We start from the raw sequence: 113,613 nt of genomic DNA on the forward strand, positions 1-113,613 counted from the left end.
GCGTTCGAGTTGAACGTCTACATTCCGGTGATGGCCCGCAATGTGCTGGAGTCGATTCGGCTGCTGGCCAATGTCTCTCGCCTGTTCGCGGACCGGTGCGTGATCGGCCTGGTCGCCGAAACCGAACGCCTGCGCCGGCTGGCGGAATCCTCGCCGTCCATTGTCACGCCATTGAATTCGATCATCGGCTATGAAGAAGCCGCGGCCGTGGCGAAGCAGGCGGTGAAGGAACACAAGACCATTCGCCAGACGGTCATCGATCGCGGCCTCATCGGCGACAAACTCAGCCTAGAGGAACTCGACCGGCGACTGGATGTCCTGTCCATGGCGAAGGTCGATCAGAAGCGAGATTGACCGATATCCCGGGCCTGAGCGGGCAATTCTGAAGCTGCACCGAAATTGCCCGCCACATTCGGCGACCAGTAATAAGTCCGCGACCCGGCCGGATACTCGGTTCTCCCTCTTGTGCAACACGTTCCACACCTGGCAGACACCGATTCTTTCCAACATTCCACCGGTCAGCGAGCCTTTTTCTTTTTCTGGAAACTCCGTGAAACACATCGCGCACAGCCGCCGATTAGCTGAGTGTCCACATCGTGCGGTTGCCCCAGGAAAGGACAAGACAATGCTCGAAGCAGTACTCGGAGGACTTGTCAATCTCGTCGGCCTCAGCGCCACTACACTTCTGGCCGCACTCGGCATCGTCATCTGAAATCGGCGGGCATGGATATGGGGACGCAAGTCCCCATATCCATGCCCGCGTGCGGGAATCCCCCGCACACCGTCATCACACGCCCACGATCTCGGGATAGTTCCGCAGTTCGATGTCGTTCTTCGACCGCTCGGTCATCTTGATCATCAGATCGAACAGGCGAGACCCCAGGAACCAATTCCGGACGCGCAGCCCCGGTGCGGTTCGCGGCGCCAGGAACCTGCCGGGATGCGCGGTGTCGGCCAGCTTGCAGTAGCGCTTCATCATCTCCTCGTACCGTGCGAAGGCCACGGCGTAATCACCACCGGCGGTGGCCAATTCACCGGCCAGCACGTACGCGCCGACGACCGCCAGCCCGGTGCCGAAGCCCGCGAGGGTGTTCCCGTAGCCCGCGTCGCCGAGCAGCGCGACGCGCCCCTTGACGAAGGTCTTCATGGTCACCTTGCTGATCGAGTCGAGGTAGAAGCCTTCCAGCTCCGGCAGGCCGGCCAGCATGGCCGGCACCTCCCAGCTCACATCGGCGAACTTCTCGGCCACGATGCGACGCTGGGCGTCGAGGTCGCCGCGGTCGTACTCGAGTCTCGGCGACGCGAACAGATACATCTGCCCGGCCTTGGAACCGCCGGACACGGCCAGCCGCCCGGGCACGTTGTGCGCGTACGAGACTGCGCGTTCGCGAGCGTTCGCGCCGTCCGATTCCCAGTGCGAGGCGCCGGCGATGCAGTAGTAGTAGCCGCGATGTTGCACGAAGTCCGCTTCGGGACCGAAGGCGAGCGCGCGCACCCGGGAGTGAATGCCGTCGCAGCCGAAGACCAGATCGAAGGTGCGGGCGGGCGCGTGCGCGAATTCCACGTGGACGCCATCGGCGGTCTCGATCATCGCGGTGACGGTGTCGCCGAACAGGTATCGACACTCTGCCGCGGTGCGCTTGTACATGACCTCGGCCAGGTCGCCGCGCAGGATCTCGAGGTCGCCGCCGGTGAAGTCGCCGGAGATGCGCGCGGTCTCTCCGCCCTCGGCATCGACGATCACCATGTCGGTCTTGCCGGTCTGCCGGGCGCGCAGGTCGTCCAGGATGCCCATGCGCTCGAGCACGGTCATGTGCGTGTGGCCGGTGAAGTCGATGGCCTGGCCGCCGGCACGTAGCGCGGGTGCCAGCTCGACGACGGTGACGTCGAAGCCGTAGCGGTGCAGCCAGTAGGCGAGCGCGGGACCCGCGACGCTGGCGCCGGAGATGAGGACGGTGGTGTTTCGCATGATGGTGAACCTTCTTCGTTAATTGTGTCCAGCGGACGCTATTTCTGAAATCAGCGTATGCTGGACGCAGTTAGACGTCAAGCGCTGAATCCGGAAGGATGTCGACCATGGCCGGACCAACCACCACCGAACTGCTCTGGGGCGTACCGCAGCCGCCCAGGCGCGGACCGAAACCCTCGCTCACGCTGGAGCGGATCGTGGCCGAGGCGATCGCCCTGGCCGACACCGAGGGTCCGGCCAATCTCGCCATGGCCCGGCTGGCCGAACGCCTGGGCTGCGCGAAGATGGCGCTGTACCGCTACGTGCCCGGTAAGAGCGAGCTCACCGCGCTCATGCTGGACGCCGCGCTCGGGCCCGCACCCGAACCGGTGACCCTGGACGCGACGGCGGCCGAACCGTGGCGCGCCTACCTGACCTCGTGGACCGAGACGGCGTTCGAGCGCTACCGCGCCCACCCGTGGGCCCTGGAGCTCACCCCCGGGGTGCGGCCCATGGGACCCAACGAAATGAGCTGGCTGGAAACGGCTCTCACCGCGCTGGCCGGCACCGCGCTCACCGGGCCCGAACGCCTCGACAGCGTCGTGCTGCTGCTGGGCCACGTGCGCAGCCTGGTCCAGCAGGTGGGCACCGGCATCGACGACGACAACCTGGAAGCCGAGCTGGCCCGCGAGATCGGCCCGATCCTGGCCGCACACGCCGACCGCTATCCGCACACCGTCGCGGCCTTCACCGAACAGTCCGGCCGCGGGCCCGGCGAGCCGGACGCCGCCCGGAACAACGCCCTGCACTTCGGCGTCGACCGCATCCTCGACGGGCTCTCGGCGTATATCGCCGCCGCGCGCTAGCCGCGCCGATCCCGTGGTCATCGGGCGCCGCGCGAGGGCATGCCCGTCACGCGGCGGGGGGCGAACCCCGACCCGAATCGGCGTCCGATCTCGCCAGGCGGCGCACGCAGGCATCCCCGGCACACGCGCCCACCGGATCACGCGCAACCCAGACGCCCCCGGCCGTCACGCGGGGTAGGCCGAGCCGAGTCGGCTTCCGATCTCGCCAGGCGGCACGCGCGGGCATCCCCGGCACACGCGCCCACCGGATCACGCGCAGCCCGTGTGCCCGCCCCGGTCGTCACGCGGGGTAGGCCGAGCCGAGTCGGCGTCCGATCGAGCGAACGGGCGACACACCGCTCACGTTCCGACGCCCGCCGGGGGTGCGAAGTCGAGCCCGTGCGGCGCAAACCCTGGGCGCGCAGGGGAAATCCACTTAGGCTCGATACATGTCCGACCTACCGGAATTGCAACAGGAAGCGGTCACCACGGTGCGGGAGTTCTTCGCCGCGCTGGAGGTGAAGGCGATCGGCGAGGCGCTCGAGCTGGTCGATCCCGCCATCGTCTGGAAGAACACCTCGCTACCGGACGTGCGCGGCATCGACCGGGTCCGCTGGGTCTTCGACCGGCTCGCCAACCCCCGCTACGGTTTTCGCGTCGATGTGCACAACATCGCCGCCGACGGCCCGAACCTGGTTCTGACCGAGCGCACCGACTACCTGCGCTTCGGCCCCGTCGAAATCGGGTTCTGGGTGTGCGGCACCTTCGAGCTGCGCGACGGCCGCATCGCCCTGTGGCACGACCACTTCTCCTGGGAGAACCTGCTACGCGGCACGGTCACCGGCATCGTCCGCGCGGTCCTCCCCCGCTGATCGGAAAGCCCGAGTCCCTTCGGGCTCAACCTTTCGGTCCGGCGCCCGGCCTTCCGTCCGGCACCCGGCCATAACGGCCCTCCCGCCGTGCTCGAACCGCCGTGCTCGCCACTCGAGGCGCGGCCACCAGGCAGCCCGTCCGCGCGGATGCGGCCCGCCCGCCGGGCGTGGGATATTCGTCAGGCGTGGGATATTCGTCAGGCGTGGGATATTCGTCAGGGGGATATTCGCCAGGCGTGGCTGTTCGCCGACCGTCGGATATCCGCCGCGCGTGACCTGCCGGTCCGGCAAACGCGACGACCCGTCCGCGGTGATGAAGCTGCCGGGGCAGGTCGGTACAGCACGGATCAGGGGCGCAGGTGGTCCAGCTCGGCGCGGGCCTTCTCACCCTGCTCGCCACTCGAGGCTCGTCCACCAGGCGAGCCGTTCACGCGGGCGCGGGCCGTCCACGCGGATGCGGCCCGCCCGCCGGGCATGGGTTGTTCGCCGGGTGTGGGTCGTTCGCCGGGCATGGCCCACCTGTCCCGCAAACGCGACGACCCGCCCGCGGCGATGAAACTGCCGGGGCGGGTCGGTACGGCGCGGATCAGGGGCGCAGGTGGTCCAGCTCGGCGCGGGCCTTCTCGCCCTGCTCGCTGAAGTCGGTGCGGCCGAAGATGTTCCAGCGCTCGAGCAGCGGGGTGAAGACCAGCTCGTTCTGGCGGGCCGGGTCGTAGATGCCCGCCTCGGCCAGCAGATCGTCGCTGTTGGTGCCGTCCTGCAGGTGCACGACGGGCACGTGGAAGTCCGCGACGCGGTCGGCGATGGCCCGCACGGCCTGATCCGGCGCCTGATCCAGGGCGGCCGAGACCAGGTTGGCGAAGAAGATGGCGTGCAGTTCGTCGTCGGCGGCCAGGCGCTCGGCGATGGTGACCACGATCGGATCCTCCGACAGCGCGGCGGTGTTGCGGTGCCGTACGGCGGCCGCGGCTTCCTCGAAGGCGGAGGCGGCGAGCACGTCGATCAGGTGCATGCCGGGCCGGGAGAAGCCGAGCGTCATGTGCTCCATGCGCACGCGCTCGAGGGCGATCGGATCCACCGCACGGGTCACCATGAGGTAGTTCCGGATCATGATCTCGTGCCGGTTCTCCTCGGCCGTCCAGCGGCCGACCCAGCGCCACCACGGGCCGGTGCGCAGGTACTTGGCCAGCTCGCGGTGGTACGCGGGCAGGTTGTCGGCGACCAGCACGGCCACGGTCAGCGCCAGCTTGGAGACCTCGCTGAGCTCGGATTGCGCGGGCTCCCAGTCGGTTCCGCCGAGGAACTCGAAGTTGCGGCCGTCGTCCCACGGCACGTAGTCGTGGGGCTGCCATTCCGCCGCGACGGCCACGTGGCGCACGAGGTTGGCTTCCACCTCCGGCGCCAGCGATTCCAGCAGTTCGCGGTCGAGGAATTCGTTCTGCACGAGCACAACCTAGCGGCTGCGCCGCGAGCGCGGGCATCTTCCCCCCGCATTCGCAACGGCTATGGCCCGGCATGTCGAGCGGCTATAGCCGATCGGGCGTGATAGTCGCCCTCCCCACACTTTCGCCCGCGTCGCCCCGCGGCCCGCCACACGATGCTCGGTGACCAGCCGGACAGGCGCTACGCGGCCCGGCCGCACCGCGCCGCCCGCAGCGCGGGCAGCACATGCGGCCGGGCGACTCGGGTCCGGAACCGCGGGGCCCCGGACCCGCCCCGGCTACTTCTCCGTAATGGTGATGTTGCCGTCCACCCAGCTGATGCTGCCGTCCTCGAACTCGCTCTGCTTGCCACCCGGAACGGTCGTCTCGTCGCTCGTCGGGTAGCCGAGTTCGCCACCGGGGCCGCCCTGGCCGTCCCACGCCTTGCGAATCTCGCCCCACACCACGTGCGTTCCGGTCTCCGGGCTGGAATAGATGGCTCCGCCCTCGAATTCCTGCATCTTCCCGCCGCCGGGCGCTTCGCGCTCGGGACCGCTGGGATCGCCGAGCGGTCCCGCCGAGCCGCCCATTTCGGTGTACTTGGCGAGAAACGCGCCGGCGACGGCGATTTCGCCGCCGTTGCGCGTGGCGATCTTGGTTTCCATGGCTCCGCCGGTCACGGAGGTCTCCGGCGCGGCGGTCGTCTCCGGGGCCGCGGTCGCGCTGCCGGAGTGGTCCTCGTGCTCACCGGTGGTGGCCATGGCACTGGTGGCGGTCGCGCCGTCGGACTTGAAGTCCTTGTCGTCCTTGTCCTTCGAGCAGCCCGCGACCATCACCGTGATCAGCGCGACCGCCGCCACGATGCTTGCCGAACGTCGAGCGAAGTGGTGCATATCCATCCTCTCGGTCTTCAGGACGAAGCCCGGCAACCGTTCAGCACACCACCACTCCACGCCGAATCAACAGCCGAGCAGGTATTTCAGTGAAACATACCCTGCGGACTGTGAAACAAAACACATACTACGAATTTGCCCGGCCGGGCGGCGTTCCGAGCACGCCACCCGACCGGGCAAGGTCTGTCGAACCGGCTCCGCGGAACCGGCTACGGCCTATCGCGCCTTCACGCGTTCGGCCCGAACTCCTCCAGCATCTCGGTGACCAGCGCCGCGATCGGCGAGCGCTCACTGCGGGTCAGGGTGATGTGCGCGAAGAGCGGATGCCCCTTGAGCTTCTCGATCACCGCGGCCACGCCGTCGTGCCGGCCCACGCGCAGATTGTCGCGCTGAGCCACATCGTGGGTGAGCACCACCCGCGACCCGCTGCCCAATCGGCTCAGCACCGTGAGCAGCACATTGCGTTCGAGCGACTGCGCCTCGTCCACGATCACGAAGGAGTCGTGCAGCGACCGCCCGCGAATGTGGGTGAGCGGCAGCACCTCCAGCATGCCGCGCGCCTGTACCTCCTCCATGACCTCCGGGCTGGCGAGCCCTTCCAGGGTGTCGAAGACGGCCTGCGCCCACGGCCCCATCTTCTCGCTCTCGCTGCCGGGCAGGTAGCCCAGATCCTGGCCGCCGACCGCGTACAGCGGCCGGAACACGACCACCTTGCGGTGGGTGCGCCGCTCCAGCACCGCTTCCAGGCCCGCGGTCAGCGCGAGCGCGGATTTACCGGTGCCCGCGCGGCCGCCCATGGACACGATCCCGATGCTCTCGTCCAGCAGCAGGTCCAGCGCGATGCGCTGTTCGGCCGAGCGCCCGTGCAGCCCGAAGGCTTCTCGATCGCCGCGCACCAACTGCACCTTCTTGTCCGGGGTCACCCGGGCCAGGGCGCTGCCGCGTGCGCTGAGGAGCCGAATCCCGGTGTGGCACGGGATGTCCCGGGCCTCGTCCAGATCGATGATGGAGTCGGAGTAGATCTTGTCCACCACCGCGGACCCGACCTCGAGTTCCACCATGCCGGTCCACCCGGAGGTGACCACGTCCTGTGCGTGGTACTCATCGGCCTGCAGGCCGACCGCGCTCGCCTTGACGCGCAGCGGGATGTCCTTGGAGACCAGGACGACCTTGCGCCCCTCGGCCGCGAAATTGAGTGCGCAGGCGAGGATTCGAGAGTCGTTGCTGTCGGTTCTGAAACCCACCGGCAGCACACTGGGGTCGGTATGGTTCAGCTCCACCTGGAGCGTTCCGCCCGCGGAACCGATCGGTATCCGCTGATCGAGCCGACCGTGTGCCAGACGCAGATCGTCCAGCATGCGCAATGCCTCGCGAGCGAACCACCCGAGTTCGTGGTGGTGCCGTTTGCCCTCGAGCTCACTGATCACCACGAGCGGCAGCACCACGTGGTGCTCGCCGAAGCGGGTCAGCGCCCAGGGGTCCGAAAGCAGCACCGATGTATCCACGACAAAGGTTTTCAGTCCTGATTCGGACGACTGCGAGGCGCGAACTCCCTGCCCGGTGGTGCGCGCACCCTCGGCGGAAGTGTTGACGGAGCGTGCATCAGTCACGGTGGGCTCCTTTGCCACCCGCGCGACACCGCGCGAGCGTTCTCGCTGGGCCGGTCGGCCGTTAGGGTCGTAGGACCCGAGGGCCGAGTGCCGGCCCCCTCGCACTGAGTAGCTCAGACACGATCAGGACCTCCCGTACGCGCCACACCTACGCGGCCCGCACCCCCGACGCTACCGCCGAAATCGGTTTCCGGCTGCTCGAGTTGCAGGCGTGTTAGTGAAGATCGGATTAACTGCGTGTCCTACTTCGGCGTTTCGCCCAACTCGCCGAGGAGAACCGGAACATGGCTGTGCGCCGGATCCTTCACGGCCGTCACCAGCGTGAGTGGTTCCCGCGCGGCCTCGGCACGCAGTCTGGCCAGCGCGTCCTGCGGCGCGTCGCCGGAGAGTTCCGCGCGGTACTTTTTTTCGAATTCGGCTCTGCGCGTGTCCGGCTCGGCGTGGTACCACCGACGTAACTCGTTCGAGGGCGTCACGTCCTTGGCCCACTCATCGATGGATGCCTGTTGTTTGCTGACCCCGCGCGGCCAGAGCCGATCCACCAGCACCCGGCGGCCGTCGCCCGCCTCGGGTGCGTCGTACACACGCTTGACCCGGTACCTCGGTTGCGCTGCCATGGGTCCATTACAGTCGATGCCATGGCCGATACTCGCGATCTCGAGACGCTGTCCACCAAGGAACTGCACGACCGGGCAGTGAAACTGGCCGTTCGCCACGGCGACGTGAAATTCCTCTGGGATCTGCTCAAGTCCATTCCGGCCGCCGCGGCCGCCGCGGGCGATCTGGGCGAGAGCGAAGCCGACATCAAGTACGTGCTGCCGATGCTGGACGATTACGCGCACGCGGGCGAGGGCGAGATCGGCGAGGTGCTGCGCCCGATGTACGTGGATTACCTGGCCAAGAATTCCTGAGCCCCGCGCGGGCACGGCTCCCGCGATCCGCGGGGGCCGACGGGCCCGGCGCGGCGAACCTACACTCGGGGCATGACCGCTGACGCCACCCCGGAGCTCGTCGTGTACCGGCGTCCCGGCTGCCCCTTCTGCGCGCGCCTGCGCACGACCCTCAACCTGCGCGGCATCGCGCATCGCGAGGTGAACATCTGGGAGGACCCCGATGCCGCCGCGTTCGTGCGCTCGGTGGCCGATGGGAACGAGACCGTGCCGACGGTGGTGCTGCGCACCGCCGGTGCGAAGCCCGGCGACTCCGCCGAAAGGCATTGGGTGAACCCGAATCCCGGTGAGCTGATCGCGACCGTGAAGACGGACGCACCCGCGCTCACCGGCGGGCCGCGGCGGCTGCGCCTGTTCTGAACCCGGCGGGCCGGCTCTCGGTCCCGCGGTTCGGACGGCCGTCTCGTGCCGACGCCGACCGGTGGGCGGCCTGCACGGGTGGGCGGCCGATACCGAGCCTCGCTCCCCTGCCGCCCAGAGTCCGAAACCCACCGGGTCCGGCCCGATCCGAGCTCGCGCGATTCGAAAGAACCGGCCCGCCGCGATCATTCGATCGCGGCGGGCCGTATTCCTCAGTGCTGTCGGTCGTACCGCTCCGGCACTCAGCCGAGCAGACGCCAGTCCTCGAGGCCCTCGTACAGCGGGAAGGCCTGAGCCAGCTTGGCGACCCGCTGACGCAGCGCGTCCAGGTCGGCCGAGCCGGTCAGCGCGGCGGCGATGATCTCGGCGACCTCCGCGAACTCGGTGTCGCCGAAGCCGCGGCTGGCCAGCGCCGGGGTGCCGATGCGCAGGCCGGAGGTGACCATCGGCGGACGGGGGTCGAACGGAACCGCGTTGCGGTTCACGGTGATTCCGATCTCGTGCAGCAGATCCTCGCCCTGCTGGCCGTCGAGCTGGGAGTTGCGCAGGTCCACCAGCACCAGGTGCACGTCGGTGCCGCCGGTGAGCACGGTGATGCCCTTGGCCTTGGTGTCCTCGGCGTTCAGGCGCTCGGCCAGAATCTTGGCGCCGGACAGCGTGCGCGCCTGACGCTCGGCGAACTCGGCGCCCGCGGCGATCTTGAAGGCCACGGCCTTGGCGGCGATGGCGTGCATGAGCGGGCCGCCCTGCTGGCCCGGGAAGACCGCGCTGTTGAGCTTCTTGGCGTACTCCTGCTTGGCCAGGATCACACCGGAGCGCGGGCCGCCGAGGGTCTTGTGCACGGTGGAGGAGACGACATCGGCGTACGGCACGGGCGAGGGGTGCAGCCCGGCGGCGACCAGCCCGGCGAAGTGCGCCATGTCGACCCACAGCTTCGCGCCGACCTCGTCGGCGATCTCGCGGAAGGCCGCGAAGTCCAGGTGCCGCGGGTAGGCGGACCAGCCGGCGACGATCACCTGCGGCTTGGACTCGATCGCGAGCTTGCGGACCTCGTCCATGTCGACGCGATGATCGTCCTCGCGCACACCGTAGGCGCTGACCTCGTACAGCTTGCCGGAGAAGTTCAGGCGCATGCCGTGGGTGAGGTGGCCGCCGTGCGCGAGATTCAGGCCGAGCAGGCGCTCGCCCGGATTCATCAGCGCCATCAGGACCGCGGCGTTGGCCTGCGCACCCGAATGCGGCTGCACGTTGGCGTATTCGGCGCCGAAGAGTTCGGTGACGCGGGCCCGGGCGAGGTCCTCGACCACGTCGACGTTCTCGCAGCCGCCGTAGTAGCGACGGCCCGGGTAGCCCTCGGCGTACTTGTTGGTGAGCACGCTGCCCTGCGCCTGCAGCACCGCGCGCGGCACGAAGTTCTCCGAGGCGATCATCTCGAGGGTGTCGCGCTGGCGGGCCAGCTCGCCGGCCATGGCCTCGGCGACCTCGGGGTCTAGTTCACCGAGGGACTGGGAATTGACTGAGGAGGTCGTCTGCGTCACCCCGCCGAGTGTATTGGCCGGTGCCGAGCCGTTTGCCAGGGGGTTCTGAGTGTCGCCGAGCGAGTGCTGATCCATCGCAACCTCCGTACTACGGGATCCCCGGGGGTGCCCGAGGTCCTCATCGCCCAGCACCCAGGCGCGCGGTGCGGGACTTCGGTGCTTCCCGGTGGTTGCTTCCACCTCGAGTGCGCCAGTCGCGGTAGCGCCCATCCTATCCGGCGCCTACCGCCCGGGATCGCACGCCCGCCACGCCGTTGGCACAATGCGGTCGTCCCCGCCGCGACCGGGCGAAACGCCGCCGACACACCGGAGAACCTGTGCCCGGGAAATTAGGGTCTCGAACCATGTCAGCGCAGACGAGACGCGCTCGTAACGGCGTAGGCATGGACAGCGTGCGAAATTCAGGCTATGGCGGAGCACCGAAGATCGGTAATGTTTCGCGCGCTGGCTTTCCCGGCCAGTGACATCGGCCCAGATCTAGCTTTCGAGGTAAAAACACATGCTGTACAACATTGCCGGCGGCGGTTTCCAGGACGTTCTGCTCACCCTGCTCCGCACCCTCTGCACCGCCTCCAGCGGTGGCGCCTCCTGTGCCAACTGGGGCACCGCCGCCTGATAAACCGGTAATTCGGGGAGTTCCCTCACATCCGGCGTATCGCGCCCGGTGTGAGGGGTTCATCCAGCAATCGCCGGAAACGCTCCGATCGCTCATCCGCAGCGGCGGCGGCGTCCAGCCAGCCGCCGAGCAATCGGTATCCCTCCACATACGTGCTGATGTAGGCCCGCCACAGCGGCGAGGACAGGAAACGCAGCGACTGCCGTGCCCGTTCCGGCGTCACCAGGCTCCAGCGCTCCAGGAATCCGGCCACCTCGTCGGCATCGCGCCCGCGGTCGTGCAGGAGCAGCGCGGCGTCCTGGCGCACACCCAGTAGTTTTCCCGAGGCCGTCGAAACCCGTTCGGCGCGTTCACCATCGAAGCGCAGTCCGAGATCCGCGTATATCTCCTGCGCCCAGCGGCCCCAGCCCGGTCCGACGATCGACTTCAGCGCCAGATCCGCGAGTCCCTCGGCCATCAGGCACTGCGGGGTGTTGACCACGAACAGCGTCTGCTCGTCCTGTCCGGCGGCGACCAGCCCGGCTTCCTTGCGGCAGTGCTCGGTGTGATGACCCGGGTACGACTCGTGCGCGATCAAATGCCCGAGCTGGGACATGTGCTGTTTGAGATCGGAATTGATGGCGACCCGGGACTGATAGTCGCCCAGGTAGTAATTGAAGCCGGACCACGGCTTGTCCCCCACCACTTCGTATTCCACGCGCTCGTTGTCCGGCAGCGGATAGCGCTCGCGGACGAGTTCGCGCAGGGCGCCGGAGAAGGCGTCCACGCATTCGCGCAGGCGCTCGGGCGGGATCTCGTCGGCGCGGCGATGGGCGGTGATGCGATCGAGCAGCGGGCCGTCACCGGGCAGCACCTCGTCGAGTTGACGATGCGCGTCGCGGTAGTCGTCCTCCGAGCCGGGCGCGATCTCCACGTCGAAGTAGGCGTGCACCTCGTCGATGAACGTGATGTCGTCCCCGGCGAATTTGCGGGCCGAGCATTCCAGCGCGCGCAGGTGGACCTCGAGGAATTCGGTGCGCTCGGCGGACAGCCCCGCCGCGGGCAGTTCCTTCAGCAGGCTCGCCGCCCGGTGCGCGAGGTCGCGCGGCTGCGGGGCGGGCGCGTTCTCGCTCGCCCGGCGCAGGGCCGGGTCGCCGGTGAAGGCGTCGACGAAGCCCTCTTCCAAACGGTCGAAGGCCAGTCCCAGTCGCAGGTATTCGGTCACGAGTGGATGCGCTGCCATGGGAGTTCATTTAACTGCCTTGCCTGCTCGGGCGCGTGTCACCGCCGCGGCTATGTCCTAGATCACTATGGTTACCGGTGAGTAGCAACACCTGGTGTTCACCGGCTAGTTGGAGCCGAGCACAATTCGCCTATGCGTGGAGTGTCGACGTATCCGCCTCTGAGGAGTCCGGGGTCAGTACAGGTGGAAACCGAAGCGACACGTGCCCGGGCGCGGACCCGCGGTGACCGTTGTCGGACGACGCGGGGACGTGGATAGATGGCGCGAATGAGCGAGCCGAGCCCGTACGTGGAATTCGACCGCAAGCAGTGGCGCACGCTGCGCAAGTCGACTCCCCTGGTGCTCACCGAGGAAGAGCTGACCGGTCTGCGCGGTCTGGGCGAGCAGATCGACCTGGAGGAGGTCGCGGAGGTCTACCTTCCGCTGGCCCGGCTCATCCACCTGCAGGTGGCCGCCAAGCAGCGACTCTTCGCGGCGACCGCGACCTTCCTCGGGGAAACCCATCCCGATCGCCAGGTGCCGTACGTGATCGGCGTGGCCGGCTCGGTGGCGGTGGGCAAGTCCACCACCGCGCGCGTGCTGCAGGCGCTGCTGGCGCGCTGGGACCACCACCCGCGGGTGGATCTGGTCACCACCGACGGATTCCTGTATCCCACAGCCGAACTCACCCGGCGCGGCATCATGCACCGCAAGGGGTTCCCGGAGTCCTACGACCGGCGCAAGCTGCTGCGCTTCGTCACCGAGGTGAAATCCGGTGCGCCCGAGGTGTGCGCGCCGGTGTACTCGCACATCGCCTACGACATCGTGCCGGATCAGTTCCACTGCGTGCGCCAGCCCGACATCCTGATCGTCGAGGGCCTCAACGTGCTGCAGACCGGTCCCCGGCTGATGGTCTCGGACCTGTTCGACTTCTCCATCTACGTGGACGCGCGCATCGAGGACATCGAGACCTGGTACGTGCAGCGCTTCCTGGCCCTGCGCAAAACAGCCTTCGCCGACCCGAATTCGCATTTCCATCACTACGCGAAGTTCAACGACGCCGAGGCGACCAGCGCGGCCAAGGAGATCTGGAACAACACCAACCGGCCGAACCTGGTGGACAACATCCTGCCGACCCGCCCGCGCGCGACGCTGGTGCTGCGCAAGGACTCCGACCACACCATCAACCGGCTGCGCCTGCGCAAGTTGTAGGGACTACAGACTCCAGGCCGCGTCCAGGCGCGCGCCCACGTCGATGTTCGTCGCGGCCTGGATATTCGGCTTGTGGATCTCCTCGGCGATGTAGCGCGCGACGAAGCGGCGGATCTCGTGATCGACGCTGGCCACGATGCGCAGCACCTCGCCGCGCCGGGACGCGCTGGCCACGTTGATCCGCACATTGCTGGGCTGCGGCTCGGCGATCTCGATCAGCACCCGCAGGGGTTCGGCCGTGCGCACGGTCAGGCGCAGGTGAATGGTGCCGTCGACGCGGAAGGGATAGCGGTCCACCGCGAGGTCGATGAGCAGGTCCACATCCAGCGGGATCACCAGATCGAACGAAATGTTGTCCAGCACTTCCCGATTCAGGCGGGGCTGACCCAGGCGCACGCTGGCCGAGAGTTTCGCGATGCGGCCCGGGCCCGCGCCGATGGGGCCGAACTCGAACTGCTCGCCGGTCAGCTTCTCGAAAGCGCCGGCGATCCGCTCGGGCGACGCCGCGTATTCCAGGAATCGCCGCCCGAACTCCTCATAACTCAGGTACGCCGCGGCGCCACCCTGCCCCTCGACCAGTTCGCTCATGCGATCCGACGGTACGCAGCGAAGCGCCCGCGAACCACGGAAGCCATTGCACTGCAATACAACCGTTGACTGGCCGTGTCGCGGTCGCGGCCGGGGTCACGGCGCGGAAATCGAGGTCCGGGTGCGCGCTCAGACGCCGAAGCGGCGGTGCCGCGCGGCGAAATCGCGCAGGGCGCGCAGGAAATCCACGCGGCGGAACTCGGGCCAGTAGGCCTCGGTGAACCAGATCTCGGAGTAGGCGCTCTGCCACAGCAGGAATCCGGAAAGGCGCTGTTCACCGGAGGTGCGGATGACCAGATCCGGGTCCGGCTGACCGGAGGTGTACAGGTGCTGGCCGATGGCGTCCACGGTGATGGCCTGGACCAGATCCTCCCCAGTCTCCCCGCCCTCCAGCTCCTGGCGCACCAGCGAGCGCACCGCGTCGGTGATCTCCTGCCTGCCGCCGTAGCCGATGGCCACGTTCACGTGCACGCCGTCCCGGCCCAGGGTGCCCTCGGCGGCGTGCCGCAATCGCTTGGCCACGACGTCCGGCAACTGATCCAGTGCGCCGACGATCCGAACGCTCGAATTCTGTTCCGGCGCAGAGAGTTCCTCGACCACGTCGGTGATCACCTCGAAGAGCGTCTCCAGCTCCTCGGGATCGCGGCCCAGGTTCTCGGTGGAGAGCAGGTAGACGGTGACCATCTCGATTCCGGCCTCACCGCACCAGCCGACCAGCTCGGCGATCTTGAGCGCCCCCACCCGATGCCCGTGACTGACATCGGTGAACCCGTTCTCCCGCGCCCAGCGCCGGTTCCCGTCGCACATCACCGCCACATGGCGCGGATGCTGCTTACCCGCCAGCTGCTTGGCCAATCTGGCCTCGTACACGCGATACGGGAGTCCACGCACCTGACTCGCAAGCTTCACGGCACGTCACCCTACGCCTAGCCCGCCTCTCCGCGATTTTGGCGCATGGCTTAGGAGCCGTTGACAGTCCCATTCGCGTGGTGCGGGGAGGTTCGGAAACCATTTTGGGCGTACCCCGGGAGTTACCCCGACCGGTACGAGACCAGTCGGCACGACACGATCGGCGCAGGGGTTGGGAGCCGTTGACGGTCCCATTCGCGTGGTGCGGGCAGGTTCGGAAACCATTTTGGGCGTACCCCGGGAGTTACCCCGACCGGTACGAGACCAGTCGGCACGACTCGATCGGCGCAGGGGTTGGGAGCCGTTGATGGTCGCGTTCGCGTGGTGCGGGTGGGTTCGGAAACCATTTTGGGCGTACCCCGGGAGTTACCCCGACCGGTACGAGACCAGTCGGCACGACACGATCGGCGCAGGGGTTGGGAGCCTTTGGCAGTCTCGTTCGCGTGGTGCAGGTGGGCGCGACGCCGGGGGCGGTGTGGTGCGTGCGTTCCGCGGATGGCGCGGGACGAGCCAGTGGGTTTACGGGGCGCGCTTGGGGCGGGTGTGCTGTTCGGGGGCTCGGCTGCGCCGTCGCCGAGGGTGGTGATCCGGGCGGAGTGGGGACCGAGTTCGGGTGGCTCGGTGGGGGCCGCGGATCGGGTGGTGGTGGGTGGCGGCGGACCCCTACGGGAGGGGGATGCGGGGGTGGGGAGTGGGGGCGTATTCGTTGAGTGTCTCGCCACTTTCGGGGGGTCTGGGCGGCAACCTACGGTACCGTAGGTTACTGAGGAGGTAACTTACGTGTCGGATACCGTTCCCGCCCCCGTGGCGGATGCGCTGGAAACCGTTCGGGACGAGATCGCGCTCATCAAGCCGCGGCTGCGGGGGTGGATTCATCTGTGGGCCGTGGGGGTCGCTGCCATCGCGGCCATCGTGTTGGTGAGCGTCGCGAGCACCGTGTCGGCGACCGCCGGCTGGGCGACGGCCGTGTACGGGTTGACCGTGTGCGGGGTGTTCGGGATCAGTGCCACCTATCACCGGGTGCACTGGCGTACCGCGCGGGCGCGGATGTGGATGAAGCGCGCCGACCACTCGATGATCTTCATCTTCATCGCGGGGAGCTATACGCCGTTCGCGTTGCTCGGCGTGCGGGGGCGGGCGGGGACGATTCTGCTCATCACCGTGTGGGTGGGGGCGCTGGCGGGGGTCACGCTGAAGATGTTGTGGCCCACCGCGCCGCGCTGGGTCGGGGTGCCGCTGTATCTGCTGCTGGGGTGGGCCATCGTGCCGGTGGCGGGGACGCTCATCGGGAACGTGGGGTGGGCGCCGGTGCTGCTGTTGCTGGCGGGCGGGATCGCCTACAGCGTCGGCGGCGTGCTCTACGCCTCGCGCTGGCCGGATCCGTGGCCGGAGGTGTTCGGCTATCACGAGTTCTTCCACGCGGCGACCGTGGTGGCGGCGCTGTGCCACTACATCGCGGTCTGGCTGGTGCTGTTGCGCTGAGCGCGCGAGCAATTACTCACAAACGTGCAATCCGGGGCAAAAGGTCTCTAAAGTCCAGAGCAATAGCCGGACGAACCCCTAGGCACACCATCCGATGAACGCACCGACCGTCGCAGCCGCGACGCCCCTGGCGACGTGATCAGCAGGCTCATTCTGTGGGCGCTGCGCGCGCGGTGGGGGTTGTCGGCCGTTGTCATGGCGTGCAACCTCGGCGGGCTCGGGGTCATCACCGTCGAGCTGTGGCTCAGCGGCTTCTTCTCCCGGCTCGGCACCGAATGGGTGACCGCGTTCGGCCAGGTGGCGATCTACCCGGCCATCGGCGCGTTCCTAGGCATCGTGCTCGCGGTGCGCGATCGCGAGCACTACTTCGCCTGGCTCGATCAGCGCCGCGCGCCGACCGAACCCGAGGCGCGGCGGCTGCTGCACCTGCCGCTGGGAATCACGCTGCGGGCCTTGGCGATCTGGCTGCCGGGCGTCATCATCGCGGCCGCGCTGTTCGCGCATTTCACCCCGGAAAGCGATTTCGCGGTGGTGCTGTCCATGTTCACCCTGGGCGGGATCGAGTCCGCGGCACTGACGTTCCTGATCGTGGACCGGCTGATCCGGCCGACCATTCCGGTGGTGTCCGAGGTGCTGGACGGGACCGGGCACTGGAGTTCGACCGTGCTCATGCGGGTGCTGGTGACCTTCACCGTGACCGGCGCGGTGCCGCTGTTCATGCTCATCACCGTGCTCGCGGATCCGTCGTCGGCGTACGCCGACCGGATTCGCACGGCGATCTACGTGGCGGTGGTCGGGTTGTCGGCGGGCGCGGTCGCGACGGCGGCGCTGGCGCGCTCGGTGGCCACCCCGATCCACACCCTGCGCGACGCGCTGGACCGGATCGCCAAGGGCGACCGCGATGTGCGGGTGCCCATCGGCAGCACCAGCGAGATCGGCCGGCTCGAGCATTCGGTGAACGAGCTGGCCTCGAATCTGCGTGAGCGCGAACGCATGCAGACGGTGTTCGGCCGGCACGTGGGCGCGGAGGTCGCGGCCCGCGCGCTGGCGGCCAAATCCGATCTGACCGGCGATATGCGGGTGGTGACAGCGCTTTTCGTCGATGTGACGGGCTCGGTGGCGATGGCCACCGAACTCGCCCCGCGCGATTTCGTCACCAAGCTGAATCGGCTGTTGTCCATCGTGGTCGCGGCCACCGAGGCCAATCACGGCCTGGTCAACAAGTTCGAGGGCGACGCGGCGCTGTGCATCTTCGGCGCGCCCATCGCCCTGGACGACAACGCGACCCCCGCCCTGCGCGCCGCCCGCCGCATTCGCGACGAGGTGCGCGCGGCGGGCGAGTTCGACATCGGCATCGGCGTCGCCCGCGGCCTGGTCTTCGCCGGCGATGTCGGCGCGGACACCCGCCTGGAGTTCACCGTCATCGGCGACGCGGTGAACGAGGCCGCGCGCCTCACGACCGAGGCCAAACAGGTGGGCCGCCGCATCCTGGCGAGTCAGGTCGTCATCGACGCCGCCGCGGATTCCGAACGCAACAGGTGGACGCTGCACGACACCATCCACCTGCGGGGACGGAAGGAACCCACGCCAGGCTGGACCGACGTCCCGTCTCCCGTGCGAGCCCGCCACACCGGCACCGCCCCGCAGGCCGCGCTCCCCCAGGCCGCAGTCCCGGCCCCCGCTCCCGCCGCCGACCTCTAGGCAGCCACTCCCCCGTCATTCCGCCGACACGGCTTCCGGCACCCAGGCCCGGTCGTCGGCGGACAGCTCGGCGCCGGCGACACACGCCCGCTCCAGCACGGACCAGCCCTCCGCCTGCACAGCAGCCACCCGCATGATCCGAGAGTCCTCGGAGTATCCGGGCGACAAAATCAAAGTAGACACAGGTTCCGGACTGTAGGTCCGGGCGGTGGCGGCGGCAACGGAAATACGGGGGGCGGCGTCGACCCGAGACGGTGACCGGAGGGCGACGAACAGCAGGCCACGTGCTGTTTCGGTGGATTGGCGCAGTCGCGTGGCCGCGGCGGCCGTAACCGAAGTGGTATGCGGGCGCGGGGCGAGGTTGATCCGCGGCGCGGGGATCGGCCACGACTGCCATAGCGCTGCGGTACTGCGGAATCGGTGGCGTGTCGTACGCGCGGGTGATCCGAATTCACGATGCCGCGAGGACAGTGAAGATATGAGCGGTATCGGGGCGCACGCGCGGGATATGTCGGACGGGGACCGGGATCGGCCGGTGGCGGTCTCGATCGCGCTGCAGGGCATCGTCGTGGCGTTGCTCGCGGGGGTGTGCGAGTCGCTGTTGCGGGCGTCCTCGGCACTGGATCAACCGGATGCCGACGCGGGCGGGCCGCTGCTCGGGCTCGCGACCCGGGGGCTGATCTACGTGGCGGTCGCGGCGATCGCGCTGCGGATGGCGGCGGGGGCGCGTTGGGCCCGAACGACTCTCACGCTCGGGCTCGGCGTTGCCGGCATGACCTCGCTACTCATCGAACCGGCGGGCACGCTGCTGTCGGGGCGGGGCGTCACGGTGGACTGGTCGCCGGAACCGCTGGCACTGGCCATGTTTCGCGTCGTCCACATCGCCGCGGTCCTGGTCGCGATCCCCGCGATGTACCGCGCGGGCGACTACTTCGCACCCCGACGGCACAAATACGTTGCGTAGCGGTCGTCGTCGCCGACGGCGAGGGGCAGCGACCGAACCCGGCTGATCCTGATTCGCCGGGTCCGGCCGCGGTGCCCGATCCCGGACCGCGGCCGCCACGCGACCGTCTCGAACACGCAGGGTCGCAACCACCGAGGAGTTCAAATGCGTTGCGCGCCGGAGCAGTCGCCTCTCTACTGAGAGCGCGAGGCCGCGTGAGGCCGTTGGACCGGAACAGAGTCCCCGGCGACAGGATGACCGGGAAGGGTGGTCGGTGAGATGAGCTGCAGCACGATGTTCGTTCTGCGGGATGAGGACGGGCGCTGCCTGGTGCTGTATCGCCACGGCCGAGGCTGGGCGCCGCGCCGAGCGGACGAACTCGCCGAGGTACTGGCTGCGATCCGACGGGAGGGACGCCCCGCGCAGGAGTTACACGAACGGTTCATCGCGGGATACCACTGCGAAGGCATGGCCATCGATCTGCTCGAAAAGCGCTGTCATATCTATGTTTGCGAAGGCAGGAGCGCGGCCTATCGAGACAGCTACGCCGCCGGCTTCGGGGCCGAACCGACCTGGGCCGGATGGGATGTGCGGTACCTGTGGGACGAACACGAGGGCCTGGCGGTGGTGATGCCGGAGACCGCCCATGCGGTAGCCCTCGATCGCCGGCCGCCCGGCGACGGCGATCCGCTGCCGCTCTCTTCCCGAGACCGCTGGTTCTCGGATTGGAACGCGGTTCGCCGGGAGATCACCGTCCTGGAAGATGAGTGGTCGGCGGATTGGTATTCGGATTCCTGTGCGGTCATCACCATCATCCAGCCGGACCACACGATCCTCGACTACCGGCTCGATCACATCTATGTGCTGGATTGGCTGTCCGCACAGGGCGATTCGGTGATTGCGGCACTGCTCGAACACGCGCCTTATCCGCTGCCCGGGGAATACCTCGCCGACGCCGGCGCGATCATCGATCTCACCACGCGGCGGCTGCGTTATTGGACGTCGGAGCACACCCGGCTCGCGCTGCCGCGGTATGTCGCGGCCGCCTGGCAGGGCTGGGAGGTTGAGCGCCTTCCGTTCGGCTACGTCGGGCATCTGGCGGTCACCGGCCGTGCCGATCACGAGGCATTGCTCGGCGACGAAGGGTTGCTTGTCAGCTTCTATTGGGACGAGGACCTGCTCGTACACCGCCATTCCGCCCGCCGCGCACTCACCGTGAACGACAGCCGATTTCGATTCAGCCGCGTCCACGTCGCCGACGGCGAGGGGCAGCGGACCGAAGCCGGCTGATCCGGATTCGCCGGGTTCGACCTGGTGCCCGATCCCGGACCGCGGTAGCCACGCGACTGTCTCGAAGGTGCAGGGTCGCGCCCACAGAGCCGCCCGCGCGGCCACTGATGCGGGTCCGCCAACAGTGAACGGCGGCACGCTGATCCAGCCGCGCGACCGTCTGAAGGGGTGGGTGGCCCCATCGACCTGAGCGCGGCAGCGACCCCGCCTCCGCGAACTGGGATGTCGCGGGGGCTGTTACTCAGGCCGAGGCCGGTGGGAGGAGAGCCGCCCGGACCTCCTGGGCCGTGGTGACCGGGAGGTCGCAGACCGCGCCGCGGCAGATGTACGCCGCGGAGTGGGTGTTCACGGCGGGGCGGTCGGTCAGGAGGGGGTCGGTGTCGGGGGCGGCTGCCACCACCACCGTGCCGCCGGGGGCGGCCAGGCGAGCGGCCTGGACCAGGGTGGGATAGCCCTCGCGATCACCGTCGGCCACCGCCACGGCCACCTGGATCGGGCCGCGCAGGGCTGCTTCGGCGACGGCGAGCCAGTGACCGGCCGAGCGGGGAGCGCGGGCGAGCAGGATCGCGCCGCGGTCCAGGGTCGCGTCGGCGAGGTCGCGGTAGACGGCGGCCGATTCGAGGTCGGACAGGGCCGCCGCGGTGAGCAGCGCATCGGCGAGAACCGCTGTGCCGGAAGGGGTCGCGCCGTCCAGGGGATCGCGGGGGCGGGTCACCAGGGTCTCGGCGTCGTCGGCGGTGTCGAACCAGCTGCCGGGCACCTCGGGATCGGCGAAGTGGGCGATCGCGGCGTCCAGCACCCGCTGCGCGTGCGAGAGCCATTCCCCGCGTGAGGTCTGGTGCAGGGTCAGCAGGCCCAGCGCGAGCCAGGCGTAATCCTCGAGCACGCCGGGCGCGGCCCCGGCCACCCCACCGAGCGAGGCCCGGCAGACCCGGCCTTCGGTCACGTGGGTGTCGAGCAGGAACTGCGCGCAGCGTTCGGCGGCCAGCACCCAGGTCGGATGATGATGCGCCGCACCGGCTTCGGCGAGCGCGACAACGGCCATGCCGTTCCAGGCGGTCACCACCTTGTCGTCCCGTTCGGGCTGCGGACGCCGATCCCGCGCGTCCCGCATCAACCCGGTGATCCGTTGCAGCCGTTCGAATTCGGCGGGCGCGGGATCGGCGTACCGGGTCAGCACCGAGGTCCCGTGCTCGAACGTCCCCGCCGTGGTGACGCCGAAAACCTCTGCCGCCCAAGCACCGTCGATAGCACCCAGCAGCCCGTTCAACTCGGCGGGCGTCCACACATACGTCGCGCCCTCGACCCCCGGCCCCTCCGGTTCCACATGCGTGTCCGCGTCCAGCGCCGAGGCGAATCCGCCCGTCTCGGTTCCGAGATCGTCCAGCAGGAACTGCACCGTCTCCCGGGTCACCCGCAGCGCAAGCGATTCCAGCGCGCCGGGCGCGGCCAGCGGATCGTGCGGAATCACCTGTTCGGCATCGCGCTCACGCCGCGCCAGATGCGAATACACCCGCAGCAGTTGGGCGTTGTCGTACAGCATCTTCTCGAAGTGCGGCACCACCCACGCCGCGTCGACCGAATACCGCGCGAACCCGCCCCGCAACTGGTCATAAATTCCGCCCCGCGCCATAGCCTCGGCCGTGAACGTAACCACCTGCCGCACACCGGCGTTCCCGGTCCGCTCGAAATCCCGCAGCAGCCCCTCCAACAGCGCCGACGGCGGAAACTTCGGCGCTCCGCCGAATCCCCCGTGCTGCGCGTCGACGTCCTTCAACACGGCCGCGACCGCGTGGTCGAGCAGCTCCGGACTGATCCGGACGTCGTTCTCCGGCAACCCCGCGGTCTGCTCCCGCAGCGCGTCCCCCACCTGCGCCGCCGCCTGCGTCACCTCGTCCCGCCGGTTCCGCCAGGTCTCGGTGACCGCCTCGAGCAGTTGCGTGAACGACGGCGACCCGTGCCGAGGCGTCTTCGGGTAGTAGGTCCCGCAGTAGAACGGCTCCCCCGCCGCGGTGAGGAAACACGTCATGGGCCACCCGCCCTGCCCGGTCATGGCCACGGTGGCGTTCATGTACACCGCGTCCAGGTCGGGCCGCTCTTCCCGATCCACCTTGATACACACGTAGTTCGCGTTCATGAGCGCCGCGGTGCCCTCGTCCTCGAACGACTCGTGCGCCATCACATGGCACCAGTGGCACGACGCGTACCCGATGGACAGCAGGATCGGCACGTCCCGCTCGGCCGCCTCGGCCAGCGCCTCGGCACTCCATTCCCGCCAATGCACCGGATTCGCTGCGTGTTGACGCAGGTACGGCGACGTCGCACTGCCCAATCGGTTCATGACTTCAGCCTTGCACATCCGACCGGCGCCCGACACGGTCCGGCAGCCCGCACGACCCGATCCCGGGGTCGGGGCCGCTCCGACCACGTAACCCGGCGGTCGCCGACTGCGGTAGCTTGACGAAGTCGGTTGGTGTGGGATTCGGATTGTGCAGGTTGGCAGTTGGCGATTTTCGGTAGGTCCGAGCGGCGGAAGCCGGAGGCTGCCAGGTATTGGGCCCGATACCGCGATCACCGAAGTTGGAGCGAGGGAGAGCCGCCGACCACGGTAATTCGTAGCGTCGAGGGGAAGTCCGGCAGCCGGGACGAGTCCTTCCGGACGTGGGGCGGGTGGGCGCCGACCAATGCGCTGTACGACCACGACGATCCCCGGCCCTCGACCACCCCGCACCTGATCGAGATCGACGTGGAGCGCGCCGATCAGGCGATTGCCGAGGCCTTCGGGACCACGCGGGCGACGCGCCTGTTCGACAGCGTGATACGCGTCCCGAAATTGACCGCGGACGAAGCGGATTCGGTTCGCGCATTCCTGGATCTCGCCGTGGAGAACGCCGTTCGAGCGGCGACGGTGCTCGACGAGATCGCCGCCGCGCACGACGGGTACCGAGCGGCCGAATTCGCCTCGACGAAAAGCCATACCGCACTGAGTCGTCAAGTCGCGGTGCTGCGCTCGGAGGGCGTTCCGGTGCCGCACGCACTCCGTACGATCAATGACGTCATTCGCTTCAGCGTGGTTCTCGACTACGAGCGCTACGTGGACAGCACCTCCCAGTTCGAGGCCGCGTTGATCGAGCGCGGATTCTCGCTGGTCCCAGGCTCGCAGGCCAACTCCTGGACGAACCCGATCTACAAGGACTACCGGTCGGTGTGGACGGCCGCACCGGCGAGCCCGCGGATCGAGATCCAATTCCACACCAACCACAGTCTCGCCGCGCGGGAGATCAATCAACACTTCCACGACTACCGTCGCCAGGCCGAACTCTGGCCTGTCACAACGGCATCGGCGAGCGACGAGTTCGTCCGTCACAGTTGCTGGTGGGCACCCGAGAGGACCGCCGAGCACGAGCGCACGGTGCTGATGTTGCTCGGCCACCCCTCGATCGAGCAGGCTCTGCGTGATCCGCACGGGGCACCCGCCAGGCTGGCCTACCTTCTCGGCGCCGACGTCGGCGACCTCCGGCACCTGTCCGCATTGCTGGCCGTGCTGCGCGCGTTCCTGCTGGCTCCGCCGCTACCCGCGGCCTCCGACCCGGCCGAACTCGATGCGCTGACAGCGTCTCACCTCGGCGCGGCGGCGACCGACGCCGGCGACGATACGGCCGAACTCCGTCAGCGTGCGGCCCGCCTCCTGCTGACGCACGCCATCATTGCGCGCGGTGATCTCGACGGCCGCCCCGCGCCCGCGACGGCGAGCGCTCCCACCGACCCCGGCGACCGCGGCGCCGTCATCGCCGCCGTGCTGGGACTGCCCGACACCGATGCCATGCGTCGCGATCCGGATCTGGCAGCCAAGCGTTTCGCCGTGCTCACCGGCATTCCGATTCGCAACCCGACCGCCGTCCTGGTGCTGGCCACACTGCTGGGAACCTTCGTCGAAGACGGACATGTACCGCAGCTCGGCAGAACCGCCGACATCGTCGAGGAAACCGACCGCGTTGCCGGCCGGGCAACCCCGATGGACAGGGACCTGCACACGGCCGCCGCAGTGGGATTCGACGTTCCCGACCTCGGGCAGGGCGGCGCCGGGGTCTACGGGGTCTGTTCCCGTGCCGCCGTGTTCCTCTTCAAGTCGGTCCTGATCAGATCCCTCTAGCCCGAATCCACGGGCCGGGCGAGCCTTGTTGAAATACATACCTTTCACTAGTGTTCGCCGCGGGTGACGTCGATCACCGGAAAGAACTGGTCTGCATATGTCGAAACTTCCGATCGCAACCCTGGCCGTGGCCGGGCTCGCCTCGTTCGCCGCTCCCGCGGTCTTCGCCGCCCCGGCCTCGGCGGCGATCACCAACCTCACCATCGAAGGGGCGACGGCGGGCTCCGACTGCAAGGTCGGGGCGGCCTCGTGCCGGATCGTCGTCAAGGTGTCGGACTACCAGCCCGTCCTGGTCAAGGTCGGCAACGACGTCGTCGCCTACAACGTCACGCCCAGCAACGGCGCGGTCATCGTCGAGTGGAACCCGCCGGCGAACGGCAAGTACAACGTCTCCGCCCTGCAGGGTAAGAGCGTCGCGCAGCTGATCGTCGGCGTCCCGGGGCGGGCCGACAGCGACTCCGCCACCGAGCCCACGCCGTCCGACTTCATCGAATCGCTGCTGAGCGGCTCGGCGGGCTAGCGACACCGAACGGCCGGCCCGCTCAGCCGTGCAGGGTCGGCCGGTAGATCAGTTCCTGGATGCCGCCGTCCAGGGCGTGTGATTCGAGCAGGTCCAGGTCGAAGTCGGCCGCGCCCCCGAAGATCGGGGCCGACCCGGTTTTCCCGGTGATCACCGGGAAAACCGTCACCTGGACTCGATCGACCAGGCCCGCGGCCAGCAGCGCCCAGTTCATCGCGAAACTGCCGTGCGAGCGCAGCGGCACCTCGGACTCACGCTTGAGACGGGCCACGACGTCGACGGCGTCACCGTTCGCGACCGTCCCGTCGACCCAGTCCGGGGGTTCGCGCAGGGTGGTCGAGACGATCGTGGCGGGCAGGTTCACCATGCGGGTCACCCAGGGGTCGTACACCTCGGACCCCGCGGTCGCCTCCGCCAGCATCTGCGCGAACTCACGATAGGTGTTGGCCCCGAACACCATTCGCTGATCCGGCCGGTACTGCTCGAGGCGGTGCGCGAGAAACCCGGGGGTCTGCTTGCCCCAGTATCCGCCCCAGTCCCCGCCGCTCACGCTGCCGGAACCGTCCAGACTGGAAAAGACGTCGAAGGTGTAGGTCGTGGCCATGGGTCCTCCTCGGATGCGACGGGTACTGCACATACAGACGGGAACCGGCCCCGAAATTCATCGGCGCTCACCCGCGCACGCACCCGGCACCGAACCCGCCAATTTCCACCAATGAGCAAATATTCAGAAATTACCCGTGATTAATGCCACGTTCGGGGGCACCCTGGATACAAGGAAGGAATCTCCCCAGTCCAGGAGGCAAGGCCGTGTTCAGAATTACCGCAATCAAACCGAACGGCGAGCACTGGCACCCGCATCCGGGTGATGCCATCGAAGACCGTGGCGAATTCCCGGCACTGCTGCTGTGCGCACTCGGCGTCGTGGCCGTCGGACTGACCCTGACCGCGGCCGGGTACGGCTTCTACGGCTGGGCGGTGATCGGCGCTATCGCTGCCGCGGTGCTACTGATCTCGGGCCTGCTGCTGGTCCGGTACGAGTACTTCCGCGAGTTCAAGCGGGAGCAGGAAGTCGGCCGACACGGCCACAATCCGCTGGTCCCGGGCGAGTGGCGGGGATCGGCCCCCACCGCCTACCAGGAGCGGCACAGGCTCTACGGCGACCGCCCCGTCACCGGCTGAGACCCGCGCACCATCCCTTCAGGCACCTCGGCGATCGTCGCCGGGGTGCCGAGTCTTGTCATCCGCCGTAACATGCGCGTAACCCGTCCACCCTGCCTCACCTCGATGAATGGGATTCGTACACAAGGTTTCAGAAGGTTATTTGCGGAACGCAAGTTTCACTGGCAACGTGACGTTAATATCCCGTACCGGTCACTTCCCTTCGACACCGCAGGAATCCCGAGGATCATGAACCGCTTTCTGTCTGCCGTCGCGATGACCTTCGGATGGGCGGTGCTGCTGGGCGGAATCACCGCGCCGGTGGCAGGTGCGGACAATGACCCGGCGGCGGGCAACGGCAAATCGCTGGTGGTCATGGGTGATTCGAATACCGCCAACGCCACCTGGACCACCCCCGACGCCTCGCCGGAGAGCGGCGAATGCGCACATCAGCCCACCTCCTGGCCCACCCAGATGGGTCAGCGAATGGGCTTGCGGGAGAACGACGTCGCGGACGTGTCCTGCGTCGGGTCCTACCTGTACCGGCACGGCGAGGATCGCTACTGGACGGCGCTGACCCAGACCCGCCGCGCCGCCGAGATCGGGGCCTTCGGCACCCGGACCAAGGCGGTCCTGCTCCAGTTCGGCCTCAACGACATCTGGGGTGAGAACCACAAGGCGCAGGGCGAGCTCGCGCCGTGTCTGCTGAACATCGAACGGGGTTGCAGCACTGCCGATGTGGCAGCCAACGGCACGCCGCCCAAGATCCTGACCGGACAGGATTACGTCGACCATCTCGGCAGCATCGTCGCGTACCTGCGCTACTACGCCCCGAACGCGCGCATCATCCTGGTCGGCTACCAGGAGCTGCACACCCCCGGCGACACCGCGATCTGCACCGATATCCTCGGCGTCCCCATGCGCATCCCGCGCGCGAGCGCGGTCACCGACGTCTTCGAGAGCGTTCAGCAGGCGCCCAAGGCCGGCGCCGCCCAGCTGGGCATCGAGTTCTTCGACGCCCGGGCGGCCACCGCCGGCCACGGCCTGTGCTCCGACGACCCGTGGCTGACCGGCGTTTTCACTCCCGGTCGCGATTTCCTGGGCCAGCCCGGCCACCCGACCCTCGAGGGCGACGCCGCCGTCTCGGCGGCCCTGCAGCAGTACCTGGCCGCACCCGCGCCCCAGGCCCCTGCTCGCTGATCGCACCGCGACGGCGCGGATACGGGTCGCCGCCCGGCATCGGTGCCGGACAGCGACCCGCGGAAAACAGCCGCTGCCGGGCACTGTCAGGACAGCAGCTGTTCGATTCGGGTGGTGCAGAAGCCGGTGATGTTCATCTCCGGCGGCAACTCGACGCGATTCGCCATGCGCAACAACGGAACCGAGAGCAGCACGGCGGCGAGGATCTCGTTGTAGCGCAGATTCCGCACCGGCATGCCGCTGCGCCGCTCGTAGTACTCGATGGTCTCCGCACGCGACGGGGTGCCCGGCAACGGCGGGTGCCCCTCGAATTCGGTACTGGCCCATTCCAGGAACAGCATCCAGGCCAGATCGGCCTCGTGATCGCCGAGGTAGGCGATCTCCCAGTCCAGCACGCCGGTGACGCGGCAGTCGCTGTCGTACAGGATGTTCGACATGCGCGCGTCACCCCAGCACAGGGTGAGATGCTCCGGCTCGTAGGCGTTCTCCCGCAGGTAGGCGATCGCCCGCCGGTACGGCTCGGCGGGTTCACCCGCGCAGGCCCAGCGCAGCGCCGCGTCCAGGTAGTTCACCACCTGCCGCACCGGACCCTGCCCGTGGTGCGGCAGCGCCAGGAAGTCCAGACGCAGTGCCCGCCAGTCGAGTTGGTGAACGGCGGCGATGGTGTCCACGCACCCCCACCACATCCGGGTGCGTTCGGCGGGCGTGGCCTCGAAGTAGTTGCCCGCGCTGTGATACGACGGAAAATCGCCCGGCGCCTCGCCCGAGAGCCGATTCATGACGAAATACGGACTGCCGAGCGCGGTTTCGCCGCGATCCAGCCAGGCGACCGCCGGGACCGGGATATCGGTTTTCGCCAGCCGATTCATGACCAGCACCTGGCGCAGCAGGTCGTAGTCGGGGAACAGCGCGTCCTCCGGCGGCCTGCGCAGCACCAGCGGCAGTCGTCCGTACGCGTCCTCGACCTCGAACAGGAAGGTCTCGGTCGCGAATCCTCGTGTGGTCCTGGCGAATTCGCTGATGCGAGATCCGCCCGCACCGGGCAGGTACTGCCGCAGCGCGGGTTCGAGCAGGGCCGGAATCGCCTCCGGCGCGGGACGGGTGATGCTCACGATCAGTATCCCTCGTACCCGTACCGGGCGTTGCGGCCCAGGAAGACCATCTCCACCAGGCCGTAGCCGACCCGTCCCTCGGATTCGACGCGGCAGAAGGTCTCGCTGAGCATGCTGGCCTGCTTCAGATCCGCGACGTCGGTGAGGTCGGCGACGAAGTGGTCGCTCCACGATTCCCCGCGCCACAGCCCCGAGGCGTAACCGCGGTAGTTGTCATATCCGGCTATGCCGGGCCAGAAGTCGGAGACCGGGGTGATGGTGAACTCCCGGTTCCGGCCGTCGGCACTGCGCACGGTGAAGCTGCCGCCGTCGACGATGCGGAAGTCGTCGCGGAAACTCAGCGCGTGCTCGGCGGCCACGACCGGCACGATCTCCCGGCCCGAGTCGAGCGTCGGCAGCACGTTGCCCTCGAAGTGCCAGGGCTGTCCGTCGGCGGTCTCGCGCTGCGCGAAATGCACCAGCTCGTCCTCGAATTGGAAGATGCCCATGTAATACAGCACGCCGTCGGGAACCTCGCCGGGCTGCAGCCCGTCACCCTCGCCGAGGCTGCCGCCGCCACCGCCGTGCCGGGTGCCCCAGGAGTGATCGCGCCCGAACCACCAGGTCTCCGGATCGATGTCGTAGCGCTGTCCGCCGGCCTCGAGCCAGCCGCTGATCCGGCCGTTCTGGTAGTAGCGGCGGGCGTCCTCGCGGACACGGCCCCGGGTGCGGAAGAACGCGGGTTCCTGTTCGTAGGCCGGGAATTCGCCTTCGAAGTCCAGTTGCAGCCTGATGCCGGACTCGTTGTCGCCGAGGGTGGCCCGCACCTTGCGCAGCGGTTCGATCACCTCGTACCGGTAGGGCCCGACCTGCCAGGCGCCCAGGCCGTCGTAGCGGCCGCCGATCTCGCGGGACATCCGCAGCACGTGCGCCTGCTTGCCCTCGATCGTGATCATGGCGTAGGCGTCGGTCACATTGCGGTTGGGGTAGCGGGCCATGCCGGTCATGACGCTCACCGAACCGGTGGTGTCGAAGCCGTAGAGCACGACGCGTTCGGTCCAGCGCAGGTCGCTCTGCAGGACGTGATCGAACGTGGTGGGCAGTTGATGGCAGAGCAGTTCGTCCTGGGGCGTCAACATCGACGGGTACCTCTCTCGGGTGTGGCTTGCGCCACCTTAATTACGATACGCGGCATAGCGTATTCTAAATGGGCCGGAAATGTAGTGTGCATCAGGAAACTTCTCGAGATCCGACGGAGGAAGCCCGTGCCCGCGTCAGCAACTCCGCGACCCGCCCCCGGTCGCCCCCGCGACCCGCTCGTGGACGACCGGATTCTCACCGCGACCGAGGAACTGCTGGTCACCGAGGGCTATCAGGCCACGACCATCGCGGCCGTCGCACGCCGAGCGGGCATCGTCGCCACGTCCATCTACCGCCGCTGGCCCGGTAAGCGAGAACTGGTGGAGGACACGGTGTTCGGGCTGGACACCGGCGCGCATCCGGTCCCCACCGGCGATCTGCACGCCGATCTGCGGGCCTGGACCGAGCTGTTCCTGGCCACGGCCGCGCATCCCGCCGCCCGGGCGGCGATCCCGGGCCTGCTCGCGGACTATCACGGCGACCAGGCCCTGTATCACCGCCTGCTCGACCGCGGTGAGCGTCCGACCATCGACGCCCTGCGCGAGCTGCTCGCGGCCGCCGCGGCACGCGGTACGGCCGCTCCGGACTGCGATGTCGAAGCGATCTTCGAGATCCTGCGCGGCGCAACACTTCTACGGGCCCTGACGCACGGCCTGGAGCACCACGCGGAGTTCTGCGAGCGAATCACCCGGGCGCTCGTGACCGTTGCCCGCGCGAGCACTGCGGCGAACGACGGATAATCCACGGCGCACCGGACACGACCCGCCCCGGTTCGTCGCGACAGCACCGGAACCCTTGCGCGAGAACGGCTTCGCCCCCGCCGAGAGACTCGGCGGGGGCGAAGCGATCAACCGCTCGCTCGATGGGGTCAGCGGTTCATAGCGTCCTTCATATCGTCGGCGGCGTGCTCCATACCCTCGCGGGCGCGCTCCTCGCCGTGTTCCAGGTTGGCCTGTGCGTCCTTGGCCGCGCCCTTGACGCGCTGGCCGGCGCGGCGCATGTCCTGGTTGATGACTTCCTGGCCGTGCTCGAGCTTGTCCTTCGCCTTGCCGATCATCGATTCGGCGTTCTTCTTGGCGTTGCGGTTACCGCTCATGGTGCTACTCCTCCTGATGGGGGTGCTACCGGGACTAACCAGCGGTCGCAACAGTACCGGACGGTCGGTTCCACCTCTAGGCCGGAGCCCGGTTTCGGAGCCCGGATAGGGGCTCCGACCGGCGGATATCACAACTTGGCCAATGCACGGACCCGACCGATCCGGCTCCGAATCCACCCGCGTCGGCACGCCGCGGGGATCGGGCGGCCGAGGCCGGCATCAGACGGCGGCGCTGTGCCGGACCACGATGTTGCCGTACGAATTTCGCACATGGACCCGCACCGTGTCGGCGTCCGGGCGGGCGACCGGGGCCAGCAGATTCTGCACCGAGCCGTGCTGCACGCTCGAGTCCAACTGCACCCCGCTGGCCGGGTGGATGCCCACCTCCACCTCACCCATGGAGGTCTCGAGCCGCAGGTCCCCGCGGACGGCGTCGCTGACCCGGATGTCACCCTTGGCGGTCTTGGCCGTCACCGAACCGCCGGGGCCCTCCACGGCGATGTCACCGGCGGAGACGCCCAGATCGCAATCGCCGAACGGGCCGCTGACCAGCAGCCGGCCCAGGGCCGCGGTGGCCTTCAGGTTCGATCCGGCCGGTACCTGGACGGTGACCTCGATGGACGGGGTGCCGCCGAACGGCGCGTAGGCCCGCCACGCCCGGGGCATCTTCACGGTGAGATGTCCCGCGGTGCAATCGATCTGGACCTGGCCGGCGGCGCGCACGTCATTCTTGGCATGCGGGTCGGTCGGGTGCACCTCCACGACGGTGTCGGTGCGGTCCGAGGCGATGACCCGGATGTACCCGGCGGGCACGTCGACGATGGCGGTGATGGCGGCGGGGGTCTGGAAAGTAGGCATGTCCGATTCCTTCGGTGATCGCGGTTCCGGCGAGCTGTGCGCCGCCCGATGAGAAATACGATCGCGGGTCGCGCTGACATCGCGCCGCCACCAGCCTGACACGTCCGGCCGAGCCCCGGGGCCGCACCGGCAGCGCTGCGACAGCACCCCCGCCGGACGGTCCGGGGGGTGCGTGCGCCGCTGGTGACTACTGCTGACCGTGCGGTCCCGGAGCCGCGCTGCCGCTGTATTCACCGAGGTCGGAGACCAGCTTCGTGAGTTCGGGGTCGCTGTCGTACCGCCGCTGGTGCAGGGCGGCGATCTTGGCGGCCATCTCGGGATCCGGATCGTCGGTGATGTCGAAGGAGGAGAACTTGTCGACCAGCGGCAGCCCGACCCGGTCGGTGTTGCGGTGTGCCGGGTGGATCAGGTACTCCCAGTAGCCCCGCAGATCCTCGATGACGAACACCGCGCCCCATTCGTACTCGCCGCCGAAGTCACGGCCGACGACGAAGGATTTCACCGAGGGAATGACGCGGCCCTGGTTGCGCAGGCTTTCGAGGGCTTCTTCGATGGCCTCGGGGGTGGCGTCGGCGCGCAGGGTGAAGCGGTTGCCGTGGTAGATCATGTCTTTCATCCTTTGTGTCAGTTGGTTTTCCGGAGCGCCACGAAGGCGAGCGCCGCTCCGGCGATCATGGCGAGCCCGGTCCAGAGGAACGCGCCGCCGATTCCCGTGCTCCGCAGCAGCGGCTGCACGAGCAATGGGGAAAGGAATTGGCCGAGAAAGATTCCGGTGACCAGACCGCTGAGAATCCGGCCCCGGACGGCGACCGGAGCGAGATCGCTCAGCCGCAGATTCAGATTGGGGACGGCCAGGCCGACCCCGAAGCCGCCCACGAGCAGCCCCGCCACTACCTGCGCCACCGTGTGCGCGGTCCCGACGACCACCCATCCGAGACCGAGCAGCGCGATGCTGGCCGCGGTGAGCAGACTCGAGCTCCACCGGGAGCGCAGCGCCGGGAACGCCAGTGCGCCAAGGACACTGCTGAGTGTCGTCACGGCGATCACCACGCCGACCAGGGCTGGACCGACCCGCAGTTCCGTGAGCAGGAAGGGCAGCTGGGTGGGTGCCATATAGAAGGCCAGGGTCACCGCGAACGCGAGCAGGTACAGCCCCGCGATCGGCCACCGGATGCCGGTCGGTGCGTCACCGGGGGCGGCCGTCAACGCCCCGGATGTGCTGTCGCGCCGCTGTTCTCGCAATCCGATCACGGCGAACGGCAGGACGAACGCGCCGGCGGCGTAGATCCAGAACGGCGCTTTCCAGTCCGCGGCGGACAACACTCCCGCCAGCGGCAGGAACAGCACACCGCCGAGACTGGCCGACGCCTGTTGCAGGCCCAGGAACGATGCCCGGCGCGGCCCGTCGAACCAATCGGTGATGAGGGCGCTGATCGCGGTCATGATCCCGCCCACCGCCAGCCCGAGCAGTGCCCGGGTCACCAGTAGCGCGGCCAACCCGCCGGTGAAGTAGCCGCCCACTCCCGCAACGACATACAGCGCGAGGCTGCCGAGCAGCAGCGGTTTGCGCCCGAGCCGGTCGGCCGCCAGCCCGGCCACCGGCGCGCTGAGCCCGATGGCGAGCGAGGTGATGGTCAGCGCCAGCCTGACCAGGACATCCGCCCCGGCCACGTCCGCGAAGACCGTCCGCATGGCGGGCAGGCTCGGCGCGATGATCGCCGGGGCCATGAGGGTCAGTGTCGCGGCGGCCAGCACCGTGCCGCGGGCGATCCGAGCCGGGCCCGCCGGCCCGTGGCGGACCGCCTCCCCGAGTGCCGCGTTCATGGTGTTCCTCCTGTGATTGCGGTGTGCTCGGCGGACTACCGCGCGCTCTCGGCGACCCGCTTCAGGTGGGCGAGCCAGCCGGTCAGCGCGCTGTCCAGGGCCGCGCCCATGCCCTCGATATCCGCGCGGATCGGTGCGCCGTCCCACGACTCCTCGGTGCGCACCCGCACCGAATCGCCCTCGGCGGTGAAGGTCCACACGTGCACGCCGGTGATCCCGTGCGCCGGACCGCCCCACACGATGCGGTGCGGGCCGTCCACCGCGTAGATGGTGGAATCGATGTCGAGTCCGAAGGTGCTCCAGTGGAAGACCGTGCCGGGCGCGATCGGGCCGTCGACGACGGCGGCGGTGATGTCGGGCTGCCAGGCGGTCCAGGCCGCGATGTCGGTGTGCAGGGCCCAGACGCGCTCCAGCGGCGCGTCGATGACGATCTCGTGGATGGCGACCACGGGTGCGGCGGTGTCGATGTCGGTGATCACGATAAGACCTCTCTGATCTGCGGTTTCGGGGCTTCTCGCCGGCCCCGTTCCGGCTCTGACATCAGATTCGCACCGGGTGAGCGCCACTCGCGTCGGCAGAAATCGCCTACATCGCCTACGCCGCCGATATCGGTGATCCGGGCCGCCCGCCCCGGCGCGGAAAACGGACATCTCGCTAGACTTCGGGCAATGACGGCGGATATCGCTCTGTTGGGCCGGGACGAGCCGGTTCGCCGCCTCACGCGGGTGCTCACCGCCGCGCGGGCGGGCGACGGTGGCGCGCTGGTGCTGCGCGGGGAACCCGGTATCGGCAAGTCCGCGTTGCTGACCGCGGCCGAGAGCCGGGCCGCCGGATTTCGTGTATTGCACGCCACGGGCTCGGAATTCGAGATGGGTATGCCGTTCGCGGCCCTGCATCAGCTGTGCCGCCCGGTCCTGGACGAGCCGGCGTCGATTCCGCCCGCGCACCGCGAGACGCTCGACGCCGCGTTCGGCTTGACCACCGTCGCTCCCGACCCGTTCGCCATCGGGATCGGCCTGCTGGAACTGCTCGGCGCCGCGGCCGCCGAGCGGCCGCTGCTGTGTGTGGTGGACGACGCGCAATGGCTCGACGACGCCTCCGCGCTGGCGCTGTCGTTCTTGAGCAGACGCATCGGCCCGGAGCCGATCGCCGTGCTGATCGGGACCCGAATTCCGGACCGCGCAACGGCATTGGACGCACTGCCCACGATCGACATCGGACCGCTCGACGACGCCGAAGCCCGCGACCTCCTGGCCGCCGGACTGCGCGCTCCGCTGGACAGCCGTGTGCGCGAACGGATTCTGGCCGAGGCGCGCGGAAACCCGCTGGCGCTGCTGGAACTACCGCGCAGCGCGGGCCTGGCGGGCGGGTTCGCACTGCCCGGCGAGTACCCGGTCACAGCCGCGCTCGAGCACAGTTTCCGGACCCGCATGCTCGGGCTCGCACCCGGTGATCGCCTGCTGCTGACCCTCGCCGCCGCCGATCCGACCGGAGACGCCGGACTGCTGTGGGCGGCCGTGGAACGCTCCGGCCTGGACCGGACGGCGCCCATCGACGTGCGCGGCCTGGTGGAATTCGGTGCGCGCGTGCGCTTCTGCCACCCGATCGCACGGTCGGTGGCCTACCGCAGCGCCGATCCGGACCAGCGCCGCAGCGCGCACCGGCTGCTGGCCGAGGCCACCGATCCGGCCACCGACCCCGATCGCCGCGCCTGGCATCGCGCGCTCTCCAGTCTCGGCCCCGACGACGACATTGCCGCGGAACTCGAACTCTCCGCCGCGCGGGCCGAACTGCGCGGCGGCGTCGCGGCGTCGGCCGACTTCCTCGCCCGCGCAGCCGAACTCACCCGCGATACCGCCCGGCGGATCGAGCGCACCCTCACCGCCGTGCGCGCGCAGGCGGCGGCCGGCGCGACCGACGCCGCCGCACGCCTGCTGACCACGATCGACGACGGCTCCCTCGGCGTGATCCACGGCGCGAGCGTCGATCAGCTGCGCGGGCAACTCGCCACCATCCGGCAGATCGACGGTGACGGACCGGCTTTCATGCTGCGCGCCGCGCGCAGCTTGGCCGAGGTCGATCCGAGCCGATCCCGGGACTGCTTCCTGGACGCACTGGAAATGGCTCTGCACGTGGGCCGTTCGAGCGGGGTCATGGACCTGGTGGTGGAGGCGGCCCGATCCGCCCCGCCCGCGCACGAGCCCGCTCGCGCGGCAGACACACTGCTGGATGGCATGCTCGCGCTGGCGGCGGCGGATCACCGCGGCGCGGCGGCCGCCCTGCGGCCGATCCTGGCGGACAACGGCGGTGAACTCTGGACCGGGCGACCCGCGCTCGGGGTCATCCTGGCCGGTGAGCTGTGGGATCTGGACACGCATGCCCGGATCACCGACCGGCTCGTGAGTACGGGCCGCGCACACGGCTCACCGATGCTGTTGCGGCTCGGCCTCGCCCAGGTCGCGGTGGCCGCGGCGCACAGTGGCGATTTCGCCGCTGCCGCGGACGCCATCGCGGAGGAGGAGGCCATCGCCGACGCGTTCGGCACCGCACCCCAGCCCTATCCGCGCCTGCACCTCGCGGCGCTGCGCGGCGATCGCGCGCTGGTGGCCGAACTGGCAGCGCCCGCCTTGGCCGAGGCCCGGGCGCGCGGCGAGGAGCACCGGCTCGGCAATGTGTACTGGGCGCAGGCTGTTTCGAGCAACGCCGCCGGTGACTACGCGGCGGCACTGACCGCCGCCCGGCGGCTCACCGACCACCCGGCACTGTTTCTGACCGCCATGTCGCTCCCGGAAACGGTCGAGGCCGCCGTGCGTACCGGCGAGCACGAGATCGCGGCCGGGGCCGCGGCGGAGCTGACCGAGCGCGCCGAGGCCACGGGCACCCCGTGGAGCCTGGGGGTCGCCGCCTACACGCGAGCACTGATCTCGAACGACGAAGACGACTACCGGGAAGCCCTGGACCAGCTGGCGAAATCGCCGATCCGGCCCGCTCGCGCCCGCGCCCATCTGCTCTACGGCGAATGGTTGCGCAGGCAGGGCCGCCGCCGCGACTCCCGCGAGCAGCTGCGCGTCGCCCACGAATCCCTGTCCGCGCTGGGCATGTCCGGCTTCGCCGCGCGCGCCGCCGACGAGTTGCGCGCCACCGGCGAGCAGGCTCGCAGCCGCACCGAACCGGGCCACGAGCAGCTCACCATGCAGGAACTGCATATCGCCCGCCTGGTCGCGACCGGCGCGACCTCGAAAGAAGTCGCCGCGCAACTGTTCCTGAGCCCGCGCACGGTGGACGCGCACCTGCGCAACATCTTCCGCAAACTGGGCGTCACCTCGCGCAGGCAACTGCGCACACTGCCGAACATCGGCGGCGCTGTGCCCGAGTAGGCGGTCCCGGTCCACGCGGCCGCCGATCGGAACCGGGTCGGCAGTGCCCGATCAGCTGGGCCTGGACACCCGGCGATCGGCAGAACCGGGTGCCGATCGACCGCGAACGCCGGTTGTTCCGCCGGGCGCCCGACGCGTGCGGCGCCGCGTTGCCCGACAGGTCCGAAGCGACCGCTACGGGTCCGGCCACGGGCTCGGCGACCAGCGAAAAGCCGCCCCAACCAGGCACGACACCACCTCTGTCTCGTGTCAGTTCGCGTGTCAGTTCCGTGACAGGGCAGTGTCAGGCCGCCCCGCGAAAGTTCTTCCCATGACGAACACAGCGATCACGGTCTCCGGACTGCGAAAGGCCTACGGGGACAAGGTCGTGCTCGACGGCATCGACCTGAACGTTCCCGCGGGCACCATCTTCTCCCTCCTGGGCCCCAACGGCGCGGGCAAGACCACCACGGTGCACGTGCTCAGCACCCTCATCACCGCCGACGACGGCGTGGTCCGGGTCGCCGGGCACGACGTCGCCACCGAATCCCGGGCGGTGCGCGGGGCGATCGGCGTGACCGGCCAGTTCGCGGCCGTCGACGAACTCCTCACCGGCTACGAGAACATGGAACTGATGGTGGATCTCAAAGGGATTCCCGGCCGGGAGGGTAAGCGGATCATCGCGGACCTGCTCGAGCGTTTCGAGCTGGTGGAGGCCGCGGACAAGCCGGCCTCGACCTACTCCGGCGGTATGCGCCGCAAACTCGATCTGGCGATGACCCTGGTCGGCAACCCGCGCATCATCTTCCTGGACGAACCGACCACGGGCCTGGATCCGCGCAGCCGCCGCACCATGTGGTCGATCATCCGCGATCTCGTCGCCACCGACGGCGTCACCATCTTCCTGACCACCCAGTACCTCGAGGAAGCCGACCAGCTGGCCGATCGGGTCGCGGTGCTGGACCAAGGCCGCCTGGTCGCCCAGGGCACCCCGGACGAGCTCAAGCGCCTGATCCCCGGCACCCATGTCCGGCTGCGCTTCGCCGGCGCCGAGCAACTCGATGCCGCCGCAACGCTTTTCCCGGACTCGACCACCGACCCCGAGGCCCTCACCCTGCGGGTTCCCAGCGACGCGGGCACCACCTCGCTGCGCGCCCTGCTGGACCGGCTCGACGCGAACGGCCTGGCCGCCGACGAATTCTCCGTCCACACCCCCGATCTCGATGACGTCTTCCTCGCCCTCACCGGCCGCACCACGGAGGTTTCCGCGTAATGAGCACCAAGTCCCCCTCGATCGTCATGCTGCGCCGCAACTTCAAGCACATCGCGCGCAATCCCACCTCGGTCTTCAACGCGGTGCTGATGCCGATCATCATCATGCTGATGTTCGTGTACATGTTCGGCGACGCGTTCGACGTCGGTGTCGACTACATCGACTACGCCACACCGGGTTTGATCCTGCTGGCCGTCTGCTACGGCCTCGGCGCCACCGCGACCGCGGTGAACTCGGACATGCTCAACGGCATCATCAATCGATTCAAGGTCATGGACGTGTCCCGGGGCGCGGTGCTCACCGGCCACGTGGTGGCCAGCGTGCTCACCAACCTGGTCGCCATCGCGGCCCTGATCGGGGTGGCGTTCCTGCTGGGCTTCAGCCCGTCGGCGAGCGCGCTGAACTGGCTCGGCGTGATCGGCATGGTCGTGCTGCTCGGCTTCGCGGCCGGCTGGCTCACCATCGCACTGGGCCTGTTCGCCAAGTCGCCCGAGACCGCGGGCCTGGCGTCCGTGCCGCTGGTCATGCTGCCGTTCTTCTCCAGCGCCATCGTCCCCGCCGAGAAGATGGGCCCGGGCCTGCGTCAGTTCGCCGAGTACCAGCCCTTCACCCCGATCATCGAGACGATGCGCGGGCTGCTGAACGGCGCCCCGCAGGCCGGTGACGCGATCACCGCCGTCTGCTGGTGCGTGGCGATCGCGGTGATCGGATACCTCTGGGCGCGTTCCACTTTCACGAAGCGAGCGTGATTTCGGCCAGGTCCGGCCAGTGCGCCCGCTCCCCCTCCCCCACCGCCTCGGCGAACCTCAGGTCGCCGAGGCGGTTTCGGGCGTCCGCTTCGATGCGAGCGGTGTCGGGCAGGGAACGGTCCGGCAGCCCGCGCACCGCCGCCGCGGCCCCGAGCAGGCGTGCCGCCTGCTCGTAGTCCGCACGCCGCAGCGCCAGATCCGCGACGCCGACCAGCACCTGCGCTATCAGCGGCGGGTGCCCGGCCGCCGCGGCCGCCGCCACCGCCGCGGCGCGGTGTGCGCGCGCGGTGTCGACATCCGCCGCGAGATAACCCAGGAGATCTTCGATGGGCGCCCGGAGGGTCTCCCGCTCGGCGGCGGGGCCGAGCTCGGCGCGCACCTGGTCCAGATACCGGTGCGCGAGGTCGAAATCATCGCTCCAGCGCGCGAGTTCGGCCCTGGACAGCGCCAGGTCCGCCAGCATGTCCGGCCAGGCGACGCGATCGGCGGCCCGCTGCGCGGCCGCCATCGACACCGCGCTCGACGCCGAATCGCCCAGCAGCCAGTACAACTGGGCCTGACGCGCACGCAGCGGTACGACGTCTTCGATCGCGCCGAGTTCCTCCACCGCCGTCACGGCCCGCTCGTAGTGCTCGCACGCGGCGGCTAGATCACCCTGTACAGCAACGCGATTCGCGAGAATCGTCAGCGCCAGCGAGATCCCCCAGCGATCTCCGATCTCCCGGAACTCGGCCAGCGCGGCCGCGAGGTGCGCGTCGGCCTCCCGATCGCCGCGGCCGATCTGAATACTCAGGTTCCCCAGCTGCAATCGGGCCAGCGCGCGCACCCACGGGTCGTCGTCGGCCAGCAGATCCGCCCAGGCGGACAGGAAATCACCGGGCGCCTGCAGCATGCGCTCCAGCGGGACGGCGAATTTGGCTGCGGGATGGCGCAGTTCGACCCGCTGACTGATCTCGTACGCCTTGTGAATCCAGTCCTCGGCCTGGTACTGATCGCCCTGCCGCCCCGAGCTCAGGAACTGCACGACGAACGAGTACACCACCGCCCGCGTCTCATCGGCCACCTCGCCCGGCAATGCCGTGGCCGCCAGGATGAGATCGTTGCCCTCGACCTTGTGCCCGCCGAGCCACCAGTACCAGCCCGCGGCCGCGGCCAGGCGCATCGCGGCGTCCGCGTCCCGCGAATCGATCGCACCGCGCATGGCGGCGGCGATGTTGTCGTGCTCGGCCTCCAGGATCGCGAGCCATCGCACCTGTTCGGCGCGGCGCAGATGCGGTTCCGCGGCATCGGCGAAATCGGTGAAGTAGGCCAGGTGCGCACGCCTGGCGGCCTCGCCCTCGCCGGCGTCGGCCAGCCGCTGCGCGGCGTACTCGCGAATCGTGCCGAGCATCCGATACCGCTGCGCGCCTTCGCTTCCGGCCAGCACCAGCGACTTCTCGCTGAGCGCGGTGAGCAATTCGAGCACCTCGTAGGACTCCACGCCGTCTCCCGCGCAGACCCGTTCGGCCGCAGCCAGATTCGCCCCGCCCGAGAACACCGCCAGCCGGCGCAGCACCGCGCGCTCGGCGTCGGTCAGCAGTTCCCAGCTCCAGTCGACCACCGCGCGCAGGGTCCGGTGCCGGGGCAGCGCGGTCCGGCTGCCGCCGGTGAGCAGCCGGAACCTGTCGTCGAGTCCGTGCGCGAGCTGATCGAGGGACATGGTGCGCAGCCGGGCCGCGGCCAGTTCGATCGCGAGCGGCATTCCATCCAGCGCCCGGCAGACGCGCGCCAGCGTCGCCAGGGTGTGCGCGTCCGAGCCCAGGTCCTGGCGCACGGCGGCGGCCCGGTCGCGCAGCAGCCGTACCGCGGGCGCGGCCTCGATGGCGGCCGCACCCGCTTCGGGCGCGGGCAGCGCGAGCGGGGCGACCGGCCACAGCGCCTCGCCCGTGATGCCCAGCGGCTCACGGCTGGTCGCGAGGATGCGCAGGCGGCGGCATTCGCCCAGTACCCGGTGCGCGAAGGCGGCGGCGGACTCGATGACGTGCTCGCAGTTGTCGAGCACGATCAGCATCGAGCGCTCGCGCACGGCGGCGACGACCCGGTCCAGCGGCTCGGCGTCGGTGGCCTCGCTCAGCAGCGCGTCCCGCAGTTTGAGCGCGGCCAGTGTCGCCCGGGCGATGCCGTTCCCGTCGCCGGCGTCGGCGCCCAGCGCGGCCAGCTCGACCACCCAGACCCCGTCGGGGAGATCGCCGAGCAGGGTGCGCGCGGTCTCGGTGGCCAGCCGGGTCTTGCCCGAGCCGCCCGGCCCGATCAGCGTGGTGAGCCGGTGCCCGGCGCTCAGCTCCCGGACCGCGGCCAGATCGGCGTCCTTGCCGACGAAGCTGGTCAGTTCGGCCCGCAGATTGGTGGGCCGCTGCTCCTGTCGCCGCGTCATCTCCCCGCGCAGCAGCGCGAGGTGTAGCTCCGAGAGTTCCGGCGCCGGATCCACGCCCAGCTCGTCGGCCAGGGTTTCGCGGGTGCGCTCGTAGGCCAGGACCGCCTCGGTGTCGCGGCCGGTCGCGACCAGCGACCGCATGAGCGCGGCCACCAGGCGTTCGCGCATGGGATGCGCGGCCACCAGGTCGGTCAGGTCGGTGACCACGTCCGCGCCGTGGCCCGCGGCCACCTCGGCGTCGAAGCGGTCCTCCAGCGCGGCCAGGCGCAGGCCGTCGAGCCGGGTGACGGCGGCGTCGAAGGCCGCGCTGTCCTGTAATCCGATGTCCTGCATGGCCGCACCGCGCCAGAGGCCCAGCGCCTCGCGCAGGCGCAGCGGATCCTGATCACCCCGCGCCTGCGCGACCAGGCGCTCGAACCGCACCGCGTCCACGTCCTCGGGCTCCACGCGGAGCCGGTAGCCGTCCGACCGGCCCTCCACCGATCCCGCGGGCAGCACCTTGCGCAGCCGAGAAGCCAAGCGTTGCAGGGCATTCGCCGCGTCGGCGGGCGGATTGTCACCCCAGATCCAGTCGATGAGCGTCGCCTTGGGGACCGCGTGACCGGCTTCGAGGGCGAGGGCCGTCAACAGCCCGCGCAGCCGCGCGCCCGGCACGTCGGCGAGTACGCCGTCGGCCGTGCGAACTTCGAATGGTCCCAGGATCCCGATCTGCACCCGGGCGATCTTGCCACGCCGACCGGACGCCACACCGTGGCCGATGTCCGAATTGCCCGTTCGACCGATGAGAAAACCGGGCCCGAGCAGTCGAAACAGTGTGTCAGTGGCCATGTCAGTCGGGTGTCAGTCCCGTGTAAGCGGAGGGGGTGACTCTTACCTCGTGAACAGCACCGCGTACGCCGCCACCGCGCCCTGGCAGGGCTTGGACGCCACGTCGATCATCGACGGCCTGCGGCGCGCGATGCCGCGCGGCCGCCGGGCCGGTGTGCGGCGCTACCTGACCGGCGATCACGTCTTCGCCCAGCTGATTCGCTTCGCCGCGGTCGGCGGTTCCAGCAACATCGCCTACGTCCTGCTGTTCATGGCGCTGACCGAGATCGGCCCGCTGGCCGCCAATGTCGCCGGTTCCCTGGTGAGCACGGTCATCGCGAACGAGCTGCACCGCCGCCTGACCTTCCGCGCCGCCGGCGGGGTCGGGTGGTTCAAGGCACAGTGCGAGGGCGGGGCGCTGGCCATGATCGGCATGCTGATCAGCACCGCCGCGCTGGCCGGATTGGAGTTCTGGGCACCGGGTCTCGGCGACGCCACACAGGCGCTCGCACTGGTGGCGCTGATGGCGGCGGTCGGCGGCGCGCGTTTCCTGATACTCCGAGTATTCGTATTCCGAGCCTGAAATACCGGGCGCGCCTGCACACCCGATTCGAATCCCGTAGTGATAACCTGCTGCCGAATATTCAGCCGGGGTCACCTAATTCCCATCTGACGTTTTCGCCGATGGCGGGTGCACCACACGCGAATGAATCGTATGCCTTTCTCTTTCTTGCGAGTTCGAGCTTCCGTGCGTTCACCGAGTGAAAGGATGGAAATATCCCGATGATCGGCAGAAGAGCGGTGGCCGCCGCAGCCATTGCGGCGGCAACGGTTTCGACCCCGGGGGCCGCGCGGGCGGATGAATGGCTGCCCTTCGGGGTGCTGCCCGCGCCGATCAGCTGTGCGGCACTGAGTCTGCCCGGGCGCGCGGGCGCCTGGCCGTTGCCGATGCACTTCCCCAGCACCGGAATCGGGTTGTGGACGATGCCGCACGCGCCCGCCGAGGTGACATCCCGGCTGCCCCGGCGCATCGAGCTGCGCACCACCGCAGGTGGATTCAACGAGGTCTGGCAGTACGCGCTCCTGGACGGGCGGTTGTACGTCGGAGCCGTCGACGGCGAATCGGGCTGGCGTGTCCCGCCACTGCCGAATTGCCTGGTGGGCCAGATCACCGGCATCTCCGTCGACGGCGGCCGCCTCGTCGCCACCGGCCCCGAAGGCCACGTCTACACCTTGGAATCGGCCGATCAAACCCCGGAACTCTGGTGGTGGACAGCCAGGTTCGGCTCGCCCACCTGGCTGAACCCGGCGGGTCAGCGGGTGCGCCCGGCCGCCCGGGCCTGGAGTCTGTCCTGGCTCGATCCGCGCTACGTGGAACTGATTCCCTTCCGGCAGGAGGGATTCTGGACCGACACCGCCGGGCAGGAGCAGCCGGTGGGCGGCGCGGGGGTGGACACGGTCTTCGTGCTGTCCGCCGAGGGCGATCGGATCACCATTCTCGATCCGTGGCTACCGGGCGCGCATCCGCTGCATCCCGATAATCCTACGTTCTCGGATGATTACAGTTTCGAAATGCCCGGCCCGCTCAACGGGCGATTCCGGGCGGTGAATCTCAGCGCCGCGGGATCGACGACCTTCATGGTCAACGAATACGGCGACATGTACACCCGGCTCTGGGATTTCGACATCTCCGGGGCCGACACCGTGTTCTTCTCGTACTCGTACGAGGATCAAACGGCGCATGATTCGGCGCCGAACAATTTCGAGGGCGAGTTCGCGCGGTTCCAGCAGTTGCGCCCGTTCTTCGCCCAATACGCCAATATCCAGCTGCCGCCGCCCGGCTGGATACGCCAGCCCAAGATCCCGGGCGACATCACCGCCGCCATCAGCATCCATCAGACCGGCGGCAGATCCTTCCAGCGCGAACTGCGCGTGGAGGGCCGGGACGGCGGCCGAACCGGCTACTGGCACAAACCGATCGACCCGGCCGCCGGGTGGGAGTTCACGGCCACCGATCGCGAACTCGTCGCCGAGACGCTGGACAACCGCCCCGCGGACATGTCCGCCGCCACGCTCGCGCCACCGAGCGGGCTGGACTACGGGTACCGCGATCCGGCCGGGTGGACCCTGACCACGCGCGATTTCGACTACGCCGCCGATCAGGTGCCGCTGCGCCTGTGCGCGGCCGACGGCGCGTGTGCCGATCTCACCGCCCACCTCGCCAGTACCCCGCGGCTGAGCTGGCAACCCGAGGGCCTGAGCGAGACGCCCCGGGAATACCACGGATTCGTGGTCATCGACCAGGACGAGTGGGACGCGCTCGACGGCCGCTCACCGCGATTGCGTTCCCTGGTACAGGAATTCACCGGGACCGGGCGCTTCCGCAACGCGCTGATGAGCGCCACCGCGTCGGCATTGCGGCTGCACACCGACGAGGGCCCGACCCCGGTGCTCACCAGGTCGTGACTCCCCCGCGGGCACCGCGAATACCGGGACCCGGACCGCTGGTCCCCGACAATGGAGCGATTGCCCTGAGCGTGCGGCACGGACCCGATACCGGCGAAGAGCGGAGTACCTCTTGAACGCATCGATGCACGACGAACTCGACCGGCGCGCTGCGGCCGTCGCGGATCAGGTGGTGACCTGGCGGCGGCATCTGCACGCGCATCCGGAACTGTCGAACCGCGAGCGCGAGACCGCCGCGCTGATCGCCGAGCACCTGCGCGGACTGCACCTGGACGAGGTGCGGACCGGGATCGCCGGGCACGGGGTGGTCGGGGTGCTGCGCGGCGGGCAGGGCGGTGAGCGGGTCGTCGCGTTGCGCGCGGACATCGACGCGCTCCCGGTCCCGGATGAGTGCGGGGTCGACTTCGCCTCGCACGTCGTGGACGAGGACTACCCCGGCGGGCCGTTCCCGGTCTCGCACGCGTGCGGGCACGACTGCCACACCGCGATGCTGCTGGGCGCGGCCACGGTGCTGGCCGAAGTGCGCGAAAGCCTGCCCGGCACGGTGCTTTTCGTCTTCCAGCCCGCCGAGGAGGGGCCGCCGGTCGACGAGGCGGGCGGTGCCCGGGAGATGCTCGCGCAGGGCGCGCTCGACGACCCAGAACCGAGCATGGCCTTCGGCTTCCACGTCACCCCGTATCCCAAGGGCTACATCGGATATCGGGTCGGCAACCAGTTCGGCGCCTCCACGCTGATCAAGATCACCATCACCGGGGGGCAGGTGCACGGCTCCACCCCGTGGATGGGCATCGACCCCATGCCCGCCGCGGGCGCGATCCTGACCGGCATCGGCCAGCTCTACCGCCAGATCAACGCCTTCGACCCCGTCACCATCTCCATCGGCCACGTCCAGGACGTCGGCCGCTTCAACATCATCGGCCGCACCGTGACCCTCTGGGGCACCATCCGCTGCGCCGTCGAAGACGATATGAGCGATGTCCAGCGACGCGTGGACACCCTCGCCGGGCACACCGCTCAGGCCTACAACTGCACCGCCGTCACCGAGTTCCTGCAGGACGTCCCCGCCGTCCACAACGAACAGTCCTGGATGGACGCCGCACTCCCCACCTTCGAGCGCGTGGCCGGCGCGGGCCACGTGGTCGAAACCTCCGCGACCCTCGGCTACGACGACGTCTCGGAGTTCGTCAACAAGTACGGCGGCCTCTACGTAACCCTCGGCGTGCAGGACGCCGACCTGACCCCCACCGGCCTCCCGTCCCCCACCCCCGGCGGCCGCGGCCTCTTCATGAACCACAACCCCCACTTCTACGCGGACGACGACACCCTGGTGACCGGGGTCCGCCTGCACGCCCACGTGGCCTGGGACCACCTGACCGGAACCCTGCTCCCCCACTAGCGAATTCGCTAGACCAAGCATCAGCCGGCGTACGGGTCCGACTACCCCACGGTCAAACCCGTACGCCGGGAACAGCGGCCGCCGCATCCCGGACCAAGCGAGCGAACTCCACCGGTCGCGCCATCGGCAGATAGTGACCGCCGCCGGGCACCACGATCAATCGTGCGTCGGGGTTTGCCGCCGCGAAACGTCGTTCATGCCAGCGCAAATGGTCGTGCCCGCCGTTGATCAACCACACCGGGCCCGGATAGGCCGCGAGATCACGGAGTACATCGAATCCGCGCAGGGCTCGGACCACGTCGGGGATCACCTCCGTGGCGATGCCTCCGGCGCTGATCGCGGTGGCCACGGGCGCGGGCAGCACCGCGCCGAACAAGCGTTCACTGACGCGCTTTCCACCATCGCGGCGCGACGTCAGCACCCGGTGCATGACCGAGAACGGTGCCGTAGCGGCGGGACTCGGCACCGTGGTCGAGCCGGCCACCACCAGTCCGGCGACCCGGCCGGGATCCTTTGCGGCGGCGGCGATCCCCACGTAACCGCCGAGCGAATGACCGACCACGAGCGCTCGGCCGCCCACCTCGTCTACCGCCTCGAGCACGGCGGCCGCGGCACCTGGCAGCGTGAACACTCCCCCGCGCCGCGCCCCGTGTCCCGGCAGATCGACTGCGCGCACAGCCCGGTCGCGTCCCACGCACTCTGCGACCGTCGTCCACGCCGCACCACTGAGTCGTATGCCGTGGACGAACACCACGGGTAGCGAATCTGTCATTGCCCCACCTTCCATAATGCAACGCAACGTTGCGTTGCAAACGGTAGCGCGTAGTTTCTCGCAACGCAACGTTGCGTTGTATTCTCGGTGCATGACATTCCCCGCCCGGCGTACCGGCGCCGGCCCACGGCGAGCCGACGCGATCTACGCCGCGGCCCTGGAACTGCTGGCCGCCCAGGGTTACGACGGCCTGACCATGGAGGCGGTCGCCCAGCGGTCCGGGGTCAACAAGACCACCCTTTATCGCTGGTGGCCGGCCAAGGACGATCTCCTCGCCGCCGCCCTCACCGCCGCCGACGTCCTCGCGATCACCATCCCCGATACCGGAACCCTGCGCGGCGACCTTCTCGCGGTGGCCGGCGACATCGCACGCCTGCTCACCGGACCGGCGACAGCACCCATCGCCACCGCGGTTCTCGCCGCAGCACCGTCCCGGCCCCGGCTGGCGGCCGCCGGGCATAGCTTCTTCGCCGATCGCCTGGGCCGCGAACAGCCCATCTTCACCCGGGCGATCGAACGCGGCGAGCTGTCCGCCGACGCCGACCCCGCCGCCCTGATGGACATGCTGGCGGGCGCGCTGTGGTTCCGGCTGATATTCCGCGACGAACCCCTCACGGCCGCCTACGTCGAATCGACGGTCGACACCGTCCTGCACGGTGCGGGTATCAGCTCACCGATGGGTTGAGCCGCACGAACGCGGGATGTCCGCTACCCGGTGACCGCGCGAAATCCGCTGCGGCCGAATGGATTACCGGGGTGCTGTCGTACCCCTCGTCCGTGGACGACAGCACCCCGGTTACTCGAAAACCCTGCCCAGGTAGTCGAGGGACTACGGGACGAACACCTCCGCCGCGGCGGGGATGTTGGGGCGGTCGGTGCGGACCGTCAGTTGGACGCGGCCGGGGCCGGTGTAGGCCACCAGGATCGCGGGGGCGGAGCGCTGGCCGGCGGGGATGAACTGGCTGACGCTGCCGCCCTGGCCGGTGTCGTGGTTGAACCAGTCGACGACGGCGGTCACGTCGCAGGCCAGGAGTTGCGGGCCCCAGGTGCCGACCGGGGAGAAGCCCTGGGTGATGCGCAGCACCACGGCGTGTTCCGCACCGGGAGCCTCGGAATACTGGTAGAGCGGGCCGTCGAACGCCGTGCCGCCGGTGGTGAAAAGTCCTGTGCAGATGCCGTTTCCGACGGAGAAGGTCGGGGGCATGTTGAAGCTGTTCTGCACGCACGAGCGGGGCTCGACGTTGGACCAGCCCAGCTGACAGGGGCCACCGGGGTTGTCGGCGGTGGCCGGTGCGGCGGTGACGATCGCGCCCGCACCGAGGAAAGCCGCGGCGGTCAGGAACCGGATCGTGCGTTTCATCGTCGTACTCCACTCCACTCGGGCGGTCGATTACGAGCTGCGCTTGCGTGGCCGCCGGGCGCTGTGGACAGCGCCGACCGGTCGGCCTCCACCGGATCTGTCGGGGTCGCGGGCGGGTCCGTTACGCGAACCACCCACACCGGCCCGGCCACGAGCCGCTGATCACCGGGCGTTCCAGCACGTCGAAACCCGATTCGCCCGGTATGCGCCGGGGGCGGCGTTCGCACAATCCTCGCACCCGATTCCCGGACTTGTGGACAGGACACGGACCACCGGCCTGCATGATTGACACATGCTCCCCACCGACCATCTGACACAGGCGGACCGTCGCCCCGCCGTGATCGATACGCCCCTCGGCATCGTCGGCTTCTCCGTCGCCCTCGGATCGGAGGTGCTGCCGCCCGGCCCGGATACGGTGTGGCGCTTGCCGAACGGCTCACAACTGCATCGGTGGGGGCATCCGTCCGCGACAGTGGATCTGCTGATCGGCAGCATCGACGTGCCGGCCTGGGACGGCGGCGCGGCGGTACCCCTGTGGGCCGCCATCTGGCAGGTCCAGGCGCACGGCCCCGTCGCCGACCTGGATTTCTCGGTCGCCCTCACCGACTTCCCCGCCGACGCGGTCGGCGGCCCCGACCCCGGCGAGTGCCTGGCCGCGGTCACCATCGAGAACGACCATTTCATGGTCTCCATCGGCGGCCCCGACACCGAACTGCTGGCCATGCAGGCCGCCGACGGCCGCCTCATGCCCGGCGACTGGGCCGACGTCATGCCCACCTACCCCACCGACGCCCCCGCCGAGTACGGCGCGAGCTACGACCCCCCGTCCCGAATCACCTGGCATCTCCCGGGTTTGGCGAGAACCGAGGTGGCGCGCATGTGCATAGCGACCGCCTGGTCCCCCCGCGACGACGACCGCCCCGCGGCCTGGTTCGCGGTGGACATCCCCCTGGACACCGCCTACCTCCACCTGACCCACGACGGGGCCTGACCGACTATGCCGCCGGCGCGATCGCGTCGAATTCCACCTCGATCGCCGCGGGACCGCGCAGCGTGACGTGCGCCCGATAGGGCGGAGGATCCTCGGACAACCGCGGCCGCCGCACCCGCGCGGCGAAACGATTGATCGCGACGGTGGCCTCCAACCGGGCCAGCGGCGCCCCGAGACAGAAGTGCTGGCCGAGACCGAACGCGAGGTGCCGGTCGTGGCGCGCGGGATCGAACCGGCCCGGATCGGCGAAGACGGCCGGGTCGCGATTGGCCGCGGCGAGCATCAGGATCACCAGGTCCCCGCGTTCGAGATCGATGCCCGGCAGGGGAATCGGCGCGCGGGCGATCCGCGGCACCAGATGCACCGGCGGGTCGAACCGCAGACTCTCCTCGATCACCGCGCCCGCGAAGGCCCGGGCCCCGCGCAGAATGGCGAGGTGGTGCCGCTGACGCAGCAGCGCCAGCACGGTATTCGAGATGAGGTTGACCGTGGTCTCGTGCCCGGCGATCAGCAGCAGCCCGCAGGTGGCGATGAGCTCGTCGTGGGTGAGCGCCGCACCGGATGCCTCGGCGGCGATCAACTCCGACAGCAGATCCGTGCCGGGCCGGGTTCGGCGGTACCGGGTCAGCTGCTCGAAGTACCCGTGCAATTCATTGCTGGCACGAACCAATTCGGCGGGATCGGGCCGCCCGGCCCCGACGGCCGCGATCGGATCGAGGGTGCGGGCGAGCAGGCCCGACCATTCCCGGATGCGTGGCTCGTCCACCGGGGGAACCCCGAGCAGTTCGCAGATCACGGTGACCGGCAACGGATACGCCAGATCGGCGACGATGTCGAGCGCGCCACGCGCACCCGCACGATCCAGGGCGGCGTCGGCGAGCGCCGTGATTCGAGGTTCGAGCCCACGCACCCGGGCCGGCGTGAACGCCGCGGCCACCAGCCGCCGCAGCCGGGTGTGATCGGGAGCGTCGCGGAACAGCATCGGCGCGATGCCGGTCAGGCCCGCGCCGAACTCACCCGCGAGATCGTGTACCGGAGTCGGCCCCATCGGAATCGCCGCGTGGGACCGGTCCACGGCCGCGTCCCGATGTCGCAGCACCGCGGTGCAATCCGCGTGCGAGGACAGCACGACGACCGGCATCGAACCCAGCCGCACCGGTCCCGCCGCCCGCATGCGCTCGTAGAGCGGATAGGGGTCGACGCGATGCGCCGGATCCAGCAACTCACCGAAGAAGCCGGGCCCGTTCGAAGCGGTGGAGGTCATCATGTCGTCCCGGGGTAACCGTGCGCGATGGCGCGGTGGGCGAAGGTGGGCGCGGTCCCGGGGTTCAACCGCGCCCCGGTCAGCTCACTCGAGGGAAAGAACGCGTTCATCACAGGACCCGGGGACGCATGTGGGTCATGGTGTACAGCGGCGTCAGGGGGCGCAGCGGGATCGGGGGGAACCAGACGCCCGGCAGGTCCACCCGGTGCAGCCGGGCCTCGAGCACCCGGCCGATTCCCATCTGATCGATCGGATCACGTTCGGAGCCGGACAGTTCCAGGGTGAAGTCCTCGATCCGGCGGACCTCGATCACCCGCTCGCGCGGGGTGAAGGCCACCAGCCAGGACGGGAACAGTCCGGTGATGCCCGCGACGTTGCGGTGGGGGCGTGCCAGGATCGGGGGCGGATCGGGGATCACCTCGCCCAGGCGGCCGCCCATGCGCAGCAGTTCGTGACCGCGCCGGGTCGCCCGCGCCCCGATCTCGGTGTCGGTGATCGACCACTCGATCTCACCGAGCTTCTTGGGGTAGCCGAGAAGCTCACGGCCGATGATCAGCGCCACGTCGTCGTCGAGAATCATCCAGGGACAATGGATTCCGACACCCTGCATCGTCTTGACATGCACGAAGAGACCGGCTTCGTGGTAGCCGGGCGATTCGAAGTTGTTGTCCGGGAAGCAGGCCGTGAACAGGTCCGCGCGTGCGGGTTCGGCGAGCCGCACCCCCGCCGGCAGCCACTGCCGCATGGCCTCGGGATCGATCTCGACGGTAGCGCTGAAGTAGTGGGCGTCGCGGTAGAGACTGCGGCGGGGGTCGCCGAGCCGCATCAGCCGGCGCGTATCCGCGCCCAGCGAGCGGCCGGCCGAGCGCACGGCGGGTTCCCATCCCATGGTCACTTCACCTTCCGGTAGACCGAGCGCAGAATCGGGCCGATGAGCACACGCGGGGTGTACTGGCCGCTGACGGTCTGCACCTTGGCGAACAGGCCCGGAACCACCCGGCGGCGACCGGCCGACATGCCCGCGACCGCCTGTGCGGCAGCCTGTTCCGCGGTCACCCAGAGCGGCCCGGGCACCAGACGATCCAGATTCGGCGCCTCGGCGGCCTCGGCGTATTCGGTGCGCACCGGCCCCGGGGCCAGCAGGGTGCACTGGACCCCCGTCCCGGCGAGTTCGCCGTGCAAGGACTCGGCCAGGGTGTTGGCGAACGCCTTCGACGCGGCGTAGGTGGCGTTGTTGGGCCCGGGCTGATTGCCCGCGGTGGAACCGGTGATCAGGATCGCGCCCGCGCCCCGCTCCAGCATGCCGGGCAGCACGGCGAGGGTGAGATCGTGCACGGCAACGGAGTTCAGCTCGACCTGCTGCCGCTCCCGGGCCGGTTCCGCGGATGCCATCTCACCGTAGGTGGCGAATCCGGCGTTGTTACAGAGGGCGGCGATATCGCGGGCGGCGAGTTCGTCACACAGCTTTCCGCGCTCGCCGCGATCGGACAGGTCGATCGCGCGAACCTCCGCTTCGATGCCGAAGCGGCGATTCAGCTCGGTCGCGAGTGCGCACAGCCGGTCTTCGCGGCGGGCGACCAGGATCAGTGAAAAGCCGCGCCGGGCCAGCTCTTCGGCCAGTGCGACGCCGATGCCCGAGGAGGCCCCGGTGACGACCGCGCGAGTGGTGGAGGTGGGGGTGGGAAGACTCATCGATCGCTCCTCGGCGTTCAGAATTGGGTGAGCGCGCGGGCGCTCACGGTGGCGCCGGCGGTGAGCAGTGTCCGCACCGCGCCGGGCCCGCTCACCTGCGGCTGCCCGGCGGCGATACGACGCAGATTGCCCGCGTGCCAGGCGAGTTGGAGGTACGAGTTGAGCGGATCCGCGCCGGGCACGGGAATTCGCGGTGCGGTGGGCAGGGTCCGCGGCTCCCCGGTTCCGGTCAGCAGTTCGGCGGCGATGGCCGGCCGCACGGCGAAGGGCCGCCCCAGCCCGATGACATCGACCGCGCCCCGCGCCAGCACCTCGTTCATGAAATCGAGGGTGCGGATACCTCCGGTCAGCATGAGCCGCAGCTCCGATCGAGCACGCAGCTGCTCGGCATAGCGCAGGAAGTACGCCTCCCGCTCACGGGTGCTGTCGGACACCACGCCGGTCATGGCCGGCGCTTCGTAGTTGCCGCCGGAGATCTCCAGCAGATCGATCCCGGCCTGTTCGAGCGCGAGCGCGACATCGAGTGACTCCGCCGATTCCATTCCGCCGCTCTGGAAGTCGGCCGAGTTCAACTTCACCGACAGGATCGCGCGAGACCCGATGGCCGCGCGCACCGCGGCCACCACCTCGAGCAGCATCCGGCGGCGATTCTCCGGGTTGCCGCCGTAGCGATCGGTGCGCTGGTTGGCCACCGGTGAAAGGAACTGCGAGAGCAGGTATCCGTGCGCGGCGTGCACCTGCACACCGGAGAAGCCCGCGGCCACAGCGAGTTCCGCCGTTCGCGCGTAGCGCCGGATCAGGTCGGCGATGTCATCGGTGGTGAGCGCGCGGGGCTTGCGCAGGTTGAAGCCGGGAGCCTGCGGCCGCAGTCCCGAGGGCCCCACCGGCCGGCGATGCAGCGGCCCGACCGCCACCCGGCCCGGGTGGTTGATCTGCATGAGCATGACCGCACCCGCGTTCGATCCCGCACGCGCCCAATTCCCGACGGTATCGAGCTGCCGGTCATCCTCCAGGGTCACGTTGCGGGGCTCCACGTAGGCGCGCCGATCGATCATGACGTTGCCGGTGACGAGCAGTCCCGCTCCGCCGCGGCCCCAAGCACTGTAGAGCCGGGTCAGGGTCTGACTCGGCGCGCCGTCGAGCCGGCCGAGCTGTTCACTCATCGCGGCTTTGGCGATGCGATTGGGCAGGGTGACACCGCACGGCAGGGTGAGCGGGCTGCCGACTGTGACTGCGTGCGGCGGGCGATTCTCGGTGGACATCAGCGGGTTCCTGTCGGGGGGAGGGAAATTCGGGAATCACGCGCTCTGGCGCGCGACGGCGCGGATCGGGCGCAGCACCGCGGCCGCCAGGCCGCGCACCGGCGCGGCGGCGGACTCCGGCGCGGTTACCGGATCCCGGCCGGGTGCGGGGAAAACGAGGGAACGCAGCGTGGACAGCTGACTCATGGCCCGGACCAGCCAACGACCACGCAGCACCTCCCAGCGCAATTCCGGTCCACCGGCGAGGATTTCGCTGGACGGCTTGGAGATGACCGCGTACAGGTCGCCGACCGGGACGCGCATGCGCCGCTGCAGTAGTGCGGCCTCGGCGAGCAGGCGGGAACTGTTCATCAGGAGCATGCCCGCACCCGAACGCGGCGCGACCAGTCCGGCGAAGCTGAGATTGGCCAGCCCCGGCGCGAAGGTGTGCGAGATCAGCCGCGGCTGCCCGCGCTCCCAGTTCAGCAGGCCCGCACGCAGGAACGGGAAGGTGGTCCGGAACCCGGTGGCCCACACGATGGTGTCGTACTCGCCGCGGGTGCCGTCGGTGAAATGCACCGTGCGACCGTCGAATCGGGCGATCTCGGGCCGGACGGCGATGCGCCCGTGCTTGAGGAAGTACGGCAGCTGCTGATTGACGACCAGGTCCTGATCGAAGATGCGGTGGGTGGGTCTTTCCAGACCGAAACTCTCGAAACTGCCCATGCCTATGGTCACGATCGAGCGGAACACCGCTTCCTGCAGCACTTTCGGCACCGGCACCGATCCGATGTCGAACCTGCTGCTGGGGACACCCAGCACATACTTGGGGATGAACCAGTAGCTGCGCCGCAGCGAGATCTCCGAGTTGCCGAAGGTCACCGCCGCCTCGACCGCCAGATCGCAGCCGGAGTTCCCCGCGCCCACCACCAGGACCCGCGAGCCGGTCAGGTCGGCGGGGCGCCTGTAGTTCTTGGAATGTATTTGTGCACCGGTGAATTCGCCCGGATAGGTGGGGATGTTGACGTCCCAATAGTGCCCGTTGGCGACGACCACACCCGCGTACTCGCGGGTCTCGCCGCCGGCGAACTCGACCCGCCAGCCCGTCAGGCCCCTCGGGTCCAGCGGCGCGACATCGGTCACCAGGGCACCGAACTCGATCCGGCGGTCCAGCCCGAACTCCGCGGCGAAAGCGCGCAGATAGTCGCGCATCTGCGCGGCGCTCGGGAAGTCCGGATACGTGGGCGGCATCGGATAGTCCGGGTACTGGGTGACCTCCTTGGAGCTGATCAGGTAGGTCGAGTCGTAGACCCCGTGCGACCAGTTGCCGCCGATGGCGTCCGTGGCCTCGACGTGGTCGTAGTCCAAGCCCAGATCGGCATAGGCCTTCGCCACCGCCAGGCCGGTGTATCCGGCCCCGATGATGCAGTAACGGCGCGTCATTGCGACCTCCCAACAAAAGCTACAGTCAGTGTAGCTACAGTGAGTGTAGTATTTGCCGGAGAATCGGGCACTGTCAAGCCCGCGCCGGCGAAACAGGAGGTGAACGGGCGAAATGACAGCGCAACGCAGCCGCGCGTATGCACCGCGCATGGCCCCCGAAGAACGACGCGAACAGCTTCTGGACGCGGTATTGCGAGTCATCGTCGAGCAGGGTGTACACAAGGTGTCCATCGACACCGTGGCCAGAGCGGCCGGGGTCAGCCGGCCGGTCATCTACGGACTGTTCACCGACTCCGACGCGCTGCTGCGCGCCTCCCTCGACCGAGAGGAGACCGCCGCACTGACCCAACTGGCCAGGGCCGTGCCCGCCGCCACGGACGGCGACCCGGTCCGCGCCATCACCGACAGCGTCGAGCACTTCCTCACCGCGGTGCTGAGCGCCCCCGATCGCTGGCGAGCGATTTTCATGATCGCCGACGCCAGCACTCCGGCCTTCCGCCGCCGCCTCGACACCGGCAGAAAGACCCTGATCGCCGCCCTGACGACCTACGTCAGCACCGCGATACCGGCCGAGCGCCTGCCCGGCGTGGACGTCGAACTCACCGCCCGCACGCTGTACGCCCTGTTCTGGGAGACCGGTCAGCTCATGCTTTCCGATCCGGAAGCCTTTCCTCCGCAACGCATTCGCGACTACGTGGCCGACCTGATCCCCGCCCTGCCCGCCTTCCGTCAGTTGCCCGGCTAGCCGAACGCCCCCGCCTCGGGAACCATCACTCCGACAGCGGCGCCGTCACCACGACCTGGACCCCGCAGCGCGGTCGGTCGCGCTCTATCGAGCCGGCGCACCGCCCGCGCCGCGAGCCGCGACGGCGGTGCGAACGGTGTTGCGGCCCTGGCGTTTCGCCGAATGCAGGGCGATGTCGGCGGCGCGGAACAGGTCGGGAGCCTCGAAATCGGGGGTGGCGGCCACGCCGATGCTGACGGTCAGCGCCACAGGCCAGGCGCGAGCGGAGGACTCGATCTCGGCGCGCAGGGCCTCGGCCCAGACGGCGGCCTCGGCGGCCGTCGTGTCGGGCAGGATCACCGCGAACTCCTCACCGCCGGTGCGGGCCACCAGGTCGTTGGGGCGCATGCGATCGAGCAGCAGCGGGGCCAGATTGCGCAGGGCGGTGTCACCGGCGGTGTGGCCGTGCACGTCGTTGATGTGCTTGAACTCGTCGATATCCAGGAACCACACCGCCAGCGGACGGCCGTGCCGGATGTGCGCGGCGACCTCGTTCTCCAGGCGCTCGGTGAAGCGCCGCCGATTCGCCAGGCCGGTGAGACCGTCGCAGCTGGCCTGCTCGTCCAGCGCGGACACGAGACCGGTTATGCGTCTGCGCAATTGCACGATGACACAGCACACCAGGATCAGCGAGGCGCTGACCTGGCACCACAGCGCGACATCGCGGGCGTCGCCGATCACCACCGCGCCCGCCCCGAAGATCACCACCGCCGCCGCCGTGGTGAGCAGCGTCGCGGCCTCGGTCAGCAGGCAGCCGGCGTAGAGCACCGCCCACACCAACAGGGTCTCCCCCGAGTCCGGAATCGTGCCGAGCACGATGATGAGCAGCGGTGCGGCGTTGAGCAGCCAACTCGGCGTACGCCTTCCCAGCAACAGCATGGCGATACCGAGCGCGGCCACCACGCCGGACAGCATCAGACAGCCGTTCAGGAATCTGTCGAGCACGAGTTCACGCGCGAAGATCGCGGTCAGCGCGACCGCGGCGAGCAGCATCCAGCCGCCGACATACCCCGCCAGTCCGGCACCGGCCGGAGCGTCGGATTCCGCCCGCGCCAACCGGGTCTGGTCCATACCCCCAGCGTGACATACCGAAACCCGCGGATCTCGCCGGACACGAACGACGCGCGCGGCCACATTTGCAACCAAACCGCCTGGCCTGTTTCATATCTGGAGTTTTGCCCGAGATAGGAGCGGACTCCCTTTCGGCCACACCCGGCGCGTTCGGTTCGCCGCGCGCGAAGCACGCCGCGCATACCCGCCCACCGTCCGGAAACCGAGCACGAACCACATCGAATCTCCGATCCGGCGCATCCACAGCAAACTTGCGAATCGCCGCACTGTGTCCCGTCTCACGCGCAGCGCCGGTCACATCGCGGCCGCCCACCGTGTCCCGTACTCGACGCGCACACCGACCCGGAGGACCCCCATGCTGGAAAGACCCGAGCTGGAGGCGTTTCTGACCCTGTCCGAAGAACTGCACTTCGGCCGCACCGCCGATCGCATGCACGTGAGCACCGGCCGGGTCAGCCAGATCATTCGCAAACTCGAACGCCGCGTCGGCGCACCGCTGTTCGAACGCAACAGCCGGAGCGTGGCGCTGACCCCGCTGGGCCTGCGCATGCACGAGGAGGTGCTGCCCGCGGCCCGCCAGCTGCGCACCGCGCTGCACAACGCGCGCGCCCGGGCGCGCGGCCTGGAACCCCAGCCGCCGCCCGGTCCGCCCGGCCCCGACCGGACTCCCGCCCCTCGCACGAGCCGTCCCGAGCCCCGGCGCGCTGACACCGGCGGCGCGGGATGGCATCCTGCGGAAAGTCATCGCTCCGCGGCGGAGCCGGACAGGGGAGAAACCATGAGCGGGGTCGTTCGCATTCGCCACATCAAGATTCCGGTCGGCGACCTCGCCCGCAGCGTCGCCTGGTACCGGGATCTGCTGCGGCTCACCCTGGCCGCCGAGTTCCGGGATCAGGGCGTGCTGCGCGGCGCGCAGCTTATGGACGCGAACGGCTTCGGCATCGCGCTGCGCGAACGCGAATTCTGCGCGAGCAAGCCCGATCTCGCGGGCTTCGACGTCGTCGCCCTGGAGGTCGGCGCGGTCGAGGATCTGCACGAGCTGGCCCGCCGGGCCGACGAACTCGGCGCCGAGCACACCGGCGTCACCGACCGCGGCGAATACGGCGCGTTCCTGGACCTCGTCGACCCGGACGGCACCGTGATTCGGGTGCTGGCCGACAACCCGCTGCACGCCGGACGTTTCATCGGCGTGGATTCCGACGCCGACGGCGGCTTCACCCTGTACGACACCCCCACCCTCTGACGGGTACCGTGCCCGAAATCACGGCCGCACAGCACTTTTCAGCGGTGTGCACCGAGCGATCCCGGTGTCGGCGGTACACCGGCCCGCCCGCCGCCGGCGGTCCGGTGAACGCCGCGCCCGCGTGCCGGACCGTCCGCCGCATCCCGAGTCGCGGTGCCCGCCCAGCCGACCTCGCATGGAGCCGGATGCGGAGCAGATCTCCCGCACCACCCGGCCCGGAAACGCCGACAACCCCGGTCCATCCGCGGGACCGGGGTTGTCCGAACAGCGTGGGGCGCGAGCCCGCGGGTCAGGCCGAATCCGCGGATTCGGCCTTGGGCGCGGCGGGCTTCTCGAGCTTCGCGATGCCGTGCTCGGTGCCCTCGTCCGCTTCCTGATCCGGTTCGGGATGCTCCGGAGAGAAGGTCGCGGGCAGATTCTTCAGGTGCTTGTTCATATTGCGCACCAGCAGGACCGTGCCCGCCAGCAGCAACAGCACGATCACCAGGCCCAGCGGTGACGCCTTGCCGAATTCCGGGCCGGTGGGCGAATTATTGGTCTGGGCGAGCAGGTCGAGAATCATCGGTCGGCGTCCTCGGTGTCGGCGTCATCGATACCCGTGAACAGGTCGATCTCGGGGATTGCGGTGCGCACCCGGGTCTGCGCCAGCTCAAATTCCTCGGTCGGCCACATCTTCTGCTGCAATTCCGTGGGAATGGCGAAGAACGGGCCGTTGGGGTCGATCTGGGTCGCGTGCGCGCGCAGCGCCTCGTCCCGGGCCGGGAAGTACTTGGCGCATTCGACCTGGGTGGTCACCCGCGACATGATGTCCCCGCGCTCGGCCGCGTAGCCCCGCATGCGGTCCATCCACTCCTGCATGGGGAAAGGCTCACCGCGCGAGGCGTATTCGTCGGCGAACGCCTCCAGCCGGGCCAGACTGAAACCGTGGTTGTAGTACAACTTCAGCGGCGTCCACGGCTCACCCGCGTCCGGGAACTTCTCGGCGTCACCGGCCGTCTCGAACGCCGCGACCGACACCTTGTGGCACATGATGTGGTCGGGATGCGGGTAGCCGCCCATTTCGTCGTACGTGGTGATGACGTGCGGCTTGAACTCGCGCACGACGCGCACCAGCGCCTCGGTGGCCTCGTCCAGCGGCACCAGCGCGAAACTGCCCTCGGGCAGCGGCGGCATCGGATCGCCTTCGGGCAGACCGGAATCGGTGTAACCGAGCCACATCTGGTCGACGCCGAGCGCGGCGGCCGCGGCCGCCATCTCCTCGCGCCGCACCTCGCTGATGCGGTCCTTGATACCCGGGGTATCCATGGCCGGATTGAGAATGTCGCCGCGTTCGCCACCGGTCAGGGTGACGACGAGCACCTCATTACCTTCGGCCGCATAGCGCGCGGTGGTTGCCGCGCCCTTGCTGGATTCGTCGTCGGGGTGGGCGTGTACCGCCATGAGGCGAAGACCACTCACTTCGCGTTCACCTCACCGATCACTTTTTCACCTCATCGCTCTCCGCCGAGTCCAGGCAGGGGGTGTCCGATCTCCATTACCTATAGTTCCATCCGACCGTCGTTTGTTCCGACCTACCCCCCGGGAGCGTCCAGTCATGAGCGAAAGACCGGCCGATCGCTACGGGGTCGGGCGACGTAAGACCCCGCGCTGGCTGCCCGTCGCGCTGACCCTCGCGGTCGCGATCGTGGGCTGTGGCGTGGCGTATCTCGGGTTCAAGCAGTACGGACCCAAGGACATCGAACCCGAGCGGCTCGGGTACACGGTGGTCGACGACTCGACGGTTTCGGTGGAATTCAAGGTGACGCGCGACGACCCGGAGAAACCGGTCGTCTGCTACGTTCGCGCACTGGATGCCGACGGCGTCGAAGTCGGCCGGCGCGAGGTCCTCATCCCGGGCTCCGACGCCGGCACGGTACTGTTCACCACCACGCTGAAGACCTCCGCACGAGCGGGCGCGGGCAACATCTACGGCTGCAGCGACGAAGTACCCGCCTACCTGCGCGCCGGGTGAAAAGTCCGGTCCATAACCCGCTTTGATGCTTCTACCTGCATCTATGCGATTCGTGCTAAAATAACGCAACACACGGTTCCGGGGTTCGGAGCCGTGTTTGCTGCATTGGCGGCCGGCGCTGTCGGGTACCTCCCCCAGGATCGCTCTTGCCGTCCGCTGTTGCCATGCCCGGCTCCGGTGGGTGCGGCAACGGATTTCAGAGGGAATCCCGGCTTGCCGGGGACAACTACTAGGGAGTGATCGAGATGACTGAGACAGTGACCTGGCTGACCCCGGAGTCGCACGAGAGGCTCACGAGCGAACTCGGCGCGCTCATTGCCAACCGTCCGGTCATTGCGGCCGAGATCAACGAGCGTCGCGAAGAAGGCGACCTCAAGGAGAACGGCGGCTACCACGCCGCGCGCGAGGAGCAGGGCCAGCAGGAGGCGCGGATCCGCCAGCTGCAGGAACTCCTCAACAACGCCAAGGTCGGCATCGCCCCGACCAAGTCCGGCGTCGCGCTGCCCGGCTCGGTCGTCAAGGTCTACTACGACGGCGACGAGAGCGACAGCGAGACCTTCCTCATCGCCACCCGCGAAGAGGGCCTGGGCAACTCCGAACTGGAGACCTACTCCCCCAACTCCCCGCTCGGCGGCGCGCTCATCGATGCCAAGGTCGGCGAGACCCGCGAATACCAGCTGCCCAACGGCAAGGTCATGAAGGTGACCCTGGTGTCGGCGGAGCCGTACCACAGCTGAGGTAGGCGAGACGGACACAGCGGCCCCCGGTCCACACGGACCGGGGGCCGTCCTGTGCGCGGGTGCGCGACGCACCGCCCGGACGGGACGACGCTCTGCCCGGACCGAACGGGGCACCGCCCGGACAGGACCGGACACCGCATCGGGCGAGCGGCGTGCAACCCCGAGCGCGCGATGTACAGGCCGCATCGAACGACACGGCGTCGTAGACGAACGACGAAGCCCCGCGCCGATTCCGGTGCGGGGCTTCGTGTTCGCCATATGTGTGCGCTTCCTACGCGAGGGCCTGCTTCAGGTCCGCCAGCAGATCGCCGATGTCCTCGATGCCGACCGACAGCCGGACCAGATCCGCCGGGACCTCGAGGGCCGAGCCCGCGGTCGAGGCATGGGTCATCGCGCCCGGATGCTCGATCAGCGACTCCACGCCACCGAGCGACTCGGCCAGGGTGAAGATCTTGGTGCGGGCGCAGAAGTCCAGCGCCGCGGCCTGACCGCCGTGCACGCGCACCGAGATCATGCCGCCGAACCGGCGCATCTGCTTCTGGGCGACCTCGTGGCTCGGGTGCTCGGCCAGACCGGGGTAGATGACCTGCGCGATCTTGGGATGATTAGCCAGGAACTCGGCGATGGCCTCGGCGTTGTCGCAGTGCCGGTCCATGCGCAGGGCCAGGGTCTTGATGCCGCGCATCGTCAGGAACGCGTCGAACGGGCCCGGGACGCCGCCCGAACCGTTCTGCAGGAACGCGAACTTGACGTCCAGCTCCTGATCGTTCGTGATGAGCGCGCCGCCCACCACATCGGAGTGCCCACCGATGTACTTGGTGGTCGAGTGCAGCACGATGTCCGCGCCCAGCAGCAGCGGCTGCTGCAGGTACGGGGACGCGAAGGTGTTGTCCACCACCAGTTTCGCGCCGCCTGCGTGCGCGACGTCGGCCAGCGCCGAGATGTCGCCGATGTTCAGCAGCGGGTTGGTCGGGGTCTCGACCCACACCAGGCGGGTGTTCGGGCGCATGGCCGCGGCTACCGCGGCCGGATCGTTCACGTGCGCCACCGAGTACTCGATGCCCCACTGGGTGAAGACCTTGTCGATGAGCCGGAACGTGCCGCCGTAGGCGTCATCCGGAATGACCAGGTGGTCTCCCGGGCGCAGGATCGCGCGCAGCGCACAGTCGGTCGCGGCCATACCGGAGGAGAAGGCTCGTCCGTAGGTACCGGATTCGAGCGCGGCCAGATTGGCCTCCAGGGCGGTACGGGTCGGGTTGCCCGTCCGCGCGTACTCGTAACCACCACGCATACCGCCGACGCCGTCCTGGGCGAAGGTGGAGCTCGCGTAGATCGGTACATTCACCGCGCCGGTCTGGGGATCCGGCTCATATCCGGCGTGCACCGCCCGCGTGGAGAAACCAAGCTGCTCACTCATACCGCCAGCCTAGGTCGCTCCGCGTTCGCCCCCTACCCCGGGCACTCGTCGCGTGTCCGAACTCACCCGCAAATCGGGCACGAGGCCCGGACCAGCCCACTTGCCGGGCTCGCAATGGGGCAGCACCTGCCACTCGTATCCAGCGGTCGATCATCGGCGCCCGATCCCCCGGCCGGCCTTCCGCGCGCGAGAACCGGGTAGGCCGGACCCCTGATCCGGCCGGGCGTGCAACCGATCCGCGCACGAGCCCGGAAAGCGCGGCGAACGGCGAGCCGGGTCCTCGTGCGGGCCGCGCACTGGTCCTAGGCTGAGCGCATGGTCTCCGTAGACGAACTGTTCGCCATCGACTCCCTGCTGAGCGCCGAGGAGCGCGAAATCCGCGACACCGTGCGCGCGTTCGCGAACGAGCGCCTGCGCCCGCACGTGGCGGAATGGTTCGAGGCCGGAACCTTCCCGGTGCGCGAGGTGGCGCCCGAACTCGGCAAGCTCGGGCTGCTCGGCATGCACCTGGACGGCTACGGCTGCGCGGGCACCTCGGCGACCGCGTACGGACTGGCCTGCATGGAGGTCGAGGCCGTGGATTCCGGTGTGCGCAGCCTGGTTTCGGTCCAGGGCTCACTGGCCATGACCGCCATCCACAAGTACGGCTCCGAAGAGCAGAAGCAGCGCTGGCTGCCGGAGATGGCGGCGGGCCGGTTGATCGGCTGCTTCGGATTGACCGAACCGGACTTCGGCTCCAACCCCGGCGGCATGCGCACCCGGGCCCGGCGCGAGGGCGACGACTGGATCCTGGACGGGTCCAAGATGTGGATCACCAACGGCTCGGTCGCCGATGTCGCCATCATCTGGGCGCAGTCGCGCGAGGGCGAGCGCGACACCATCCGCGGCTTCGTGGTGCCCACGGACACACCGGGTTTCAGCGCCCGCGAGATGCACCGCAAGCTGTCGCTGCGCGCCTCGATCACCGCCGAGCTCTCGCTCGACGGCGTGCGTCTGCCCGCCGACGCCCTGCTGCCCGACGCGCGCGGACTGGCCGCCCCGCTGGGCTGTCTGTCCGAGGCGCGCTTCGGCATCATCTTCGGCGCGCTCGGCGCGGCCCGCGACTGCCTGTCCGCCACCATCGAATATGCCCGCACCCGTGAGGTTTTCGACAAGCCCCTGGCCGCGTACCAGCTGACCCAGGCCAAGCTCGCCGATATGGCGGTCGAGCTCGGCAAGGGCCAGTTGCTGGCGCTGCATCTGGGCAGGCTCAAGGACCGGCACGAGATTCGCGCCGAGCAGATCAGCGCGGGCAAGCTCAACAGCACCCGCGAAGCCATCGCCATCGCCCGCGAATGCCGAACCATCTTGGGCGCCAACGGCATTACACTGGATTACCCGGTGCTTCGCCACGCCAACAACCTGGAGTCGGTGCTCACCTACGAGGGCACGGCCGAGGTGCACCAGCTGGTGCTCGGCGAGGCGCTGACGGGATCCAAGGCGTTCCGCTGACGGGATCCGAAGCGTTCCGCTGACCGAGGCCGGATCACCGCCCGCCAGGCCCGCGGCCTCGCCGCCGGCCGGTGCCGAAAGCTGCCGGGAAGTGACACTGGCGCAGATGCGCTATATCTCACAGCACACTGCCGGGAGAGCATGCCGATTGCTAGCATGACCAGGTGTTATTGCCCGGCTCCGCGCTGCTCGTCGTTTCGGCGCGTAAGACTTTGAACCGCCTGCAACGCACGCACGGAGTTCCGGTCCGCTCGGCCGCTCGGGAATTTCCGGGCCTGCTCGCGGTGCTCGATCAGCATGCCGCATCCGTCCGCGACATTCTCGACGCGGGTGTGGAGAATTCCAGCGCCGTACCTGTGAGCGTGCTGCTCGCCGGTTACGCGCGGGGATTGCTCGAGGATCTGCGGGAATCCGGCGAACCGCGGCCCGAGTGCGCACCGGACTGGCAGACGGCGGACTGGGTGCATCTGCGGCTGGCCGCGGTGTGCGCCCTCGCGCACGCCGACTGAGCGTTCTCGAGCTTTCCCACCGGTCGAGCGTCTGAGCCGGCCGAGACGTGCACGTCCGGCGGAAGTGCGATTCGTGACGGTTGCCCGGTGCACGGCACGGCAAAAATTGGCCCGGACAGCGAAACGGCCCGCGTTCCGAAGAACGCGGGCCGTCTTTTCGCCTCGATCGGACGGGCCTGGTTCGGCCCGTTCGTTAGCTACGGCATTCCGGGCTGATTGCCACGATCGGGCATCTGACCACCCTGACCGGGGTAACTCTGACCCTGATCCGGATAGCCCCGGCCCTGATCCGGGTAACCCGACCCCTGGTAGCCCTGCCCCTGACCTTGCTGCTGACCACCCTGCGGGCCGTAACCCTGCGGCCGGTAGCCGGGCGTGCCCGCCGACTGCTCCGCCCACTTCCCGGGCGGATTCTGGTGCGCGCCCACGGGCTGGTGCTGCTGCCCGCCCATGCCCTGCTGCTGTTGCGCCATCATCGCCTGCTGCTGGGCAGCCGCCGAACGCTGACGGGCGGCGTCCTCCCGGCCGCGCTGATACGCCTCGGCGTGCCCCTTCATCTCGGGCATCTCACCCTCGATGGTCTCCAGCCAGCCTTCCCAGCGCTGCTGCATCGGCCGCACCAGACCGCCGCCGACACCGACGATCAGCACGCCGCCGATCACGGCGAGCACGGTGATGAGAATGGGCATGGTGACCGAGGTCGCGACCCCGATCTGATTGAGCGCGGCGATCAGGCCGACGCCCCAGATGAACACCGCCGCAACACGTCCCATCATCCGGCCGTAGGACAGACCGCTGAGCATGTTCGCGATCATGTCCATGACGACGCGGGCGATGGCGCCCGCGATGCAGACGATGACGATGGCGATGGCCAGTCGCGGCAGCCAGGCCACGATGCCATTGAGCATGTCGCTGATGGGATTCGGGCCGAAAACGCCGAAACCCAGTTGCAGCGTGAGCAATAGAACCGCGTAGTACGCCAGCTTCGCGATGATTCCGACCGCGTCGTAGCGACTGTCGGCGAGCATGTCCTTGATGCCGCCGCGCTCAACGAGCCGATCGAAGCCGACCTGATGCAGAATCCGCGTCACCAGCCGGGCCACGATCTTGGCCACGATCCAGCCGATGACCAGGATGGCCAGGAATCCGGCGAATTTGGGCACGAACGTGGCGACCGAACTCCACGCGTCGGAGAGCCCCTGCTGGATATCGATAGCCAAACTCGAGGTGTGCATATGGAACCCCGTCCCTTCGCTACCTGCTCCGGTTCCGGCCCGATGCCGAAACTTTGCTCCAAGGGCGATTTATACCCGCAGCCGATCGGCTCATTCGTCAGTTTGCGAAATAGTTGCCAAATCGGGTGCTCGGGAATTGCTGGACGGGACACGGCGAACGCCGGCAACCATCGGGGCGGCCCGGATACACGAACGGTGCGTACCGAGTATCCACTCGGTACGCACCGGGGCCGAACAGGCCGGGCCGAACTCAGTACGCGCTGTTGACGTTGTCCATCGAGCCGTAGCGGTGCGCGGCGTAGTTGCAGGCGGCCACGATGTTGGAGACCGGGTTCCAGACATCGAACGGGGTGCCCTCGACGTGGTACGCGGCGAAGGTCGGATCGATGACCTGGAGCAGCCCCTTGGACGGGATGCCGTTGATGGCATTGATGTCGTAGAGGTTGATGGCCTGCGGGTTACCGCTGGACTCCCGGATGATGTTGCGGAAGATGCCGTCGTAGCTGCCGGGGATGCCCTTGGCGGCCATGATGTCGAGCGCCTGGCGGATCCAGCCGTCGAGGTTGTTCGCGTAGACCGGGGCCGGCGGCGGCGCGATGGGCTCGGGCTCGGGCATGGGGGCCGGGGCGGGCACGATGGCGGCAGCGGCGGCCAGTGCGGCGTCGGCGGGGGTCTCGACCTTCTCGACCTTCTCGATCGCGGTCGGCACGGCGACGGCGGCGGTGAGGGAGTCCTTCAGGGCCGCGGGCTGCACGTCGTCCGAGGCCGCACCGGCGGCGGTGACGATGGAACCGAACACGGTGAGGGCGAGGGCGGCGGTGCCGGCGGTACGGGCGGCGGCGACCACCCTGCTGCGTTTGGCAGGGTCACGCAGCGCAGTCATGGCATTCGTAGGCATGGCGAATTTGATTCCTGTTCGGTTTCTGGGCTCGCAGGCCGAGGGAAGGCAGCGCTGACCAGACGGGTACCGTGGGGGTAGTCCGCTCCAGCGCTCGGGCTGTTTCGCGTTTCTGTTGTGAAACCCGTTACGGGCCAAGGAATTCTGACGTTGCAGGAGTCCTGCGGAGACGTCTGCGGCCGATGGGGCCGCGGTGCTTCAGCGCACCGGGGTGGTGATCACGTTCCGCATGTGAGTTCGCATCTCCTTGCGTCAACCAGACTTGGGGTCTGTTTCCAACAAGGTCACAGCTTGATTGCGCCGGGTGAACACAGCTTGAATCAAAAGTGAACGGAAGGTGAACTGGCCCGCCGGACAGTCCGTTTACCTGCATTAATACATGCACTGACCTGGTGATTCAATTCAAACCACGAAGTGTTTCGGATCACAGAACAATTTCGATCGGATGACGCGATATACCTCAAATCGACCATTTTTCGGTCGCCGAGGTACCCCGCGGGACTGATTTTTCGAAGGCTTCGACTCAGGCCGGAGACTGCGCCGGGGCCACCGCGGGCACCGAGAATCTGCGCAGGGCTCGCATCAACAGCGGGAGCATCAGCATCATCAGCAACAGGCGCAGGGTCTGCACGCTGGTGATCAGGGGCAGGTTGGCGTTCATCTTGTCGGCGGTGGCCAGCACGGCGTTGATACCGCCCGGCGTGGTGGCCAGATAGAGGTCCGACATCTGCAGATCGACCACATTCGCCAGGCCGAGCGCGAGCGCCGCCACGATGCCGCTCAGCGCCAGTACGGCCGCCGTCATGCCGGGGATCATGCGGGTCATCTGGCGCACCACCTCGCGGGTGAAGCGGGTGCCGACCTCGAAGCCGATGAGCACGAACAGCAGATCCTTGAACAGATGCGTCGGCGCGTACCCGTGCGAGATCCCGGCGGCGGTGAGCAGAGCGGTGAGCAGCATCGGACCCAGCAGCGCGGCATTGGGCAGATTGACCTTGCGGCCGAGCCACGTGCCCAGCACGCACAGCATGATCGCGATCGAGATGCCCGCCACCTGGTCGCCGCGACCGACGATCATCCAGTACGGCAGTTCGAGATTGGTCACCCCGCCGCCCAGAGTGGTTGTGCGGTAGGAGATTCCGGCTTCCTCGTCGAGTAGAGCGGCGATGGCCGGTGCGCTGAGCGCGACCAGCGCCACCCGCAGGTACTGCATGAACGCCACCCGGCGCGGATCGGCGTTCAGCTCGTCGGCGGCCGCGACCACCGCCGCCGATCCGCCCGCGAGCAGGCCCAGGGTCGCGGTCGGCACGTCCACCTTGGCCGCGCGCGCGAAGACCAGCGCGACGGCCACGCTCACCAGCACGGTCGCGGCGGTGACCAGCAGGACGGGCAGCAGATCGAGGCCGATCGAGGTCAGCAGCTCGACCTGGAGGTAGCTGCCCATCAGCACGCCCAGCATGCCCTGCACGCCGATGCTCACCTGTGTGGGCAGCGGCTGCGGCAAACGCCCGCTCATGGCCAGCGCCGCGCCGACCACGATGGCCAGAATCATCTGCGGGGCCGGAAACCCCACGCGATCCAGCAGTGCCGCGCCGCCGAGGACCCCGGCCGACAACAGCACCCAACTGAGCGCCTGCCTTCGGTTCATACGAGCCGATCCTGCTCGTCAACCATGAACGGAGAGTAACAGCGCAGTTATCGCGCGGACCGGCCGTTGTGACTTCCGATGCACAACCGAAAAGACAAGGGGGAGACCACAAATCACATACGGGTAATTCGTTCGCCGCGGCGGTTGCGCACTCGGTCGGGCGCGGTGGCTAACGCTCGGTCCGGATACGCGAACGCCCGCCGGCGCGGAGAGCGCGGGCGGGCGTCGCGGGATGTCGTTTCGCTACGCGAGCGAACCCTCGCTCAGGAAGCCGAGCAGATCGTGCCGGGTGATCACGCCGACCGGCTTGCCGTCGTCGACCACCATGAGCGCGTCGGTCGACTCGAGCAGCTTGGTGGCCGCCGACACCGGCTCACCCGAGCCGATGAGCGGGAAGCCCGGGCTCATGTGCTGCGCCACGGAATCGGTCAGCTTCGCCCGGCCCTCGAAAACCGCCGAGAGCAGATCGCGTTCGGTCACGCTGCCCGCGACCTCGCCGGCCATGACCGGCGGCTCCGCGCCGACGACCGGCATCTGCGAGACGCCGTACTCGCGCAGGATCTCGATCGCGTCGCGCAGGGTCTCCTGCGGGTGGGTGTGCACCAGATCGGGCAGCTCGCCCGACTTGCCGCGCAGCACATCGCCGACGTGGGTCTCGTCGGTCCGGCCGTCCAGGCGGGTGCGCAGGAAGCCGTAGGAGCTCATCCACTGATCGTTGAAGATCTTGGACAGGTAGCCGCGGCCGCCGTCCGGCAGCAGCACGACCACGACCGCGTCCGGATCGCGCTCGGCGACCTTGAGTGCGGCCACGACCGCCATGCCGCAGGAGCCGCCGACCAGCAGGCCCTCCTCGCGGGCCAGGCGGCGGGTCATCTCGAAGGAATCGGCGTCGGAGACCGCGATGATCTCGTCCGGGATGGCCGGGTCGTAGGCGGTCGGCCAGAAGTCCTCGCCCACGCCCTCGACCAGGTACGGGCGGCCGGTGCCGCCGGAGTACACCGAGCCCTCGGGATCCGCGCCGATGACCTTGACCTTGCCGCCCGAGATCTCCTTCAGGTAGCGGCCGGTGCCGGAAATCGTGCCGCCGGTGCCGACGCCCGCCACGAAGTGCGTGACCTTGCCGTCGGTGTCGCGCCAGATCTCCGGGCCGGTGGTCTCGTAGTGCGACTCCGGGCCGCCCGGGTTGGAGTACTGGTTCGGCTTCCAGGCGCCCTCGATCTCACGGACCAGGCGATCGGAGACGTTGTAGTAGCTGTCCGGATCCTCCGGCGCGACGGCGGTCGGGCAGACCACGACCTCGGCGCCGTAGGCGCGCAGCACGTTGCGCTTGTCCTCGGAAACCTTGTCGGGGCAGACGAACACGCACTTGTAGCCGCGCTGCTGCGCGACCAGGGCCAGACCGACACCGGTGTTGCCGGAGGTCGGCTCGACGATCGTGCCGCCGGGCTTCAGCAGCCCGGCCTCTTCGGCGGCGTCGATCATCTTGACGGCGATGCGGTCCTTCGAGCTGCCGCCCGGGTTCAGGTATTCCACCTTCGCCGCCACCAGGCCCGAGTTCGGACCCACCACGGAGTTCAGTCGAACGAGTGGAGTGTTTCCGATCAGATCGACCACGGAGTTAGCGATGCGCATACCCCTCATCGTTGCAGAAAGGATATCGGCGCTTACGCGCACGTAGGCGATCTCACGTCGGCGGGAAATTACCATCGCCGCATGAGGACGCCGAACCACCTGCGTGCCACCGTGCTCCTCGGGTGCATCGCCGCCGCGACCACGATCGCCGCGACCGCTCCGGCCCACGCACGGACCTTCGAATTCCCCCAGCTACCAACCACCTTCCAGCCCAGCCCGTGCGGCGGCAGCATCCGCACCTGGGCCGAGACGAGCCCGAGCTACGGGGGTCGCGCCATTCTCAACGTGCGCGCCAACCCGATCGCCGGGCTCGGTCCAGGGCCCTGGATTTTCGCGCCGCTGTGCGAGAACCTGACCACCATCGCCTGGCGCAACACCAACACCGGGGCCACCGGCGAATACCGGGTGACCGTGGTCGCGGGCATCTACGGCAGCATCCAGTACGCCCAGTTCCAGGACACCGGCCCCGGCCACATCGTCACCACCATCTACTCCGACACCCTGCACGTCCCCCAGTTCGGCGCGTTCGACGTCCCGGCCCCGATCGCCCCGGCGCCCGAGGACGACTAGAACCGGCCTTTCACCCGCGGGTGAGTCCAATCCCACAGTTCAGTGATTGGGATACCGGCATACCGGGCGTAGGGCGCTCGACACACCCGTCGTACATTCGAAGTGGTTCACTCACGCTAGTAAGGAGTCCTCATGGCTGAGGCCGTTATCGTTTCGTACGCCCGCTCCCCCATCGGTCGTGCGCACAAGGGTTCGCTGGTCGGCATGCGCCCGGACGACCTCGCGGCTCAGATGGTCCGCGCGGCCCTGGACAAGGTCCCCGCCCTGGCCGCCAGCGATATCGACGACCTCATGCTCGGCAGCGGCCAGCCCGCCGGTGAAGCCGGCTTCAACATGGCGCGTGCCGTGGCCGTGCAGCTGGGCTACGACTACCTGCCCGGCGTCACCGTCAACCGGTACTGCTCCTCCTCGCTGCAGACCACCCGGATGGCCTTCCACGCCATCAAGGCGGGCGAGGGCGACGTGTTCATCTCCGCGGGCGTCGAGACCGTGTCGCGCTTCCCGAAGGGCACCGCCGACGGCTGGCCCGACACCCACAACCTGCTGTTCGCCGATGCCGAGGCCCGCACCAAGGCCACCTCCGCGGCCAACACCTCGTGGGTCGACCCGCGCGAGAACGACCTGCTGCCGGACGTGTACATCGGCATGGGCGAGACCGCCGAGAACGTCGCCACCTTCACCGGCATCTCCCGCGAGGACCAGGACCACTGGGGCGTGCGCTCGCAGCAGCGTGCCGAAGAGGCCATCAAGTCCGGCTTCTTCGAGCGCGAGATCACCCCGGTGACCCTGCCCGACGGCACCGTCGTCTCCACCGACGACGGCCCGCGCGCCGGCACCACCTACGAGAAGATCTCGCAGCTCAAGCCGGTCTTCCGTGCCGACGGCACCGTCACCGCCGGTAACGCCTGCCCGCTGAACGACGGCGCCGCCGCGCTCGTCGTCATGAGCGACACCAAGGCCAAGGCCCTGGGCCTGACCCCGCTCGCCCGCGTCGTGTCCACCGGCGTGTCCGGCCTGTCCCCCGAGATCATGGGCCTCGGCCCGATCGAGGCGGTCAAGAAGGCGCTCGGCAACGCGAACCTCACCGTCGGCGATCTCGATCTCTACGAGATCAACGAGGCCTTCGCGGTGCAGGTGCTGGGCTCGGCCCGCGCGCTGAAGCTGGACGAGGACAAGCTGAACATCTCCGGCGGCGCGATCGCGCTCGGCCACCCGTTCGGCATGACCGGCGCCCGCATCACCGCGACCCTGATCAACAACCTGCAGACCCAGGACAAGCAGTTCGGCCTGGAGACCATGTGCGTCGGCGGCGGCCAGGGCATGGCGATGATCATCGAGCGCCTCAGCTGATAGCTGCGGCGCCTCGGCCTCCGGCCTAGAGAAGGTGGTTTGGGGGCCCTGCCCCCAAACCCCCACGGGGCGCGGAGGGACCGGCCGCACTACGGTCGAAGCCCCATCCCACAGGGGCGCGGAGGGACCGGCCGCACTACGGTCGAAGCCCCATCCCACAGGGGCGCGGAGGGACCGGCCGAACTCGCGGCTGAAGTCTCCGCCGAACCGGAGAGGGGCACGAGGGTCCGGGGGCATGGCCCCCGGTCACTTCTGCACAGCGCAGCCGCGCGACCGTCAGGTCGCGCGGCTGTTTTGTTTCTCATTCCCTATCTGGGAATCGACTAGCCGTCACGGGGCGAGAAGGCTGGGGAGAGAACGTATCCCCGAAGGAGGCATCATGCCCGCTTACGCCGTTGCCCATCTGCACGATGTCGATGTGAACGCCGGCATCGTCGAGTATCTGAAGCGGATCGACGCCACGTTCACCGAGTTCGAGGGGAAGTTCATCGTCCACGGCGGAGAGCAGCGGGCGGTGGAGGGACCGGAGGACAGCTACGTCGTGGTCGTCGAGTTCCCCGATTACCAAGCGGCACAGGCATGGTACGACTCCCCCGCCTATCAGGCGATTGTCGCGCTGCGCACCGAGAACTCGGTGGGCGTGGCGGTGATCGCCGACGGGTGTGGTGCGGACCATGTCGCGACCGACATCCTCGGGTCCGCCGCGGGTTGAGCACACATGCGAAAACGACAGGGCGGGCACCGGATTCCGGTGCCCGCCCTGTCGGCGTATCAGCGATCTACTAGTCGTTGTTGAAGTACGACAGCAGGCGCAGGATCTCGATGTACAGCCAGACCAGGGTGACGGTCAGGCCGAGCGCGACGCCCCAGGCCGCCTTCGCCGGAGCGTTGGCGCGGATGAGCTGATCGGCCGCGTCGAAGTCCAGCAGGAAGCTGAAGGCCGCGATCGCGATGCAGACCAGGCTGAACACGATGGCGATGGGGCCACCGTCACGCAGGCCCAGGCCGCCGTCCATGAAGAACGAGGCGATCAGGTTGCCGAGCATGAGGACGACGACACCGATGAGGGCGCCGACGATCATGCGGGTGAAGCGCGGGGTCACCCGGATCGCGCCGGTCTTGTAGACCACGAGCATGCCGAAGAACACGCCGAAGGTGCCGAGCACGGCCTGCGCGATCAGCGCGGAACCGCCCGCGCCGCCGAAGGAGACGTTCGTGAACATGAACGACAGCGAGCCGAGGAACAGACCCTCGAAAGCCGCATAGGACAGCACGATTGCCGGGTTGTCCTGCTTACGACCGAAGGAGGCGACCAGCACGAGCACCAGGCCCACCAGGGCGCCGACGATCGCGAGCGGGGCCGCCAGCGCGTTGTTGGCGTGCACCAGCGCGTAGGCGATGATCGCCGAGATGCTGACGACGCCGAGCGTGATGCCGGTCTTGGTGACGACATCGTCGATGGTCATCGGCCGGGTGGCGGGCACCGGCGGCTGCTGGTACCCGTAGCCCGGGTACTGCGGCGGCTGCTGGCCGTACTGCTGGTTGGCGAACTGTCCGGCTCCAGCGGCAGCCGAGCCGAAGCCCGCGTAACCGCCGCCTTGCTGCTGCTGCGGCGACAGGTTCTTGAAAACCGGGTTCGAGGTGGTGCGCAAGGCGCTTCCCTTTCTGGAGTCGTGGCTCACGGTCCCCGTGGCCTCGTAACTACCGAGTCCAACGATCCGGGGACGGGATAGGTTCCCAACAACCCCGAATCAGACCAGTCGGACTTTACCCGAGCTTTACCGTCTCGCGCCTCCCCTGCGGCGTTCTAGCCCAGCTGACTCATCACCCGGGTGGCGATGAGCTCGAGATGGTCGAGGTCGTGCAGGTCCAGAATCTGGAGGTAGATCCGGGAGGTGCCCGCGGTCGCGGCATAGGCGGAGATCTTCTCTACGACCTCGTCGGGAGTGCCGGCCAAGCCGTTCTCCTTCAGCTCGTCCACCTCGCGGCCGATGGCGGCGGCGCGGCGGGCGATCTCGGCGTCGGAGGTTCCGACGCAGGCGATCAGGGCGTTGGAGAAGGTGATCTCGGCGGGATCGCGGCCGATGTCCTTGGCGGCGCGGCGGACTCGTTCGAACTGTTCCGCGCTGGCCTGCGCGGACTGGAAGGGCGCGTTGAACTCGGCGGCGTAGCGGGCGGCGATGCGCGGGGTGCGCTTGGCGCCCATGCCGCCGATGACGACGGGGATCCGGTCCTGCGCGGGTTTGGGCAGCGCCGGGGAGTCGGTGAGGGTGTAGTGCTCGCCCGCGAAGGAGAACTTCTCGCCGGCGGGGGTGTTCCACAGGCCGGTGATCACGGCCAGTTGCTCTTCGTAGCGCGGGAACTTGTCGGCGGGGAAGGGGATGCCGTAGGCGGCGTGCTCGGCCTCGTACCAGCCTGCGCCCAGGCCGAATTCGACCCGGCCGCCGGACATGGCGTCGACCTGGGCGACCTGGATGGCCAGCACACCCGGATGCCGGAAGGTGGCGGCGGTGACCAGGGTGCCCAGCCGGATGCGCCGGGTTTCCCGGGCCAGGCCCGCGAGGGTGATCCAGGCGTCGGTGGGTCCGGGCAAGCCGTCGGCGTCGCCCATCGCGAGGTAGTGGTCGGAGCGGAAGAAGGCGTCGTAGCCGAGATCCTCGGTGGCCTTGGCCACGCTCAGGAGGGTGTCGTAGCTCGCGCCCTGCTGCGGTTCGGTGAAGATACGGAGATCGATGCGGCCCATGACCACATTGTGCTCATCGGTTGGTTCGGCGTGCCGGGCGGTGGCCCGGCACGCCGCTACCCGTGCAGGCCGCGCACCGAACGGGTCACGGTGAACTTGCGATTGCGGCCGATGACATCGGTCTTGCCGACCATGCGTTCCATGACGCCGCGGTAGTTGAGATGGGTGTTGTACACGGTCCACAGTTCTCCGCCGGGCCGCAGGACCCGGCCCGCCTGCTGGAACATCTTGATCGCCGACCCGGTGTGCACGGCCGCGCCGACGTGGAACGGCGGATTGCACAGCACCAGATCGGCGCTGTTGTCCGGCAGCCCGGACATGGCGTCGTCGCGCAGCACCCGAATGCGGTCCGCGACCTCGTTCGCCGCGGCGGTTTCGCGGGTGGAGGCGATGGCCGCCGCGGACTGATCGGTGGCCGTGACCCGAATGCCGGGGCGGGCCTTGGCCAGCGCGACCGCGAGAATGCCGGTGCCGCAACCGAGATCGACGGCTTCGCGGGCATCGGGCTTCATCCGCCGCAGATGGTCGAGCAGGAAGCGGGTGCCGATGTCCAGGCGCGAACCCGAGAAGGCGGCCCCGTGCGCGACGACCTCCAGATCGTGCTCCTCGAGCCGATTGCGGATCGGGAAACGGGGTTCGCCGATGGCTTTCGGCTCCGTGGCGAGCAGCACCCGCGACTTCTGCCTGCCCCGGCTGGCCTGGACCGAGCCGAAGGACTCGGCCAGGACGTCGTTCATGGCCGGGGTGAGGTACTTGTCCCGGCCGCCGGCGTAGACCCGGACGTCGGGCGCGGCGAAACGGGCGATGGCATCGGCGGTTTCGGCGAGACCGGCCAGGGCGCGTGGCAGCCGCCACAGCACCACCCGGACATCGGCGAGCAACCGCTCACCTAGCTCGTGCGATCTGTAGCGGTCGGCGAATCCGACGAGCCGGGCGTTGCCGGCCAGGGCGAGTTCGCCGGTGAGCAGGTCCTGGTGGACCCGCACGCCGTGTAGATCGTGCGCGGCGATGGCGCCCAGGGTCAGGGCGCCGTAACCGTCGTCGATCACCGCGACGCGATCATCGCCTGCGGCGGCGAGGAATTCGGCCGCCTCGTCGAGCAGCAATCGATCGGCGGCATCGACCGCGTAGAGATTCACCGCCTCTACATCGGGATACCGCCGCAATCGGCTCAATACATCCTCGACCTCAACCACGCCTACAGTGTGCTAGATCATTGCCGACCCGTCCCAATTGGCTCGAATCTCGTCATCGGGCCGAGCGATTCGCCGGGTTGCCCGTGCTTCGCGCGCCGATGACTCGTCGGCCGTGCCACGGTGTGGCGGAGTTCGCGCGGGTGGCGTGTCGGCGATCCGGTCGGCGGTTCAGTGCGCGGTCGGCTCGGGCGTGGCCCCGGCCGCGACCTCGATCGTGCGGCTCGGCATCATCGCCGCCGCCCCGACCATGACCACCGCCATGACCGCGACGCCGATGAAGACCACGTGGATGGCGGGTGAAAGCACCTCCGGCGCCGGATGATCCGTCTCACCGATGCGCGCGTTCACCAGCGCGCCGAACAGCGCCACGCCCAGCGCGCTGCCGAGCGAGCGGGCGAACATGTTGGTGGAGGTGACCACGCCGCGTTCGGACCATTCGGCGCTGGCCTGCGCGGCGATGAGGGTGGGGCTCGCGACCAGGCCCATTCCCATACCGACGACGAAACAGCCCAGCGCCACGCGCAGTAGCCCGGAATCGGAGTCCACCAGCAGCAGACTGGCCGCGCCGATCGCGGCGAGCGAGCTGCCGATGACGGCGGTTCTGCGGAATCCGATGCGCAGGTAGATCTTTCCCGCCTGCGAGGCCATGAGCGGCCAGCCCAGCGTGAGCGCGCCCACGGTCAGGCCCGCCACCAGTGCGCCGGTGCCGAGGACGCCCTGGGCGAAGGTCGGCACGTACGAGGTCAAGCCCAGCAGGATCGCACCGACGAGCAGCGACACCAGGCTGCTGGCCACCAGCACCCGGCGGGTCAGCACCCACAGCGGCAGAATCGGATTCGCCGCGCGCCGCTCCACCAGGCCGAACAGGACCAACACGAGCGCGCCGCCGACGAACAGCGCCAGGCTGACCGGCGAATTCCACGCCCACGCCTGCCCGCCCTCGAGCAGGGCGAGGATCAGCGCGCCGGCGCCGAGGGTGAGCAGCCCCGCTCCCGCGTAGTCGATGCGATGGCTGCGCCGGGGCGCGACCTCGGTGAACTTGCGCAGGATCATCCAGCCGGCCACCGCGGCGAGCGGCAGATTGACCAGGAAGATCCAGCGCCAGCTGATGTATTCGGAGAAGACGCCGCCCAGGAGCGGGCCCAGCACCGAGGACATCGCCCACACGCTGGCCAGGTACGCCTGGACCTTGGCGCGCTCGGCCAGGGTGTAGAGGTCGCCCGCGATGGTGATCGACATGGGCCCGACCGCGCCCGCGCCGATGCCCTGCACCGCGCGGAAGATGATGAGCCCGAGCATGGAGGTGGCCAGCCCGCACAGCAGCGAGCCGAGCGCGAAGACCGCGATGCCGAAGAGCATGACGGGCTTCCGGCCCAGCATGTCGGCGAGTTTGCCGTAGATCGGCACGGTCACCGCCTGCGCCAGCAGATAGATCGAGAACAGCCACGGGAACTGCGAGAAGCCGCCGAGTTGATCGGTGATGGTGAGCACCGCGGTCGCGATGATCGTCGAGTCCAGCGCCACCAGCGAGGTGGCCAGCATGATGGCCGCCAGGATCGGCCCCCGCTCCGAACGCAACCCGATCGACGACTTCAACCCGGTAGCCGTCACCGACAACCCCTTTCGTTAGCCCAACTCACCACCTGAGTCGAACACCCCGCCCCACCCGCTATTCCGGTTTCCCGGAATGAACCGGCGGGAGGTGAACGAACGCACGGCTGGGCGACCACAAGCGCAACCCGCGCACACGAAACGAACCGCACGCTCCGGCAGGTCGGCACGCCCGGCCCGTCGACGAGTCGCATCCTGCCCGCCCCCACGGCCACGAGACCACCCGTTTTCCACCCTGTGGAACAGCCCGCCCACGCAGAACCGTCACCGGGGTGGCTCAACGCCGAGCCCGCCCGCCGAAGAATCGAGGACGACCGCCCCCGGACCCGGTGTGCCCTCGACCAATTCGAGTCCGCCCGAGCCCTCGCCCTCGACCCTGGTCCGAACGATGCGAGGCCCCGCCTGGTGCTTGCCACGCACGCGGCGTTCGTACGGCTCGGACCGCAGGCGCGAGGGCAGGTTGCGCCGGGCGCTCCAAGAAGAACGGGCCCGGACCCGAGGTGTCCGGGACCAATCAAGACCCGCCCGAGCCCTCACCCCCGAGCCTGGTCCGAGCGACACGGAGCCACGCCTCGCGCTTGCCACGCACGCGGCGTTCGTACGGCTCGGACCGCAGGTACGACGGCAAGTTGCGCCGGGCGCTACGACGAACGAGCCTGGGGTGTCCGGGACCAATCAAGGCCCGCCCGAGCCTTCGACCTCGAGCCTGGTGCGAGCGACGCGAAGCCACATCTCGTGCTTGCCGCGCACGCGACTATTCGTCCTACTCGCACCCCGGGTGCGACGGCAGGTCGCACAGATCGTTCGAGGAAGACCGATGGCCGAGGACCACCTCTGCGTATGCGCTACGACCAATGCAGGCGGGCGCGGATCGGAGCACGACCCGGACCCCGTCCACGGTGGACCAGCTGAGGCCGCGACTCCCGAAACCGCCAGAGGCGCACACGACCTCGAACCGGCGGCACCGCACGCGAGCCCGGCAACGCGGGCAAGCCGGATGCCGAGCGGGCGTTCGCCGTTGGGGCACACCGCTACTGCCGTCCGGACGTTGCACGGGCCGCCCCGCGCCTCGGCCGACGGATATCGAGCGGGGACGGAGCGTCAGAGGGTCGAGACCAGGTCGCGGAGCACGGGGAGGCTTACCGAGCCGGAGCCGAGGACGCGGTCGTGGAAGGTCTTGATGTCGAAGGCGGGACCCTGGCGTTGTTCGGTGGCGGCGCGCAAGCGGCGGATCTCCAGCTGGCCGACCTTGTAGGCCACGGCCTGGCCGGGCATCGCGATGTAGCGGTCGACCTCGGTGCGGATCTCCTCCACGCCGACGGGGGCGTTGGCGACCATGAAGTCGATGGCCTGCTGACGGGTCCAGCCCTTGGCGTGCAGGCCGGTGTCGACCACCAGGCGGCACGAGCGCCAGGAGTCTGCGGCGAGCATGCCGATGCGGGTGAGATCGTCGGGGTACAGGCCCATTTCATCGGCCAGGCGTTCGGTGTACAGCGCCCAGCCCTCGACGAAGGCGGTGTTGGAGAAGGACATTCGCTGGAAGCGCGGCAGTTGATCGAGCTCGTTGGCGATGGTGAGCTGCAGGTGGTGGCCGGGAATGGCCTCGTGGTAGGCGACCGACGCGGTTTCGAAGCGGTTGCGGCCCTTGGGATCATGCTGGTTCACGTAGTACGCGCCGGGCCGGGAGCCGTCCGCGGCGGGCGGGAAGTAGTAGGCCGGGGGCGCGTCGGCGGCCAGGAAATCGGGCACCGGCAGGATGTCGCAGGAGCGGCGGGGCAGGCGGCCGAACCAGTTGCCCATTTCGGCCTGCGCGGCCGCCAGGCAGGCGCGGGCGTCGACCATGATCTCTTCGCCGTCGGCGTAACGCAGGGACGAATCCTCGCGCAGCCTGGTGAAAACCTCGGTGAGCCCGGAGATTCCGAACAGGCGCGAGCCGACCTCGGCGTATTCCGCGCGCAGCCCGTCGAGTTCGTCGAGCCCGAGCTGATGGATCTCCTCGGCCCCCAGGTCGGGCAGTGTGGTGTGCTGACGCAGCAGGCGGCGGTAGATGTCGGCGCCGTCCGCGCCGAGCCAGCACAGACCGGGTTGTTCGTCCGGGCGCGCGGCGGGTAGCAACTCCCCGGCCAGGGCGTCGCGATAGGCGCCGAAGGCCGGCCGGATCACCTCGCGGGTCACCTCGGCCAGGTCGGCGCGCCAGGCGGATTCGCCCGCCCAGTCCGCGGGGCCGGCGAAGGTGACGAAGGGATCGACGGCGATGTCGCTGGCCAGGTAGCCGTCGAGCTGGTTGAGCGAGCGTTCGATGGTGATGCGCGCCGGGGTGCGCCCGGCGGCCAGCCCGGCCCGGAACCGCTCGACCGCCTGGGCCAGGAACCCGCCGAACTGCCGGTACCGCAGCACCAGATTCGCGGCGTTCTCGGGCTCGGGCGCGTTGAGCTGCGGCGCCATGGTGAGCAGGCCGGCGTGCACGCCCGACATCTGATCGGAGGCGAGTTCGAGTGGCCGCCACTCCAGATGTTCTGCGGCGGTGATCAATTCATTGCGCAGCAGGCCGCGGGTCACCCGGTCCTGATCGTCCAGGCGCTCGGGATCCAGCGCGTCGACCGCGGTGAGCAGCGAACGCCAGGTGCTCAGCCGCCGCTGTTCGGCGGCCTCGGACAGATCCTCGATGCGATCGTCGAATCGCCTGTCCCCCAGCAGTGTTGCCTCACTGGGCGCGGCCTCCAGCGCGGCGTCCCAGTAGCGGTCGGCAAGAGCGATGAGTTCCTCGTGCGCATCCATGGCCCCCATCATGCCCGCCGGCGCACACCCTCGACCCGCCGCCGCGAACTTCGCGCGGGGCTCACAGCCGATGCGGCACCGGGATTCGCATCAGATCCGCCGCCACCACGATCTCCCCGTCGAACCGCTCCCGCGCCTCGCTCAGATGATCGTCGAGGGTGCGATACCGCTGCGAGAAATGGGTGAGCACCAGCGTGCGGGCCCCGGCCTTGGCCGCGACCTCCCCCGCCTGCCCCGCGGTGAGATGCCCGAACTCGGTGGCGAGATGGGTGTCGGAATCGGTGAAGGTGGCTTCGATGACCAGCATGTCCACCCCGGCCGCGAGATCGTGCACCCCGTCGCAGAGCCGGGTGTCCATGATGAAGGCGAAGCTCTGCCCGCGGCGCAGTTCGCTCACGTCCTCGAGGGTGATGCGCCGCCCGTCCAGCACGACCTCGCCGTCGCGCTGCAATCTGCCCACCACCGGCCCGGAGATCCCGAGTTCGCGCAGCCGATCCGGCACGATGCGCCGTCCATCCGCTTCGGTGAGGCGATAGCCGAAGGCCTCGACCGGATGCGACAGTTTCGCGGTGCGCAGCGCGAAAGGCGCCGCGTGCGCCGGTAGTTCACCGTCCTCGGCGATGGGATGCGGCCGCAGTTCGGCGGTCTGGTGATACGCCGTGGAATTACACAGTCGCTGGAAGTACTCCTCACCCGAGCCCGGGTAGTACACGTCCACCGGATGCGGTACCCGATCCAGGCTGATCCGCTGCACCACCCCGGCCAGGCCCAGGCTGTGATCGCCGTGGAAGTGCGTGATGCCGATTCGCGTGATGTCGGTGGCCGACACCCCGGCGTAAATCATCTGCCGCTGCGTGCCCTCCCCCGGGTCGAACAGCAGCCCCTCGCCATCCCAGCGCAGCAGATAGCCATTGTGGTTGCGCTGCTTGGTCGGTACTTGGCTGGCCGTTCCGAGGATGACCAGTTCGCGCTGTGACACGGCGTCAGGCTACCCGCCCGCACCGCCGAACCCCGGGTCGCCGGCACCCGGGCGCGCCACGCGACGCAATACCAGCGGGGGGTATCGATCCGCGCGCGGTCCTGACCACATAGAATGGCCGCGTGATGGATGAACGGTCGCACGCTACCCGGCTCGCCCGGGCGTTCGGCCTGTTCACTCTGCTGGCCGGAATCGCGATCATGCACGCGCTGGTCATCGGTACGGGCCACGCCGCGACCCCTGATCACGCCGGGTCCGCGAGCCACTCGGCCGTACACGGCACGACCGCCGATCACACCCTGTCACCGGACCGGCTCGGGCCGGCGGACCAGCCGCACGCCGCGAGCCCGGCCGGCGCGGATGCCCCGCCGCACGCGCAACTCGCGCACCCGGTCGGCGCGGATGCCGCGCATCACCCGCAACTCGCGCACCCGACCGGCACCGATGTCTCGCGCCCGTCGAATTCGACAGCCGGTCTCTTCCACGCCCAGGGCACCGCGCCCGCGATCGACGTGCCCGATTGCGGCGGCGATTGCGGCAGCGGGCACGCCGGTCTGCACGGCTGCGTCTTCGTCCTGACCGCGCTACTGCTCGGCCTCGGCCTGGCCCTGCTGGCCTGGGTCGGCCTGACCCGCCCCGGCGGCATCCGCGAAACACCGCGCCAAGCCCGCGCGCAGCACGCCCGCCCACCCCCGTGGACGGTCCCCACCCTGGCCGATTTGGCGATCCTGCGGATCTGATGGGCGCCCCCGCCGCCGCGTATCCCGCACGCGGAGCCGGGTTCTCGCATGCCCTTTTCCAGATTTCGAGCTGATTCCCAAGGAGTACAGCCATGTTCAGTGCCACCCGCACCACGTCCGTCATGATCGCCGGCGCCGCCGTTATCGCCCTGGTCACCGCCGGTTGCGGCAGCGATGACGACTCGCCGGTCACCGCGGCGAGTTCCACCGCGACAACCCTCACCTCGGCGCCGGCCGCGACCCGCACCGATTTCGACGAGGACGATGTCAGCTTCCTGCAGATGATGTACCCGCATCACGCGCAGGCCGTGGACATGGCGGCCATGGTGCCGTCGCGGTCGCAGAATCCGGAGTTGATCGCGCTCGCCGAGAGCGTCGAGCAGGCCCAGACGCCGGAGATGCAGCAGATCACCGCGCTGCTGACGGCCTTCGGCAAGGGCGCGCCCAGCGCCACCGCGGGCGGGCACGCCGGTCACGGCGGCATGAGCGGCATGATGACCGAGGCGCAGATGACCGAGCTGCAGGGGCTGACGGGCGTCGAGTTCGACCGCATGTGGATGCGCATGATGATCGAGCATCACGAGGGCGCGATCACCATGGCCAACGCCGAGCTCACCGACGGGGTGAACCCCGACGCGAAGGCGATGGCCAAGGCGATCGTGACCGGCCAGCAGACGGAGATCGATCAGATGCGCACGATGCTGGGCCAGAAGTAGCGGCGATCATCTAGCTACTGAATTAGCAAAGGGTGCACCGGCTTTCCGGCGCACCCTTTGCTGGTGGTTCACTGCGGTCGGCGTCAGCTGCCGATGACCGTATTCATGATCGTTCCGGCACTGGTGGCGGTGGCGCCGCCGATCATGGCTCCCGCCACCATCTTCGGCGATTCGAGACCGCCTCCGCTCCACTTCTCCCAGGCGAAGCGGCCGCCGCCGTAGGTGATGGCGGTGACGCCGGACAGCATGGTGAACCAGGTGAAGTAGCGGACCAATTTCATCAGCTTGTCCGCCACCGGCGGGGTCTCCGGTGTCGGATTGCCGATCTGCGCGACGACTGTCGTGTACGTGTCGTGCACGGCGGCGAGGAGCATGCTCACGATCGGTTCCTCTCGAATGCTGAGGTGGTGCTGATGGCGAAACCTGTGGCGCAACTCTCACTAATAGGTGCAATTACACCTCGAGCCACAGGTTGCCGCCGTGACGACACACCACCCGAACCGAACTCAAGCAGCCGACCAGCTACCCCGCCCCGGTCACTCCGGCGTGGCGCGCAGCAGCGAGTGTTTGCGGCCGTACAGGTAATAGACGACGAAGCCGAGCGCCATCCAGACCAGGAAGCGCAGCCAGGTCTCGACCGACAGGTTGAACATGAGCCACGCGCACGCGATGACCGACAGGATCGGCACGAACGGCACCAACGGCACCTTGAAGCCCCGCTCGAGATCAGGGCGTGTGCGGCGCAGCACGATCACGCCGATCGACACCAGCACGAAGGCGAAGAGCGTGCCGATGTTGACCATTTCCTCGAGCGTGCCGAAGTCCACGAAACCGGCCAGCAGCGCGCAGATCGCGCCGACGATGTAGGTGATGCGGACGGGCGTGCCCTTGGGCCCGGTCTGAGCCAGCTTGCGGGGCATCAGTCCGTCGCGGGCCATGGCGAACAGCACCCGGGTCTGCCCCAGGAACAGGACCATGACCACGGTGGTCAGTCCGGCGAGCGCGCCGATGGAGATGATGTTCTTGGCCCAGGTGACGCCGTTGATCGCGAAGGCGGTGGCCAGGGTCGCGTCATCGCCCTGCAGATCCTTGTAGGACACCATGCCCGTCAGCACCAGCGACACCGCGACGTACAGCACGGTCACGATGGCCAGCGAGCCCAGGATGCCGCGCGGCACGTTGCGCTGCGGATTCCTGGTCTCCTCGGCCGCGGTGGCGACAACGTCGAATCCGATGAAGGCGAAGAACACGATGCTGGCCGCGGCGAGCAGGCCGTACCAGCCGTAGGTGGTGTGCCCGCCGCCGGTGACCAGTGAGAACAGCGACTGGTGCAGCGTTCCCTCGGCGCCGCCCTCGACCGGCTGTGATTCCGGGACGAACGGTTTCAGGTTGTCGACCTTGAAGTAGGTGGCGCCGACCACGACGACCAGCGCGATGACCGCGAGCTTGATGGCGACCGCGACGGCCGAGACCCGCGAGGAGAGCTTGGTGCCCATGGCCAGCAGCACGGCCAGCACGGCGATGAGCAGGACGGCGCCCCAGTCGAATGTGACGTCCCAGTGCCAGCCGCCGATGTCGATCGCGCCCAGGTTCAGCACCGGGCTGTGCCCGCCCATGACCACGCCGAGGTACTGCGACCAGCCCTTGGCGACAACGGCTGTGCCCAGGGCGAATTCGAGGATGAGGTCCCAGCCGATGGTCCAGGCGACGAGTTCGCCGAAGGTGGCGTAGGAGAAGGTGTAGGCGCTGCCCGCGACCGGCACGGTGGAGGCGAACTCGGCGTAGCAGAGCGCGGCCAGACCGCAGGCGATGGCGGCGAACACGAAGGCCAGCGAGACCGCGGGTCCGGCGTAGTTGCCCGCGGTGCGCGCGGTCAGGGTGAAGATGCCGGCGCCGACCACGACCGCGACGCCGAAGACCGTGAGGTCCCAGGAGGTCAGATCCTTGCGGAGTTTGGCGTCGGGCTCGTCGGTGTCGCGAATGGACTGCTCGACGGACTTGGTGCGCCACAGCGCGCTCCGGCGTCCGGAGGCGGGTCCGGTCCCATCCCGCTGGGGGTCCGATATCGCCACTGTGTCTCCTATGTCTGGCTTCTCGGCAACAATGCAGTTCAGCAGCGAGCGGTCACCACGCGGTTCGCACTCGTGCCTGTTCTCTTGCCATCGCATGCAACCGGCAGACAGAAACCCTGGTCCTGCCCCGGTGCTGCGCTCGGCCTCGGGGCGAGACCTGAGTTGTCGGCGTCACATCGCACCGTATCACCAACTGGTACGAACCAGTTCAGCAACCAGACGGACAACATTCACCCGATTGCGTGCTGAACGAGGCCGGGGCCACGACGGGCGGACTCACTTAGGGTGGGGTATGTCGTTCGGGGACGAGTCCGCCAGAGGTGATCGTGATGCCCTGGATCGGGTGCTCGTAAACGCGCGTGGGGTCCGGGTTCACGAGATGCGGGGCGATTCCACGCCGCTGCTGACCGAGCGCGATCCGGTTGCGGTGCGGGCGCTGCGCGCGGCGCTGCGCATCGCCGATCTACCCGGATTCGTGTGCATGTGCTGGGGTGACGTGGCCCTGGACTTCCTGGACGACCGGGACGCGGCCCTGACCCGGGTCACCCTGCACCACGGGTACTCGGTGCGCTGGGAGGGCTGGCGCGAGGACGCGGTGCTCGCCGCGGGCGAGCTGTCGCTGGAGTGGCTCGCGGTGCGCGGGGTCACCGGCCCGCTGCGTGAGTTCCGCGCCGCCGAACGCCGTGCCGCCGAGGCCGAACGCGTCGAACGACTATGGGCGGCGGCCGTTCCCGAACCCCTCGAGGTGTACACCCCGCTGTTCCTGGACACCTCGCGCACCGGCGGGCGCCTGCCCGGGTCCCAGCTCGCCGAGATGTGGGAACTGCTGTGCGCCGCGCATCCGGACGCCGTCGCGCGTGTGCTGCGGCTGCTCACCTGGTATTCCGCGGGCACCGGCGCCTACTCGGGTTATCCGGTGCACGAGGGTATTCCGGCCCAGTTCCTCGATTGCGAGACGCCGCGCGATTTCGCTCGCGCGGTGGAGCGGGCCGATCAGCGGGCGCTCGCGGGCGCGGTCCGCTACGTCATCGGCTGGCATACCCGGCATCGGGTGGACGGCCTGCTGATGGCGCTGTCGCCCGCCGCCCGGCAGCGACTGCTCACGCACACCCGGGACACGGAGACGCGCGGCTGGCTGGCACGGCGGATCGCCCGTTTCGACTAGGAATTCGGCGGGCGGCTCGCTCGGCGCACCCGGCCCGGACCGGTGCTCGTTGATAGCCGCGGATTCGACGGGGATGCTGGACCGGTGAGCATCGTCGAGTTCCCCGAACACAATGTGGGCCCGAAATGGAAGGGCGAGCGCGTCGGATACTTCCGCGACGCGGCCGGGTACGCGCGCTACCGCGACGCCTACCGGGCGGGTTTCGAGCTGCTGCCCGCGCCGAAGGAGACGGTGGACGTGCCCACCGACCGGGGCACGGTGCGGGCCTACCGTTTCGGATCCGGGTCCGGCACGCCCCTGGTGCTGCTGCCGGGGCGGCAGTCCGCGACCCCGCTGTGGGTGTCGAATCTGCCGGGTCTGCTCGCGCTCGGGCGGCCTGTGATCACCATCGATCTGCTGGGCGAACCGGGCGCGAGCGTGCAGAGCGCGCCCATCGCCGACGGCCGGGAACAGGCCGACTGGCTGGCCGCGGCCCTGCTCGCGCTGGAACCCGGCCCGGTTCATCTGCTCGGGGTGTCGATCGGCGGCTGGTCGGCGGTGAATCTCGCGGTGCACCATCCGGATCGGGTGGCCTCGCTGGCGATCCTGGACTCGCCCTTCGTCTTCGGCGGCGTCAGCCCGAAGATGATCGTGGTGTCGCTGGGCTCGGTCCTGCCCGGCATGCCCGAGTCCTGGCGGGACACCCTGCTGAGCTGGATCTCCGGCGGCGCGCGCACGCCGCGGGATTCGCCGGAGGGCAGGCTCATCGCCTCGGGCATGCGCGATTTCGCGGCCTTCCTGCCCATGACGAAAAAGCCCGATCGGCAGCAGCTTTCGGCCCTCGGGAAGCCGTTCCTCGGCATCTTCGCCGGGCGCAGCATCGTGCACCGGGCGAACCGCATCGCGGCTCGGGCGCGAAAGTTGTTGCCCGCCGCGCGGATCGAGGTGTGGCCGGAGGCATCGCACGCCATCAACGGCGAGTTCCCCGATCGCATCGCGACCCGCGTCGGGGAGTTCCTCACCGAGATCGACGGCTGAGGCCCGGCGGTCAGGGCACCAGGACCGCGCGCCCGCGAATGTGACCCTGGTCCAGGCGCTGCAGGGCATCCGGGCCGTCCACCAGATCGAAGCGCTCGACCTCGATGCGCAGCTTGCCCTCCTGCGCCAGGCCGACGCAGTCGTACAGGTCGGAGCGGGTGCCGCCCAGCGACTTCCGGACCGAGGCGCCCCAGGGCAGGCCGGGCCCGCCGGCCGGTCCGGCGTTGATCTCGGGGATGCCGTCGCCGATGCCGACCATGCGATAGGCCCCGTTGGGGGCCACGGTCTCCACGGACAGCTTGGCGGTGGCGTTCACACCGACGAAGTCGAAGACCGCCTCCGCGCCGCGGCCACCGGTGAGCTCCAGGATCTCCTTCGCGGTGTCCGGCCCCGCGATCAGTCCGATATCCGCGCCGCAGGCGGCCGCGAGTTCCAGCTTCTCGGGCGCGACGTCCACGGCGATGACCCGCACACCGGCGATGGCGTCCAGAATCTGCAGCGCCACGTGCCCGAGCCCGCCGATGCCGATGGCCACGGCGGTGCCGCCGGGCCGAAGCGCTTCGCGCGCACCGCGAATGGAGTGGTAGGTGGTCAGCGCCGCGTCCGCGATGGGCGCGGCCTGCAGGAAGTCCAGGTCGCCGATGGGCACGAACGAGGTGGCCGGGATCCGCACGTACTCGGCCATGCCGCCCTCGATGCTCAGACCCGGGCACGGCGGCATGGCCACGCGCCCGGCGGCGGCGCAGACGTTCTCGTTCCCGCTCATGCACTCGCGGCAGACACCGCAGGTCCAGAACAGGTACACCAGACCGCGTTCTCCGATATCGCGGCCCCGCACCTCGGATCCGACGGCCTCGATGGTCCCGGCGATCTCGTGGCCGAGGGTGAGCGGGTCCTCGCGTATCCGGTACGGGAAGTTGACCAGGGTCAGATCCGAATGGCACACACCCGCCGCGCCGACCTTCAGCAGCAGGTCGTTGGGCCCGATGTCGGGGACCGGGATGTCATTGATCGCGACCTTCTCGGGGCCGGTCCACTGCAGTGCTCGCATTCTGACTTCCTTGGTTCGAGCTTGTGATCCGGCGCACACGGTAGCATTCGCTATACACCGCGTCTAACGAATGACAGAATGTCTACCGATATTCCGGAAATCCTCCCGGCCCCCGGGAGGCGAATCTAGGCTGCCCACCCATGAACGAACCGCGCATAGCCGTCATCGGCGCCGGAATCTCCGGTATCTGCATGGGGGTCGCCCTGCGGCGCAATGGTTTCCGGCACTTCACGATCTACGAGAAGGCCGCCGGGTACGGCGGGACCTGGCACGCGAACACCTATCCGGGCCTCACCTGCGATGTGCCCTCGCGGTACTACCAGTTCACCTTCGCGATGAATCCGGACTGGTCGAGGCTGTATTCGGCGGGATCGGAGATCAGGGACTACCTCGCCGCGACGGCCCGGGCACACGGGCTGCACGAGCACACGATCTTCGGCGCCGAGGTGACCGCCGCGGAGTTCGCCGACGACGGGTGGACTCTGACCACCTCCGGCGGCGCGGTGGAACGCTTCGATTTCGTGCTGTGCGCGACGGGCTTCCTGCACCGGCCCCGGCGGCCCGACATCGCCGGTCTGGACGACTTCGCGGGGGTGCTCGTGCACTCCGCACGCTGGGATCACGGGGTGGGCCTGACCGGAAAGCGCGTCGGGGTGATCGGAACCGGCTCCACCGGAACACAATTGGTGAGCGAGCTGGCGGGCCGGGTCGCTCGCGTGGTGATGTTCCAGCGCACGCCGCAGTGGATTCTGCCGACCGTCAATCGCGCCTACTCCGACCTGACCAAGGGGGTGTACCGGCGCTTTCCCCGCCTCGGCGGCCTCGCGTACCGGATGAATCGCGCTGTCTTCGGGATTTTTTCGCGGGGACTGACCCACCCGGGGCGAGTGCGCAGGCTTATTCAGTGGGTGGTGCTGCGCAATCTGCGCACCGTCCGCGACGAGACGTTGCGCGCCAAGCTCACCCCCGACTATCAGGCCATGTGCAAACGCCTGGTGGTCTCGGATCGGTTCTACGAGGTCGTGCAGCGGCCGGACGTGGAACTGGTGACCGAAAGCATCGACCACGTCCAGGATTCCGGGGTGGTCACCGCCGACGGGACGCTGCACGAACTCGACGTCCTCGTGCTGGCAACGGGTTTCGACTCACACGCCTACATGCGGCCGATGACCGTCACCGGCACGGCCGGTCGCACCCTGGACGCGGCCTGGGCCGCGGGTCCGCGCGCTTTCGAAGGCGTCATGCTGCCGGACTTCCCGAATCTGTTCATGCTCATAGGGCCGCACAGCCCCTTCGCCAACCATCCGCTCACCGCCGTCGCCGAGGCGCAGGCGGCGCGCATCGTGAGCTGGTTGCGCCGTTGGCGAGCAGGCGAATTCACGACCGTCGCGCCGACCGCGGCGGCCACCGACAGGTTCAACGCCCGGATGCGGGCGGCCGCGCCCGGCACCGTGTGGACCACCGGCTGTCAGAGCTGGTACCTGGGCAAGGATGGGCTGCCGGAGCTCTGGCCGTGGAGCCCGTCCGCCTATGAGAAGCTCATTCGCAGCGCGCCGGACCCCGTCGACTACGAACTGGGGCCGCCGGTCCCGAGCGAGAAGTGAGAGCGCCGTGCCGAATTCGACCGTACGAACCGCGCTGCTGCGCTCGACGTCCCGCCTGATCGGCCGCTGGTGGTTCGGCGCCGCTCCCGACTGGGACCGGGTCCGCCGCCGGGAGGCCGCGGGCACGCGATTCGCGCGCGCACCGCGCGGGGTGCGAGTCACCGCCGGCGAGCTGGGGGGCCGCCCCGCCGAGATTCTCACGCCCGCGGGGGCTCCGGCCGATGCGGCGGTGCTGTACCTGCACGGCGGCGGCTTCACCATGGGCACCCCCCAGATGCTGCGCCCGATCACCGGGCTGCTCGCCGCGACCATGGGCACCACCGTGTACGCGCTGGACTATCGCCTCGCGCCCGAGCACGTGTACCCGGCCGCGATAGACGACGCGGTCGCGGCCTACCGGGCGCTGCTGGAGCGCGGCATTCCCGCCGAACGCATTGCCGTGGCGGGTGATTCGGCGGGTGGCGATCTCACCATCGAGGTCGGCCTCCGGGTGCGCGACGCGCAGCTGCCCGCCCCCGCGGTGCTGGGCGCGATCTGCCCGGTACTGGATTTCAGCGACGGGTCCGCCGCCTTCGACTGCGACCCGTCCCGCGAGCCCCTGCTCTCCCCGGAGGTGATCGCGCAGTTCACCGACGCCTATCTCCCGGACGTAACCCAGGAGCGGCGGCGCGAGATCTCCCCCGCGTACCGCGACATCACCGGCCTGCCGCCGATCGTGCTGCATTCGGCAACAGATGATCCGCTCGCCGGCGATGCGCGCCGCTTCGCCGATCGGGCGGCGAAAACCGGTGCGCCCCTGCGGCATAGCGAGTATCGAGGGCTGTGGCACGTGTTCCACGCACTGCCGATGCCGCAGGCACGTGAGGCGGTACGCGACCTGGCGGGCATGCTCGCCGAACGGATCTACGGCCGCAACGGATACCGGGCAACCGCCTGAAACCCGCTGGCGGCCTGACGACCTCGTCCAAACGGCCGGACGCGCCTGCGAGCGCAGGGCGCTTCCACAGGGCCGGGCACGTCAGCAGCGCCGGACACGTCCGCAGCGCCGGGCACGTCCCCGGGGCCGGGTACGTCCCCGGGAGCAGTCACGTCCGGTTGGCCAGGCACGAAATCTCGGACGCCACAACGGATATGGCGCGGGCCGGACCAGCCGTCCTCTACCGCTGGGCTGCGTGGGCGTCCAGCTCGAGGCGGATGAACGCGCCGATCATCGCGCGCCAGACCGCCTCCGCCACAGCGGGTTCGAGTCCGGCGGCGACCGCGCGGCCGCGGGCCAGCTGCACGACCTGCTCCACGCGGTCCGGGGCGCGCACGGCCTGCTCGTCCTTCTTGAAGCCGGCCGCGGCGCGCACGAGTTCCTGCCGATCGGCCAGCAGTCGAATCAATTCACCGTCGAGGGCATCGATACGGGTACGGACCTCGACGAGCGATTCTGGAGCAGACACGCTCCAGACTGTAGCGCCCGGCACGTCCGGCATATGCCACCGGCGCGGAGATTCGCCACGGCACGCGGGCACGCCGACCGGCGGAACCCGCGCGGGGAGACGGCCACGCCGACCGGGCTCGAATCACCGTGGGCGGTCCGAACCTTCGTCCGCGATCGAGGTCACCGCCCCACAGACGAAGTCGGCACCCGCGATTCGGGACGCCGCCCAGCAGTTCGAATCAGCAGCCGCGGCTCAGGTCAGCACCCGCTCGACGACCGGCGCAACGAACTCCTCCAGCATCGCCCGCTCGTCGTCCGCGTCGCGGCCGGGTGAGGACAGCAGCGAGACGATGATCCGGGTCAGCCAGCGGGCCAGCCTGCCGCGTTCGGGGTCGCTGAGCCCGTTCGAGGTGAACAGTCCGGCCGCGATGGATTCGATGACGTCGGAGTCCTGGCTGATGCGCCCGGCCGGGCCGGACTCCCCGGCGCGGAACCAGGCGATGAGCATCGGGTCGGCGCGCACCTCGGTCACCGCGCCCAGCATGGCGGTGATGATGCGGTCCGTCGGATCGCCGATGTCGCGCACCTGATGCACGACTCGCGCGGCGATACGGCGGGTTTCGCGATGCACGAAAGCCAGCCGCACCGCGTGCCGATTGTCGAAGTAGCGGTACAGCGTGGCGCGCGAACAGCCGGCCGCCTTGGCGATGTCGCCCATCCCGACCGCGGTGACGCCGCGCTCGGCGAAGAGCGCGGCGGCGGCGTCGAGTATGCGTTCGGCCGCCAGGTCGGCGCGATCGTCGGACAGCCAGTCCCGGCTCATGCCCGCTCACCCGCCGCTCGCGTGCCGCGCTCCTCGGTTGTACTCCGCAGCCGCCGCCACGCCTGACCGCTCACTTCAGATCTCTCCCCAGCTATTCGTCGATCGCGCCGAGACTACCCGCGCGGCTGCTCGCGCGCCGGTGCTCGCGGGTGCGGCCCGGCCGGATCAGGCGACCGCGCGGAACGGCACACTCATCGGCCAGCGCACGTAATTCCCGTTGGACCAGGTGACCTTGTCCAGATCGACGGTGAAGTCCGGGCAGCGGGCCAGCAGTTCCTCCAGCGCGATGCGGGCCTGCATGCGCGCGGCCGCCGCACCGAGGCAGTGGTGGTTGCCGTGGCTGAAGGTCATGATGCGCTTGGGGTTGCGGCGCACGTCGAGTTCGCCCGCGGTGGGCCCGAATTCCCGCTCGTCCCGGTTGGCGGACCCGTACAGCAGCAGCACCCGGCGGCCCTCGGGGATGACGGTGCCGTGCAGTTCCACGTCGCGCGTCGCGGTGCGGGCCAGTCCCTGTACCGGCGAGGTCATGCGCAGGAACTCTTCCACCGCACCGGGAATGAGCGCGGGGTTCTCGATGAGCAGCCGCCGCTGGCCCGGGAAGCTGGTCAGCAATTGCGCGGCGCCGCCGAGATTGCCGGTGGTGGTGTCGTTTCCGCCGGTGATCATGGTGAAGGCGAAGCCGAGCATCGACAGCAGCCCGGCGGTGTCGCCCTCCTCGCCCAGACCGGAGGCGAGCATGTGCGAGATGGTGTCGTCGCCGGGTTCCACGCGGCGGCGGGCGATCAATTCGGTGAAATAGGCCATCATTTCGCCGACCGCGGTCATCACGCCCGCGCTCATGGCGGAGATGTCCCCGGCCGAGATCGCCCCGCCCACGATGGCGAAGGTCCATTCGTCGAACTTGGCGCGATCGGCCTCGGGGACGCCGAGGTAGTGCGCGACGACCATGGTGGGCAGCGGTTTGAACAGATCGGCGACGATGTCGCCCTCCCCCGCTTCGCGCAGCCGCTCGATGCGCTCGACCACGAAGCGCCGGACGGCGGGCTCCACCGAGTTCACCTGTCGCGGCGTGAATCCCGGGGAGACCCGGCGGCGGAACTCGGTGTGGTCCGGCGGATCCATGAAGACGAACGGGCGGACCATGCCCACGGGGGTGGTGGACAGATCCACGTAGTCGACGGTGAGCCCGGAAGCCGAGGAGAAGGTTTCGGGGTCGCGCGCGGCGGCGTAGGTGTCCTCGTGCCGGGAGAGCACGTAGTAGTCGTCCGATTCGCGACCCTCGGGCACCGCGCGGTGCACCGGATCATGTTCGCGCAGTGCGGAGTACATGGACCAGGGGTCGCGCCAGGAATCCCCGGAACGGGGTATGAAGCTGACCGGATGAGACGACACTGAACTCATGAACCGACGGTAAGACAAATGCTGCGATATGTCTAGAACTCGTTTCAGTTCATTCGCGCTGTCAATCCCGCTTCCCGGCGCGCACCAGGGTGAACACCAGCTCGGTGTCCCCGATCCGCACCCGCGCCCCGTCGGCCAGGATCATGCTGTCCACCACCCGGGCGCCATCGACGTAGACGCCGTTCGAGGAGGCCAGATCCTTCAGGACGTAGGTCATGCCGTTGTCGACGATCAGCGCGTGATGGCGGCTGACCCGGCCGTCCGGCAGCGCGATGTCGTTGTCGGACAGCCGCCCGATCCGCGTGGCAGTCCCCGCGATCGGGTACACGTTGCCGTCCCGGTCCTTGAGGATGGCCTGCGGCTCGTGCCAGCTCCGATCGACGATTGTGGTGGCCCGGGTGGCCGAGGCCGCGCCCACCGAGCGCACGCTCAACGGGTCCTGGCGCAGCATGCGCGCTTCCAGTTCGCGCAGCCGGTGACCCGGGTCGATGCCGAGTTCCTCGGCCAGGGTGGAACGCACCCGGCGGGCGGCTTCGAGCGCGTCGGACTGCCGCCCGGCCATGTACAGCGCGGTGATCAGCTGCTCCCACAGCGATTCCCGCAGCGGATGCTCGCGCACCAGCAGCGCCAGCTCCGCGATCACCGCCTCGGCGCGGCCCTGCGCGATATCGGCTTCGGCGCGGGCCTCGATGACACCGATCCGCTCGTCGTCGAGGGCGACCGCGTAGGCGTCGGCGAAACCGAGCCCGCGCAGATCCGAGAGCACCGGCCCGCGCCACTGCGCCAGGGCCTCGGACAGCGACTCGGCAGCCTGGCCGAAGCGCCCGGCGGCCAGCGCCCGCAGGCCGTTCTCCCGGCGGGTCCGGAACCGGAAGACGTCGCAGGCGGCGTCGTCGACCACGATGCGATAGCCGGTGCCCATGTGCTGCAGCACGGTGCGGGCGTCGATACCGCCGTCGCGCAAGGGTTTCCGCAGATTGGAGATGATCGCGTGCAGGCTGACCCGCACGTCCGGCGGCGGCGTCTCCTCCCATACCGCCGCGGCCAGGGCGTCGACCGAGACCGGGCGGTTGGCGTTGATTGCCAGGTAGGCCAGGACAGCACGCTGCTTGGGACCGCCCAACTGCTGGGGCGTCCCGTCGATGGTGAGTTGTACCGGACCCAGCACCCCCACCATTGCGCGCACCTCGGCCATCGCCGAACTCCTCACGACCGCCCCGCGACTCTCGGTCGCCACTGTAACTTTTTCCTCGTCGCACCGCCGGTGTCCGTTACCGAATACTGTCCAAATAAGTACCGACTGATCGGATTTCTGCGCGTTCGGACTAGCCGGTGAGCTTGAAGACCTCCAGGTCGCCCAGGACGGTGACCGGGAAATTGGCCCGGACCCACGCCGTGATCGCGGCGGAGTCGGACTGCTCGGCGGCGGGGCGTGCGGGCCCCAGACGCTCGCGGGTCATGGATTGCGAACCGCCCATGGCGGATTCGGGGCCGGGGGCGTTCTCACCGGCTGCGCCCGGGCCATCCGGCGCGGACCTCTCGACCCGGTTCATCCGCGCCCCGCCCGCACCGTTCCCGGCGGGACCGGCCGCGCTCGCCGCCTCGGAGCCCTCGGCGTCACCGCCGTTCCGCCCGCGCTCGTCGCCGCCGCGCTGCCGGACCAGGTAGTAGCCGATCTCGTTGCCGGCGACGTACCGCTGGAACTGCGCCAGGGTCGGTGCGCCGTCGTGGCCGCTGAAGCCGCCCACGGCCAGTAGCGGTGCACCGGTGCGCAATTCGATCGCGCTGACATCGGAGGCGCCGACCGCGGCGGCGGCCCAGCGGGTTCCGGCCGCGGTGAGCAGATCGTCCAGGAGCGGATCGGTCGCGGGGGCCGCGCGCATCGGGCCGCGGGCCGCGCGCGGCGGGCCGGCCAGCGGGCTGCCGCCCGAATGCGGTTGGGCGACGGTCTCGACCGCGTAGGCGGTGGGACCGAGCAGACCGGTGATCACCGCGGCGGCGCCGATCACGATGCCCGCGCGGCGGAATCCGGCGGCGCTCAGCAGGGCCGCGGCCGTCAGCGCCGCGAGGGCGAGCAGGCTCCAGCGCAGCCAGGGCAGCCAGTCGGGGGTGCGGTCCAGCAGATGAAAAGTCCACAGGCCCGTGCCCAGCGCCATCGCGGCCAGGGTGAGCCGCGCGGCGAAATCGGCACGGCGCGACCACAACAGGGTGACGCCGATCCCGCACAGCGCGCCGATGGCGGGTGCGAGTTCGACACTGTAGTACGAGTGGAAGCTGCGGCTCATGTAGCTGAGCACCGCCGCCGTGACCAGCAGCCAGCCGCCCCAGAGGACGAGCGCGGCCCGCTGCCGGTCGGTGCGCGGCGCACGCCTGGTCAACCACACCCCGGCGACGAGCGCGAGCAGCGCGGCGGGCAGCAGCCAGGAGAACTCGGTGGCGAGTTCGCCGGTGAACAGGCGTGTCAGACCGGCCTGACTGCCGAATCCTTGGAAGCCACCGGCGAATTCGCCGCCGGCGGGCGGACTCGGCATCGCTGGGCGTGCCCCGCCGTTTCCGAAGACGCGGCCCAGACCGTTGTAATCCATGGCGAGTTCCCACAGGCTGTTGTCGCTGGAACCGCCGATATACGGCCGCGAATCCGCGGGCCACCACGCCACGAGCGCCACGTACCACCCGGCGGAAAGCACCACGGCCGCAGCGGCTGTCAGCAGTTTCAGCAGCCGCGCGACGAACCCGCCCGCCCCGGCGACCAGCACCACCAGCGCGAGCCCGGGCAGCACGAGGAAAGCCTGCATCATCTTGGTCAGGAAGCCCAGGCCCATCAGCACACCCGCGGCGGTCAGCCAGCCGGTGCTCGCCGAGAACCAGTGCGCGCCTTCGGCATCGATCGCGCGCACCGTGCAGTACGCCGCGGCGACGAGCAGTAGGGTGAGCAGCGCGTCGGGGTTGTCGTAGCGAAACATCATGGCAGCCACCGGGGTCAGCGCGAGCGCCAGGCCCGCCAGCAGCCCGGCCGCGGGTCCGGACCAGCGGCGGACCGCGGCCACCAGCAGCCCTACCGCCGCGACGCCCATGAGGGCCTGCGGCGCGAGCATCGACCACGAACCGAAGCCGAAGAGCCGGCCGGACAGGCCCATCACCCACAGTGCGGCGGGCGGCTTGTCGACCGTGATGGCGTTCTGCGGATCGAGCGAGGCGAACAGCAGCGCCTTCCAGCTCAGGGTGCCCGATTGCACCGCGGCCGCGTAGTACTGGTTGGTCCAGCCCGCGCCGCCCAGGCCCCACAGGTACAGCACGGCGGTCCCCGCGAGCAAGGCGGCCAGCGCGGGGCGCTCCCAGCGCGGACTGCCCTCGGGGGTGGAAATCATTGCTGCCCAGCGGGACTCACCGCTGTCGGGCCTCGCGGCCACCTCCGCCCGCACACCGGTCTCCGTCATGCCCACAGCCCTTCCCCGATCGCTCGGATTCGCATTCGGCCCAGTTCGACTCGCGGAGCCTAGATCCGCCGGTTGTGGCGAATCTGCGGCTCGGCTGCGAGTTGGCTGTGAGTGCGACGGCGACGAGAACGGGGGTCAGAGCCGGCGGGCAGGGAGGGTGAAGGCGGCGGTGCGGACGGTGTCGCCGTGCTTGAAATCCAGGAAGAGCCGGTAGGTTCCGGGACCCGGGACGACGGTGTGGAAGGTGATGTCCGGACCGGGTGCTGTCACGCCGTCGCCGGGCGCGCCGTTCGGGTGGACGTGGATGTAGGCCAGATCGCCCGCGCGCAGGATCACCAGGTGCCCGAAGGCGGCCAGGTAGGGCTGCAGGTCGGTCACGGGCTCGCCGCCCTTGCGCACGGTCAGCGTGAGCAGTTCGCCCTGCTCGGGTACGAGGTCGCCGTCCAGGGTGACGGTGTAGTCGTCGATCACCGCGACGCGATCGGGCTCGGGTACCGGCTGCGGTTCGTAGGCGCCCGCGACGGCGAAATCCGCGCCGAGGGTGATGGTCCGGCCCAGGGCACGCGGCTCGACATCGGTGAAAGCGCGGTAGGCGCCGGCCTCGGGCAGGGTGATCCGCACGGCCCAGGTGCCGTCGGGGCCCAGGGTGGGGTGCACGTGCCAGAAGCCGGTCAGCTCGCGGCGCGCGACGATGAGGTGCAGCTCGCGATCGTGGATCGGGGTGTAGTCGGTGACGGGGCGGCCGTCGGGGCCGAGAATCCGGAAGCGGAGGTCGAATTCGCCCTGGCGGACGATGGTTTCGGCCAGGTCCAGGGTGTAGCCGTCCTGGGTGATCTGCAGGCCGCCGGGCAGGCCGCCGCCGTGGGCGGCGTGCGCGCCGTGTTCGGCTGCGCCCGCATGGGCTGCGTGGGCCTCGTGTTCCGTGTGGGCAGGGGGTGCCTGGTGGCCGGCGTGACCCACGTGGTGGTCATGGCCCGCGTGGGCGGCGTTGCCGCCGTGGGCAGCGTGCGCGCCGTGCTCGGCATGCGCGTTGTGAACAGCGGGGGCCTGAGTGTGGTTGGCGTGTTCGTGGGTGGTCATGATCTCGGCCTCTCTCAACGTTCTCGGTGTTCCTACACCCAGAAAGTTAATACCCCCAGGGGGTATATGCAACCGGCGATTGAGTGACCCGGCTCACTCACCGAACCCCCTTGACCTCAACATAAGTTCAGGTACCAAGATCTCTTTCATGAGTACCGCACCCGCCACCGCCCCGGTCATCGAAGACATCGGCGCCGACCACACGGCCGATATCGCCGCTATCGAGCAGATCATCGCCAACGCTCAGACGGCGTTCAACAGCAATGACGCCGATCTGCTCGCGGCCGATTTCGCGGCGAACGCCGCGGTGGGCAACGCGGTCGGTCGCGTCATGCACGGCATCGACACCATGCGCGAAGCATCACGCGCCGGGTTCGCCGGATTCTTGAAGGACGAGTACGCGCGCTACGACGTCGCCGACATCACCTTCGTCCGGCCGGATTTGGCGCTCGCGCACAAACTCGCCTACGAGACCACTCCCACCGGCGAGCTCATCCATCCCGAGCCCGCCATGGTCGCCCTGTACGTCCTGGTCAAGGAGAACGGCCGCTGGTGGACGGTCGCCCGCCAGAACACCCTGATCCCCCGGGCCGAATGACCCGGGCCGCGTCCCGCCGAGCCCGTACACCCCTCGGCGGGGCGCGAGAACCTCACCGGGCCCGCGTCGCGAAGTCGACGCGGGCCCGGCTCGTTGTCCGCCACAGTGTTTCGACTCCGCCCAAGCCGATCCGTTGCGCGGGTGCAAAATCGGCGCACTGCGCCTCGAACAGCGTTGCCGGGCTCAGGAATTGGCACGGCGGGCGGTGCCGCGATGGGCGGACACCGTGGACGGGTCCTCGGGCCAGGCGTGTTTGGGGTAGCGACCGCGCAACTCCGCGCGGACCTGCGGCCAGCCGGTGCGCCAGAACGAGGCCAGGTCGGCCGTGACGGCGATGGGTCGCTGCGCGGGCGAGAGCAGGTGCAACGGGATCGGCGCCCGGCCGCCGGCGAGCCGCGGCGGCTCGGCCCAGCCGAAGATCTCCTGCACCTTGACCGCGAGCACCGGCACGTCGGGGGCGTAGTCGACTCGAATCTTGCTGCCGGAGGGCACTTCCAGCCGCTCGGGCGCGAGCTCCTCGAACCGCGCCGCCGCCGGCCACGGCAGCAACCGCCGCAGCGCCTGCCCCGCGTCGATCCGTTCCAGATCGGCACGCCGGGTGGCGGTGGCGAGCTCGGGTCCGAGCCAGGCTTCCGAATTCTCGAGCAGCGCGGCGTCTTCGACGTCCGGCCACGGTTCACCCAGTTCGCGATGCAGGAATCCCATCCGCTGCCGCAGCCCGAGCGCGTCGGCGTTCCACCGCAGCATGCCGAGCCCGCCGGCCGCCAGCCCCCGCCGCAGCGCGGCCGTCACCAGCCCGCGATCCGGATTCCGCAATCCCTTCTCCGACAACACGATCGCCCCGAGCCGCAGTACGGTCCGCGCGACCACGTCTCCGTCGACCCAGTCCACTTCGTCCAGGGTCCGCACCAACGACGGTGCGGCCCGCCGAGCCAGCTCCACGTCGGCCCCCGCGGCCAGCCGGACCACACCCTCGGCCCGCCCCGGATTCCGCGCGGCCCCCGCCACCGCCAGCCATTCCGAGTCCCCCAATCCCGATCCCGCGGGCAACACGACCGCCGTCCCGCCCGCCATCAGATAGCTGGCCGATCCGACTCCCCGCCGCCTCGCCAATCTCTCCGGATAGGCAAGCGCCACAACGAAAGCCGGGTCGTCTCCGAGCCCCGATCGCCGCCCCCGCACCGATCCCCCGTCGACGAGACGGGTCAGGCGATCGACCTCGCGCTTCCAGCGCGGCGGCGGGTCGGCGCGCAACGTCCGGATCGCCGCCACCAGATCGGTTTTCGGCGCGAGGGTGTCGTCGTCGAGCAGTGCCACGACTTCGGCGGCCGTGCGCGCCCCGACCTCGGCGGCGCCGTCGAGCAGGGCGCGGGCCAGGCGGGGGTGCAGGCCCAGGGCGGCCATGTCACGACCGCGCGGGGTGACCGCGCCCCAGTCTCGAACTGGGTCGACACTCGGGCTTGCGTCGGACGAATCGCGTTGTTCTATAACGCTTTCGGATTCTGACTCGGCATCGACGGCGGGAAGATCGTCCGACGCGAGCGCCAGTGCAGCCGGCAGGTTCGGTTGGGTATCTGCCGATCGCACCGTCGGCTCGACCGCCCCGAGCGCGCGGAGGGTTTCGTGGCCGACGGTCAGCGCCCCGACGGGCGGTGCGTCCCACCACGGCAGGCCGGTGCCGTCCGGTGTTCCCCAGCAGGCCAATTCGAGGGCCAGGCGGGTGAGGTCGGCGGTGCGGATCTCGGGTTCGGGGTACGCGGGCAGGGTGGCGTGCTCGTATTCGGGCCAGCAACGCCACGCGCGCCCCGGAGCCTCGCGACCGGCGCGACCGGCGCGCTGTTCGGCGACCGCCGCCGAAACCCGCACCGTGGCAAGGCCGGAGAGCCCGCGCCGGTGATCCACGCGCGGCACCCGAGCCAGTCCGGAGTCCACGACCGCTCGCACCCCCGGCACGGTGAGGCTGGATTCGGCCACGGCCGTGGACAATACGACCCGTCGTCGCGCCCCCGGCCGCAGCGCCGCGTCCTGCGCCCCCGCCGCCAGCCGCCCGTGCAACGGCACGACGTCCACGTCCCCCAGCCCGCTCAACAGCCCCGCAGTCCGCCGAATCTCCGCCGCCCCGGGCAGGAAAACCAGCACATCCCCGTCCCCGCCGGCCAGCGCCGCCCGCGTGGCCCGGGCCACCTGCGCCTCGATCCGTTCCCTGGGCAGGGCCGGAACATATTCCAGCCCAACCGGATACGCGCGCCCGGTCACCTCCACGACCGGCGCGCTCCCGCCGTCCCCGCCCAGCAGGGCCGCCAGCCGATCCGCGGCGACGGTCGCCGAGGTGGCAAGGACTCGCAGATCCGGCCGCAACCCACCCCGCGCGTCCAACAGCAGCGCCAACAACAGATCCGCGTCCAAATGCCGTTCGTGACACTCGTCCAGCACAACGGTCCCCACCCCCGCCAACTCGGGATCCCCCTGCAACCGCCGCACCAGCAACCCGGAGGTGACAACCTCCACCCGGGTCCGCCCCGAAACCCGCCGGTCCCCCCGCACGGAATACCCGACGCTCTCCCCCACCGGCTCCCCCAGCAACGCGGCCATCCGCGCGGCCGCGGCCCGCGCCGCCAGCCGCCGCGGCTCCGCCACCACGACCCGCCCACTGCTCCCCGCCGCCAAAGCCAGCGGCACCAAGGTCGTCTTCCCGGCCCCCGGCGGCGCCACCAACACCGCGGCCCCCGCGGCCCCCAGCGTCCCGACGATCTCGTCGAGCGCCCCCCGCACCGGCAGTTCAGGAAGTTCAGGAAGTTTCATCTCCACCAGTCTCCAACCCCGCCCCTACCGCCTCATCACCCCCTCTCCCCACGGTGGTTCCGACCCCGAACCGACTGTGCACGCACCACTTGCTGTCTACCGGGGCTAGAAATCGTCCTCGGCGCTGAGAATCCGTTCGATGTCGGCAGACTGCAAATACAAACGGATACGCTCTGCAAACCCGGGCGCCTGAGCTGCACGCAGAGCCTCCGGGAGAGACTTGCCCTTCTTGGGGACCCAGTACCGCAGCTGCTCCTCCATGACAGCGACGACAACCTCCGGCTGCGAGTCATCAACGAGCTGGAAGTAGTCATCCGCGCTGTAGACCTCGTAGGGCAGCTCATCGAGATTATCGAATTTGAACCCTTCGGTATCCGCTGTCAGCAGGATGTCGACGCGTCCGTGGATCGCGGCACAGTGCACATGCGCATCGAAAAGGTCGGGGTATGAGCAGGTCTTATCGATGCTGTACCCGGTGATCGCGTTGTGTTCACCGAGCGCGCCCACGATTCTTCTGCGCGTCCCGCCGACCTGGTGGTCCCCGTAGTGAGGGTTCTTCTTGCGAAGGTGATAGACCGTTTCCGCCATGATGTCCTCGGTCCAACAGACCGTGAACATACTGCCCTCGCTGTGCTGATGAAGCAGACACACCCAGTCTCGTAATGTCCTCGAGTACAAGATGTTTGCGTCCGCAAGAACTCTCTGCACCCGCCCGCTGGCCATCCGATGATGATAACGGGCGGGCTGATCACCAACGAGGGATCAGTCGAGAGCTCCCCACTCTTCCTCCAGCGCGCGCAGCTCACGAAAAGCCTTGCGTTGCCGTTCGAGCTGCGCCCGACGGTAAGCCAGCACATCCTTGCTGTAAAGGCGAGTGTGCGATCCGACCTTGTGAGACGGGATGAGCTGCTCGCGAACAAGTTTCATCAAAGATGGCCGCGATATGTCCAGCATGCTGGCGGCCACGGTGGTCGTGACCTCGGCCGGGATGCTGCCGATCGTCACAGTGCAGCCGCGACCGACGAGATCCACCAGCTTGACGACCAGCTCGGCCAGCTCCCTCGGCATCGCCAGGGTCTCTTGTGCGCCGACCCCGACGGTGATCGCGGTCGGCCCCGATTGGTGTTCGCCCAGGAAGTCACGGACGGCGCGTGCCTGTTCTGCCTCACGTGGGCTCACGGCCACGGTGGCTCGAGCACCTCGCTGTAACGCTGCCACGGTTCACTCCTTTCGGACAGCTCAGAGTTATGCCTGGTAGACACCCAGACTACTCGAGTTGCACTTATAAGTGCAACGATCTCCGGTTGCAAGTGGATCACACGGCGGTCTGCGGTTCTACCAGCGCGGGTTCCCCATGATGGCCTCGATCGCCGCGCAGCCCACGCTGATGGCAGCCACCCGCGACGGCATGCGCGCATACGACGCCGGACCGCACGCACCGGTCGAGAACTTGGCCGCCTACCTGCGCGCAGAGCAGGACCTAGGGCGCGTCAGCGCGGACACGGACGCCGACGCCATCGCCGCGCTCCTGATGGGCGCCTGCTTCCAGCAGGGGTTCCTGCGCTATGTAGCCGACGATCCCGAAGCCCCCCGATCCGCGGCGGTCGCCCTGGTGCGCCCGCTGCTCGCGCACGTGGAACAACCTCCGACCCGATGACATCCTCGTGATCGGCAGAATCGGCAGTTCACGGTGAGTCCGCCGAGGACATTTCGCGTTCGGGCGCGATCACCCGAAACCACCTCGGCCCCGGCGAGTCCGAGCCCGCACAGCACAGCGCTCCCCGCCGACCAGGCGGGGAGCGCGGACTTGCGGACCGGGACCGGTCAGAACAGGGACTGAGCCTCGGCAGCGACCACGAAACCGCGGCCGCCCGTATCGCAACGCACCCCCGACTCCATGGAGGTGCAGGCCGTTCCGCGCACGATGATCGTCTCGCCGTAGCGCAGGATCTTGCCGCCGCCCTTGTTCGAGCCGTCGGTCGGGCTGCCCACGAACATCCCCTGGCTCAGGCAGCGGAAGCGGGGGGCGCCGTTGAAGATCTCGGCGGCCACCTTCTTGTTCTCGGCGTAGCCGCAGCCGGGGAGCTCCGCGGGGACCGAGGTGACCTGGGCCAGCTGGCAGCCCACGCCGATCCCGCCGGTGTTGATGAAGCCGCACATGATGTTTCCGCTGGGCGACTGGAAGTAGAACTGGTCGCCCTGGGCGAAGTCGCGGGCGTCGACGTTCGCGTCGTCGCGGGTCGGCAGCGTGGTCGCCACCGCCGTACCCGGGGCGCCGGGGGCCGTCGCCACGGTGGTCGGGGCGGTGGCGCCCGGCGCCCCGGCGGGCACCTGATCATCGTTGCAGCCCGCGATGCCGCCCACCGCCGCGACGATCGCCAGTGCAATAACTACTGCTCGCATCTTCATCTCCCGGATTCGTTTCCACAACGACGAACACTGTTGTCTATATAGCGGGCCGAAGTGGATCGTTAGCGCCGGGCATGCCCCTGAAAATCGGGGCGGCAACGGGCGGATACCGCTGGTACAAGCTGTGTTCCGGCGGTATCGAACCCGGACTACCAGGCGAAGATGCCCGGCAGCGTCTCGTGCAGATGCGGGAAATCCTCGTCGTTGCGGATCGTCAGACTGAACATCTCGATGTCGCGCCACGGGTGCGCCCAGCGCAGCGAGTCCATCTGGAAGTAGATGTCCTCCCCGTCCGGCGAGCGCACGATAACCGTGTCGTCGTCGTAGGTCGCGGGCGGCATGGCCGTGTCCCACATCCGATCGAACAGCGGATTCGACTGGCAGGCTTCGCGGATCGTGGCGATCTGGGCCTCCGGCACGATGCCGAGCGAATTCTCCTTCAGGATGTAGACGAGCCGGTGCACGATGGTGCCCCAGTTCACCAGCATCTCCCGGGCGCGTGGGTCGGTCATCATCTGCACGATGACGTTGACGGGCTGCTCGGGTGTGCCCAGGGCGGGGTCCAGCCACGGAAACATCTCGATCGCCATGGCATTGGCGCCCAGCACGTAGTACTCGGGCACCCGGTGCAGGAACGCCGGACCGGGCATCCGGTTCATGAGGTTCAGCTCGGCGGCGGTGACCGGTTCCAGGGCGCCGGCCGCGACCGAGAGATCCTCGCCCATGACGATCGACCACACCTTGCGGCGCTTGTACCGGGGCAGACCGAGCGCGGTGCACCAGGAGCGCACGGTCGCCACCGTCGGCACCCGCTGCCCGTTCTCGTACTTCTCGAACCCTGAGCTCGACATGAACAATCGGGCGGCCACCTGCGCCTGCGTCAGTCCCTGCTCGAGCCGCTGACGCTGCATGTAGCTGCCCAGCATCTTATGTTCACTTCCGCCGGAATCGGCCGGAACGGCTCGCATCGCGTTCCCCTGTTCTTTCTCTCGTATCAGCTTTGAATACGTTGGCGCGCAATGGAACACGAGTCCTCGGCCAGCCCGTGAGCCAGCTCCAGCACCGCATCGGCCGTGGCGGCCAGCCGCAGCGCGTCCGCGTCCGGGCTCGCCACCCGCAGCGCCTCGCGCACCGCGGATCGAATCAGCAGCGCCGCTTCGACCAGGGTGTCGGCATGGGTCGCCAAGCGCATGCGCGAAATCTCTTGCGACCCTTCGACGGTGTCGTACTGTCGCGGTACGACCCGCACAATCTGCTCGGCCAGCGCGTCGGCTCGAATCAGCAGGATATCGAGATCGTCCCAAACCCGTCGCCGATCGACGGCGGTCGGATCGGGCGGACTGATCTGATCCGATTCGCGCACGATCCGGCGCGCCAGCGCGAGGAAGGCTTCGATCTCGCGCAGCCGCAGGGTGCCCGGCAGCTCGTCGGTGAGGCTGGGATCGAGCTCCCACACCCCGACGACGGTGCGACTGTGCCGCAGTAGCGAGGCCAGTAGGTCGACGACCCGATGCCCTTCTCCCGCAACGGGTCCCACGGTCAAACGAATCGCCATCCGGCGTTCGATGGCAACACAGAGCGCCGCACAGTCCCGCTGCGTGCCGCTCGCGCCAGCCATCATGCGCGCCAGCGTGCCATGCGCGGATATACGACGACTAAAGCCCAACACGGGGGAAGAGGATACGCGTTCATGCGCGCACGCCAAGTGGACACTAAGACGTAGTGCCATTTGTTCCGATTCTGCAGCACCGGGACTCGGCCCGCAGCCCGGGAGCCCACCCAAGTTGGGCGGGTCCGAGAATTTGACACATCATCGAAATCAGCGTCGGAGACAACGTCGTTCACTCGATCGCGCACACTGTCCGAGTGATGACGAACGGGCCCGCGCTGATCGTGGTGGACGCCGCCAACGTGGTCGGCTCCCGGCCCGACGGCTGGTGGCGCGATCGCGCCGGCGCGGCCCGGAGGCTGCTGACCCGGATCGCCGCCTATGCGCCGCACGAGCCCGCCGCGATCACCGTGATCCTCGAGGGCGCGGCCAAGGCGGCCGCGGATTCCGCGTTCCCGGGTCTGGACATCGTGACCGCTTCCGGCTCCGGCGACGACGCCATCGTCGCGGCGGTCGCGGCGGCGCGCGCCGCCGACGCACATCGATCCATCACCGTGGTGACCGCCGATCGCGGATTGCGCGAACGCGTAGCCGAACTCGGCGCGCGGACCGTCGGACCGGGCTGGCTGCGCGAGCGCATCGACCCCGGCGCACCGGATACGGACACCCGCCCGGCATCGTGACCTGGGCCACCTTTCACCCCTCACCGCCGACAGAAAGTGCTGGTGAGCATGAACGTACGAGTGTGCTGAAGATCAGCTGACGCGGAAAACCGAGTGATTTCTGTCGGTGTGACCCGGAATACTCGGGCCCAACCGATCAGTTGAGCGAACAGTCCCCGTCTCATCTGATGTGGCGCCGGAGCGGCAGATCCCCTCGTTCCCGGGCCACCTGCCACTCGTTCGATCACGAATACCCGGAGGTACCCGCATGCCCGCCGCTTCATCCGTCCCAGCGACCAGCGGGCGGACTCCCACGGTCATCCGGGTGCTCTCGCTCGCCACGTTCGTGGTCATCCTGAACGAGACCATCATGGTCAACGCGATTCCGCGCCTGATGGGTGATCTGCACGTCACCGAGCGCTCGGCGCAATGGGTTTCGACCGCGTTCATGCTCACCATGGCGGCGGTCATCCCGGCCACCGGCTGGTTCCTGCAGCGGGTCACCACCCGCCGCGCCTACTCGATCGCCATGGGCGTGTTCCTGTTCGGCACCGCGCTGTCCGCGATCGCGCCCACCTTCGCGATCCTGCTGGTCGGTCGCGTCATCCAGGCGGGCGGCACCGCGGTCATGATGCCGCTGCTGATGACCACGCTGATGACGGTCGTGCACGAACACGATCGCGGCCGCGTCATGGGCAACGTCACGCTCGCCATCTCGGTGGCCCCGGCCATGGGCCCGGTCATCTCGGGCCTGGTGCTGCAGATCGGTTCGTGGCGCTGGCTCTTCGTGCTCATGCTGCCCATCGCGGGCCTGGTGACCTGGCTCGGCCTGCGGCAGCTGGAGAACATCGGGGAACCGCAGACCGGCGCTCTCGATGTGTCGAGTGTGGCGTTCGCGGCGCTGGGCTTCGGCTCGCTGGTCTACGGCCTGAGCAAGTTCAGCCCCGACGACGTCACCGCTCCCGCGCTGACCGTGCTGGCCGGCGTGGCGCTCATCGTGATCTTCGGCGTCCGCCAGGTGAGCCTGCAGCGCAAGGGCACTCCGCTGCTGGACCTGCGCGTCCTGCTGGTCGGCACCTACGCCAAGGCGCTGACCCTGATGGCGATCGCGTTCCTGGCCATGCTCGGTTCGATGATCCTGCTGCCGCTGTACCTGCAGAACCTGCGCGGGCTCACCCCGCTGGAGACCGGTCTGCTGATCATGCCCGGCGGTCTGGCCATGGGCCTGCTCGGACCGACCGTCGGCCGGATCTTCGACCGTTTCGGCGGCCGGCTGCTGGTGATCCCGGGCGCCATCGGAATCACCGCCGCGCTGGCCGGATTCACGCAGATCTCCGCGTCCATGCCGTACTGGCAGCTGCTCGCGCTGCACGTGCTGTTGATGATCTCGCTGGCCGCGTCGTTCACCCCGGTCTTCACCCTGGGCCTGGGCGCGCTGCCGCCGCAGCTGTATTCGCACGGCAGCTCGATGCTGGGCACGCTGCAGCAGGTCGCGGCCGCGCTGGGCACCGCCCTCGTGGTCACCGTGATGTCCGCGCGCAGTACGTCATTGATCGAGGACGGCGCCGATCCGGTGTCCGCGCAGCTGGATGGCATGCGCCTGGCGTTCGGCGTCTCGGCCGCGCTGTCCCTGCTGGTGATCGTGGCCGCGGTCCTGCTGCCGAATCGCTCGGCCGATCCGCACGGCCACGGTGGCCCGGACGGCCCGGATGCCGAGCCGGCCACGTCCGGCGTCGACGGCCAGTCGGTCGCCGACGGGGCCGAGGCGATCACCGCCCAGGCGGCCATCGCCCCGCAGCTCGTCAAGGACTGAGCGCCGAGGCTCGATTCAGCGAACGCGCGGCACGTCGTTCGGGGTCTTCCCGAACCACGGCCGCGCGTTCTCGATTTCGGCGGCCAGTTGCAGCAGCAGGTATTCACTGCTCGGCGGGCCGACGAACTGCACGCCCAGCGGCAGACCCGATTCGGTCCAGTGCGTGGGCACGCTCATGGCGGGCCGCCCGGTGATGTTCGCGAGCTGGGTGAACGGCACCGCGGACAGGCTGGCGGTCACCAGATCGATGTAGAAGTCGATGCGGGACAGGATCTTTCCCGCGCCCAGGCGCAGCAGCGGGGGCAGCAGCGTCTCGGCGATGACGGGCGTGCGGTTCTGCCCGATGAGCAGCGGCGGCTCGGCCAGCGTCGGGGTGAGCAGCAGGTCGTACGTGCTGTGGAAATCGCCCAGCGCGCGGGTGTAGTCGTTCCAGCGCGCGTGCGAGGTGATGAGTTCGTGCGCCGGAATGGCGCGGCCCACCGCCGCCAGCACCTGGGTGTCGATGTCGAAATCGGCCGGGGAAGCGCCGCTCACCGCGCAGGCGTTCTGTAGTTCGGCCGCGGCCAGCGCGGTCCACACCTTCATGAAATCCAGGGCGAGCTGGTTGCCGTCGATGGCCGGGGCCGCGGGTTCCACGGTGTGCCCGAGTTCTTCCAGCAGCCGGGCCGCGTCCCGCACCGCTTGCACCGCCTCGGGGTCCACCGGTGTGCCCATGGGGGATTCGTGGGTGAACCCGATGCGCAGCCGTCGCGGCGGCTCGGAAACCGCGGTGCGGAAAGGGTTCTCGGGCCGGGAGATGGCGAAGGCCCCGCCCGGGTCCGGCGGTCCGAGGATGTCGAGCATGACCGCGGTGTCGCGCACGCTGCGCGAGAGCACCCCCTCGGAGACCGCGCCGAACAGCGGGTCGACGTAGTTGGGCCCGCTGGACACCAGGCCGCGCCCGGGCTTGAGCCCGAACAACCCGGTGCAGGCGGCCGGGATTCGAATCGAACCGCCGCCGTCGCTGGCACCGGCCACGGGCACGATGCCCGCCGCCACCGCCGCGGCCGAACCGCCCGAGGAGCCGCCCGGGGTCCGCCGGGGATCCCAGGGATTGCGGGTGGCGCCGAAGGTCCGCGTCTCGGTGATGGCCTTGCTGCCGAATTCCGGCGTGGTCGTCTTGCCGAAGACGACGAGTCCGGCGTCCAGCCAGCGCTGCACGGCGATGCTGTGCCGGGCCGCGCGGACCTTGCGCAGCGGGCCGGTGCCCGCGGAGGTCGGATACCCGGCGTAGTCCTGTACCAGGTCCTTGAGCAGGAACGGCACCCCGGCCAGCGGTCCCGTGCCGACGGGCCGCTCGGCGAGTTCGGCGCCGACCTCCGGCATCAGCAGGCTGATCACGTTGAGTTCCGGGTCGACCTCGGCACAGCGGTCGAGTGCGACGCGCAGCAGCTCGGCGGGCTGCACCTCGCCCTTGGCGACCAGTTCCGCCAGGCCGACCGCATCGTAGGAGCGGTATTCGTCGAACCTCATTGTTTCTTCTCCTCGTACACCCTGGGACCGGACCGCTGCGAGAAGAATAGCCGTACCGACCGGTTACGTAACCGGTTGGAACGGTAAAATTTCCCCATGGGCGATGCGGATAGGCTGCCGCGTGATGAGCGAGATGACGCGCCGGTGAGCGGCAAGAAGGTGGACGGCCGGGCGCTGCGCTTCCAGCACCGCCGCCCCGAGCTGCTCGCGGCAGCCACCGAATATGTTCTCGACCACGGCATAGGCGATCTGTCCCTGCGTCCGGCGGCCCAGGCCCTCGGTGTCAGCCACGCCACCCTTATCCGGCACTTCGCCACCAAGGATGCCCTGATCGCCGAGGTTCTGGAGCACATTCGGGACGACTTCGAACAGCGCCTGCTGGCCGGGGAGATCCGCGATATCGATTCCCCCGCCGATCGGCTGCGCGCGGCCTGGCGGCACCTGTGCCGGCCGCGCGAACAACGCCAGTTCCTGGTGCTGTTCGAACTGGTGGCCACGGCCGCGCGCACCCCGAACCGCCCGGCGGCCCGGCTGGTCACCGACTGGCTCACCGTCATCGAACGCGAACTCGCGCGGCTGGAGTGGCCCGCCGAAACCACCGTGCGCACGGCCACTTTCATCCTGGCGCAGGTACGCGGGCTCCAGCTCGATCTCATCACCACCGGCGACAGCGCCCGGGTGAACGAGGCTTTCGAGGCGACGGTCGACATGCTGACCGCGAGCCTGCCCGGGCGAACCCCGAGAAACCCCTAGTACCAGGGTAGTAGCCGAAAACAGCTCCCCGGTTCGACGCCGATCACGGGTCCGGATTCCTACCGTTGATTCATGCGCACAAGCGAATTCGAGTCCCCCGCCCGCACCGCTTCGACCCGTCCCCGCTGGCTGCGCGGTGCCGCGGCAGCCGTCGCCGCCACCGCCGCGGTGAGCTTCATCGGCGCGGCCGCGGCCGCTGCCGCCCCGGCGCCCGGCGCCGAGTGTCTATGGGCGGGAACCGGTTACGCCTCGGGCACGGGAGTCGTCGCCGGCGGTTCCGCCTACACCTGTTCCGCCGACGGCCACGGTGCGCCGGAGTGGGTGCGCGGCGCGGCGGTCGGCGGACCGAGCACGGTGGCCAATCCCGGGGCGCGCACCCGGCCCGCCGGCACCTTCAGCATCGGCGCGGTGCAGCCGGGCAGCGAGTACACCGACTACTGCGTGGGCGCGCAGCTCATCGACGGGGCCGAACAGCAGTATCGGGTGGTGGCGCAGAACGGCAACCTGTACTGGAAGGCGGCCGGGCCGATCGCGCAGTGGGCCTTCGATCCCGGCACGGGCCCGGCGCACACCACCCGGTCGGCGAGCCTGTGCCCGCAGGATCCGGCGGCATGGCCCGAGAACCCGGTGCTCTGGCAACAGAACTGACCTGCCGCGGCCGGTCGGGCCCGATCGCGCCACCCCCGGGATCTCGGTCCGTGACGTATGGAGTGTCGCGCGCCGTCCGCACGCGCATCGGCAGCCATGATGGATGCGATGTTGCCAGCGAGACGGAGGTGACTGATGGGGTTCATGAGTCGGCGCGCACTGTTGGCGTCCGCGGTGGGTCTGCCCGCGGTGCTCGCGCTGGGGTCCGCCGCCGTCGCGGCCGCGCAAGCGCCCTCGCGGCGGTACACCATGACGGCGTTCACCAATGACAGCGAGACCGATCTCTATGTCTACGAGTCGAACGACGCCATGACGTTCGACCTGGTGAAGGCGCAGGCCTACACCCCGCCGAGCGGATTGATGCGCGACCCGTGCATGTTCCGGCACACCGACGGCGTGTACTACCTGGCGTACACCACGGCCTGGGACGGGCACACCATCGGTTTCGCGCGCAGCACGGACCGGGTGACGTGGGCGCACCTGTACGACTACGAGTTCACCCTGCCCGGCGTGACCTCGGCCTGGGCCCCGGAGTGGCTCATCGACGGCGACGGGCGGATACACGTCATGGTGTCGCTGTCGGACGGGTACCGCTTCACGCCCAATCTCATGACGACCACCGACCCGTCCTCGCCCACCGCGTGGACCGAGCCCACGCCGATGATCGGACTGTGCCCCGAGCCGGGAGACGACGCCTCCTACGGGTACATCGACACGACCGTGGCCCGAATCGGCACGCGCTACTACGCCTTCACCAAGAACGAGACGACCAAGCTGATCGAACTCGCGACGGCGGATTCGCCGGTCGGCCCGTATACCTTTGTGGCCAAGGATGATTGGGCGGGGTGGGGCTCGCCCCGCGAAGGGCAGTCGGTGACCAGGCTGCCCAACGGCGGCTGGCGCATGTTCTTCGATTCCTATATCGACGAGACCTATCTCTACAGCGACAGCTACGACAATTTCCAGACCTGGAGCAAGCCGCGCGAAGTGCCGGGGCTCTCGGGGTTCATCCGGCATGTCACCGTGCTGTCCGAGGCGAGCCCGGGGGTCGCACCCGCGCCCTGAGCGGGCCGGACGCCACCGAGCCGGGCGCGCACGAGTCCGCGCGCCGCGGTTCGGTGCCGGGCCACCCGGCAAATCTAGAACGTGTTCTATATTCGGGGGGACAGTTCCGGCGATCCCCTCGGGAGTTCAGCGCATGTACCAGTGGTCCGACGAAGACCTGATGTTCCGCGACGCCCTGCGCGGCTTCATCGACAAGGAGGTCCGGCCGCACGTCGACCAGCTGGAGAGCGGCGCGCTGCCGCCGTTCGACATCATTCGCAAGCTGTACGCGACCTTCGGCCTGGACGAGATGGCCCGCGAGGGGCTGGAGAAGGCGATCGCGCGCGAGGAATCCGGCGCCACCGGCAAGGGCGGCAGCGGGTTCAGCGGGTCGGGCAGCATGGGGGTCATCCTCAACAGCGAGCTGGCCGGGATCAGCCTGGGACTGGTGGCCTCCATGGGCGTGAGCCTGGGGCTGACCGTCGGCACCATCCGCAGTCGCGGCACCCTCGCGCAGAAGAAGCGGTGGCTGCCCGAGCTGGTGACCATGGCCAAGGTCGGCGCGTGGGCGATCACCGAACCCGATTCGGGCTCGGACGCTTTCGGCGGCATGAAGTCCTACGTGCGCCGCGACGGCGCGGACTACATCCTCAACGGGCAGAAGACGTTCATCACCAACGGCCCGCACGCGGACGTGACCGTGGTCTACGCCAAGCTCGACGAGGGCGACGGCGTCGACAAGCGCGATCGCAAGGTGCTGACCTTCGTCCTGGACCGGGGCATGGAGGGGTTCACCCAGAGCGCCGCGTTCAAGAAGATGGGCATGAACTCCTCGCCCACCGGCGAGCTGTTCTTCGACAACGTCCGCATCACCCCCGATCGGCTGCTCGGTGAGACCGAGAACCCGGCCAAGGGCGATGGAAAGGACAGCGCCAAGGAGTCTTTCGCGGCCGAGCGCATCGGCATCGCGTCGCTGGCCCTGGGCATCATCAACGAATGCCACCGGCTCAGTGTGGATTACGCGAAATCCCGCAAGCTCTGGGGTAAGGAGATCGCGCAGTTCCAGCTCATCCAGCTCAAGCTGGCCGAGATGGAGATCGCGCGAATCAACGTGCAGAACATGGTGTTCAACGCGATCGAGCGCACGGCGGCGGGCAAGCCGGTCTCGCTCGCCGAGGCTTCGGCCATGAAGCTGTACTCCTCGCGCGCGGCGACCGAGGTCGCCATGGAGGCGGTCCAGTTGTTCGGCGGCAACGGGTACATGGCCGAGTACAAAGTGGAGCAGCTCGCGCGCGACGCGAAGTCGTTGATGATCTACGCGGGCAGCAACGAAATCCAGGTCACGCATATCGCGAAGGGGTTGCTCGCGCGCTAGCGCCACGACAATTCACCCCCGCAGCCCGGCGGGAGCGGGGTGTTTGCGGACCCGGGTGCGGGGTATCGCGCCGGTGAACCCATGGACGAGCGGCCGGGCCGTGCGAGCGGTGACCGAGGGGCTCAACGTGTGGGCGAACCGATGCGACGCGGGAGGTTCGAGATGCCGAAGGAATGGACCGACAAGCAGGAACGCCAGTACGAGCACATCCGCGATTCGGCCGAGGATCGCGGGACGGGCGAGAAGCGCGCGAAGGAGATCGCCGCGCGCACGGTCAACAAGAATCGCGCGCGGGCGGGGCAGACCAAGACGGCCAGCCGGACGTCTCTGGAGGGCAAGTCGCCGCAGCAGCGGGGCGGGCAGCGCTCCGGGACGCGCGGGCCGAAGGGGCTGACCCGCGATCAGCTGTACAACGAGGCCAGGCAGCGCAATATCGAGGGGCGCTCGAAGATGACGAAGGCACAGCTGGCCAAGGCTCTCGGAAAGAGCTGATCCGCGCCGGGTGCTGCCCGACGCGGATCAGCCGGCGATCAGCGGCTGCCGATCGGCTGATTCAGGAAGGCGGCGAGTTCGCCGCCGATGATCGACACCCATTCGCCCCAGGTGGCGGGGTTCAGGGTCATCGAGCCGACGTCGGTGAGCTGACAGCCGCCGGCGGTGGGCTTGCCGGCGAAGCGGTCGCGCATCCACATCGTGGCGCTCGGGAGGGCGATGGCCTCCAGGCTCAGGTGTTCGCTGGCGTGGTCGCGGGTGTAGGTGATGTTCGCGTTCGGGTCCTGGCAGTACGTGCCGTAGAGCGTGTTCACCGGGCCGACGGGGACGAGCCAGTCCATGTTGGCCTGATAGAGGAAGACCGGCATGTCGGGCACCGACTTGCCCATGCGAGTGCGGTCGAGCACCGTCTGGGCGGCGGGGGCCAGCAGCGGATCACCCGGGGTGGTGAACAGGCCCTTCAGATTCATGAACGGCAGCGAGGCCGCCTGATAGACCACGCACAGTCGATCCTTGGCGGCCAGCAGGAACTGGCCGAGCGGGTTGGTGTTCTCGCGCAGGAAGGCCGCGAATTCCGGCTCCTCGTGCGCCAATCCGATGACGCCCGCCAGCACGAGCCCCGAGGCGGCGTTGTTGTTGGCCAGGTCCACGAGCGCACCGAGATCGGCGTCGGTGCCGCCGGAGGTCGCACCGACGATATTCAGTTCCGGCGCATAGGTTTTGCGCATTTCCGCGGCCCACATGGTGGGGACCGAGCCGCCGGAGTAGCCCATCATGCCGACCTGGGTCGCGGCGCCGTCCAGGCCGAGCGGC

At 69.1% G+C, this 113,613-nt stretch carries 105 protein-coding genes (2 of these 105 cut by a window edge); 47 read left to right on the forward strand and 58 right to left on the reverse strand.

Annotation, left to right across the window (positions count from 1 at the left end; translation table 11 throughout):
- A protein-coding gene (locus ACFVBH_RS15685) for a class II fumarate hydratase (RefSeq protein WP_379002194.1) crosses the window boundary here: on the forward strand, positions 1 to 354 show its final stretch. Its footprint begins 1,053 nt before the window's first position; only the last 354 of its 1,407 coding nucleotides appear in the window; the start codon falls outside the window, past its left edge; the stop codon is at positions 352 to 354.
- A gap of 433 nt (positions 355 to 787) precedes the next feature.
- On the opposite strand, the gene ACFVBH_RS15690 is transcribed toward ACFVBH_RS15685, so the two are convergent.
- Positions 788 to 1,969, reverse strand: coding sequence for an FAD-dependent monooxygenase (locus ACFVBH_RS15690; RefSeq protein ID WP_379002195.1), 1,182 nt, complete (start codon positions 1,967 to 1,969; stop codon positions 788 to 790).
- Positions 1,970 to 2,076: 107 nt separating this feature from the next.
- Here ACFVBH_RS15690 and ACFVBH_RS15695 point away from each other — a divergent pair, with 107 nt between their 5' ends.
- Both ACFVBH_RS15695 and ACFVBH_RS15700 read left to right on the forward strand, forming a co-directional pair.
- The gene (locus tag ACFVBH_RS15695) at positions 2,077 to 2,814 is read left to right on the forward strand and encodes a TetR/AcrR family transcriptional regulator (RefSeq protein ID WP_379002197.1); all 738 of its coding nucleotides are present in this window, start codon (positions 2,077 to 2,079) and stop codon (positions 2,812 to 2,814) included.
- Between the two features lie 428 nt (positions 2,815 to 3,242).
- A complete protein-coding gene (locus ACFVBH_RS15700) occupies positions 3,243 to 3,665 on the forward strand; it encodes a limonene-1,2-epoxide hydrolase family protein (RefSeq protein ID WP_354989143.1) in 423 nt (140 codons plus the stop codon).
- Positions 3,666 to 4,012: 347 nt separating this feature from the next.
- On the opposite strand, the gene ACFVBH_RS15705 is transcribed toward ACFVBH_RS15700, so the two are convergent.
- The 5 genes from ACFVBH_RS15705 to ACFVBH_RS15725 form a co-directional block, all read right to left on the reverse strand.
- The gene (locus ACFVBH_RS15705; protein ID WP_379002198.1) at positions 4,013 to 4,177 is read right to left on the reverse strand and encodes a hypothetical protein; all 165 of its coding nucleotides are present in this window, start codon (positions 4,175 to 4,177) and stop codon (positions 4,013 to 4,015) included.
- A 74-nt stretch (positions 4,178 to 4,251) separates the two neighbouring features.
- A complete protein-coding gene (locus ACFVBH_RS15710; protein WP_379002199.1) occupies positions 4,252 to 5,109 on the reverse strand; it encodes an acyl-ACP desaturase in 858 nt (285 codons plus the stop codon).
- A gap of 276 nt (positions 5,110 to 5,385) precedes the next feature.
- Positions 5,386 to 5,979: an esterase gene (locus ACFVBH_RS15715; protein WP_354989140.1), complete on the reverse strand. Its 594-nt coding sequence runs from the start codon at positions 5,977 to 5,979 to the stop codon at positions 5,386 to 5,388.
- Positions 5,980 to 6,206: 227 nt separating this feature from the next.
- On the reverse strand, positions 6,207 to 7,589 hold the full coding sequence (locus ACFVBH_RS15720) for a PhoH family protein (RefSeq protein WP_354989139.1): 1,383 nt from the start codon (positions 7,587 to 7,589) through the stop codon (positions 6,207 to 6,209).
- A gap of 242 nt (positions 7,590 to 7,831) precedes the next feature.
- Positions 7,832 to 8,206: a DUF488 domain-containing protein gene (locus tag ACFVBH_RS15725; RefSeq protein WP_379002200.1), complete on the reverse strand. Its 375-nt coding sequence runs from the start codon at positions 8,204 to 8,206 to the stop codon at positions 7,832 to 7,834.
- Between the two features lie 21 nt (positions 8,207 to 8,227).
- On the opposite strand from ACFVBH_RS15725, the gene ACFVBH_RS15730 reads away from it, so the two are divergent.
- Entirely contained in the window at positions 8,228 to 8,500 is a 273-nt protein-coding gene (locus ACFVBH_RS15730) for a hypothetical protein (protein WP_354989137.1), read from the forward strand.
- A gap of 72 nt (positions 8,501 to 8,572) precedes the next feature.
- On the forward strand, positions 8,573 to 8,899 hold the full coding sequence (locus ACFVBH_RS15735; RefSeq protein ID WP_379002201.1) for a glutaredoxin family protein: 327 nt from the start codon (positions 8,573 to 8,575) through the stop codon (positions 8,897 to 8,899).
- A gap of 242 nt (positions 8,900 to 9,141) precedes the next feature.
- Here ACFVBH_RS15735 and glyA read toward each other — a convergent pair whose 3' ends face one another.
- On the reverse strand, positions 9,142 to 10,437 hold the full coding sequence (glyA, locus tag ACFVBH_RS15740; RefSeq protein ID WP_354989135.1) for a serine hydroxymethyltransferase: 1,296 nt from the start codon (positions 10,435 to 10,437) through the stop codon (positions 9,142 to 9,144).
- A gap of 641 nt (positions 10,438 to 11,078) precedes the next feature.
- Positions 11,079 to 12,275, reverse strand: coding sequence for a DUF885 domain-containing protein (locus tag ACFVBH_RS15745; protein ID WP_379002202.1), 1,197 nt, complete (start codon positions 12,273 to 12,275; stop codon positions 11,079 to 11,081).
- Positions 12,276 to 12,533: 258 nt separating this feature from the next.
- On the opposite strand from ACFVBH_RS15745, the gene coaA reads away from it, so the two are divergent.
- Positions 12,534 to 13,466, forward strand: a complete 933-nt coding sequence (coaA, locus tag ACFVBH_RS15750) for a type I pantothenate kinase (protein WP_354989133.1) — start codon at positions 12,534 to 12,536, stop codon at positions 13,464 to 13,466.
- A gap of 3 nt (positions 13,467 to 13,469) precedes the next feature.
- Here the strand turns inward: coaA and ACFVBH_RS15755 are convergent, their stop codons facing one another.
- Positions 13,470 to 14,054, reverse strand: a complete 585-nt coding sequence (locus ACFVBH_RS15755) for a hypothetical protein (protein ID WP_354989132.1) — start codon at positions 14,052 to 14,054, stop codon at positions 13,470 to 13,472.
- 129 nt (positions 14,055 to 14,183) lie between these two features.
- Complete coding sequence (locus ACFVBH_RS15760) at positions 14,184 to 14,963, reverse strand: isoprenyl transferase (protein WP_354989131.1); 780 nt, start codon at positions 14,961 to 14,963, stop codon at positions 14,184 to 14,186.
- 816 nt (positions 14,964 to 15,779) lie between these two features.
- Here ACFVBH_RS15760 and ACFVBH_RS15765 point away from each other — a divergent pair.
- The 4 genes from ACFVBH_RS15765 to ACFVBH_RS15780 all read left to right on the forward strand — a co-directional run bounded on the left by ACFVBH_RS15765 (position 15,780) and on the right by ACFVBH_RS15780 (position 20,379).
- Positions 15,780 to 16,445: a hemolysin III family protein gene (locus tag ACFVBH_RS15765; protein ID WP_379002803.1), complete on the forward strand. Its 666-nt coding sequence runs from the start codon at positions 15,780 to 15,782 to the stop codon at positions 16,443 to 16,445.
- A gap of 135 nt (positions 16,446 to 16,580) precedes the next feature.
- A complete protein-coding gene (locus ACFVBH_RS15770; protein WP_379002203.1) occupies positions 16,581 to 18,146 on the forward strand; it encodes an adenylate/guanylate cyclase domain-containing protein in 1,566 nt (521 codons plus the stop codon).
- 478 nt (positions 18,147 to 18,624) lie between these two features.
- On the forward strand, positions 18,625 to 19,110 hold the full coding sequence (locus ACFVBH_RS15775) for a hypothetical protein (RefSeq protein ID WP_379002204.1): 486 nt from the start codon (positions 18,625 to 18,627) through the stop codon (positions 19,108 to 19,110).
- Positions 19,111 to 19,383: 273 nt separating this feature from the next.
- Positions 19,384 to 20,379, forward strand: coding sequence for a hypothetical protein (locus tag ACFVBH_RS15780; RefSeq protein WP_379002205.1), 996 nt, complete (start codon positions 19,384 to 19,386; stop codon positions 20,377 to 20,379).
- A gap of 241 nt (positions 20,380 to 20,620) precedes the next feature.
- Here ACFVBH_RS15780 and ACFVBH_RS15785 read toward each other — a convergent pair whose 3' ends face one another.
- Positions 20,621 to 22,720, reverse strand: a complete 2,100-nt coding sequence (locus ACFVBH_RS15785) for a thioredoxin domain-containing protein (protein WP_379002206.1) — start codon at positions 22,718 to 22,720, stop codon at positions 20,621 to 20,623.
- Between the two features lie 162 nt (positions 22,721 to 22,882).
- Here ACFVBH_RS15785 and ACFVBH_RS15790 point away from each other — a divergent pair, with 162 nt between their 5' ends.
- Both ACFVBH_RS15790 and ACFVBH_RS15795 read left to right on the forward strand, forming a co-directional pair.
- Entirely contained in the window at positions 22,883 to 24,532 is a 1,650-nt protein-coding gene (locus tag ACFVBH_RS15790) for a hypothetical protein (RefSeq protein WP_379002207.1), read from the forward strand.
- Positions 24,533 to 24,629: 97 nt separating this feature from the next.
- Complete coding sequence (locus ACFVBH_RS15795; protein WP_379002208.1) at positions 24,630 to 25,052, forward strand: hypothetical protein; 423 nt, start codon at positions 24,630 to 24,632, stop codon at positions 25,050 to 25,052.
- A gap of 22 nt (positions 25,053 to 25,074) precedes the next feature.
- On the opposite strand, the gene ACFVBH_RS15800 is transcribed toward ACFVBH_RS15795, so the two are convergent.
- Positions 25,075 to 25,656: a dihydrofolate reductase family protein gene (locus tag ACFVBH_RS15800; protein WP_379002210.1), complete on the reverse strand. Its 582-nt coding sequence runs from the start codon at positions 25,654 to 25,656 to the stop codon at positions 25,075 to 25,077.
- Between the two features lie 206 nt (positions 25,657 to 25,862).
- Here ACFVBH_RS15800 and ACFVBH_RS15805 point away from each other — a divergent pair, with 206 nt between their 5' ends.
- Both ACFVBH_RS15805 and ACFVBH_RS15810 read left to right on the forward strand, forming a co-directional pair.
- Positions 25,863 to 26,234 carry a hypothetical protein gene (locus ACFVBH_RS15805; protein WP_354989121.1) on the forward strand — a complete coding sequence of 124 codons (372 nt, stop codon included), beginning with the start codon at positions 25,863 to 25,865 and terminating at the stop codon, positions 26,232 to 26,234.
- A gap of 228 nt (positions 26,235 to 26,462) precedes the next feature.
- On the forward strand, positions 26,463 to 27,413 hold the full coding sequence (locus ACFVBH_RS15810; RefSeq protein WP_379002212.1) for a GDSL-type esterase/lipase family protein: 951 nt from the start codon (positions 26,463 to 26,465) through the stop codon (positions 27,411 to 27,413).
- An 86-nt stretch (positions 27,414 to 27,499) separates the two neighbouring features.
- Here ACFVBH_RS15810 and ACFVBH_RS15815 read toward each other — a convergent pair whose 3' ends face one another.
- Together ACFVBH_RS15815 and ACFVBH_RS15820 are read right to left on the reverse strand one after the other, a co-directional pair.
- Entirely contained in the window at positions 27,500 to 28,525 is a 1,026-nt protein-coding gene (locus tag ACFVBH_RS15815) for a phosphotransferase family protein (protein WP_379002214.1), read from the reverse strand.
- 2 nt (positions 28,526 to 28,527) lie between these two features.
- A complete protein-coding gene (locus ACFVBH_RS15820) occupies positions 28,528 to 29,643 on the reverse strand; it encodes a hypothetical protein (protein WP_379002215.1) in 1,116 nt (371 codons plus the stop codon).
- Positions 29,644 to 29,769: 126 nt separating this feature from the next.
- On the opposite strand from ACFVBH_RS15820, the gene ACFVBH_RS15825 reads away from it, so the two are divergent.
- The gene (locus ACFVBH_RS15825) at positions 29,770 to 30,384 is read left to right on the forward strand and encodes a TetR/AcrR family transcriptional regulator (RefSeq protein WP_379002216.1); all 615 of its coding nucleotides are present in this window, start codon (positions 29,770 to 29,772) and stop codon (positions 30,382 to 30,384) included.
- A gap of 128 nt (positions 30,385 to 30,512) precedes the next feature.
- On the opposite strand, the gene ACFVBH_RS15830 is transcribed toward ACFVBH_RS15825, so the two are convergent.
- From ACFVBH_RS15830 to ACFVBH_RS15850, 5 genes are all read right to left on the reverse strand, one after another.
- Positions 30,513 to 30,740 carry a hypothetical protein gene (locus tag ACFVBH_RS15830; RefSeq protein WP_379002218.1) on the reverse strand — a complete coding sequence of 76 codons (228 nt, stop codon included), beginning with the start codon at positions 30,738 to 30,740 and terminating at the stop codon, positions 30,513 to 30,515.
- A gap of 219 nt (positions 30,741 to 30,959) precedes the next feature.
- Complete coding sequence (locus tag ACFVBH_RS15835; protein ID WP_379002219.1) at positions 30,960 to 31,598, reverse strand: DUF4097 family beta strand repeat-containing protein; 639 nt, start codon at positions 31,596 to 31,598, stop codon at positions 30,960 to 30,962.
- A 187-nt stretch (positions 31,599 to 31,785) separates the two neighbouring features.
- A complete protein-coding gene (locus ACFVBH_RS15840) occupies positions 31,786 to 32,205 on the reverse strand; it encodes a Dabb family protein (RefSeq protein ID WP_354989114.1) in 420 nt (139 codons plus the stop codon).
- Between the two features lie 17 nt (positions 32,206 to 32,222).
- Positions 32,223 to 33,422, reverse strand: coding sequence for an MFS transporter (locus ACFVBH_RS15845; protein ID WP_379002220.1), 1,200 nt, complete (start codon positions 33,420 to 33,422; stop codon positions 32,223 to 32,225).
- Positions 33,423 to 33,457: 35 nt separating this feature from the next.
- Positions 33,458 to 33,901 (reverse strand): SRPBCC family protein, encoded by a 444-nt coding sequence (locus tag ACFVBH_RS15850; protein ID WP_354989112.1) that lies wholly within the window; start codon positions 33,899 to 33,901, stop codon positions 33,458 to 33,460.
- A gap of 189 nt (positions 33,902 to 34,090) precedes the next feature.
- Here ACFVBH_RS15850 and ACFVBH_RS15855 point away from each other — a divergent pair, with 189 nt between their 5' ends.
- From ACFVBH_RS15855 to ACFVBH_RS15865, 3 genes are all read left to right on the forward strand, one after another.
- Positions 34,091 to 36,799 (forward strand): AAA family ATPase, encoded by a 2,709-nt coding sequence (locus ACFVBH_RS15855; protein ID WP_379002222.1) that lies wholly within the window; start codon positions 34,091 to 34,093, stop codon positions 36,797 to 36,799.
- A gap of 310 nt (positions 36,800 to 37,109) precedes the next feature.
- The gene (locus tag ACFVBH_RS15860; RefSeq protein ID WP_379002224.1) at positions 37,110 to 38,051 is read left to right on the forward strand and encodes an ATP-binding cassette domain-containing protein; all 942 of its coding nucleotides are present in this window, start codon (positions 37,110 to 37,112) and stop codon (positions 38,049 to 38,051) included.
- On the forward strand, positions 38,051 to 38,800 hold the full coding sequence (locus ACFVBH_RS15865) for an ABC transporter permease (RefSeq protein ID WP_354991241.1): 750 nt from the start codon (positions 38,051 to 38,053) through the stop codon (positions 38,798 to 38,800). Before ACFVBH_RS15860 ends, ACFVBH_RS15865 begins: the two co-directional genes overlap by 1 nt.
- On the opposite strand, the gene ACFVBH_RS15870 is transcribed toward ACFVBH_RS15865, so the two are convergent.
- Positions 38,784 to 42,041, reverse strand: coding sequence for a BTAD domain-containing putative transcriptional regulator (locus tag ACFVBH_RS15870; RefSeq protein ID WP_379002225.1), 3,258 nt, complete (start codon positions 42,039 to 42,041; stop codon positions 38,784 to 38,786). The two genes, ACFVBH_RS15865 and ACFVBH_RS15870, sit on opposite strands and share 17 nt — an antisense overlap.
- 130 nt (positions 42,042 to 42,171) lie before the next feature.
- Here ACFVBH_RS15870 and ACFVBH_RS15875 point away from each other — a divergent pair, with 130 nt between their 5' ends.
- The 3 genes from ACFVBH_RS15875 (at position 42,172) to ACFVBH_RS15885 (ending at position 45,882) form a co-directional block, all read left to right on the forward strand.
- Complete coding sequence (locus ACFVBH_RS15875) at positions 42,172 to 42,603, forward strand: GtrA family protein (RefSeq protein WP_379002805.1); 432 nt, start codon at positions 42,172 to 42,174, stop codon at positions 42,601 to 42,603.
- 200 nt (positions 42,604 to 42,803) lie between these two features.
- On the forward strand, positions 42,804 to 44,486 hold the full coding sequence (locus tag ACFVBH_RS15880) for a hypothetical protein (RefSeq protein ID WP_379002227.1): 1,683 nt from the start codon (positions 42,804 to 42,806) through the stop codon (positions 44,484 to 44,486).
- A 112-nt stretch (positions 44,487 to 44,598) separates the two neighbouring features.
- A complete protein-coding gene (locus tag ACFVBH_RS15885) occupies positions 44,599 to 45,882 on the forward strand; it encodes a M20 family metallopeptidase (RefSeq protein ID WP_379002228.1) in 1,284 nt (427 codons plus the stop codon).
- 52 nt (positions 45,883 to 45,934) lie between these two features.
- Here ACFVBH_RS15885 and ACFVBH_RS15890 read toward each other — a convergent pair whose 3' ends face one another.
- A complete protein-coding gene (locus ACFVBH_RS15890) occupies positions 45,935 to 46,654 on the reverse strand; it encodes an alpha/beta fold hydrolase (RefSeq protein WP_379002229.1) in 720 nt (239 codons plus the stop codon).
- Positions 46,655 to 46,745: 91 nt separating this feature from the next.
- Here ACFVBH_RS15890 and ACFVBH_RS15895 point away from each other — a divergent pair, with 91 nt between their 5' ends.
- The gene (locus tag ACFVBH_RS15895) at positions 46,746 to 47,339 is read left to right on the forward strand and encodes a TetR/AcrR family transcriptional regulator (RefSeq protein ID WP_379002230.1); all 594 of its coding nucleotides are present in this window, start codon (positions 46,746 to 46,748) and stop codon (positions 47,337 to 47,339) included.
- Between the two features lie 144 nt (positions 47,340 to 47,483).
- On the opposite strand, the gene ACFVBH_RS15900 is transcribed toward ACFVBH_RS15895, so the two are convergent.
- Complete coding sequence (locus tag ACFVBH_RS15900; protein ID WP_379002231.1) at positions 47,484 to 48,014, reverse strand: hypothetical protein; 531 nt, start codon at positions 48,012 to 48,014, stop codon at positions 47,484 to 47,486.
- Positions 48,015 to 48,306: 292 nt separating this feature from the next.
- Between ACFVBH_RS15900 and ACFVBH_RS15905 the strand changes: the two genes are divergently transcribed.
- Positions 48,307 to 49,005 (forward strand): hypothetical protein, encoded by a 699-nt coding sequence (locus ACFVBH_RS15905; protein ID WP_379002232.1) that lies wholly within the window; start codon positions 48,307 to 48,309, stop codon positions 49,003 to 49,005.
- Between the two features lie 4 nt (positions 49,006 to 49,009).
- Here the strand turns inward: ACFVBH_RS15905 and ACFVBH_RS15910 are convergent, their stop codons facing one another.
- The 5 genes from ACFVBH_RS15910 to ACFVBH_RS15930 all read right to left on the reverse strand — a co-directional run bounded on the left by ACFVBH_RS15910 (position 49,010) and on the right by ACFVBH_RS15930 (position 54,645).
- Positions 49,010 to 50,269 (reverse strand): cytochrome P450, encoded by a 1,260-nt coding sequence (locus ACFVBH_RS15910; RefSeq protein WP_379002233.1) that lies wholly within the window; start codon positions 50,267 to 50,269, stop codon positions 49,010 to 49,012.
- Between the two features lie 109 nt (positions 50,270 to 50,378).
- Positions 50,379 to 51,158: an acetoacetate decarboxylase family protein gene (locus ACFVBH_RS15915; protein WP_379002234.1), complete on the reverse strand. Its 780-nt coding sequence runs from the start codon at positions 51,156 to 51,158 to the stop codon at positions 50,379 to 50,381.
- Between the two features lie 2 nt (positions 51,159 to 51,160).
- A complete protein-coding gene (locus tag ACFVBH_RS15920; protein ID WP_379002235.1) occupies positions 51,161 to 51,961 on the reverse strand; it encodes an SDR family NAD(P)-dependent oxidoreductase in 801 nt (266 codons plus the stop codon).
- Positions 51,962 to 51,978: 17 nt separating this feature from the next.
- Complete coding sequence (locus tag ACFVBH_RS15925) at positions 51,979 to 53,223, reverse strand: NADH:flavin oxidoreductase/NADH oxidase family protein (protein WP_379002236.1); 1,245 nt, start codon at positions 53,221 to 53,223, stop codon at positions 51,979 to 51,981.
- Between the two features lie 36 nt (positions 53,224 to 53,259).
- On the reverse strand, positions 53,260 to 54,645 hold the full coding sequence (locus ACFVBH_RS15930) for a flavin-containing monooxygenase (RefSeq protein WP_379002237.1): 1,386 nt from the start codon (positions 54,643 to 54,645) through the stop codon (positions 53,260 to 53,262).
- A gap of 112 nt (positions 54,646 to 54,757) precedes the next feature.
- Between ACFVBH_RS15930 and ACFVBH_RS15935 the strand changes: the two genes are divergently transcribed.
- The gene (locus ACFVBH_RS15935) at positions 54,758 to 55,390 is read left to right on the forward strand and encodes a TetR/AcrR family transcriptional regulator (protein ID WP_379002238.1); all 633 of its coding nucleotides are present in this window, start codon (positions 54,758 to 54,760) and stop codon (positions 55,388 to 55,390) included.
- Positions 55,391 to 55,474: 84 nt separating this feature from the next.
- Here the strand turns inward: ACFVBH_RS15935 and ACFVBH_RS15940 are convergent, their stop codons facing one another.
- Complete coding sequence (locus ACFVBH_RS15940) at positions 55,475 to 56,500, reverse strand: GGDEF domain-containing protein (protein ID WP_354991249.1); 1,026 nt, start codon at positions 56,498 to 56,500, stop codon at positions 55,475 to 55,477.
- Between the two features lie 355 nt (positions 56,501 to 56,855).
- Here ACFVBH_RS15940 and ACFVBH_RS15945 point away from each other — a divergent pair, with 355 nt between their 5' ends.
- A complete protein-coding gene (locus ACFVBH_RS15945; protein ID WP_379002239.1) occupies positions 56,856 to 57,743 on the forward strand; it encodes a LysR family transcriptional regulator in 888 nt (295 codons plus the stop codon).
- Positions 57,744 to 58,032: 289 nt separating this feature from the next.
- Here ACFVBH_RS15945 and ACFVBH_RS15950 read toward each other — a convergent pair whose 3' ends face one another.
- Both ACFVBH_RS15950 and mca read right to left on the reverse strand, forming a co-directional pair.
- A complete protein-coding gene (locus ACFVBH_RS15950) occupies positions 58,033 to 58,305 on the reverse strand; it encodes a hypothetical protein (protein WP_354991302.1) in 273 nt (90 codons plus the stop codon).
- Positions 58,302 to 59,183, reverse strand: a complete 882-nt coding sequence (gene mca, locus ACFVBH_RS15955) for a mycothiol conjugate amidase Mca (RefSeq protein WP_354991304.1) — start codon at positions 59,181 to 59,183, stop codon at positions 58,302 to 58,304. Before mca ends, ACFVBH_RS15950 begins: the two co-directional genes overlap by 4 nt.
- A 154-nt stretch (positions 59,184 to 59,337) precedes the next feature.
- On the opposite strand from mca, the gene ACFVBH_RS15960 reads away from it, so the two are divergent.
- Both ACFVBH_RS15960 and greA read left to right on the forward strand, forming a co-directional pair.
- Positions 59,338 to 59,754, forward strand: coding sequence for a DUF4307 domain-containing protein (locus tag ACFVBH_RS15960; protein ID WP_379002240.1), 417 nt, complete (start codon positions 59,338 to 59,340; stop codon positions 59,752 to 59,754).
- Positions 59,755 to 59,999: 245 nt separating this feature from the next.
- Positions 60,000 to 60,491, forward strand: coding sequence for a transcription elongation factor GreA (gene greA / locus ACFVBH_RS15965; RefSeq protein WP_354991300.1), 492 nt, complete (start codon positions 60,000 to 60,002; stop codon positions 60,489 to 60,491).
- Positions 60,492 to 60,765: 274 nt separating this feature from the next.
- On the opposite strand, the gene ACFVBH_RS15970 is transcribed toward greA, so the two are convergent.
- Positions 60,766 to 61,911, reverse strand: coding sequence for a cystathionine gamma-synthase (locus tag ACFVBH_RS15970; RefSeq protein WP_379002241.1), 1,146 nt, complete (start codon positions 61,909 to 61,911; stop codon positions 60,766 to 60,768).
- 315 nt (positions 61,912 to 62,226) lie between these two features.
- Between ACFVBH_RS15970 and ACFVBH_RS15975 the strand changes: the two genes are divergently transcribed.
- On the forward strand, positions 62,227 to 63,402 hold the full coding sequence (locus tag ACFVBH_RS15975; protein ID WP_379002242.1) for an acyl-CoA dehydrogenase family protein: 1,176 nt from the start codon (positions 62,227 to 62,229) through the stop codon (positions 63,400 to 63,402).
- 164 nt (positions 63,403 to 63,566) lie between these two features.
- Positions 63,567 to 63,911, forward strand: a complete 345-nt coding sequence (locus tag ACFVBH_RS15980) for a DUF6401 family natural product biosynthesis protein (protein ID WP_379002243.1) — start codon at positions 63,567 to 63,569, stop codon at positions 63,909 to 63,911.
- A 197-nt stretch (positions 63,912 to 64,108) separates the two neighbouring features.
- Here ACFVBH_RS15980 and ACFVBH_RS15985 read toward each other — a convergent pair whose 3' ends face one another.
- From ACFVBH_RS15985 to ACFVBH_RS16000, 4 genes are all read right to left on the reverse strand, one after another.
- Positions 64,109 to 65,146, reverse strand: coding sequence for a hypothetical protein (locus ACFVBH_RS15985; protein WP_379002244.1), 1,038 nt, complete (start codon positions 65,144 to 65,146; stop codon positions 64,109 to 64,111).
- Positions 65,147 to 65,396: 250 nt separating this feature from the next.
- A complete protein-coding gene (locus ACFVBH_RS15990; RefSeq protein ID WP_354991295.1) occupies positions 65,397 to 66,029 on the reverse strand; it encodes a transglycosylase SLT domain-containing protein in 633 nt (210 codons plus the stop codon).
- Between the two features lie 538 nt (positions 66,030 to 66,567).
- The gene (locus tag ACFVBH_RS15995; RefSeq protein ID WP_379002245.1) at positions 66,568 to 67,692 is read right to left on the reverse strand and encodes an AbrB family transcriptional regulator; all 1,125 of its coding nucleotides are present in this window, start codon (positions 67,690 to 67,692) and stop codon (positions 66,568 to 66,570) included.
- 243 nt (positions 67,693 to 67,935) lie between these two features.
- On the reverse strand, positions 67,936 to 69,324 hold the full coding sequence (locus ACFVBH_RS16000) for a cystathionine beta-synthase (RefSeq protein ID WP_354991293.1): 1,389 nt from the start codon (positions 69,322 to 69,324) through the stop codon (positions 67,936 to 67,938).
- A gap of 81 nt (positions 69,325 to 69,405) precedes the next feature.
- Between ACFVBH_RS16000 and ACFVBH_RS16005 the strand changes: the two genes are divergently transcribed.
- From ACFVBH_RS16005 to ACFVBH_RS16015, 3 genes are all read left to right on the forward strand, one after another.
- Positions 69,406 to 69,894, forward strand: a complete 489-nt coding sequence (locus tag ACFVBH_RS16005) for a hypothetical protein (protein ID WP_354991292.1) — start codon at positions 69,406 to 69,408, stop codon at positions 69,892 to 69,894.
- 132 nt (positions 69,895 to 70,026) lie between these two features.
- On the forward strand, positions 70,027 to 71,244 hold the full coding sequence (locus tag ACFVBH_RS16010; protein WP_354991291.1) for an acetyl-CoA C-acetyltransferase: 1,218 nt from the start codon (positions 70,027 to 70,029) through the stop codon (positions 71,242 to 71,244).
- 379 nt (positions 71,245 to 71,623) lie between these two features.
- A complete protein-coding gene (locus ACFVBH_RS16015) occupies positions 71,624 to 71,956 on the forward strand; it encodes a DUF1330 domain-containing protein (protein ID WP_379002246.1) in 333 nt (110 codons plus the stop codon).
- Between the two features lie 70 nt (positions 71,957 to 72,026).
- On the opposite strand, the gene ACFVBH_RS16020 is transcribed toward ACFVBH_RS16015, so the two are convergent.
- The 6 genes from ACFVBH_RS16020 to ACFVBH_RS16045 form a co-directional block, all read right to left on the reverse strand.
- Positions 72,027 to 72,896, reverse strand: coding sequence for a Bax inhibitor-1/YccA family protein (locus ACFVBH_RS16020; protein WP_354989377.1), 870 nt, complete (start codon positions 72,894 to 72,896; stop codon positions 72,027 to 72,029).
- 155 nt (positions 72,897 to 73,051) lie between these two features.
- Positions 73,052 to 73,978 carry an LLM class F420-dependent oxidoreductase gene (locus tag ACFVBH_RS16025; protein ID WP_379002808.1) on the reverse strand — a complete coding sequence of 309 codons (927 nt, stop codon included), beginning with the start codon at positions 73,976 to 73,978 and terminating at the stop codon, positions 73,052 to 73,054.
- Positions 73,979 to 74,043: 65 nt separating this feature from the next.
- Complete coding sequence (locus ACFVBH_RS16030; protein WP_354989378.1) at positions 74,044 to 75,183, reverse strand: methyltransferase; 1,140 nt, start codon at positions 75,181 to 75,183, stop codon at positions 74,044 to 74,046.
- Positions 75,184 to 75,351: 168 nt separating this feature from the next.
- Positions 75,352 to 76,794 (reverse strand): MDR family MFS transporter, encoded by a 1,443-nt coding sequence (locus tag ACFVBH_RS16035; protein WP_379002247.1) that lies wholly within the window; start codon positions 76,792 to 76,794, stop codon positions 75,352 to 75,354.
- A gap of 1,101 nt (positions 76,795 to 77,895) precedes the next feature.
- Positions 77,896 to 79,572, reverse strand: a complete 1,677-nt coding sequence (locus ACFVBH_RS16040; RefSeq protein ID WP_379002248.1) for a DUF885 domain-containing protein — start codon at positions 79,570 to 79,572, stop codon at positions 77,896 to 77,898.
- A gap of 61 nt (positions 79,573 to 79,633) precedes the next feature.
- Positions 79,634 to 80,551, reverse strand: a complete 918-nt coding sequence (locus tag ACFVBH_RS16045; protein ID WP_354989381.1) for a ribonuclease Z — start codon at positions 80,549 to 80,551, stop codon at positions 79,634 to 79,636.
- A gap of 122 nt (positions 80,552 to 80,673) precedes the next feature.
- Here ACFVBH_RS16045 and ACFVBH_RS16050 point away from each other — a divergent pair, with 122 nt between their 5' ends.
- Positions 80,674 to 81,291, forward strand: coding sequence for a hypothetical protein (locus tag ACFVBH_RS16050; protein ID WP_379002249.1), 618 nt, complete (start codon positions 80,674 to 80,676; stop codon positions 81,289 to 81,291).
- A 92-nt stretch (positions 81,292 to 81,383) separates the two neighbouring features.
- Positions 81,384 to 82,007, forward strand: coding sequence for a DUF305 domain-containing protein (locus tag ACFVBH_RS16055; protein WP_379002250.1), 624 nt, complete (start codon positions 81,384 to 81,386; stop codon positions 82,005 to 82,007).
- Between the two features lie 83 nt (positions 82,008 to 82,090).
- Here ACFVBH_RS16055 and ACFVBH_RS16060 read toward each other — a convergent pair whose 3' ends face one another.
- Both ACFVBH_RS16060 and ACFVBH_RS16065 read right to left on the reverse strand, forming a co-directional pair.
- Positions 82,091 to 82,381: a hypothetical protein gene (locus ACFVBH_RS16060; protein ID WP_354989408.1), complete on the reverse strand. Its 291-nt coding sequence runs from the start codon at positions 82,379 to 82,381 to the stop codon at positions 82,091 to 82,093.
- Positions 82,382 to 82,543: 162 nt separating this feature from the next.
- Positions 82,544 to 84,079 carry an amino acid permease gene (locus ACFVBH_RS16065; RefSeq protein WP_379002251.1) on the reverse strand — a complete coding sequence of 512 codons (1,536 nt, stop codon included), beginning with the start codon at positions 84,077 to 84,079 and terminating at the stop codon, positions 82,544 to 82,546.
- A gap of 379 nt (positions 84,080 to 84,458) precedes the next feature.
- Here ACFVBH_RS16065 and ACFVBH_RS16070 point away from each other — a divergent pair, with 379 nt between their 5' ends.
- Positions 84,459 to 85,244, forward strand: a complete 786-nt coding sequence (locus tag ACFVBH_RS16070; protein ID WP_379002252.1) for a hypothetical protein — start codon at positions 84,459 to 84,461, stop codon at positions 85,242 to 85,244.
- An 84-nt stretch (positions 85,245 to 85,328) separates the two neighbouring features.
- Positions 85,329 to 86,261, forward strand: coding sequence for an alpha/beta fold hydrolase (locus ACFVBH_RS16075; RefSeq protein WP_379002253.1), 933 nt, complete (start codon positions 85,329 to 85,331; stop codon positions 86,259 to 86,261).
- Between the two features lie 10 nt (positions 86,262 to 86,271).
- Here the strand turns inward: ACFVBH_RS16075 and ACFVBH_RS16080 are convergent, their stop codons facing one another.
- Complete coding sequence (locus ACFVBH_RS16080) at positions 86,272 to 87,312, reverse strand: NAD(P)-dependent alcohol dehydrogenase (protein WP_379002254.1); 1,041 nt, start codon at positions 87,310 to 87,312, stop codon at positions 86,272 to 86,274.
- Positions 87,313 to 87,452: 140 nt separating this feature from the next.
- Here ACFVBH_RS16080 and ACFVBH_RS16085 point away from each other — a divergent pair, with 140 nt between their 5' ends.
- Both ACFVBH_RS16085 and ACFVBH_RS16090 read left to right on the forward strand, forming a co-directional pair.
- Positions 87,453 to 88,916, forward strand: a complete 1,464-nt coding sequence (locus ACFVBH_RS16085; RefSeq protein WP_379002255.1) for a flavin-containing monooxygenase — start codon at positions 87,453 to 87,455, stop codon at positions 88,914 to 88,916.
- A 7-nt stretch (positions 88,917 to 88,923) separates the two neighbouring features.
- On the forward strand, positions 88,924 to 89,853 hold the full coding sequence (locus tag ACFVBH_RS16090; protein ID WP_379002256.1) for an alpha/beta hydrolase: 930 nt from the start codon (positions 88,924 to 88,926) through the stop codon (positions 89,851 to 89,853).
- Between the two features lie 220 nt (positions 89,854 to 90,073).
- Here ACFVBH_RS16090 and ACFVBH_RS16095 read toward each other — a convergent pair whose 3' ends face one another.
- From ACFVBH_RS16095 to ACFVBH_RS16120, 6 genes are all read right to left on the reverse strand, one after another.
- Positions 90,074 to 90,361 (reverse strand): chorismate mutase, encoded by a 288-nt coding sequence (locus tag ACFVBH_RS16095; protein WP_354989389.1) that lies wholly within the window; start codon positions 90,359 to 90,361, stop codon positions 90,074 to 90,076.
- 234 nt (positions 90,362 to 90,595) lie between these two features.
- Positions 90,596 to 91,165 (reverse strand): helix-turn-helix domain-containing protein, encoded by a 570-nt coding sequence (locus ACFVBH_RS16100; RefSeq protein WP_354989390.1) that lies wholly within the window; start codon positions 91,163 to 91,165, stop codon positions 90,596 to 90,598.
- Between the two features lie 165 nt (positions 91,166 to 91,330).
- Complete coding sequence (locus ACFVBH_RS16105) at positions 91,331 to 92,566, reverse strand: cytochrome P450 (protein ID WP_379002257.1); 1,236 nt, start codon at positions 92,564 to 92,566, stop codon at positions 91,331 to 91,333.
- Positions 92,567 to 92,627: 61 nt separating this feature from the next.
- Positions 92,628 to 93,761 carry a BTAD domain-containing putative transcriptional regulator gene (locus ACFVBH_RS16110; protein WP_354989392.1) on the reverse strand — a complete coding sequence of 378 codons (1,134 nt, stop codon included), beginning with the start codon at positions 93,759 to 93,761 and terminating at the stop codon, positions 92,628 to 92,630.
- 130 nt (positions 93,762 to 93,891) lie between these two features.
- Positions 93,892 to 96,003, reverse strand: coding sequence for a glycosyltransferase family 39 protein (locus ACFVBH_RS16115; RefSeq protein ID WP_379002258.1), 2,112 nt, complete (start codon positions 96,001 to 96,003; stop codon positions 93,892 to 93,894).
- A gap of 135 nt (positions 96,004 to 96,138) precedes the next feature.
- Positions 96,139 to 97,083, reverse strand: coding sequence for a hypothetical protein (locus ACFVBH_RS16120; protein ID WP_379002259.1), 945 nt, complete (start codon positions 97,081 to 97,083; stop codon positions 96,139 to 96,141).
- A 148-nt stretch (positions 97,084 to 97,231) separates the two neighbouring features.
- On the opposite strand from ACFVBH_RS16120, the gene ACFVBH_RS16125 reads away from it, so the two are divergent.
- A complete protein-coding gene (locus tag ACFVBH_RS16125; RefSeq protein WP_354989395.1) occupies positions 97,232 to 97,681 on the forward strand; it encodes an SgcJ/EcaC family oxidoreductase in 450 nt (149 codons plus the stop codon).
- 183 nt (positions 97,682 to 97,864) lie between these two features.
- On the opposite strand, the gene ACFVBH_RS16130 is transcribed toward ACFVBH_RS16125, so the two are convergent.
- From ACFVBH_RS16130 to ACFVBH_RS16140, 3 genes are all read right to left on the reverse strand, one after another.
- Entirely contained in the window at positions 97,865 to 100,483 is a 2,619-nt protein-coding gene (locus ACFVBH_RS16130) for an ATP-dependent RNA helicase (RefSeq protein WP_379002260.1), read from the reverse strand.
- A gap of 105 nt (positions 100,484 to 100,588) precedes the next feature.
- Entirely contained in the window at positions 100,589 to 101,206 is a 618-nt protein-coding gene (locus ACFVBH_RS16135) for a PIN domain-containing protein (protein ID WP_379002261.1), read from the reverse strand.
- Between the two features lie 39 nt (positions 101,207 to 101,245).
- Positions 101,246 to 101,701: a helix-turn-helix domain-containing protein gene (locus ACFVBH_RS16140; RefSeq protein WP_379002262.1), complete on the reverse strand. Its 456-nt coding sequence runs from the start codon at positions 101,699 to 101,701 to the stop codon at positions 101,246 to 101,248.
- Positions 101,702 to 101,837: 136 nt separating this feature from the next.
- Between ACFVBH_RS16140 and ACFVBH_RS16145 the strand changes: the two genes are divergently transcribed.
- The gene (locus ACFVBH_RS16145; RefSeq protein WP_379002264.1) at positions 101,838 to 102,140 is read left to right on the forward strand and encodes a hypothetical protein; all 303 of its coding nucleotides are present in this window, start codon (positions 101,838 to 101,840) and stop codon (positions 102,138 to 102,140) included.
- Between the two features lie 167 nt (positions 102,141 to 102,307).
- On the opposite strand, the gene ACFVBH_RS16150 is transcribed toward ACFVBH_RS16145, so the two are convergent.
- The 3 genes from ACFVBH_RS16150 to ACFVBH_RS16160 all read right to left on the reverse strand — a co-directional run bounded on the left by ACFVBH_RS16150 (position 102,308) and on the right by ACFVBH_RS16160 (position 104,621).
- Complete coding sequence (locus ACFVBH_RS16150) at positions 102,308 to 102,892, reverse strand: hypothetical protein (RefSeq protein ID WP_379002265.1); 585 nt, start codon at positions 102,890 to 102,892, stop codon at positions 102,308 to 102,310.
- A 149-nt stretch (positions 102,893 to 103,041) separates the two neighbouring features.
- Positions 103,042 to 103,818 carry a helix-turn-helix domain-containing protein gene (locus ACFVBH_RS16155; protein ID WP_354989401.1) on the reverse strand — a complete coding sequence of 259 codons (777 nt, stop codon included), beginning with the start codon at positions 103,816 to 103,818 and terminating at the stop codon, positions 103,042 to 103,044.
- Positions 103,819 to 103,886: 68 nt separating this feature from the next.
- Complete coding sequence (locus tag ACFVBH_RS16160) at positions 103,887 to 104,621, reverse strand: hypothetical protein (protein WP_354989402.1); 735 nt, start codon at positions 104,619 to 104,621, stop codon at positions 103,887 to 103,889.
- 140 nt (positions 104,622 to 104,761) lie between these two features.
- Between ACFVBH_RS16160 and ACFVBH_RS16165 the strand changes: the two genes are divergently transcribed.
- Both ACFVBH_RS16165 and ACFVBH_RS16170 read left to right on the forward strand, forming a co-directional pair.
- Positions 104,762 to 105,184 (forward strand): hypothetical protein, encoded by a 423-nt coding sequence (locus ACFVBH_RS16165; RefSeq protein WP_379002267.1) that lies wholly within the window; start codon positions 104,762 to 104,764, stop codon positions 105,182 to 105,184.
- A gap of 247 nt (positions 105,185 to 105,431) precedes the next feature.
- Positions 105,432 to 106,976, forward strand: a complete 1,545-nt coding sequence (locus ACFVBH_RS16170; RefSeq protein ID WP_379002268.1) for an MDR family MFS transporter — start codon at positions 105,432 to 105,434, stop codon at positions 106,974 to 106,976.
- Between the two features lie 15 nt (positions 106,977 to 106,991).
- Here the strand turns inward: ACFVBH_RS16170 and ACFVBH_RS16175 are convergent, their stop codons facing one another.
- Positions 106,992 to 108,488 (reverse strand): amidase, encoded by a 1,497-nt coding sequence (locus tag ACFVBH_RS16175; RefSeq protein ID WP_379002269.1) that lies wholly within the window; start codon positions 108,486 to 108,488, stop codon positions 106,992 to 106,994.
- Between the two features lie 96 nt (positions 108,489 to 108,584).
- Here ACFVBH_RS16175 and ACFVBH_RS16180 point away from each other — a divergent pair, with 96 nt between their 5' ends.
- From ACFVBH_RS16180 to ACFVBH_RS16200, 5 genes are all read left to right on the forward strand, one after another.
- Entirely contained in the window at positions 108,585 to 109,241 is a 657-nt protein-coding gene (locus ACFVBH_RS16180) for a TetR/AcrR family transcriptional regulator (RefSeq protein WP_379002270.1), read from the forward strand.
- A 72-nt stretch (positions 109,242 to 109,313) separates the two neighbouring features.
- Positions 109,314 to 109,889: a hypothetical protein gene (locus ACFVBH_RS16185; protein WP_379002271.1), complete on the forward strand. Its 576-nt coding sequence runs from the start codon at positions 109,314 to 109,316 to the stop codon at positions 109,887 to 109,889.
- Positions 109,890 to 110,024: 135 nt separating this feature from the next.
- The gene (locus ACFVBH_RS16190) at positions 110,025 to 110,954 is read left to right on the forward strand and encodes a glycoside hydrolase (RefSeq protein WP_354989578.1); all 930 of its coding nucleotides are present in this window, start codon (positions 110,025 to 110,027) and stop codon (positions 110,952 to 110,954) included.
- A gap of 133 nt (positions 110,955 to 111,087) precedes the next feature.
- On the forward strand, positions 111,088 to 112,308 hold the full coding sequence (locus tag ACFVBH_RS16195) for an acyl-CoA dehydrogenase family protein (protein WP_354989579.1): 1,221 nt from the start codon (positions 111,088 to 111,090) through the stop codon (positions 112,306 to 112,308).
- A 162-nt stretch (positions 112,309 to 112,470) separates the two neighbouring features.
- The gene (locus ACFVBH_RS16200) at positions 112,471 to 112,800 is read left to right on the forward strand and encodes a plasmid stabilization protein (protein WP_354989580.1); all 330 of its coding nucleotides are present in this window, start codon (positions 112,471 to 112,473) and stop codon (positions 112,798 to 112,800) included.
- Positions 112,801 to 112,838: 38 nt separating this feature from the next.
- Here ACFVBH_RS16200 and ACFVBH_RS16205 read toward each other — a convergent pair whose 3' ends face one another.
- On the reverse strand, positions 112,839 to 113,613 hold the 3' portion of the coding sequence (locus tag ACFVBH_RS16205; protein WP_379002272.1) for a lipase family protein. Its footprint extends 665 nt past the window's final position; only the last 775 of its 1,440 coding nucleotides appear in the window; its start codon lies beyond the right edge, outside the window — the gene reads right to left on this strand; it ends in the stop codon at positions 112,839 to 112,841.

Origin of the sequence: Nocardia sp. NPDC057668, assembly GCF_042799795.1 — a bacterium.
Classification (GTDB): Bacteria; Actinomycetota; Actinomycetes; order Mycobacteriales; family Mycobacteriaceae; genus Nocardia.

Coding starts and splice junctions, on each gene's coding strand:
- ACFVBH_RS16200 (WP_354989580.1), top strand. CDS start 112,471: ATGCCGAAGGAATGGACCGACAAGCAGGAACGCCAGTACGAGCACATC.
- ACFVBH_RS16165 (WP_379002267.1), top strand. CDS start 104,762: ATGACGAACGGGCCCGCGCTGATCGTGGTGGACGCCGCCAACGTGGTC.
- ACFVBH_RS15715 (WP_354989140.1), bottom strand. CDS start 5,979: ATGCACCACTTCGCTCGACGTTCGGCAAGCATCGTGGCGGCGGTCGCG.
- ACFVBH_RS15700 (WP_354989143.1), top strand. CDS start 3,243: ATGTCCGACCTACCGGAATTGCAACAGGAAGCGGTCACCACGGTGCGG.
- ACFVBH_RS16105 (WP_379002257.1), bottom strand. CDS start 92,566: ATGAGTTCAGTGTCGTCTCATCCGGTCAGCTTCATACCCCGTTCCGGG.
- ACFVBH_RS16170 (WP_379002268.1), top strand. CDS start 105,432: ATGCCCGCCGCTTCATCCGTCCCAGCGACCAGCGGGCGGACTCCCACG.
- ACFVBH_RS16180 (WP_379002270.1), top strand. CDS start 108,585: ATGGGCGATGCGGATAGGCTGCCGCGTGATGAGCGAGATGACGCGCCG.
- greA (WP_354991300.1), top strand. CDS start 60,000: ATGACTGAGACAGTGACCTGGCTGACCCCGGAGTCGCACGAGAGGCTC.
- ACFVBH_RS16060 (WP_354989408.1), bottom strand. CDS start 82,381: ATGCTCCTCGCCGCCGTGCACGACACGTACACGACAGTCGTCGCGCAG.
- ACFVBH_RS15865 (WP_354991241.1), top strand. CDS start 38,051: ATGAGCACCAAGTCCCCCTCGATCGTCATGCTGCGCCGCAACTTCAAG.
- ACFVBH_RS15785 (WP_379002206.1), bottom strand. CDS start 22,720: ATGAACCGATTGGGCAGTGCGACGTCGCCGTACCTGCGTCAACACGCA.
- ACFVBH_RS16130 (WP_379002260.1), bottom strand. CDS start 100,483: ATGAAACTTCCTGAACTTCCTGAACTGCCGGTGCGGGGGGCGCTCGAC.
- ACFVBH_RS15730 (WP_354989137.1), top strand. CDS start 8,228: ATGGCCGATACTCGCGATCTCGAGACGCTGTCCACCAAGGAACTGCAC.
- ACFVBH_RS15800 (WP_379002210.1), bottom strand. CDS start 25,656: ATGGCCACGACCTACACCTTCGACGTCTTTTCCAGTCTGGACGGTTCC.
- ACFVBH_RS15820 (WP_379002215.1), bottom strand. CDS start 29,643: ATGTTGACGCCCCAGGACGAACTGCTCTGCCATCAACTGCCCACCACG.
- ACFVBH_RS15935 (WP_379002238.1), top strand. CDS start 54,758: ATGACAGCGCAACGCAGCCGCGCGTATGCACCGCGCATGGCCCCCGAA.
- ACFVBH_RS16150 (WP_379002265.1), bottom strand. CDS start 102,892: ATGAAGATGCGAGCAGTAGTTATTGCACTGGCGATCGTCGCGGCGGTG.
- ACFVBH_RS16190 (WP_354989578.1), top strand. CDS start 110,025: ATGGGGTTCATGAGTCGGCGCGCACTGTTGGCGTCCGCGGTGGGTCTG.
- ACFVBH_RS15875 (WP_379002805.1), top strand. CDS start 42,172: ATGCCGCGCGGCCGCCGGGCCGGTGTGCGGCGCTACCTGACCGGCGAT.
- ACFVBH_RS16110 (WP_354989392.1), bottom strand. CDS start 93,761: ATGGCCGAGGTGCGCGCAATGGTGGGGGTGCTGGGTCCGGTACAACTC.
- ACFVBH_RS15895 (WP_379002230.1), top strand. CDS start 46,746: ATGACATTCCCCGCCCGGCGTACCGGCGCCGGCCCACGGCGAGCCGAC.
- ACFVBH_RS15975 (WP_379002242.1), top strand. CDS start 62,227: ATGGTCTCCGTAGACGAACTGTTCGCCATCGACTCCCTGCTGAGCGCC.
- ACFVBH_RS16100 (WP_354989390.1), bottom strand. CDS start 91,165: ATGAGCCGGGACTGGCTGTCCGACGATCGCGCCGACCTGGCGGCCGAA.
- ACFVBH_RS16010 (WP_354991291.1), top strand. CDS start 70,027: ATGGCTGAGGCCGTTATCGTTTCGTACGCCCGCTCCCCCATCGGTCGT.
- ACFVBH_RS15960 (WP_379002240.1), top strand. CDS start 59,338: ATGAGCGAAAGACCGGCCGATCGCTACGGGGTCGGGCGACGTAAGACC.
- ACFVBH_RS16080 (WP_379002254.1), bottom strand. CDS start 87,312: ATGCGAGCACTGCAGTGGACCGGCCCCGAGAAGGTCGCGATCAATGAC.
- ACFVBH_RS16040 (WP_379002248.1), bottom strand. CDS start 79,572: ATGGATGCGCACGAGGAACTCATCGCTCTTGCCGACCGCTACTGGGAC.
- ACFVBH_RS15725 (WP_379002200.1), bottom strand. CDS start 8,206: ATGGCAGCGCAACCGAGGTACCGGGTCAAGCGTGTGTACGACGCACCC.
- ACFVBH_RS16175 (WP_379002269.1), bottom strand. CDS start 108,488: ATGAGGTTCGACGAATACCGCTCCTACGATGCGGTCGGCCTGGCGGAA.
- ACFVBH_RS15910 (WP_379002233.1), bottom strand. CDS start 50,269: ATGACCTCCACCGCTTCGAACGGGCCCGGCTTCTTCGGTGAGTTGCTG.
- ACFVBH_RS16195 (WP_354989579.1), top strand. CDS start 111,088: ATGTACCAGTGGTCCGACGAAGACCTGATGTTCCGCGACGCCCTGCGC.
- ACFVBH_RS16015 (WP_379002246.1), top strand. CDS start 71,624: ATGCCCGCTTACGCCGTTGCCCATCTGCACGATGTCGATGTGAACGCC.
- ACFVBH_RS16115 (WP_379002258.1), bottom strand. CDS start 96,003: ATGACGGAGACCGGTGTGCGGGCGGAGGTGGCCGCGAGGCCCGACAGC.
- ACFVBH_RS16055 (WP_379002250.1), top strand. CDS start 81,384: ATGTTCAGTGCCACCCGCACCACGTCCGTCATGATCGCCGGCGCCGCC.
- ACFVBH_RS15890 (WP_379002229.1), bottom strand. CDS start 46,654: ATGACAGATTCGCTACCCGTGGTGTTCGTCCACGGCATACGACTCAGT.
- ACFVBH_RS15945 (WP_379002239.1), top strand. CDS start 56,856: ATGCTGGAAAGACCCGAGCTGGAGGCGTTTCTGACCCTGTCCGAAGAA.
- ACFVBH_RS15780 (WP_379002205.1), top strand. CDS start 19,384: ATGTTCGTTCTGCGGGATGAGGACGGGCGCTGCCTGGTGCTGTATCGC.
- coaA (WP_354989133.1), top strand. CDS start 12,534: ATGGCGCGAATGAGCGAGCCGAGCCCGTACGTGGAATTCGACCGCAAG.
- ACFVBH_RS16145 (WP_379002264.1), top strand. CDS start 101,838: ATGATGGCCTCGATCGCCGCGCAGCCCACGCTGATGGCAGCCACCCGC.
- mca (WP_354991304.1), bottom strand. CDS start 59,183: ATGGCGGTACACGCCCACCCCGACGACGAATCCAGCAAGGGCGCGGCA.
- ACFVBH_RS16160 (WP_354989402.1), bottom strand. CDS start 104,621: ATGGCACTACGTCTTAGTGTCCACTTGGCGTGCGCGCATGAACGCGTA.
- ACFVBH_RS15845 (WP_379002220.1), bottom strand. CDS start 33,422: ATGAACGCGGCACTCGGGGAGGCGGTCCGCCACGGGCCGGCGGGCCCG.
- ACFVBH_RS15795 (WP_379002208.1), top strand. CDS start 24,630: ATGTCGAAACTTCCGATCGCAACCCTGGCCGTGGCCGGGCTCGCCTCG.
- ACFVBH_RS15900 (WP_379002231.1), bottom strand. CDS start 48,014: ATGAAACGCACGATCCGGTTCCTGACCGCCGCGGCTTTCCTCGGTGCG.
- ACFVBH_RS15880 (WP_379002227.1), top strand. CDS start 42,804: ATGATCGGCAGAAGAGCGGTGGCCGCCGCAGCCATTGCGGCGGCAACG.
- ACFVBH_RS15810 (WP_379002212.1), top strand. CDS start 26,463: ATGAACCGCTTTCTGTCTGCCGTCGCGATGACCTTCGGATGGGCGGTG.
- ACFVBH_RS15690 (WP_379002195.1), bottom strand. CDS start 1,969: ATGCGAAACACCACCGTCCTCATCTCCGGCGCCAGCGTCGCGGGTCCC.
- ACFVBH_RS16135 (WP_379002261.1), bottom strand. CDS start 101,206: ATGGCCAGCGGGCGGGTGCAGAGAGTTCTTGCGGACGCAAACATCTTG.
- ACFVBH_RS16085 (WP_379002255.1), top strand. CDS start 87,453: ATGAACGAACCGCGCATAGCCGTCATCGGCGCCGGAATCTCCGGTATC.
- ACFVBH_RS16070 (WP_379002252.1), top strand. CDS start 84,459: ATGCGGGGCGATTCCACGCCGCTGCTGACCGAGCGCGATCCGGTTGCG.
- ACFVBH_RS15835 (WP_379002219.1), bottom strand. CDS start 31,598: ATGCCTACTTTCCAGACCCCCGCCGCCATCACCGCCATCGTCGACGTG.
- ACFVBH_RS15990 (WP_354991295.1), bottom strand. CDS start 66,029: ATGACTGCGCTGCGTGACCCTGCCAAACGCAGCAGGGTGGTCGCCGCC.
- ACFVBH_RS15870 (WP_379002225.1), bottom strand. CDS start 42,041: ATGGCCACTGACACACTGTTTCGACTGCTCGGGCCCGGTTTTCTCATC.
- ACFVBH_RS15940 (WP_354991249.1), bottom strand. CDS start 56,500: ATGGACCAGACCCGGTTGGCGCGGGCGGAATCCGACGCTCCGGCCGGT.
- ACFVBH_RS16000 (WP_354991293.1), bottom strand. CDS start 69,324: ATGCGCATCGCTAACTCCGTGGTCGATCTGATCGGAAACACTCCACTC.
- ACFVBH_RS15830 (WP_379002218.1), bottom strand. CDS start 30,740: ATGAGCGGTAACCGCAACGCCAAGAAGAACGCCGAATCGATGATCGGC.
- ACFVBH_RS15705 (WP_379002198.1), bottom strand. CDS start 4,177: ATGCCCGGCGAACGACCCACACCCGGCGAACAACCCATGCCCGGCGGG.
- ACFVBH_RS15920 (WP_379002235.1), bottom strand. CDS start 51,961: ATGAGTCTTCCCACCCCCACCTCCACCACTCGCGCGGTCGTCACCGGG.
- ACFVBH_RS15775 (WP_379002204.1), top strand. CDS start 18,625: ATGAGCGGTATCGGGGCGCACGCGCGGGATATGTCGGACGGGGACCGG.
- ACFVBH_RS16125 (WP_354989395.1), top strand. CDS start 97,232: ATGAGTACCGCACCCGCCACCGCCCCGGTCATCGAAGACATCGGCGCC.
- ACFVBH_RS15905 (WP_379002232.1), top strand. CDS start 48,307: ATGCTCCCCACCGACCATCTGACACAGGCGGACCGTCGCCCCGCCGTG.
- ACFVBH_RS15925 (WP_379002236.1), bottom strand. CDS start 53,223: ATGTCCACCGAGAATCGCCCGCCGCACGCAGTCACAGTCGGCAGCCCG.
- ACFVBH_RS15915 (WP_379002234.1), bottom strand. CDS start 51,158: ATGGGATGGGAACCCGCCGTGCGCTCGGCCGGCCGCTCGCTGGGCGCG.
- ACFVBH_RS16155 (WP_354989401.1), bottom strand. CDS start 103,818: ATGCTGGGCAGCTACATGCAGCGTCAGCGGCTCGAGCAGGGACTGACG.
- ACFVBH_RS16185 (WP_379002271.1), top strand. CDS start 109,314: ATGCGCACAAGCGAATTCGAGTCCCCCGCCCGCACCGCTTCGACCCGT.
- ACFVBH_RS15755 (WP_354989132.1), bottom strand. CDS start 14,054: ATGAGCGAACTGGTCGAGGGGCAGGGTGGCGCCGCGGCGTACCTGAGT.
- ACFVBH_RS15855 (WP_379002222.1), top strand. CDS start 34,091: ATGACGGCGGATATCGCTCTGTTGGGCCGGGACGAGCCGGTTCGCCGC.
- ACFVBH_RS15735 (WP_379002201.1), top strand. CDS start 8,573: ATGACCGCTGACGCCACCCCGGAGCTCGTCGTGTACCGGCGTCCCGGC.
- ACFVBH_RS15985 (WP_379002244.1), bottom strand. CDS start 65,146: ATGCACACCTCGAGTTTGGCTATCGATATCCAGCAGGGGCTCTCCGAC.
- ACFVBH_RS15695 (WP_379002197.1), top strand. CDS start 2,077: ATGGCCGGACCAACCACCACCGAACTGCTCTGGGGCGTACCGCAGCCG.
- ACFVBH_RS16005 (WP_354991292.1), top strand. CDS start 69,406: ATGAGGACGCCGAACCACCTGCGTGCCACCGTGCTCCTCGGGTGCATC.
- ACFVBH_RS15995 (WP_379002245.1), bottom strand. CDS start 67,692: ATGAACCGAAGGCAGGCGCTCAGTTGGGTGCTGTTGTCGGCCGGGGTC.
- ACFVBH_RS15840 (WP_354989114.1), bottom strand. CDS start 32,205: ATGATCTACCACGGCAACCGCTTCACCCTGCGCGCCGACGCCACCCCC.
- ACFVBH_RS15950 (WP_354991302.1), bottom strand. CDS start 58,305: ATGATTCTCGACCTGCTCGCCCAGACCAATAATTCGCCCACCGGCCCG.
- ACFVBH_RS15745 (WP_379002202.1), bottom strand. CDS start 12,275: ATGGCAGCGCATCCACTCGTGACCGAATACCTGCGACTGGGACTGGCC.
- ACFVBH_RS15860 (WP_379002224.1), top strand. CDS start 37,110: ATGACGAACACAGCGATCACGGTCTCCGGACTGCGAAAGGCCTACGGG.
- ACFVBH_RS15970 (WP_379002241.1), bottom strand. CDS start 61,911: ATGAGTGAGCAGCTTGGTTTCTCCACGCGGGCGGTGCACGCCGGATAT.
- ACFVBH_RS16120 (WP_379002259.1), bottom strand. CDS start 97,083: ATGACCACCCACGAACACGCCAACCACACTCAGGCCCCCGCTGTTCAC.
- ACFVBH_RS15930 (WP_379002237.1), bottom strand. CDS start 54,645: ATGACGCGCCGTTACTGCATCATCGGGGCCGGATACACCGGCCTGGCG.